Source organism: Enterobacter sp. D2 (assembly GCF_034427575.1).
GTDB lineage: Bacteria > Pseudomonadota > Gammaproteobacteria > Enterobacterales > Enterobacteriaceae > Enterobacter > Enterobacter cloacae_M.
Genome location: NZ_JAXQPP010000003.1, coordinates 114,975 through 230,317, shown reverse-complemented (window position 1 = coordinate 230,317; position 115,343 = coordinate 114,975). Strand labels below are relative to the sequence as shown.

103 protein-coding genes, 1 pseudogene, 1 riboswitch and 1 other annotated feature (2 of these 106 cut by a window edge) are annotated in these 115,343 nt (G+C 56.5%); of the genes and pseudogenes, 67 read left to right on the top strand and 37 right to left on the bottom strand.

Annotated elements, in window-relative coordinates:
- On the bottom strand, positions 1-517 hold the 5' portion of the coding sequence (gene rsmC, locus SPG90_RS16500; RefSeq protein WP_047173726.1) for a 16S rRNA (guanine(1207)-N(2))-methyltransferase RsmC. The gene continues 512 nt to the left of window position 1, outside the view; 517 of the gene's 1,029 nt are visible here — the first part of the coding sequence; its start codon is at positions 515-517; the stop codon falls past the left edge of the window.
- A gap of 102 nt (positions 518-619) precedes the next feature.
- On the opposite strand from rsmC, the gene SPG90_RS16495 reads away from it, so the two are divergent.
- The 8 genes from SPG90_RS16495 to SPG90_RS16460 all read left to right on the top strand — a co-directional run bounded on the left by SPG90_RS16495 (position 620) and on the right by SPG90_RS16460 (position 6,981).
- Entirely contained in the window at positions 620-1,033 is a 414-nt protein-coding gene (locus SPG90_RS16495; protein ID WP_029740017.1) for a DNA polymerase III subunit psi, read from the top strand.
- Positions 1,002-1,445, top strand: coding sequence for a ribosomal protein S18-alanine N-acetyltransferase (rimI, locus tag SPG90_RS16490; protein WP_045400906.1), 444 nt, complete (start codon positions 1,002-1,004; stop codon positions 1,443-1,445). The genes SPG90_RS16495 and rimI overlap by 32 nt, the downstream gene beginning before the upstream one ends.
- A 19-nt stretch (positions 1,446-1,464) precedes the next feature.
- Positions 1,465-2,142, top strand: coding sequence for a pyrimidine 5'-nucleotidase (gene yjjG / locus SPG90_RS16485; protein WP_047173725.1), 678 nt, complete (start codon positions 1,465-1,467; stop codon positions 2,140-2,142).
- 91 nt (positions 2,143-2,233) lie between these two features.
- Positions 2,234-3,823 (top strand): peptide chain release factor 3, encoded by a 1,590-nt coding sequence (gene prfC / locus SPG90_RS16480; protein ID WP_109845613.1) that lies wholly within the window; start codon positions 2,234-2,236, stop codon positions 3,821-3,823.
- A 299-nt stretch (positions 3,824-4,122) separates the two neighbouring features.
- The gene (gene osmY, locus SPG90_RS16475; RefSeq protein ID WP_045355076.1) at positions 4,123-4,740 is read left to right on the top strand and encodes a molecular chaperone OsmY; all 618 of its coding nucleotides are present in this window, start codon (positions 4,123-4,125) and stop codon (positions 4,738-4,740) included.
- Positions 4,741-4,867: 127 nt separating this feature from the next.
- Positions 4,868-5,029 carry a DUF1328 domain-containing protein gene (locus tag SPG90_RS16470; protein WP_003856556.1) on the top strand — a complete coding sequence of 54 codons (162 nt, stop codon included), beginning with the start codon at positions 4,868-4,870 and terminating at the stop codon, positions 5,027-5,029.
- 120 nt (positions 5,030-5,149) lie between these two features.
- Positions 5,150-6,202 (top strand): patatin-like phospholipase family protein, encoded by a 1,053-nt coding sequence (locus SPG90_RS16465; RefSeq protein ID WP_023310316.1) that lies wholly within the window; start codon positions 5,150-5,152, stop codon positions 6,200-6,202.
- Positions 6,199-6,981, top strand: coding sequence for a TatD family hydrolase (locus tag SPG90_RS16460; RefSeq protein WP_126303606.1), 783 nt, complete (start codon positions 6,199-6,201; stop codon positions 6,979-6,981). The genes SPG90_RS16465 and SPG90_RS16460 overlap by 4 nt, the downstream gene beginning before the upstream one ends.
- Here the strand turns inward: SPG90_RS16460 and SPG90_RS16455 are convergent.
- Together SPG90_RS16455 and SPG90_RS16450 are read right to left on the bottom strand one after the other, a co-directional pair.
- Positions 6,976-7,836 carry a YjjW family glycine radical enzyme activase gene (locus tag SPG90_RS16455; RefSeq protein ID WP_023310318.1) on the bottom strand — a complete coding sequence of 287 codons (861 nt, stop codon included), beginning with the start codon at positions 7,834-7,836 and terminating at the stop codon, positions 6,976-6,978. The two genes, SPG90_RS16460 and SPG90_RS16455, sit on opposite strands and share 6 nt — an antisense overlap.
- Positions 7,811-9,358: a YjjI family glycine radical enzyme gene (locus tag SPG90_RS16450; protein ID WP_126303604.1), complete on the bottom strand. Its 1,548-nt coding sequence runs from the start codon at positions 9,356-9,358 to the stop codon at positions 7,811-7,813. Before SPG90_RS16450 ends, SPG90_RS16455 begins: the two co-directional genes overlap by 26 nt.
- A 262-nt stretch (positions 9,359-9,620) precedes the next feature.
- Between SPG90_RS16450 and deoC the strand changes: the two genes are divergently transcribed.
- From deoC to deoD, 4 genes are all read left to right on the top strand, one after another.
- Complete coding sequence (deoC, locus tag SPG90_RS16445; protein ID WP_023310320.1) at positions 9,621-10,400, top strand: deoxyribose-phosphate aldolase; 780 nt, start codon at positions 9,621-9,623, stop codon at positions 10,398-10,400.
- A gap of 109 nt (positions 10,401-10,509) precedes the next feature.
- On the top strand, positions 10,510-11,832 hold the full coding sequence (deoA, locus tag SPG90_RS16440) for a thymidine phosphorylase (protein ID WP_163354376.1): 1,323 nt from the start codon (positions 10,510-10,512) through the stop codon (positions 11,830-11,832).
- A 53-nt stretch (positions 11,833-11,885) separates the two neighbouring features.
- On the top strand, positions 11,886-13,109 hold the full coding sequence (gene deoB / locus SPG90_RS16435; protein ID WP_045355085.1) for a phosphopentomutase: 1,224 nt from the start codon (positions 11,886-11,888) through the stop codon (positions 13,107-13,109).
- A gap of 89 nt (positions 13,110-13,198) precedes the next feature.
- Positions 13,199-13,921: a purine-nucleoside phosphorylase gene (gene deoD / locus SPG90_RS16430; RefSeq protein WP_010427122.1), complete on the top strand. Its 723-nt coding sequence runs from the start codon at positions 13,199-13,201 to the stop codon at positions 13,919-13,921.
- Positions 13,922-13,982: 61 nt separating this feature from the next.
- Here the strand turns inward: deoD and lplA are convergent, their stop codons facing one another.
- Both lplA and SPG90_RS16420 read right to left on the bottom strand, forming a co-directional pair.
- Positions 13,983-14,999: a lipoate--protein ligase LplA gene (gene lplA, locus SPG90_RS16425; RefSeq protein WP_047173719.1), complete on the bottom strand. Its 1,017-nt coding sequence runs from the start codon at positions 14,997-14,999 to the stop codon at positions 13,983-13,985.
- A gap of 39 nt (positions 15,000-15,038) precedes the next feature.
- Positions 15,039-15,683: a YtjB family periplasmic protein gene (locus SPG90_RS16420; protein ID WP_023310324.1), complete on the bottom strand. Its 645-nt coding sequence runs from the start codon at positions 15,681-15,683 to the stop codon at positions 15,039-15,041.
- Between the two features lie 117 nt (positions 15,684-15,800).
- On the opposite strand from SPG90_RS16420, the gene serB reads away from it, so the two are divergent.
- The 3 genes from serB (at position 15,801) to nadR (ending at position 19,499) form a co-directional block, all read left to right on the top strand.
- Complete coding sequence (gene serB / locus SPG90_RS16415) at positions 15,801-16,769, top strand: phosphoserine phosphatase (RefSeq protein ID WP_023310325.1); 969 nt, start codon at positions 15,801-15,803, stop codon at positions 16,767-16,769.
- 74 nt (positions 16,770-16,843) lie between these two features.
- Positions 16,844-18,229 carry a DNA repair protein RadA gene (gene radA / locus SPG90_RS16410; RefSeq protein ID WP_126303600.1) on the top strand — a complete coding sequence of 462 codons (1,386 nt, stop codon included), beginning with the start codon at positions 16,844-16,846 and terminating at the stop codon, positions 18,227-18,229.
- Between the two features lie 37 nt (positions 18,230-18,266).
- On the top strand, positions 18,267-19,499 hold the full coding sequence (nadR, locus tag SPG90_RS16405) for a multifunctional transcriptional regulator/nicotinamide-nucleotide adenylyltransferase/ribosylnicotinamide kinase NadR (RefSeq protein ID WP_006810194.1): 1,233 nt from the start codon (positions 18,267-18,269) through the stop codon (positions 19,497-19,499).
- 96 nt (positions 19,500-19,595) lie between these two features.
- On the opposite strand, the gene SPG90_RS16400 is transcribed toward nadR, so the two are convergent.
- Positions 19,596-20,597 (bottom strand): zinc-binding alcohol dehydrogenase family protein, encoded by a 1,002-nt coding sequence (locus SPG90_RS16400; protein WP_047173718.1) that lies wholly within the window; start codon positions 20,595-20,597, stop codon positions 19,596-19,598.
- A 108-nt stretch (positions 20,598-20,705) separates the two neighbouring features.
- Between SPG90_RS16400 and SPG90_RS16395 the strand changes: the two genes are divergently transcribed.
- The gene (locus SPG90_RS16395) at positions 20,706-21,605 is read left to right on the top strand and encodes a LysR family transcriptional regulator (RefSeq protein WP_045400935.1); all 900 of its coding nucleotides are present in this window, start codon (positions 20,706-20,708) and stop codon (positions 21,603-21,605) included.
- A gap of 91 nt (positions 21,606-21,696) precedes the next feature.
- Here SPG90_RS16395 and ettA read toward each other — a convergent pair whose 3' ends face one another.
- Positions 21,697-23,364, bottom strand: a complete 1,668-nt coding sequence (gene ettA / locus SPG90_RS16390) for an energy-dependent translational throttle protein EttA (protein WP_003856515.1) — start codon at positions 23,362-23,364, stop codon at positions 21,697-21,699.
- 227 nt (positions 23,365-23,591) lie between these two features.
- Between ettA and sltY the strand changes: the two genes are divergently transcribed.
- Positions 23,592-25,529: a murein transglycosylase gene (gene sltY / locus SPG90_RS16385; RefSeq protein ID WP_322408235.1), complete on the top strand. Its 1,938-nt coding sequence runs from the start codon at positions 23,592-23,594 to the stop codon at positions 25,527-25,529.
- Between the two features lie 55 nt (positions 25,530-25,584).
- A complete protein-coding gene (trpR, locus tag SPG90_RS16380; RefSeq protein WP_023310330.1) occupies positions 25,585-25,914 on the top strand; it encodes a trp operon repressor in 330 nt (109 codons plus the stop codon).
- 27 nt (positions 25,915-25,941) lie between these two features.
- Here trpR and yjjX read toward each other — a convergent pair whose 3' ends face one another.
- A complete protein-coding gene (gene yjjX, locus SPG90_RS16375; RefSeq protein ID WP_023334447.1) occupies positions 25,942-26,457 on the bottom strand; it encodes an inosine/xanthosine triphosphatase in 516 nt (171 codons plus the stop codon).
- A 50-nt stretch (positions 26,458-26,507) separates the two neighbouring features.
- Here yjjX and gpmB point away from each other — a divergent pair, with 50 nt between their 5' ends.
- Positions 26,508-27,155, top strand: coding sequence for a 2,3-diphosphoglycerate-dependent phosphoglycerate mutase GpmB (gene gpmB / locus SPG90_RS16370; RefSeq protein ID WP_023310332.1), 648 nt, complete (start codon positions 26,508-26,510; stop codon positions 27,153-27,155).
- On the opposite strand, the gene robA is transcribed toward gpmB, so the two are convergent.
- Positions 27,152-28,021, bottom strand: coding sequence for an MDR efflux pump AcrAB transcriptional activator RobA (gene robA / locus SPG90_RS16365; protein ID WP_023310333.1), 870 nt, complete (start codon positions 28,019-28,021; stop codon positions 27,152-27,154). The two genes, gpmB and robA, sit on opposite strands and share 4 nt — an antisense overlap.
- A 211-nt stretch (positions 28,022-28,232) precedes the next feature.
- Between robA and creA the strand changes: the two genes are divergently transcribed.
- Entirely contained in the window at positions 28,233-28,706 is a 474-nt protein-coding gene (gene creA / locus SPG90_RS16360; protein ID WP_032660778.1) for a protein CreA, read from the top strand.
- Between the two features lie 46 nt (positions 28,707-28,752).
- Here creA and arcA read toward each other — a convergent pair whose 3' ends face one another.
- Positions 28,753-29,469, bottom strand: coding sequence for a two-component system response regulator ArcA (gene arcA / locus SPG90_RS16355; RefSeq protein WP_003856501.1), 717 nt, complete (start codon positions 29,467-29,469; stop codon positions 28,753-28,755).
- Positions 29,470-29,564: 95 nt separating this feature from the next.
- Between arcA and yjjY the strand changes: the two genes are divergently transcribed.
- From yjjY to SPG90_RS16320, 7 genes are all read left to right on the top strand, one after another.
- Positions 29,565-29,705, top strand: coding sequence for a protein YjjY (gene yjjY / locus SPG90_RS16350; RefSeq protein WP_085928893.1), 141 nt, complete (start codon positions 29,565-29,567; stop codon positions 29,703-29,705).
- A gap of 399 nt (positions 29,706-30,104) precedes the next feature.
- Complete coding sequence (locus tag SPG90_RS16345) at positions 30,105-30,791, top strand: tRNA/rRNA methyltransferase (protein ID WP_045619430.1); 687 nt, start codon at positions 30,105-30,107, stop codon at positions 30,789-30,791.
- A 211-nt stretch (positions 30,792-31,002) separates the two neighbouring features.
- Entirely contained in the window at positions 31,003-31,071 is a 69-nt protein-coding gene (gene thrL, locus SPG90_RS16340) for a thr operon leader peptide (protein ID WP_015572623.1), read from the top strand.
- Positions 31,010-31,127, top strand: a sequence feature (Thr leader region). Its footprint overlaps the gene before it by 62 nt.
- A 24-nt stretch (positions 31,128-31,151) precedes the next feature.
- Positions 31,152-33,614 carry a bifunctional aspartate kinase/homoserine dehydrogenase I gene (gene thrA, locus SPG90_RS16335; RefSeq protein WP_045355097.1) on the top strand — a complete coding sequence of 821 codons (2,463 nt, stop codon included), beginning with the start codon at positions 31,152-31,154 and terminating at the stop codon, positions 33,612-33,614.
- Between the two features lies 1 nt (position 33,615).
- Positions 33,616-34,545 (top strand): homoserine kinase, encoded by a 930-nt coding sequence (gene thrB, locus SPG90_RS16330; protein ID WP_023310337.1) that lies wholly within the window; start codon positions 33,616-33,618, stop codon positions 34,543-34,545.
- Positions 34,546-34,548: 3 nt separating this feature from the next.
- A complete protein-coding gene (gene thrC / locus SPG90_RS16325; RefSeq protein WP_023310338.1) occupies positions 34,549-35,835 on the top strand; it encodes a threonine synthase in 1,287 nt (428 codons plus the stop codon).
- Between the two features lie 303 nt (positions 35,836-36,138).
- On the top strand, positions 36,139-36,441 hold the full coding sequence (locus SPG90_RS16320; RefSeq protein WP_126303592.1) for a DUF2502 domain-containing protein: 303 nt from the start codon (positions 36,139-36,141) through the stop codon (positions 36,439-36,441).
- 31 nt (positions 36,442-36,472) lie between these two features.
- On the opposite strand, the gene yaaA is transcribed toward SPG90_RS16320, so the two are convergent.
- On the bottom strand, positions 36,473-37,246 hold the full coding sequence (gene yaaA / locus SPG90_RS16315) for a peroxide stress protein YaaA (RefSeq protein WP_045355099.1): 774 nt from the start codon (positions 37,244-37,246) through the stop codon (positions 36,473-36,475).
- A 66-nt stretch (positions 37,247-37,312) separates the two neighbouring features.
- Positions 37,313-38,743, bottom strand: coding sequence for an alanine/glycine:cation symporter family protein (locus SPG90_RS16310; RefSeq protein WP_023310341.1), 1,431 nt, complete (start codon positions 38,741-38,743; stop codon positions 37,313-37,315).
- Positions 38,744-39,005: 262 nt separating this feature from the next.
- Here SPG90_RS16310 and tal point away from each other — a divergent pair, with 262 nt between their 5' ends.
- The 3 genes from tal to SPG90_RS16295 all read left to right on the top strand — a co-directional run bounded on the left by tal (position 39,006) and on the right by SPG90_RS16295 (position 42,101).
- Positions 39,006-39,959: a transaldolase gene (tal, locus tag SPG90_RS16305; RefSeq protein WP_023310342.1), complete on the top strand. Its 954-nt coding sequence runs from the start codon at positions 39,006-39,008 to the stop codon at positions 39,957-39,959.
- 110 nt (positions 39,960-40,069) lie between these two features.
- Entirely contained in the window at positions 40,070-40,657 is a 588-nt protein-coding gene (gene mog, locus SPG90_RS16300; RefSeq protein ID WP_023310343.1) for a molybdopterin adenylyltransferase, read from the top strand.
- A gap of 121 nt (positions 40,658-40,778) precedes the next feature.
- Complete coding sequence (locus SPG90_RS16295) at positions 40,779-42,101, top strand: MFS transporter (RefSeq protein WP_023310344.1); 1,323 nt, start codon at positions 40,779-40,781, stop codon at positions 42,099-42,101.
- Here SPG90_RS16295 and satP read toward each other — a convergent pair.
- Entirely contained in the window at positions 42,078-42,644 is a 567-nt protein-coding gene (gene satP / locus SPG90_RS16290; RefSeq protein ID WP_023334461.1) for an acetate uptake transporter, read from the bottom strand. The genes SPG90_RS16295 and satP overlap by 24 nt on opposite strands.
- Positions 42,645-42,940: 296 nt before the next feature.
- On the opposite strand from satP, the gene dnaK reads away from it, so the two are divergent.
- The 4 genes from dnaK to nhaR all read left to right on the top strand — a co-directional run bounded on the left by dnaK (position 42,941) and on the right by nhaR (position 48,392).
- The gene (gene dnaK, locus SPG90_RS16285; protein WP_023310346.1) at positions 42,941-44,854 is read left to right on the top strand and encodes a molecular chaperone DnaK; all 1,914 of its coding nucleotides are present in this window, start codon (positions 42,941-42,943) and stop codon (positions 44,852-44,854) included.
- 87 nt (positions 44,855-44,941) lie between these two features.
- The gene (gene dnaJ / locus SPG90_RS16280; protein WP_023310347.1) at positions 44,942-46,087 is read left to right on the top strand and encodes a molecular chaperone DnaJ; all 1,146 of its coding nucleotides are present in this window, start codon (positions 44,942-44,944) and stop codon (positions 46,085-46,087) included.
- Between the two features lie 171 nt (positions 46,088-46,258).
- Positions 46,259-47,434, top strand: a complete 1,176-nt coding sequence (nhaA, locus tag SPG90_RS16275) for a Na+/H+ antiporter NhaA (protein ID WP_047173713.1) — start codon at positions 46,259-46,261, stop codon at positions 47,432-47,434.
- Positions 47,435-47,492: 58 nt separating this feature from the next.
- Positions 47,493-48,392 carry a transcriptional activator NhaR gene (gene nhaR, locus SPG90_RS16270; RefSeq protein WP_045400961.1) on the top strand — a complete coding sequence of 300 codons (900 nt, stop codon included), beginning with the start codon at positions 47,493-47,495 and terminating at the stop codon, positions 48,390-48,392.
- A 57-nt stretch (positions 48,393-48,449) separates the two neighbouring features.
- On the opposite strand, the gene rpsT is transcribed toward nhaR, so the two are convergent.
- A complete protein-coding gene (gene rpsT / locus SPG90_RS16265) occupies positions 48,450-48,713 on the bottom strand; it encodes a 30S ribosomal protein S20 (RefSeq protein WP_003856458.1) in 264 nt (87 codons plus the stop codon).
- Between the two features lie 101 nt (positions 48,714-48,814).
- On the opposite strand from rpsT, the pseudogene SPG90_RS16260 reads away from it, so the two are divergent.
- From SPG90_RS16260 to folA, 13 genes and pseudogenes are all read left to right on the top strand, one after another.
- Positions 48,815-49,033, top strand: a pseudogene (locus SPG90_RS16260) (DUF2575 domain-containing protein).
- 7 nt (positions 49,034-49,040) lie between these two features.
- Positions 49,041-49,967, top strand: coding sequence for a bifunctional riboflavin kinase/FAD synthetase (gene ribF / locus SPG90_RS16255; RefSeq protein WP_023310350.1), 927 nt, complete (start codon positions 49,041-49,043; stop codon positions 49,965-49,967).
- A 45-nt stretch (positions 49,968-50,012) separates the two neighbouring features.
- The gene (gene ileS / locus SPG90_RS16250; RefSeq protein ID WP_126303588.1) at positions 50,013-52,829 is read left to right on the top strand and encodes an isoleucine--tRNA ligase; all 2,817 of its coding nucleotides are present in this window, start codon (positions 50,013-50,015) and stop codon (positions 52,827-52,829) included.
- Positions 52,829-53,329, top strand: coding sequence for a signal peptidase II (gene lspA, locus SPG90_RS16245; RefSeq protein WP_023310352.1), 501 nt, complete (start codon positions 52,829-52,831; stop codon positions 53,327-53,329). The genes ileS and lspA overlap by 1 nt, the downstream gene beginning before the upstream one ends.
- 52 nt (positions 53,330-53,381) lie before the next feature.
- Complete coding sequence (gene fkpB / locus SPG90_RS16240) at positions 53,382-53,831, top strand: FKBP-type peptidyl-prolyl cis-trans isomerase (protein WP_003856450.1); 450 nt, start codon at positions 53,382-53,384, stop codon at positions 53,829-53,831.
- Position 53,832: 1 nt separating this feature from the next.
- Positions 53,833-54,783, top strand: coding sequence for a 4-hydroxy-3-methylbut-2-enyl diphosphate reductase (gene ispH / locus SPG90_RS16235; protein ID WP_045355108.1), 951 nt, complete (start codon positions 53,833-53,835; stop codon positions 54,781-54,783).
- Between the two features lie 205 nt (positions 54,784-54,988).
- Complete coding sequence (gene dapB / locus SPG90_RS16230) at positions 54,989-55,810, top strand: 4-hydroxy-tetrahydrodipicolinate reductase (protein ID WP_023310355.1); 822 nt, start codon at positions 54,989-54,991, stop codon at positions 55,808-55,810.
- 453 nt (positions 55,811-56,263) lie between these two features.
- On the top strand, positions 56,264-57,412 hold the full coding sequence (gene carA, locus SPG90_RS16225) for a glutamine-hydrolyzing carbamoyl-phosphate synthase small subunit (RefSeq protein WP_010427050.1): 1,149 nt from the start codon (positions 56,264-56,266) through the stop codon (positions 57,410-57,412).
- 18 nt (positions 57,413-57,430) lie between these two features.
- Positions 57,431-60,655, top strand: a complete 3,225-nt coding sequence (gene carB, locus SPG90_RS16220) for a carbamoyl-phosphate synthase large subunit (RefSeq protein ID WP_039260850.1) — start codon at positions 57,431-57,433, stop codon at positions 60,653-60,655.
- A 138-nt stretch (positions 60,656-60,793) separates the two neighbouring features.
- Positions 60,794-61,027, top strand: a complete 234-nt coding sequence (locus SPG90_RS16215) for a YgdI/YgdR family lipoprotein (RefSeq protein WP_023310357.1) — start codon at positions 60,794-60,796, stop codon at positions 61,025-61,027.
- Positions 61,028-61,130: 103 nt separating this feature from the next.
- A complete protein-coding gene (kefF, locus tag SPG90_RS16210; RefSeq protein WP_047173708.1) occupies positions 61,131-61,661 on the top strand; it encodes a glutathione-regulated potassium-efflux system oxidoreductase KefF in 531 nt (176 codons plus the stop codon).
- Positions 61,654-63,519, top strand: a complete 1,866-nt coding sequence (gene kefC / locus SPG90_RS16205; protein WP_126303587.1) for a glutathione-regulated potassium-efflux system protein KefC — start codon at positions 61,654-61,656, stop codon at positions 63,517-63,519. The genes kefF and kefC overlap by 8 nt, the downstream gene beginning before the upstream one ends.
- Positions 63,520-63,633: 114 nt before the next feature.
- Positions 63,634-64,113: a type 3 dihydrofolate reductase gene (gene folA / locus SPG90_RS16200; protein WP_008502023.1), complete on the top strand. Its 480-nt coding sequence runs from the start codon at positions 63,634-63,636 to the stop codon at positions 64,111-64,113.
- A gap of 39 nt (positions 64,114-64,152) precedes the next feature.
- Here the strand turns inward: folA and apaH are convergent, their stop codons facing one another.
- The 6 genes from apaH to lptD are packed head-to-tail and all read right to left on the bottom strand — an operon-like array spanning position 64,153 to position 70,882.
- Positions 64,153-65,001 (bottom strand): bis(5'-nucleosyl)-tetraphosphatase (symmetrical) ApaH, encoded by an 849-nt coding sequence (gene apaH, locus SPG90_RS16195; RefSeq protein WP_032649852.1) that lies wholly within the window; start codon positions 64,999-65,001, stop codon positions 64,153-64,155.
- 4 nt (positions 65,002-65,005) lie between these two features.
- Positions 65,006-65,383 (bottom strand): Co2+/Mg2+ efflux protein ApaG, encoded by a 378-nt coding sequence (gene apaG, locus SPG90_RS16190; RefSeq protein ID WP_008502021.1) that lies wholly within the window; start codon positions 65,381-65,383, stop codon positions 65,006-65,008.
- Between the two features lie 3 nt (positions 65,384-65,386).
- On the bottom strand, positions 65,387-66,208 hold the full coding sequence (gene rsmA, locus SPG90_RS16185; RefSeq protein ID WP_126303586.1) for a 16S rRNA (adenine(1518)-N(6)/adenine(1519)-N(6))-dimethyltransferase RsmA: 822 nt from the start codon (positions 66,206-66,208) through the stop codon (positions 65,387-65,389).
- Positions 66,205-67,191 carry a 4-hydroxythreonine-4-phosphate dehydrogenase PdxA gene (pdxA, locus tag SPG90_RS16180; RefSeq protein WP_126303585.1) on the bottom strand — a complete coding sequence of 329 codons (987 nt, stop codon included), beginning with the start codon at positions 67,189-67,191 and terminating at the stop codon, positions 66,205-66,207. The genes rsmA and pdxA overlap by 4 nt, the downstream gene beginning before the upstream one ends.
- Positions 67,191-68,477, bottom strand: a complete 1,287-nt coding sequence (gene surA, locus SPG90_RS16175) for a peptidylprolyl isomerase SurA (RefSeq protein WP_023310364.1) — start codon at positions 68,475-68,477, stop codon at positions 67,191-67,193. Before surA ends, pdxA begins: the two co-directional genes overlap by 1 nt.
- Before the next feature lie 53 nt (positions 68,478-68,530).
- Entirely contained in the window at positions 68,531-70,882 is a 2,352-nt protein-coding gene (gene lptD / locus SPG90_RS16170) for an LPS assembly protein LptD (RefSeq protein ID WP_126303584.1), read from the bottom strand.
- A gap of 239 nt (positions 70,883-71,121) precedes the next feature.
- Between lptD and djlA the strand changes: the two genes are divergently transcribed.
- Positions 71,122-71,937 (top strand): co-chaperone DjlA, encoded by an 816-nt coding sequence (djlA, locus tag SPG90_RS16165; RefSeq protein WP_023310366.1) that lies wholly within the window; start codon positions 71,122-71,124, stop codon positions 71,935-71,937.
- Positions 71,938-71,966: 29 nt separating this feature from the next.
- On the opposite strand, the gene rluA is transcribed toward djlA, so the two are convergent.
- From rluA to araB, 6 genes are all read right to left on the bottom strand, one after another.
- Positions 71,967-72,626 carry a bifunctional tRNA pseudouridine(32) synthase/23S rRNA pseudouridine(746) synthase RluA gene (rluA, locus tag SPG90_RS16160; RefSeq protein ID WP_059445781.1) on the bottom strand — a complete coding sequence of 220 codons (660 nt, stop codon included), beginning with the start codon at positions 72,624-72,626 and terminating at the stop codon, positions 71,967-71,969.
- Positions 72,627-72,638: 12 nt separating this feature from the next.
- On the bottom strand, positions 72,639-75,545 hold the full coding sequence (gene rapA, locus SPG90_RS16155; RefSeq protein ID WP_248196617.1) for an RNA polymerase-associated protein RapA: 2,907 nt from the start codon (positions 75,543-75,545) through the stop codon (positions 72,639-72,641).
- 128 nt (positions 75,546-75,673) lie between these two features.
- Positions 75,674-78,031 carry a DNA polymerase II gene (gene polB / locus SPG90_RS16150; protein WP_322408234.1) on the bottom strand — a complete coding sequence of 786 codons (2,358 nt, stop codon included), beginning with the start codon at positions 78,029-78,031 and terminating at the stop codon, positions 75,674-75,676.
- A 116-nt stretch (positions 78,032-78,147) separates the two neighbouring features.
- Positions 78,148-78,843, bottom strand: a complete 696-nt coding sequence (gene araD / locus SPG90_RS16145; RefSeq protein WP_045400984.1) for an L-ribulose-5-phosphate 4-epimerase — start codon at positions 78,841-78,843, stop codon at positions 78,148-78,150.
- Between the two features lie 47 nt (positions 78,844-78,890).
- Positions 78,891-80,393 carry an L-arabinose isomerase gene (gene araA / locus SPG90_RS16140; protein WP_023310371.1) on the bottom strand — a complete coding sequence of 501 codons (1,503 nt, stop codon included), beginning with the start codon at positions 80,391-80,393 and terminating at the stop codon, positions 78,891-78,893.
- A gap of 10 nt (positions 80,394-80,403) precedes the next feature.
- Positions 80,404-82,113: a ribulokinase gene (gene araB, locus SPG90_RS16135; RefSeq protein ID WP_163354393.1), complete on the bottom strand. Its 1,710-nt coding sequence runs from the start codon at positions 82,111-82,113 to the stop codon at positions 80,404-80,406.
- Positions 82,114-82,450: 337 nt separating this feature from the next.
- On the opposite strand from araB, the gene araC reads away from it, so the two are divergent.
- Both araC and SPG90_RS16125 read left to right on the top strand, forming a co-directional pair.
- A complete protein-coding gene (araC, locus tag SPG90_RS16130; protein WP_023310373.1) occupies positions 82,451-83,296 on the top strand; it encodes an arabinose operon transcriptional regulator AraC in 846 nt (281 codons plus the stop codon).
- A gap of 128 nt (positions 83,297-83,424) precedes the next feature.
- On the top strand, positions 83,425-84,192 hold the full coding sequence (locus tag SPG90_RS16125; RefSeq protein WP_023310374.1) for a DedA family protein: 768 nt from the start codon (positions 83,425-83,427) through the stop codon (positions 84,190-84,192).
- Positions 84,193-84,224: 32 nt separating this feature from the next.
- Here SPG90_RS16125 and thiQ read toward each other — a convergent pair whose 3' ends face one another.
- The 4 genes from thiQ to sgrR form a co-directional block, all read right to left on the bottom strand.
- Positions 84,225-84,926, bottom strand: a complete 702-nt coding sequence (thiQ, locus tag SPG90_RS16120) for a thiamine ABC transporter ATP-binding protein ThiQ (RefSeq protein ID WP_033144617.1) — start codon at positions 84,924-84,926, stop codon at positions 84,225-84,227.
- Positions 84,910-86,520 carry a thiamine/thiamine pyrophosphate ABC transporter permease ThiP gene (thiP, locus tag SPG90_RS16115; protein ID WP_045400990.1) on the bottom strand — a complete coding sequence of 537 codons (1,611 nt, stop codon included), beginning with the start codon at positions 86,518-86,520 and terminating at the stop codon, positions 84,910-84,912. Before thiP ends, thiQ begins: the two co-directional genes overlap by 17 nt.
- The gene (thiB, locus tag SPG90_RS16110; protein WP_045400991.1) at positions 86,496-87,479 is read right to left on the bottom strand and encodes a thiamine ABC transporter substrate binding subunit; all 984 of its coding nucleotides are present in this window, start codon (positions 87,477-87,479) and stop codon (positions 86,496-86,498) included. Before thiB ends, thiP begins: the two co-directional genes overlap by 25 nt.
- Before the next feature lie 31 nt (positions 87,480-87,510).
- A riboswitch (TPP riboswitch) is annotated at positions 87,511-87,611 on the bottom strand.
- Positions 87,612-87,647: 36 nt separating this feature from the next.
- Entirely contained in the window at positions 87,648-89,303 is a 1,656-nt protein-coding gene (gene sgrR / locus SPG90_RS16105) for an HTH-type transcriptional regulator SgrR (RefSeq protein WP_047173699.1), read from the bottom strand.
- Between the two features lie 88 nt (positions 89,304-89,391).
- Here sgrR and sgrT point away from each other — a divergent pair, with 88 nt between their 5' ends.
- Together sgrT and SPG90_RS16095 are read left to right on the top strand one after the other, a co-directional pair.
- Positions 89,392-89,544, top strand: coding sequence for a glucose uptake inhibitor SgrT (gene sgrT, locus SPG90_RS16100; RefSeq protein ID WP_023334488.1), 153 nt, complete (start codon positions 89,392-89,394; stop codon positions 89,542-89,544).
- A 119-nt stretch (positions 89,545-89,663) separates the two neighbouring features.
- Positions 89,664-90,842 (top strand): sugar efflux transporter, encoded by a 1,179-nt coding sequence (locus SPG90_RS16095; protein ID WP_023310380.1) that lies wholly within the window; start codon positions 89,664-89,666, stop codon positions 90,840-90,842.
- 48 nt (positions 90,843-90,890) lie between these two features.
- Here the strand turns inward: SPG90_RS16095 and SPG90_RS16090 are convergent, their stop codons facing one another.
- The 7 genes from SPG90_RS16090 to leuL all read right to left on the bottom strand — a co-directional run bounded on the left by SPG90_RS16090 (position 90,891) and on the right by leuL (position 97,491).
- Positions 90,891-91,472, bottom strand: coding sequence for a cytochrome b/b6 domain-containing protein (locus SPG90_RS16090; RefSeq protein WP_045400998.1), 582 nt, complete (start codon positions 91,470-91,472; stop codon positions 90,891-90,893).
- Between the two features lie 106 nt (positions 91,473-91,578).
- Positions 91,579-92,469 carry a cation diffusion facilitator family transporter gene (locus SPG90_RS16085; protein ID WP_322408233.1) on the bottom strand — a complete coding sequence of 297 codons (891 nt, stop codon included), beginning with the start codon at positions 92,467-92,469 and terminating at the stop codon, positions 91,579-91,581.
- 162 nt (positions 92,470-92,631) lie between these two features.
- On the bottom strand, positions 92,632-93,237 hold the full coding sequence (gene leuD, locus SPG90_RS16080) for a 3-isopropylmalate dehydratase small subunit (protein WP_039260825.1): 606 nt from the start codon (positions 93,235-93,237) through the stop codon (positions 92,632-92,634).
- A gap of 10 nt (positions 93,238-93,247) precedes the next feature.
- Positions 93,248-94,648: a 3-isopropylmalate dehydratase large subunit gene (gene leuC / locus SPG90_RS16075; protein ID WP_047173696.1), complete on the bottom strand. Its 1,401-nt coding sequence runs from the start codon at positions 94,646-94,648 to the stop codon at positions 93,248-93,250.
- Between the two features lie 2 nt (positions 94,649-94,650).
- On the bottom strand, positions 94,651-95,742 hold the full coding sequence (gene leuB, locus SPG90_RS16070) for a 3-isopropylmalate dehydrogenase (RefSeq protein ID WP_023310385.1): 1,092 nt from the start codon (positions 95,740-95,742) through the stop codon (positions 94,651-94,653).
- On the bottom strand, positions 95,742-97,313 hold the full coding sequence (gene leuA / locus SPG90_RS16065; protein ID WP_023310386.1) for a 2-isopropylmalate synthase: 1,572 nt from the start codon (positions 97,311-97,313) through the stop codon (positions 95,742-95,744). The genes leuB and leuA overlap by 1 nt, the downstream gene beginning before the upstream one ends.
- Positions 97,314-97,404: 91 nt before the next feature.
- Positions 97,405-97,491 carry a leu operon leader peptide gene (gene leuL, locus SPG90_RS22390; protein WP_071786497.1) on the bottom strand — a complete coding sequence of 29 codons (87 nt, stop codon included), beginning with the start codon at positions 97,489-97,491 and terminating at the stop codon, positions 97,405-97,407.
- A 606-nt stretch (positions 97,492-98,097) separates the two neighbouring features.
- Between leuL and leuO the strand changes: the two genes are divergently transcribed.
- From leuO to murC, 15 genes are all read left to right on the top strand, one after another.
- A complete protein-coding gene (gene leuO, locus SPG90_RS16060; RefSeq protein WP_029741223.1) occupies positions 98,098-99,042 on the top strand; it encodes a transcriptional regulator LeuO in 945 nt (314 codons plus the stop codon).
- 380 nt (positions 99,043-99,422) lie between these two features.
- Positions 99,423-101,147, top strand: coding sequence for an acetolactate synthase 3 large subunit (gene ilvI, locus SPG90_RS16055; RefSeq protein ID WP_023310388.1), 1,725 nt, complete (start codon positions 99,423-99,425; stop codon positions 101,145-101,147).
- Between the two features lies 1 nt (position 101,148).
- On the top strand, positions 101,149-101,640 hold the full coding sequence (gene ilvN / locus SPG90_RS16050) for an acetolactate synthase small subunit (RefSeq protein WP_023310389.1): 492 nt from the start codon (positions 101,149-101,151) through the stop codon (positions 101,638-101,640).
- A 179-nt stretch (positions 101,641-101,819) separates the two neighbouring features.
- A complete protein-coding gene (gene cra, locus SPG90_RS16045; RefSeq protein ID WP_008501993.1) occupies positions 101,820-102,827 on the top strand; it encodes a catabolite repressor/activator in 1,008 nt (335 codons plus the stop codon).
- Between the two features lie 599 nt (positions 102,828-103,426).
- Complete coding sequence (mraZ, locus tag SPG90_RS16040) at positions 103,427-103,885, top strand: division/cell wall cluster transcriptional repressor MraZ (protein ID WP_021240528.1); 459 nt, start codon at positions 103,427-103,429, stop codon at positions 103,883-103,885.
- Positions 103,886-103,887: 2 nt separating this feature from the next.
- Positions 103,888-104,829: a 16S rRNA (cytosine(1402)-N(4))-methyltransferase RsmH gene (gene rsmH / locus SPG90_RS16035; protein WP_021240527.1), complete on the top strand. Its 942-nt coding sequence runs from the start codon at positions 103,888-103,890 to the stop codon at positions 104,827-104,829.
- Positions 104,826-105,191 (top strand): cell division protein FtsL, encoded by a 366-nt coding sequence (gene ftsL, locus SPG90_RS16030; RefSeq protein ID WP_008501989.1) that lies wholly within the window; start codon positions 104,826-104,828, stop codon positions 105,189-105,191. Before rsmH ends, ftsL begins: the two co-directional genes overlap by 4 nt.
- 15 nt (positions 105,192-105,206) lie before the next feature.
- Positions 105,207-106,973 (top strand): peptidoglycan glycosyltransferase FtsI, encoded by a 1,767-nt coding sequence (locus tag SPG90_RS16025; protein WP_126303574.1) that lies wholly within the window; start codon positions 105,207-105,209, stop codon positions 106,971-106,973.
- Positions 106,960-108,447 carry a UDP-N-acetylmuramoyl-L-alanyl-D-glutamate--2,6-diaminopimelate ligase gene (gene murE / locus SPG90_RS16020; RefSeq protein ID WP_048979011.1) on the top strand — a complete coding sequence of 496 codons (1,488 nt, stop codon included), beginning with the start codon at positions 106,960-106,962 and terminating at the stop codon, positions 108,445-108,447. The genes SPG90_RS16025 and murE overlap by 14 nt, the downstream gene beginning before the upstream one ends.
- Positions 108,444-109,802: a UDP-N-acetylmuramoyl-tripeptide--D-alanyl-D-alanine ligase gene (gene murF / locus SPG90_RS16015; RefSeq protein ID WP_322408232.1), complete on the top strand. Its 1,359-nt coding sequence runs from the start codon at positions 108,444-108,446 to the stop codon at positions 109,800-109,802. Before murE ends, murF begins: the two co-directional genes overlap by 4 nt.
- A complete protein-coding gene (gene mraY / locus SPG90_RS16010; RefSeq protein WP_008501985.1) occupies positions 109,796-110,878 on the top strand; it encodes a phospho-N-acetylmuramoyl-pentapeptide-transferase in 1,083 nt (360 codons plus the stop codon). The genes murF and mraY overlap by 7 nt, the downstream gene beginning before the upstream one ends.
- A gap of 2 nt (positions 110,879-110,880) precedes the next feature.
- Positions 110,881-112,197 (top strand): UDP-N-acetylmuramoyl-L-alanine--D-glutamate ligase, encoded by a 1,317-nt coding sequence (gene murD / locus SPG90_RS16005; RefSeq protein ID WP_045355138.1) that lies wholly within the window; start codon positions 110,881-110,883, stop codon positions 112,195-112,197.
- On the top strand, positions 112,197-113,441 hold the full coding sequence (gene ftsW / locus SPG90_RS16000; RefSeq protein WP_023310395.1) for a cell division protein FtsW: 1,245 nt from the start codon (positions 112,197-112,199) through the stop codon (positions 113,439-113,441). The genes murD and ftsW overlap by 1 nt, the downstream gene beginning before the upstream one ends.
- Complete coding sequence (murG, locus tag SPG90_RS15995) at positions 113,438-114,502, top strand: undecaprenyldiphospho-muramoylpentapeptide beta-N-acetylglucosaminyltransferase (protein WP_126303572.1); 1,065 nt, start codon at positions 113,438-113,440, stop codon at positions 114,500-114,502. Before ftsW ends, murG begins: the two co-directional genes overlap by 4 nt.
- Before the next feature lie 56 nt (positions 114,503-114,558).
- Positions 114,559-115,343 carry the 5' portion of a UDP-N-acetylmuramate--L-alanine ligase gene (murC, locus tag SPG90_RS15990; RefSeq protein ID WP_126303571.1) on the top strand. Its footprint extends 691 nt past the window's final position, so 785 of the gene's 1,476 nt are visible here — the first part of the coding sequence; it begins with the start codon at positions 114,559-114,561; the stop codon falls past the right edge of the window.

Sequence of the window (115,343 nt, the reverse complement as noted above, 5' to 3'; positions counted from 1 at the left end):
GCAGGGTTTTGATGGTCAGGCCGTCAAGCTGGTACTCGTCCCAGTAAGCCTGTGGATCGAACGTTGTCTGTTTTTCCAGACGGCCATGGTACAGACCACAGCGGCGTGCGCTGTCGACTTTATTCAGCGGCGCGTAGCCTTCCAGCATCTGTTCAGCGCTACGCACGCCGCTGCGGTTCTCACCCACAATGAAAATATCGCAGCCGACCGGCAGCAGGGAGAGCAGGTTCATCAGCTGGAACTGGGCTTCCGGCTTGTTCTTCGGCCAGTAGTAGATCAGCGTATCGCAGTCGGCGATATCGCTCTGCTCCGCCACCAGGCTAAAGCGCGCGCGCTCGCCCATCTGGCGGCTCAGCACCTGCCAGTGGTGGTAGTATTGGGTGTGGGCACGGCTTTCAGCACAGTCGAAACGCGCAGGCAGGTCATCCTGCATATCTCCGGCAAACAGAATACGGCTTTCTTCGAAATCATCACTGTGACGCAGCAAGACTTCACTTGCCGGGGTAAATGCAGACATGAATTGTTCCTCAATAAACTCAGGCGGGGATTATAGTAGGTAGATGGCGCACTTTCGACACATTTGCTATATTTGCGCGCCTGAGAGACAGGAGTTTTCCCTATGACATCCCGACGAGACTGGCAGTTGCAGCAGCTGGGCATTACCCAGTGGGCTTTGCGTCGCCCGACGGCGTTGCAGGGCGAAATCGCCATTTCCATCCCTGCGCACGTACGCCTGGTGATGGTGGCGGAAGAACTGCCTGCCCTGAATGAACCCCTGATCGATGATGTCCTTCGCAGCCTGAAGATGACGGCCGACCAGGTTTTACAGCTGACGCCAGAGCGTGTCGCGATGCTTCCTCCTGATAGCCGCTGTAACAGCTGGCGTATCGGAGAAACAAACGAGATCCCCCTCCAGGGGAGCCAGATCTGCACGCCAGCGCTGGACGAACTGAAAGCCAACCCAAAAGCGCGCAGCGCGCTATGGCAACAAATCTGCGAATATGAACACGATTTCTTCCCTCACGACGCCTGACCTGACCACTGCGTTTGCGATTGAAACACGCGCCCACGCGTTTCCGTGGAGCGAAAAAAACTTCGCCAGCAATCAGGGCGAACGGTATCTGAACTTCCGTCTGGACGTTGACGGCACCATGGCCGCCTTCGCGATCACGCAGGTTGTTCTTGATGAAGCGACGCTGTTTAATATTGCGGTTGATCCCGCGTTTCAGCGCCGTGGGCTGGGAAGAGAACTGCTCGAGCACCTCATTCGCGAGCTCGAAACCCGTGACGTTTTCACCCTGTGGCTGGAGGTGCGCGCGTCGAATGTCGCCGCCATCGCGCTCTATGAAAGCTTAGGCTTTAACGAGGCGACAATCCGCCGTAACTACTACCCCACCGCAGAGGGACGTGAAGACGCCATCATAATGGCTCTGCCGATTGGATAACGAATATAAGGTTGTAACGATGAAATGGGACTGGATTTTCTTTGATGCCGACGAAACGCTGTTTACGTTCGATTCGTTCGGCGGCCTGCAGCGGATGTTTCTCGACTATAGCGTGACCTTCACCGCTGAAGACTTTCAGGACTATCAGGCGGTAAACAAGCCGCTGTGGGTGGATTACCAGAACGGTGCCATCACCGCGTTACAACTTCAGCACCAGCGCTTTGACGTCTGGGCGGAACGCTTAAAGGTCAGTCCGGGGACGCTGAATGATGCCTTCCTGAACGCGATGGCGGATATCTGTGCGCCACTGCCGGGTGCGGTTTCCCTGCTGAATGCGTTGAAAGGCAAGGTGAAACTGGGGATCATCACCAACGGTTTTACCGCCCTGCAGCAGATCCGCCTCGAGCGCACCGGCCTGCGCGATCATTTCGACGCGCTGGTGATCTCGGAAGAGGTTGGCGTGCCGAAGCCGGATCCGCGAATTTTCGACTACGCGCTGGCGCAGGCCGGTCATCCCGACCGCGATCGCGTCCTGATGGTGGGTGATACAGCAGAGTCAGATATTCTGGGCGGCATGAAGGCCGGTCTGTCGACCGTCTGGCTCAACGCGCATGGCCGCGTGAAGCCTGAAGGCATCGAGCCGACCTGGACCGTGACGTCGTTGAACGAACTGGAGCAACTCCTGTGTAAACAATGATTGCCTGCCCCCCATTGATGGGTAAAATAGCCGCAATTTTGTATTCCATGATGCGTGGCGTGCTGCCGCGCTTATAAAAGAAGATTTAATTATGACGTTGTCTCCTTATCTGCAAGAGGTGGCCAAGCGCCGCACTTTTGCCATTATCTCGCACCCGGATGCCGGTAAAACGACCATCACTGAGAAGGTGTTGCTGTTCGGACAGGCGATCCAGACTGCCGGTACCGTGAAGGGCCGTGGCTCCAGCCAGCATGCAAAATCCGACTGGATGGAGATGGAAAAGCAGCGTGGTATTTCGATTACCACCTCCGTGATGCAGTTCCCGTATCACGACTGCCTGGTGAACCTGCTGGACACCCCGGGTCACGAAGACTTCTCCGAAGATACCTACCGTACCCTGACGGCGGTGGACTGCTGTCTGATGGTGATCGACGCCGCCAAAGGTGTAGAAGACCGTACCCGTAAGCTGATGGAAGTCACCCGTCTGCGCGATACGCCGATCCTCACCTTCATGAACAAACTCGACCGTGACATCCGCGATCCGATGGAGCTGATGGATGAAGTGGAAAACGAGCTAAAGATCGCCTGTGCGCCCATCACCTGGCCCATTGGCTGCGGCAAGCTGTTCAAAGGGGTGTATCACCTCTATAAAGACGAAACCTACCTGTATCAGACCGGTAAAGGCCACACCATTCAGGAAGTGCGCATTGTTAAAGGTCTGGACAACCCGGATCTGGACGCGGCGGTCGGGGAAGAGCTGGCCGCGCAGCTGCGCGACGAGCTGGAGCTGGTGAAGGGCGCTTCTCACGAGTTCGACAAAGAGCTGTTCCTGAGCGGTGAAATCACCCCGGTCTTCTTCGGTACCGCGCTGGGTAACTTTGGCGTTGACCATATGCTGGACGGTCTGGTGGAGTGGGCGCCGCGCCCGATGCCGCGTAACACCGACACCCGTGAAGTGGAAGCGCAGGAAGAGAAATTCACCGGCTTCGTGTTCAAAATTCAGGCCAACATGGACCCGAAACACCGCGACCGCGTGGCCTTTATGCGCGTGGTGTCCGGTAAATATGAAAAGGGCATGAAGCTGCGCCAGGTGCGTACCGGTAAAGACGTGGTGATTTCCGACGCGTTGACCTTTATGGCGGGTGACCGTTCGCACGTTGAAGAGGCGTATCCGGGCGACATCATCGGTCTGCACAACCACGGCACTATTCAGATCGGCGATACGTTCACCCAGGGTGAAATGATGAAGTTCACCGGTATTCCGAACTTCGCACCGGAGCTGTTCCGTCGTATCCGTCTGCGCGATCCGCTGAAGCAGAAACAGCTGCTGAAAGGCCTGGTTCAGCTCTCCGAAGAGGGCGCCGTGCAGGTGTTCCGCCCAATCGCGAACAACGACCTGATCGTTGGCGCGGTCGGCGTGCTGCAGTTCGACGTGGTTGTCGCGCGTCTGAAGAGCGAGTACAACGTGGAAGCGATTTACGAGTCCGTGAACGTCGCGACCGCGCGCTGGGTTGAGTGTTCTGACGTGAAGAAATTCGAAGAATTTAAGCGTAAGAACGAAATTCAGCTGGCGCTGGATGGCGGCGATAACCTGACCTATATCGCGCCAACTATGGTGAACCTGAACCTGACGCAGGAACGTTACCCTGACGTTCAGTTCCGTAAAACCCGCGAGCACTAATCCCCTCTCAGAGCACGGCTCCCGCCGTGCTCTTCTTTAATTCCTGTCTTATTAATCCCTTGCGGAATGTTCTTAATTCAACGCAATTTCACGCTATTCGCGCGTTTTTTACCCAATTCTGAAAGCGGCTCTGTGAGAGTGATCTATATTTAACTCAGTGTTTAACACCGGGCGTGGATAAATTAACTGTTCAATGCATGACTTTAGGTTATCCATTTTGCCCGTGTGTTTATTCGCAATATATAAAACTACTAAGGAAGTATGTAGCCCGAATAACGGGTAAACACAGGAATAGATCGATGAATATGACAAGACTGAAGATTTCGAAAACTCTGCTGGCTGTAACCCTGGGTAGCGTTCTGGTGAGCGGTTCCGCTCTGGCGGAAAGCAGCACAATGGATAAAGCCCAGTCCACGGCCGATAGCGCAGGGCAAAAAATCGATAGCTCTATGAATAAAGTCGGCAACTTCATGGACGACAGCTCAATCACAGCAAAAGTGAAAGCCGCACTGGTGGATGATGAATCCATCAAAAGTACCGATATTTCCGTTAAGACCGACAAGAAAGTGGTCACGCTGAGCGGCTTCGTGGAAAGCCAGGCTCAGGCCGAACAGGCGGTGAAAGTCGCGAAGGGCGTTGAAGGCGTTGCGTCCGTCAGCGATAAGCTGCACGTACGTGACGGTAAAAACGCGTCGGTGAAAGGTTATGCCGGTGATGCCGCTACTACCAGCGAAATCAAAGCTAAACTTTTAGCAGATGACATCGTGCCGTCCCGTAAGGTGAAAGTGGAAACCACCGATGGTGTGGTTCAGCTTTCCGGTACGGTAGATTCGCAGGCGCAAAGTGAACGCGCCGAGTCCATCGCGAAAGCGATTGACGGTGTGAAAAGCGTTAAAAACGATCTGAAAACGAAGTAAATCTGGACCATTCGCCCGTCTGGTTAAAACCTGCGGGCGAAATAAGAACGACTCTGGAAAAACGCCGGTGAGTGACCTGAGCGCTCACGTTTAGCGGCCGACATTAACTATGGTAAAGGAGAAGCTTATGTTTCGTTGGGGCATTATATTTCTGGTTATCGCGTTAATTGCCGCCGCATTGGGCTTTGGTGGACTGGCAGGTACAGCGGCATGGGCAGCTAAGATTGTGTTCGTTGTAGGTATTATTCTGTTCCTGGTCAGCCTGTTTACGGGTCGTAGACGTCCGTAGCAAACGCAATATTCCTTCAACAAAATAAAGCCAGTCACTGCGACTGGCTTTTTCTTATTTGCGTAACAGGTCGGGTGCGTTACTGTGGTGTTATAAAATAATCAAAACAGGAAAGCAGAGGTGGGGCAACGAATTCCCGTTACGCTCGGCAATATTGCGCCGCTGACGTTAAAGCCGTTTCGCGCAGGACAACTGGCGCTGGTCTGCGAAGGTGGAGGACAGCGCGGCATTTTTACCGCCGGCGTGCTGGATGAATTTATGCGCGCGCAGTTCAACCCGTTTGACCTTTACTTCGGCACCTCTGCCGGGGCGCAGAACCTCTCTGCCTATGTTTGTAACCAGCCTGGCTATGCGCGAAAGGTCATCATGCGCTACACCACGGCAAAAGAATTTTTTAATCCGGTGCGCTTTGTGCGCGGCGGCAACCTGATCGATCTCGACTGGCTGCTGGAGTCGACCTCCAGCCAGATGCCGCTGGCCATGGATACCGCTGCCCGTCTGTTTGATAGCGGCAAAGAGTTCTGGATGTGCGCCAGCCGGGGCGATGACTATTCGCCGGGCTATTTTTCTCCTCAGAAGGAGAACTGGCTGGACATCATCCGCGCCTCCAGCGCGATCCCCGGCTTTTATCGTACGGGAGCCCTGCTGGACGGCATTAGCTATCTGGACGGTGGGATCAGTGACGCTGTGCCGGTGCAGGAAGCCGCCCGGCGCGGGGCGAAAACCATTGTGGTGATCCGTACCGTACCGTCGCAAATGTATTACACGCCGCAGTGGTTTAAACGGATGGAGCGCTGGTTGGGCGACAGCAGCCTGCAGCCGCTGGTGAACATCGCGAAGCAGCATGAAACCACCTACGGCGCGATGCAGCGCTTCATTGAAAAACCGCCGGGTAAGCTGCGTATTTTTGAAATCTATCCGCCTAAGCCGCTGCTGAGCATGGCCCTGGGCAGCCGCGTCCCTGCGCTGCGCATGGATTACAAAACGGGGCGGCTGTGCGGGCGTTACTTCCTGGCGACGGTGGGGAAAATGCTGGCGGAGCAACCGCCGCTTCATCGCCATAAACGCATTATTTTGCCGCCTGCGATTGTCGCCAATGACGCCCTGACGACGCCGCTGGTGGATATTCCGCAGGCGAATGACGCTTTACTGGATAACGAGGATCTGGCGTGACGCTCCGCTTTGTCGATACCCACTGCCACTTTGATTTTCCGCCGTTTACGGGGGATGAAGAGCAAAGCATTGCGAAAGCGGCTGAGGCAGGCGTTCAGGCTATTATTGTGCCGGCAGTGGAAGCGGCCTATTTTTCCCGGGTGCTGGATCTGTCCGCGCGGCACTCCGCGCTCTATGCCGCGCTCGGCCTGCATCCGATTGTGATTGAGCGGCATCTTGATGAGCACATTGAGAGGCTTGATGAGGTCGTGCAAACCGCAGGAGACAAACTTGTCGCCATCGGTGAGATCGGCCTCGATCTTTATCGCGAGGATCAGCAGTTTGAGCGCCAGCAGACGATCCTCGACGCGCAGCTCAGACTGGCGAAGCGCCACGATCTGCCGGTGATCCTCCACTCAAGACGCACGCACGATAAGCTGGCGATGCACCTGAAACGCATCGATCTGCCGCGCAGGGGCGTCGTGCACGGTTTCTCCGGCAGCCTGCAGCAGGCGCAGCGTTTTATTGAGCTGGGCTATAAAATCGGCGTCGGTGGCACCATCACCTATCCGCGCGCCAGTAAAACCCGGGACGTGATGGCACAGCTGCCGCTGTCGGCGCTTCTGCTGGAAACCGATGCGCCGGATATGCCGCTGAATGGTTTTCAGGGCCAGCCGAATCGCCCGGAACAGGCGGCGCGCGTATTTACCACCCTGTGTGAACTGCGAAAAGAGCCTGAAGAGGTGATTGCCGATGCGCTGCTGGAAAATACCCGTTCGGTATTTGGCATCACGCTATAGGTAAAGCGCCGGACGGATCACCGTTATCTTCTGTTTTTCCAGCGCCAGCGCCAGCGGTTCAACGTCCTCGGGCGTGGCGCTGCGCCATGAGGCCGCCTCACCGTAAACGCCCTGCGCATGAAACGCGTTGATTCGTACCGGCACATTTCCAAGTCCGTGGATAAAGGTCGTTAGCGGTTTGAGATGTTCCAGATAATCACACTGCTCCGGAATAACCAGTAGGCGGAGTTCCGTCAAACGGTGACGATCTGCCAGCCAGCGGATGCTCTGCTTAATCTGCGGGTTTTCGCGCCCGGTCAGGAAACGGTGATGCTCGTTCCCCCACGCCTTCAGATCCAGCATCGCGCCATCCAGTACCGGCAGCAGCTTTTGCCAGCCGGTTTCGCTTAACAGACCGTTGCTGTCTACCAGGCAGGTGAGGTGACGCAGGGCGGGATCGGCTTTGATCGCGGTGAACAGGGCGATCAAAAACGGCAATTGCGTTGTGGCTTCACCACCGCTCACGGTGATCCCTTCGATAAAGGGGGAGGATTTGCGGACATGAGTGAGGATCTCTTCCACGCTGAAGCGGTGCGCCATAGGCGTTGCCTGCTGCTGGCACAGGTGCAGACAGGTGTCGCACTGCTGGCAGTCACTCTCCTGCCACCAGACGCGTCCGGCCTGAATCGTCAGCGCGTCGTGCGGGCAGTGGGGCACGCAGTCCCCGCAGTCGTTGCAGCGACCGATCGTCCACGGGTTGTGGCAGGTTTTGCAGCGCAGGTTGCAGCCCTGCAGGAACAGCGCCAGGCGGCTGCCCGGCCCGTCCACGCAGGAAAAAGGAATGACCTGACTAACTAAAGCGCATCTGCTGTTCATGGCTAACCACGCGCGGCTGACGTTCCAGAATACGGGTATTGCGTGCGGCTTCTTCCCCCAGCCAGGTAGTATTGGTGCGCGATCCCGCTTCCCGGTATTTCTCCAGATCCGACAAGCGAACCATGTAGCCGGTCACGCGTACCAGATCGTTACCCGCTACGTTGGCGGTAAATTCACGCATGCCGGCCCTGAACGCGCCCAGGCAAAGCTGAACCACCGCCTGCGGATTGCGTTTGACCGTCTCCTCCAGGGTGAGAATATCGCTGATTCCGGAGTGATAGTGTTTGTGATGCGGCGCAACGGCCAGCAGGTGGCTGACAGGATCCGGCTCATCGCCGTAGGGCAGGCGCGCGCCCGGCGTGGTGCCGGAGTCGGAGCTGATCCCCGACTGCGCGTGAAGCATCGCGCGGTGCTTCCAGCCGTGCTTCACCGGCGTGCTTTCAACGAACGCCGCAAGCTGTTCGCTGATGCGATAGCCCAGCGCGTTGGCCTGCTCGTCTTTTCCGTAACGGCCTTCAATGCCCTCCTTTTCACAGAGCGTATTCACCGCTTCCGCCAGGCCGTACATGCCAAACATGGGCACAAACCGATCCGCATCAATCAGCCCCTCTTTGACCAGGAAGCTATTCTCAAAGAAGCCAGATTGCTCGTACAGGAAACCGCAGCGCGCATCGATGATGGCAATTTGCTGCTGGCAGTAGTGCGGGAGCGCGCGGGTGAAGAAGTCTTCAATGGATGCGCTGCGTTCAGCAATGGCTTTGAGGTTGAGGCGCACCAGAGTGCTGCCACCGCCAGCAAGCGGCAGGGAGTTGTAACAGCTCACTACGCCGTAACGGCCTTTTGTGAAAATTTTATCATTCATCGGGCCATTAGAAATATGCGGTTTGCTGCATTCACATATGTTTTTTGCCACCTCAAGCAGCAGGTCGTCCGGGGTGATATCGGGATCGTAGATAAAGGTCAGGTTCGGCGCGACCTGCTTCAGCTCTGCATCGGCACGCAGAATGGCGCGCGCGACGGGCGTATCTTCAGGCCCGATGTTTGCGTGCATAAACGCATCCGGCAGCGCACGGTCGAGATAGCGCCAGAAACGTTTTATTCGGCTATCGACCTCTTCTTGTGTTAGAATTCTAACATATGGCGTCAATATCGCATCAAGCTGACCGAGATAGACCGGCATCGATGTGACGGACGGAACATGATGGTAGAGGATGGTTAACAGCGAGAGGGCGTCGTCGAGATCTTTCGCGCCTTCCAGCTCCAGCCACTCTGAACCGTTAGCCAGAAATTTTGCGTAATCCGGCAGAACGTAACGGGGTTTGTAAGACGCATGGCCTTCGAACATGTCGCAGATAAAACCCTCGTCCAGCGCGGCTCGTGCGGCCTCAGGAAGTGCCGGGTAAGGCAGGTTGTTCTCCGCTTCCAGCGCCAGAAAATGACGTTTTTGTTCCGGGGTTAACACCGGGCTTGTCACAATGTGCTGGCAACGTTGTTGCAGGGCGTCGGGGCTGGAGTGGGGCATAGTCGCTTCCTTGAGTGTTCTGCGGATGATGAACGGATTGTAGGAAGCCAGCCTGTTGGGGCTTTTGATCCGACAGGGGGTATCGCTGCTTTAGTCGGCAACTTACGCACTAAAGTTTGAAGAAGATCTCATTACAGTAATGCAAATTTGTATGCAGTTTTCATTAACTGTGATGAATGTCGAAGTGTGGATGCGGGTGAATGTTAGAATACTCACAGACCCGCAAGGTAAAATTTATACGGCACTGCCGTTGGAGAATGTTATGACCGATTTAACTGCAAGCAGCCTGCGCGCGTTGAAGCTGATGGACCTGACGACCCTGAACGATGACGACACCAATGAAAAAGTCATCGCCCTGTGCCATCAGGCGAAAACGCCGGTGGGTAACACCGCAGCCATCTGTATCTACCCGCGCTTTATCCCGATTGCCCGTAAGACGCTGAAAGAGCAGGGCACGCCGGACGTGCGTATTGCAACCGTAACTAACTTCCCGCATGGCAACGACGATATCGAGATTGCGCTGGCAGAAACCCGCGCGGCGATTGCTTACGGCGCAGACGAAGTTGACGTGGTGTTCCCGTACCGCGCGCTGATCGCCGGCAACGAGCAGGTCGGTTTTGACCTGGTGAAAGCCTGTAAAGACGCGTGCGCGGCGGCAAACGTGCTGCTGAAAGTGATCATCGAAACCGGCGAGCTGAAAGAAGAGGCGCTGATTCGTAAAGCATCTGAAATCTCCATCAAAGCCGGTGCGGATTTCATTAAAACCTCTACCGGTAAAGTGCCGGTGAATGCGACCCCGGAAAGCGCGCGCATCATGATGGAAGTGATCCGCGACATGGGCGTATCCAAAACCGTTGGTTTCAAACCTGCGGGCGGCGTGCGTACCGCTGAAGACGCGCAGCAGTTCCTGGCGATTGCCGACGAGCTGTTTGGCGCCGACTGGGCGGACTCCCGTCACTACCGCTTCGGTGCGTCCAGCCTGCTGGCCAGCCTGCTGAAAGCGCTGGGTCACGGCGACGGTAAGAGCGCAAGCAGCTACTGATTGCCAGACACTGCCGGATGATACTTTGATTATCCGGCCGACAGGATCGTAGGGCGGGTAAGCGTCACGCCACCCGCCACAACTCCCCCGATTCCGCATGGAGGTTACCGTGTTTCTCGCACAAGAAATTATTCGTAAAAAACGTGATGGTCATGCATTAAGCGACGAAGAGATCCGCTTCTTTATCAACGGCATTCGTGATAACACCGTCTCAGAAGGGCAGATTGCGGCTCTGGCGATGACCATTTTCTTCCACGATATGTCGATGCCTGAGCGCGTGTCGCTGACCATGGCGATGCGAGATTCAGGAACCGTTCTGGACTGGAAAAGCCTCAACCTTAACGGCCCGATTGTGGATAAACACTCCACCGGCGGCGTGGGTGACGTGACGTCTCTGATGCTCGGTCCCATGGTGGCAGCCTGCGGCGGTTACATCCCGATGATCTCCGGGCGCGGCCTGGGCCACACCGGCGGTACGCTCGACAAACTGGAAGCCATTCCGGGCTTCGATATCTTCCCGGACGACAGCCGCTTCCGCGACATTATTAAAGACGTTGGTGTGGCGATTATCGGCCAGACCAGCTCTCTTGCTCCGGCAGACAAGCGTTTCTACGCGACCCGCGACATCACCGCGACCGTTGACTCCATCCCGCTGATCACCGCCTCTATCCTGGCGAAGAAACTGGCAGAAGGGCTGGACGCGCTGGTGATGGACGTGAAGGTCGGCAGCGGCGCCTTTATGCCAACCTATGAACTTTCTGCTGCGCTTGCCGAAGCGATCGTTGGGGTCTCCAACGGCGCGGGCGTGCGCACCACCGCGCTGCTCACTGACATGAATCAGGTGCTGGCCTCCAGCGCCGGTAACGCCGTCGAAGTGCGTGAAGCCGTCCAGTTCCTCACAGGCGAATACCGTAACCCGCGTCTGTTCGACGTCACCATGGCGCTGTGCGTTGAGATGTTAATCTCCGGCAAGCTGGCCAAAGACGACGCAGAAGCCCGCGCGAAGCTGCAGGCGGTGCTGGATAACGGCAAAGCGGCGGACATTTTCGGCCGCATGGTTGCAGCCCAGAAGGGCCCGACCGATTTCGTCGAAAACTACGCGAAATACCTGCCAACCGCGACGCTCAGCAAAGCGGTGTATGCCGATAGCGAAGGGTTTGTCTCTACAATGGACACCCGTGCGCTGGGTATGGCGGTGGTCTCGATGGGCGGCGGCCGTCGTCAGGCGTCAGACACCATTGATTACAGCGTCGGCTTTACCGATATGGCCCGTCTGGGCGACAGCGTTGACGGTCAACGTCCGCTGGCGGTGATCCACGCCAAAGACGAAGCCAACTGGCAGGAAGCGGCTAAAGCGGTGAAAGCGGCTATTACGCTTGACGATAAAGCGCCGGAAACCACACCGACTGTCTATCGCCGTATCACCGAATAGCGGTATACTGATCTGATCGATAATTTTTGAAGCACTACGTACGGAGAACAATTATGAAACGTGCATTTATTATGGTGCTGGACTCATTCGGCATCGGTGCAACCGAAGATGCAGAACGTTTTGGTGACGTGGGTTCCGATACCATGGGCCACATCGCGGAAGCCTGTGCGAAAGGCGAAGCGGACAACGGTCGTAAAGGCCCTCTGACTCTACCTAACCTGACCCGCCTCGGTCTGGTGAAAGCGCATGAAGGTTCTACCGGTAAAATCGCAGCCGGTATGGACGGCAACGCGGAAGTCGTGGGCGCCTATGGCTGGGCTCACGAACTCTCCTCCGGTAAAGACACCCCGTCTGGCCACTGGGAAATTGCCGGTGTGCCGGTGCTGTTCGACTGGGGTTACTTCTCCGATCACGAGAACAGCTTCCCGCAGGAGCTGCTCGATAAGCTAGTGAAGCGCGCCAACCTGCCGGGCTACCTCGGTAACTGCCACTCTTCCGGTACCGTGATTCTGGATCAGCTCGGCGAAGAGCACATGAAAACCGGCAAGCCGATTTTCTACACCTCTGCTGACTCCGTGTTCCAGATTGCCTGCCACGAAGAGACCTACGGCCTGGATAAACTCTACGAGCTGTGCGAAATCGCCCGTGAAGAGCTGACCGAAGGCGGCTACAACATTGGCCGCGTGATCGCGCGTCCGTTTATCGGCGACAAAGCGGGTAACTTCCAGCGTACCGGTAACCGTCATGACCTGGCCGTTGAGCCACCGGCACCGACCGTACTGCAGAAGCTGGTTGAAGAGAAAGACGGCCACGTGGTTTCCGTGGGTAAAATCGCGGATATCTACGCCAACTGCGGCATCACCAAAAAAGTGAAAGCCACCGGTCTGGACGCGCTGTTCGATGCCACCATCAAAGAGATGAAAGAAGCGGGCGACAAGACCATCGTTTTCACCAACTTCGTGGACTTCGACTCCTCCTGGGGCCACCGTCGCGACGTCGCAGGCTATGCGGCCGGTCTTGAGCTGTTCGACCGTCGTCTGCCGGAGCTGATGGAGCTGGTGGGTGAAGATGACATTCTGATCCTGACCGCGGACCACGGCTGTGACCCAACCTGGACCGGTACCGACCACACCCGTGAGCACATTCCGGTGCTGGTGTACGGCCCGAAAGTGAAGCCGGGCTCGCTCGGTCACCGTGAAACCTTTGCGGACATCGGCCAGACCCTGGCGAAATACTTTGGTACGTCTGACATGGAATATGGCAAGGCCATGTTCTGAATCATGTTGGGTGAGGTCTGATGCCCTCACCCCGGCCCTCTCCCACAGGGAGAGGGTGAAAAGAATAAACAATGTAAAAGGAACTGAAGATGGCAACTCCTCACATTAACGCAGAAATGGGTGATTTCGCTGACGTCGTATTGATGCCGGGCGACCCGCTGCGCGCGAAGCACATTGCAGAAACTTTCCTGGAAGACGTGCGTGAAGTGAACAACGTTCGCGGCATGCTGGGCTTCACCGGTACCTATAAAGGCCGCAAAATCTCCGTTATGGGCCACGGTATGGGTATCCCATCCTGCTCTATCTACACCAAAGAGCTGATCACCGACTTCGGCGTGAAGAAAATCATCCGCGTAGGCTCCTGCGGCGCGGTGCGCATGGACGTTAAGCTGCGCGACATCGTTATCGGTATGGGTGCCTGCACCGATTCCAAAGTTAACCGCATGCGTTTCAAAGACCATGACTTCGCGGCGATTGCTGACTTCGGCATGGTGCGTGACGCGGTTGACGCGGCAAAAGCGCTGGGCGTTGAAGCGCGCGTGGGTAACATCTTCTCTGCTGACCTGTTCTATGCCCCGGACGGCGGCGAGATGTTCGACGTGATGGAGAAATACGGCATTCTGGGCGTGGAAATGGAAGCGGCGGGTATTTACGGCGTCGCGGCTGAGTTTGGTGCGAAAGCGCTGACCATCTGCACCGTGTCTGACCACATCCGTACCCACGAGCAGACCACTGCTGCCGAGCGTCAGACTACCTTTAACGACATGATCAAAATCGCGCTGGAATCCGTTCTGCTGGGCGATAAAGAGTAATTCTGTCTCTTCCCTCCCTCTCCCTGTGGGAGAGGGCCGGGGTGAGGGCACCAGACCGCACCTAGCGCACGGCCTGTGCAATCCACGCCGACAGCTCCCGCAGCTCTTTTTCCTGCTCCGGGAAATCTCCGATCAACGCGTCGCATTCCTGCTGCAGCATATCTGCCCTGTACAAACAGCCCTGCAAACGTGCCGCCAGCGCCTCTAACGGTGCCGGGTTCAGGCTATCGGTAAACACCTGCGTGCGGGTGATATGGCCTTTCTCCACGTCAAAATGCAGCTCCACGCCGCCCCAGGTAAAACGCTCGTCCAGCAGATGGGAAAACGCAGGAGCCTGACCGAAGTTCCACTCCCAGCTGCTCTGGCGGGCGAAGGTTTTGGCGAAGTTGGGCAGGTCCGGGTTTTTTTCAGGGGAGATGACTTCTGCTTCAACGCGCTCGCCGTAATATTCAAAGAACGCGTCACCGATGGCATCGCAAATCTGCTCGTGCGTGATCCCCGGCAGCAGCTCCACCAGATTTGCCACGCGGCCGCGTACGGAGGTAATTCCTTTGGCCTGGAGCTTTTTCTTATCCGGATTCAGGTAGTTCGCCAGACGGCTCAGATCGGCGTTCAGCAACAGGGTGCCGTGGTGGAAGCCGCGATCCATCGTTTCACGGTAGGCGGAGCCGGAGACCTTCCGGTCGCCCTCGGGGGTTTTCACCACCAGATCGTTACGCCCGGAGGCTTCTGCCGTCACGCCGAGTGAATTGAGCGCGTTGAGGACGATGGACGTTGAGATGGTTTTATCGTATTCCGGTTTGCCCGCCATAAAGGTAAAGCAGGTATTGCCCAGATCGTGAAACACCGCGCCGCCGCCGCTGCTGCGGCGCGCGAGACGGACGTTGTCCTCTTCCATGCGCCGCGTATTGCACTCTTTCCACGGGTTTTGCGCGCGGCCGATGACCACCGTATCGGCGTTACGCCAGAGAAACAGTACGCGCTGGGTAGCGGGCATCTGGCGGAAGATGCACTCTTCTACCGCGAGATTAAACCAGGGATCGTAAGAGTCAGAGATAAGCAGGCGTAACGTCGTCATGGCAAAGTTCCTTTTCCGAATCGTTCGCCTACTTTATCACTAATCTTTCTTCTCGCTCTCTTCGTCTTCGGGGACGGATTTGCTGGCGGTCAGCAGGAACGGGGATTGCTGCCAGCGCGAGCGCTTGCCGCGAAGCAGGGTGCGCGCCAGCACAACGCCGATGGCGAGTGAAAGCAGCAGCATCAGGCGCAGAATATTGGTGGTATTATCGACCTGTTTGGCTTCAGTAGGCAGGGTGTGGGTATCGAGGGTCAGGCGCAGATAGCCCAGCGGGCCATTCTTCCCCTGAATAGGTTCGACAATCTGCTGGTTAAAGTAGCCCCCGGCTTTTTTCCCGTCCAGCGCCAGCCTGTCGCGCACGTCGACGTGCTCGCCCGCGCGGGCAATAAGGTTGCCTTGCTCATCATAGACGCCAGCATCAAGAATGCGGCTGTTCTCCGTGAGCAGGCGTAAAACCTGGCCTATCCGCTTATCGTCCGGCGTTTCGGTACGCATGGACGGTGCGACGTTGAGCGTCACCTGGCGGGCCAGCGTGCGGGCCAGCTCTTCAAACTGCGGGTTGCGTTGCCGTTGATGGTTCTGGCTAAACCACGATGCCCCTTGCATCAGCACCACTAGGAGTGCGAGACAGGAAAGGACAATCACGGCGCGATGAAGCCGGAATTTCAGTTTTGCGCGAGCCATATTCCACCTGCTGAAAATTTACGGCTTAATGTTGCCAGAAGTGATGGTTACAGGGTAGCCTCATGCGTTATTTTCCCTCTGCAACCTTCCGGCGCGAACGAAATTACAGGAGCTTTAATGCCGAACATTACCTGGTGTGACCTGCCAACGGATGTCTCTTTATGGCCAGGATTGCCGCTCTCTTTAAGTGGCGATGAGGTGATGCCTCTGGATTACCACGCCGGTCGTAGCGGCTGGCTCCTCTACGGACGCGGTCTGGATAAGCAACGCCTGACTCAGTATCAAAGCAAGCTCGGTGCGGCAATGGTCATCGTCGCCGCCTGGTGCGTGGAAGACTACCAGGTTATTCGCCTGGCGGGTTCCCTGACGCAGCGCGCAACGCGTCTGGCGCATGACGCGGGGCTGGACGTCGCGCCGCTGGGCAAAATTCCGCATCTGAAAACCCCGGGCCTGCTGGTGATGGACATGGACTCAACCGCCATTCAGATCGAGTGTATTGACGAGATTGCGAAGCTGGCGGGCAGCGGCGAGCTGGTGGCGGAAGTCACCGAACGTGCGATGCGCGGCGAGCTGGACTTCACCGCCAGCCTGCGCCAGCGCGTGGCGACCCTGAAAGGGGCCGATGCCAACATTCTGCGTCAGGTGCGCGACGTGCTGCCGCTGATGCCTGGGCTGACGCAGCTGGTGCTGAAGCTGCAGTCCCTCGGCTGGAAAGTGGCGATCGCCTCCGGTGGCTTCACCTTCTTCGCGGATTACCTGCGGGAAAAACTGCATCTGACCACCGTGGTGGCCAACGAGCTGGAGATCATGGACGGCAAGCTGACCGGCCAGGTGATCGGCGATATCGTAGATGCCCAGTACAAAGCCAATACGCTGACGCGTCTGGCGGAAAAATATGAAATTCCGGTCGTCCAGACCGTCGCCATCGGCGATGGCGCGAACGACCTGCCGATGATCAAAGCCGCCGGGCTGGGCATTGCCTACCATGCCAAGCCAAAAGTGAATGAAAAGACGGAAGTCACTATCCGTCACGCTGACCTGATGGGGGTGTTCTGCATTCTCTCCGGCAGCATTAATCAGAAATAACGGTCTGCTTTGTAGGCCGGGTAAGCGTAAGCGCCGCCCGGCACGCAGGCCGCACAGAAATAACGAGGTAAACCGTGGCGAAAGCTCCAAAACGCGCATTTGTTTGTAATGAATGTGGTGCGGATTATCCGCGCTGGCAGGGGCAATGCAGCGCCTGTCATGCCTGGAACACCATCACCGAAGTGCGTGGTGTGGCGGCTTCGCCGAGCGTGGCGCGTAATGAGCGCCTGAGCGGCTATGCCGGTAACGCGGGCGTGGCGAAGGTGCAAAAACTTTCGGACATCAGCCTCGAAGAGCTGCCGCGCTTCTCCACCGGGTTCAAAGAGTTTGACCGCGTGCTCGGCGGCGGCGTGGTGCCGGGCAGCGCGATCCTGATCGGCGGTAACCCGGGCGCGGGTAAATCGACCCTGCTGCTGCAAACGCTCTGCAAGCTCGCCGAACAGATGAAAACCCTGTACGTCACGGGCGAAGAGTCACTGCAGCAGGTGGCGATGCGCGCGCACCGTCTGGGCCTGCCGACCGGCAACCTGAACATGCTCTCCGAAACCAGCATCGAGCAGATCTGCATGATCGCTGAAGAAGAGCAGCCGAAGCTGATGGTGATCGACTCCATCCAGGTGATGCACATGGCGGACATTCAGTCTTCGCCGGGCAGCGTCGCGCAGGTGCGTGAAACCGCGGCTTACCTGACGCGCTTTGCCAAAACGCGCGGCGTGGCGATTGTGATGGTCGGCCACGTGACCAAAGACGGCTCGCTGGCCGGGCCGAAGGTGCTTGAACACTGTATCGACTGCTCCGTAATGCTCGATGGCGACGCGGATTCTCGCTTCCGTACCCTGCGCAGCCACAAGAACCGCTTTGGGGCGGTGAATGAGCTAGGCGTATTTGCCATGACCGAACAGGGGCTGCGCGAAGTCAGCAACCCGTCGGCCATCTTCCTGAGCCGCGGCGATGAGATCACCTCCGGCAGTTCGGTGATGGTGCTGTGGGAGGGGACGCGCCCGCTGCTCGTCGAAATTCAGGCGCTGGTGGATCACTCGATGATGGGCAACCCGCGGCGCGTGGCGGTCGGTCTGGAACAGAACCGTCTGGCGCTCCTGCTGGCGGTGCTGCACCGTCACGGCGGGCTGCAGATGGCGGATCAGGACGTCTTCGTTAACGTGGTCGGCGGCGTCAAAGTCACGGAGACCAGCGCAGACCTGGCGCTGCTGCTGGCGATGGTCTCCAGCCTGCGAGACAGACCGCTGCCGCAGGATCTGGTGGTATTCGGCGAAGTGGGCCTCGCCGGGGAAATCCGTCCGGTACCCAGCGGCCAGGAGCGTATCTCCGAGGCGGCAAAACACGGTTTCCGCCGGGCGATCGTTCCCGCCGCCAACGTGCCGAAAAAGATCCCGGAAGGGATGCAGGTATTTGGCGTGAAAAAACTCGCAGATGCGTTAAATGTCTTTGACGACTTATAATTACGTAAATTTGATTTTGCAGGAGGCACCGTAATTTATGTCATCATTTGACTACATCAAGACCGCAATCCGCCAGAAGGGCTGCACGCTGCAGCAGGTGGCGGATGCCAGCGGCATGACCAAAGGCTACCTGAGCCAGCTGCTGAACGCCAAAATCAAAAGCCCCAGCGCGCAGAAGCTGGAAGCGCTGCACCGCTTTCTGGGGCTGGAATTCCCGCGTATGCAAAAGAACATCGGCGTGGTGTTCGGCAAGTTTTACCCCCTGCATACCGGACATATCTATCTGATCCAGCGCGCCTGTAGCCAGGTTGACGAGCTGCATATCATCATGGGATACGACGAAACCCGTGACCGTCAGCTGTTTGAAGACAGCGCCATGTCGCAGCAGCCGACCGTGCCGGACCGCCTGCGCTGGCTGCTCCAGACCTTTAAGTATCAGAAAAATATTCGTATTCATGCCTTTAACGAAGAGGGCATGGAGCCGTATCCGCACGGCTGGGACGTGTGGAGCAATGGCATCAAAGCGTTTATGGAAGAGAAGGGCATTGCGCCTAACTGGATCTACACCTCTGAAGAGTCCGACGCGCCGCAGTTCCGCGAGCATCTGGGTATCGAGACGGTGCTGATCGACCCGAAACGTACCTTTATGAACATCAGCGGGGCGCAGATCCGCGAGAACCCGTTCCGCTACTGGGATTACATCCCGACTGAGGTGAAGCCGTTCTTCGTGCGTACCGTCGCGATCCTGGGCGGCGAGTCGAGCGGGAAATCAACGCTGGTCAACAAGCTGGCGAACATCTTCAACACCACCAGCGCGTGGGAGTACGGCCGCGATTACGTCTTCTCGCACCTTGGCGGCGACGAGATGGCGCTGCAGTATTCCGACTACGACAAAATCGCGCTCGGTCATGCCCAGTACATTGATTTTGCGGTCAAATACGCCAACAAGGTGGCATTTATCGATACCGATTTTGTCACCACCCAGGCGTTCTGTAAAAAATACGAAGGTCGCGAGCACCCGTTCGTGCAGGCGCTGATTGACGAATACCGCTTTGACCTGGTGATCCTGCTGGAAAACAACACCCCATGGGTGGCCGACGGCATGCGCAGCCTCGGAAGCTCCGTGGACAGGCGTGAGTTCCAGTCCATGCTGGTGGAGATGCTCAACGAAAACAACGTTGAGTTTGTCCATGTGGAGGAGTCGGACTACGACTCCCGTTTCCTGCGCTGCGTCGAGCTGGTGAAGGAGATGATGGGGGAGCAGGGGTAAAAACTTACCCCTCACCCTAACCCTCTCCCACAGGGAGAGTGGACGTTAACCTCCCTCTCCCTGTGGGAGAGGGCCGGGGTGAGGGCATCAAGCCACTCAGAACTCAACCACCACTTTACCCCGCATATGTCCCTCCAGCACTTTACGGTGCGCCTCGGTAATGCTCTCCACGCTCAGCCCGTGCAGCGTTTCACTCAGTGAGCTTTCCACCACGCCGTTATCCACCAGCTTTGCCACCTCATTGAGGATCTCACCCTGACGCGCCATATCCGCGGTCTGATACATGCTGCGGGTGTACATAAATTCCCAGTGCAGGGCGGCGGATTTGGACTTCAGCTTGTCCTGGTTCAGCGGACGTTCATTCTCAACGATGGAACAGATATGCCCCTGAGGCGCAATCAGGTCGCTGACCGCATCCCAGTGCCCGTCGGTGTCGTTGAGGATGAAGATGTAATCCACAAAGGTGAGCCCGTGTTTCGCCAGCTCGCCTTTCAGGTCGCGGTAGTTGACGACAACGTCAGCCCCGCGATCGCGACACCACCGGGCGGAATCTTCTCGTGAAGCGGTTGCGACGATCTTCACCTTGCTGTTGTGCTTCGCAAAGGGGATCGCCAGCGATCCCACTCCGCCCGCGCCGCCAATGATCAGCAGCGTTTTATCCGCCCCGGCATCCTGAATGTTCAGCCGCTCGAATAATCCTTCCCAGGCTGTAAGGGCGGTCAGTGGCAACGCGGCAGCCGCGGCCCAGCCGAGGCTGGCAGGCTTGTGCCCGACAATGCGCGCGTCGATCAGCTGGTGCGTGGTGTTGCTGCCCGGGCGGGTGATGTCGCCCGCGTACCACACTTCATCCCCCGGTTTGAATCCGGTGACGCCACCCCCAACGGCTTTGACGATCCCGCTGGCATCCCACCCGAGGATGCGCGGCTCATTCAGCCCGTTTTTGGCAATACCCGCATGGACTTTGGTATCGACCGGGTTAACGGAGACGGCCTTCACCTCCACCAGCAGATCGTGCTCGCCGGGCTGCGGCATCGGCGGGGTGATTTCAATGAAGGTGGACGGATTTTCTGGGTTAACGGCAATGGCTTTAACAGACATGGTGTGCTCCTCAATGGAATGCGTTTTGTTGAGGCTAGTCTATAAAGTGGCCAGCTGCGTGATAAGATGGACAATCAAGAACTCAGCGTTCGTACAGGGTGAACAATCATGTTTAAACAGCTGCAGGATATGGCGCTGTTCGCGCTGGTGGCGGAGATGGGCAGCTTTACCGCTGCCGCGCAGAAAGCCGAACTGCCGAAATCCAGCGTTAGTCAGCGAATTAGCCAGCTGGAGCAGCAGGTGGGTATCCGCCTGCTGAACCGCACCACGCGCAGGATTAGCCTCACGTTTGCGGGCGAGCACTATCTGGTGCACTGTCGTGAGATGCTGGCGGCCAGCGAGCGGGCAGAGTACGCCATTCAGCGCCTGCGCGAAAACCCCAGCGGGCGGCTGCGGATCACCTGTCCGGCGGGGATAGGGGCGACGCTGCTGGCGCACATGAATGCCGAGTTCCAGCTTCGCTATCCTGACGTTTCGCTGGATGTGTCAATTTCTGATGACGTGGTGGATCTGGTCGAGGCCGGTTTTGACGTAGCGCTGCGCACCGGTAAGCCGCAGGACTCCTCCCTGATTGGCCGGATGATCGGGCACTGCCCGCGTTATATGCTGGCTTCGCCGGACTATCTGGCGCGTCGGGAGTCGCTGACGCATCCCCGCCAGCTGGTGGAGCACCGCTGCATTACGCACAGGGCGTGGTCGGAGTGGCTTCTGCGAAGCGAGAGCGAGGATTACCGCTACCTGCCGGATAACGCGCACATGACCGATAATCTGGTATACGCCCGCGAGTGTGCGATTGCCGGTGCGGGGATCACGCTCTTACCCGCATTTCTGCTGGAAGATAAAATTGAAAAAGGTGCGCTGGTTCAGGTGCTGCCGGAGTGGAATGTTGAAGGTAACGATCTGTGGCTGGCGTATCCAAGCCGCAAGCTGAACTCGCCCGCGCTGATGAGCTATATCGACTTTGCGATGCAGTTTGACGAGGTGAAGCGGTATTACGTGGGTGGCTGAATTTGTGCGGCCTGATGCCCTCACCCTGACCCTCTCCCACGGGGAGAGGGTACAAACATAAAAAACGGCAACCGAGGTTGCCGTTTTGCTTTTATTTCGCGATACGCTTGTACTTAATACGCTTCGGCTCCAGCGCGTCGGCGCCCAGCGTGCGTTTCTTGTACTCTTCGTATTCGGTGAAGTTACCTTCGAAGAACTCCACTTTACCTTCGTCCTGGTAGTCCAGGATGTGGGTCGCGATACGGTCCAGGAACCAGCGGTCGTGCGAGATAACCATCGCGCAGCCCGGGAACTCCAGCAGGGCGTTTTCCAGCGCGCGCAGGGTTTCGATATCCAGGTCGTTGGTTGGTTCATCGAGCAGCAGGACGTTACCGCCCACCTGCAGCAGCTTCGCCAGGTGCAGACGACCGCGCTCACCGCCGGACAGCTCGCCCACGCGTTTGCCCTGGTCGGTGCCTTTAAAGTTAAAGCGGCCAACGTAGGCGCGGCTTGGCATCTCGGTGTTGCCGATACGCATGATATCCAGACCGCCGGAGACTTCTTCCCACACGGTTTTGCTGTTGTCCATCGCGTCACGGAACTGGTCAACGGAGGCCAGCTTCACGGTCTCACCCAGGGTGATAGAGCCGCTGTCAGGCTGTTCCTGACCGGACATCATGCGGAACAGGGTAGATTTACCCGCGCCGTTCGGACCGATGATGCCAACGATAGCGCCTTTTGGTACGGAGAAGGTCAGGTCGTCGATCAGCACACGGTCGCCGTAGGACTTACGCAGGTTGGTCACTTCAACCACTTTATCCCCCAGACGTGCTCCAGGTGGAATAAACAGTTCGTTGGTTTCGTTACGTTTCTGGTATTCGGTGTTGTTCAGCTCTTCGAAGCGTGCCAGACGGGCTTTGCCCTTAGACTGGCGGCCTTTCGCGCCCTGACGAACCCACTCCAGCTCTTTCTCGATAGACTTACGACGCGCCGCTTCCTGTGAAGCTTCCTGCGCCAGACGCTGATCTTTCTGCTCCAGCCAGGAAGAGTAGTTGCCTTCCCACGGAATACCTTCACCGCGGTCCAGCTCCAGGATCCAGCCAGCGACATTGTCGAGGAAGTAACGGTCGTGGGTAATCGCCACAACTGTACCTTCGAAGTCGTGCAGGAAGCGCTCCAGCCACGCCACGGATTCTGCATCCAGGTGGTTAGTCGGTTCGTCAAGCAGCAGCATGTCTGGTTTTTCCAGCAGCAGGCGGCACAGCGCCACGCGGCGGCGTTCACCACCGGAGAGGTTAGCGATTTTCGCATCCCAATCCGGCAGACGCAGGGCATCAGCCGCGCGCTCCAGCTGCACGTTCAGATTGTGACCGTCGTGCGCCTGGATGATCTCTTCATACTTGCCCTGCTGTGCGGCCAGCTTGTCGAAGTCCGCATCCGGCTCGGCGTATTTGGCATACACTTCGTCCAGACCTTTCAGCGCGTTAACCACTTCGGATACCGCTTCTTCAACGGATTCGCGAACGGTGTGTTCCGGGTTCAGCTGAGGTTCCTGCGGCAGGTAACCAATCTTGATGCCAGGCTGCGGACGGGCTTCACCTTCGATGTCTGTATCAATGCCGGCCATGATGCGCAGCAGGGTGGACTTACCGGCACCGTTGAGACCCAGAACACCGATTTTTGCGCCCGGGAAGAAGCTCAGCGAGATATTTTTAAGAATATGACGTTTCGGCGGGACAACTTTGCCGACACGATGCATGGTATAAACGAATTGAGCCACGTTGGACTTCGCCTCTTTTATCGTAATGAGAAGGAATTTCAGCCTCGAAGTGTAGCCTTTTTCACGTCCTAATCCCAGCCAGGAACGTCGGGAGTGTTAAAACGCGCAAGAAAGGTAAAAAAGTGTCCATGACGTGGCGCGTTGAAGGATGCCTGGTTAGCATAAGTTAATTAGACTTTGACGTAGCAAGACGCTGCAATTGACGAAAAAACAATGAGGAAGAGCTTGTGGAAAAAGCCAAACGGGTGGTCTGGCGTCTGCTGGCTGCCAGCGTATGCGTAATGGCGGTAAGCCAGGCGGTGCATGCCGATTCACTGGATGAACAACGTAACCGCTACGCCCAGATTAAACAGGCGTGGGACAACAAGCAGATGGATACCGTGCAGGCACTGATGCCGACGCTAAAGGATTATCCGCTGTATCCGTATCTGGAGTATCGCCAGATTACGGACGACCTGATGAACCAGCCTACCGTCACCGTGAATAACTTCATTCAGGCGAACCCGACCCTGCCGCCTGCCCGAAATCTCCAGTCTCGCTTTGTGAATGAGCTGGCGCGTCGCGAAGACTGGCGCGGCCTGCTGGCGTTTAGCCCTGAGAAGCCGAATGCCACCGAAGCCCAGTGTAACTATTACTACGCAAAATGGGCGACCGGCCAGCAGGAAGAGGCCTGGGCCGGGGCGAAAGAGCTCTGGCTGACCGGAAAAAACCAGCCGAACGCCTGTGATTCCCTGTTTAGCGCGTGGCGTGCTTCCGGCAAGCAGGAGCCGCTCTCCTACCTTGAGCGCATCCGTCTGGCGATGAAAGCCGGTAACACGCGTCTGGTGACCACGCTGGCGGGGCAGATGCCGTCCGATTACCAGACGATCTCTACCGCGGTTATCGGGCTTGCAAACGATCCCAACAGCGTGCTGACCTTTGCCCGCAGTACGGGCGCGACCGATTTTACCCGCCAGATGGCGGCGGTGGCCTTTGCCAGCGTGGCGCGTGACGATGTGGAAAACGCGCGGCTGATGATCCCGCAGCTGGTGCAGGCGCAGCAGCTCAATGAGGAGCAAACCCAGGAGCTGCGCGACATTGTGGCGTGGCGACTGATGGGCACCGATGTGACCGATGAACAGGCGCGCTGGCGTGACGATGCGATTATGCGTTCGAACTCCACCTCGCTGGTGGAACGCCGCGTGCGCATGGCGCTGGGCACGGGCGATCGTCGCGGGCTCAATACCTGGCTCGCGCGTTTGCCAATGGAGGCCAAAGAGAAAGACGAATGGCGCTACTGGCAGGCCGATCTGCTGATGGAGCGCGGCCGTGATGATGAAGCCAAAGAGATCCTCCATACGCTGATGCAGCAGCGCGGGTTTTACCCGATGGCAGCCGCGCAGCGTCTGGGCGAGGAGTACACCTTCCGCATTGATAAAGCGCCTGCCAACGCGAACCCGGCGCTGACGCAGGGGCCAGAAATGGCGCGCGTTCGCGAGCTGATGTACTGGAATATGGATAACACCGCGCGCAGCGAGTGGGCGAATCTGGTGACCAGCCGCACCACCGATGAGAAAGCCCAGCTTGCCCGCTATGCGTTTGATAATCACTGGTGGGATCTCAGCGTGCAGGCGACGATCGCCGGCAAGCTTTGGGATCATCTGGAAGAGCGTTTCCCGCTGGCGTACAAAGATCTTTTCGATCGCTACACCAGCGGCAAAGATATCCCGCAAAGCTACGCGATGGCGATTGCCCGTCAGGAGAGCGCCTGGAACCCGAAAGTCCGTTCCCCGGTGGGTGCCAGCGGCCTGATGCAGATTATGCCAGGCACGGCGACGCACACGGTGAAGATGTTTAATATTCCGGGGTACAGCAGTCCGTCGCAGCTTCTGGATCCGGATACCAACATCAACATCGGTACCAGCTATCTCCAGTACGTGTATCAGCAGTTCGGCAATAACCGCATCTTCTCTTCGGCGGCGTATAACGCGGGGCCAGGACGCGTGCGCACCTGGCTCGGCAACAGCGCCGGACGCATCGACGCGGTAGCGTTTGTGGAGAGCATCCCGTTCTCGGAAACGCGCGGCTACGTGAAGAACGTGCTGGCCTATGACGCTTACTATCGCTACTTCATGGGGCAGAAAGATACCCTGATGAGCGATGCCGAGTGGCAGAGGCGTTACTGATCGGCGTGGGTTGTGTTATGCTGTACTCGCTAAAGAGTACAAGAGGCAGCATAACATGACCCAGCATTCCCCGTATTCCTCGGCAATGGCCGAACAACGTCATCTGGAGTGGCTTCGTTTTGTGGAGCTGCTGCGTCAGTCTTACGAACAGGATCTGCATTTACCCCTGATGCAGCTGATGCTCACGCCGGACGAGCGTGAGGCGCTTGGCACGCGCGTGCGGATCATTGAAGAGCTGCTGCGCGGAGAAATGAGCCAGCGCGAGCTGAAAAATGAGCTCGGCGCGGGTATTGCAACGATCACCCGCGGCTCGAACAGCCTGAAGTCGGCGCCGGTTGAGCTGCGCCAGTGGCTGGAAGCGGTATTGCTGAAAAATGCCGGATGACGGCTTTTCTTTATCCGGCCAACAAACTTACCGATAAATCGCGTTATGGAACGGGCTTAACGCCAGAATCACGGCCTGGTGGTAAACGCCTGAACGCGTCAGCGCGCCTGCGGTAAAGACGCCAATTGCCCCTTCTTTACGGCCAATCTCATCGATGCCGGTGTACTGCGACATCACTGGCCCGAGCGCTTCACCCGCACGGACTTTTTCCAGAATGATTTCCGGCAGCGGCAGGGTGGCCGAACGCGCTTCACCGCGCTGCTCGCGGCTTTCGATGACAACCCAGCTAAAGGTTGCGCCTTCGTCGATACCTGCTTCAATCGCTACCCAAAAATCAGCATTCGGTGCGGCGGCCTTAGCGTTTGCCACGCGATTTCGTGCGCCAGCGCGCGTTTCCTCGCTGCCAAACGGCTGTTCAGGAACGCCACTCTCGACGCCGATGGCCTCAATATGGCAGGATCCTGCGCCGAAGATCTCGTCAAATGCCCTTAGAATTGCCTGAATTTTGGCAGGATTAGTGGTAGCAGAGACAACATGGTGCATAATTAAGCTCGATTCAAAAAAAACTCATCGCAGTATAACGGAAAAAAAGCATGTTACAGGTATACCTTGTTCGCCACGGTGAAACGCAGTGGAACGCCGAGCGACGTATTCAAGGCCAGTCAGACAGTCCTCTCACCGAGAAGGGGGTGCAGCAAGCGTGGCAGGTGGCGGAACGCGCCAGAACGCTGGGCATTACCCACGTGATTACCAGCGATTTAGGTCGCACACAGCAGACGGCGCGCATCATCGCAGATGCCTGCGGCTGCGACGTCATGCTGGAGCCGCGCCTGCGCGAGCTGGATATGGGCGTGCTGGAGAAACGCCATATCGATACGCTGACGGAAGCGGAGGAGGGCTGGCGCCGCACGCTGGTGAACGGTACCGAAGATGGTCGAATTCCTGAAGGCGAATCCATGCAGGAGCTTAGCGTACGCATGCATGCCGCCCTGGCGGAATGCCTGAAGTTGCCGGCGGGAAGCCGTCCGCTGCTGGTGAGTCACGGGATTGCGTTGGGTTGCCTGGTGAGCACGATTCTGGGGTTACCGGCTTACGCTGAGCGCCGTTTGCGTCTGCGCAACTGCTCCATTTCCCGGATTGATTATCAGGAAAGCGCGTGGCTGGCGTCGGGCTGGGTAGTGGAGATGGCAGGGGACATTTCGCATCTTGATGCCCCTGCGCTTGACGAACTGCAGCGTTAACGACGTATCGGAATCAAGAATTCCATACGCAGATTGATTGGGCCTTCTTCCGGTTTGGCATCCTGCGCCGGGTAGTAGCGCTCAATGTCCTGACCTTTACGGCGATTCAGATTCAGCATCGGCATGCAGGTTCCGTAAACGGTCAGGATAAACTCCTGAACCCCCGTTCCCAGCCCTTCATAGGCGAACATCACGTATTCGCCGCCTTCCAGCACGACAGGCTTCGAACCCTGAATATACCCATTCGCCATCTCTGGCGTCAGCGCGGTGGTGTAGAACACCTCCTGCTCGTCGTCTTTTTCCTGGCTTGGGTGCGTTTCGTTGAGGCCATAAAGGATTGGCGGGATCGTCGGTGCGTGGCTCAGGAAGTCGCGCCAGAACTGGACGCGCATCTGATGACGGAACTCAGAAATCTGCTCCAGTGAACAGGAGTAGCTCTGCGTCGTGCCGATCAGATGGGTTTCCGGCAGCGCGACAATTTCATATTTCGGCATCGCGAACTCGCCCAGACGCAGCGGCGGACGCATGCCAAACGAGCTCCAGTCAGGCGAGCGACGATACAGCGCTGGCGTCAACGAAAACTGTTTTTTAAAGGCGCGGGTGAAGGTCTGCTGCGAATCGAAACGATATTGCAGGGCAATATCCAGAATCGGCCGCGCGGTCAGGCGCAAAGCCACCGCAGATTTTGATAAACGACGTGCGCGAATATAGGCCCCGATAGCATGACCGGTGACATCCTTGAACATCCTTTGCAGATGCCACTTGGAATAGCCTGCTTTAGCCGCCACATTATCCAGTGACAAAGGCTGGTCGAGATGACCTTCCAGCCAGGTGAGCAGGTCGCGAATAATTCCAGCCTGATCCATATACTATCCTCATCCTTAAAACAGCAGGTGCCTGATAACAGGTTAGCGGATAATAGCATTTTTTGATGTTTTAGCATTCAGTGTTTTTTTTGCGCATTCATGCTTTTTAGAGCACGTTACAGGCAGATATATTCTAATCCTGTGATCTTGCTACATTTTTGTCTAAAGTGTTGAATAATTGCTCAGTGTAATTTTAAAGAATGGTAACAATATGAAATACAAGACTTTGATCTTCACCGCGTTGATGCTGATGGTCGGGCGCGTGGCGCAGGCAGAACAGATTGGCTCCGTCGATACCGTGTTCAAAATGTTCGGCCCGGACCACAAAATCGTGGTGGAGGCGTTTGACGATCCGGACGTGAAAAACGTCACATGCTACGTCAGCCGCGCGAAAACGGGCGGTATCAAAGGCGGGCTGGGACTGGCGGAAGATACTTCCGATGCGGCGATTTCTTGTCAGCAGGTGGGGCCGGTTGAGTTGAGCGATAAAATTAAAAACGGCAAAGCGCAGGGCGACGTTGTATTCCAGAAACGGACTTCGCTGGTATTCAAAAAACTGCAGGTGGTGCGTTTCTATGATGCCAAACGCAACACCCTGGCGTACCTTGCCTACTCTGACAAAGTGGTGGAAGGCTCGCCGAAAAACGCAATCAGCGCGGTGCCGATTATGCCGTGGCGGGAATAAAAAAAACGGCGCAAAGGCGCCGTTTTTTAATGCGTTAACTGCGGGATTACTCCTGCAGATCGCCGCAGAAACGATACCCTTCGCCGTGGATCGTGGCGATGATTTCCGGCGTATCTGGCGTAGATTCGAAATGCTTACGAATACGACGAATGGTCACGTCTACGGTACGGTCGTGCGGTTTCAGCTCACGGCCGGTCATTTTCTTCAGCAGCTCTGCACGGGACTGAATTTTGCCCGGGTTTTCGCAGAAGTGCAGCATCGCGCGGAATTCACTGCGCGGCAGTTTATACTGCTCACCGTTCGGGCTAATCAGCGAACGGCTATTGATATCAAGTTCCCAGCCGTTGAATTTGTAGCTGTCTACGCTACGACGCTCTTCGCTGACCGTACCCAGGTTCATGGTGCGGGACAGCAGGTTGCGTGCACGAATGGTTAACTCGCGAGGATTGAACGGCTTGGTGATGTAGTCATCCGCACCGATTTCCAGGCCAAGAATTTTATCAACTTCGTTATCACGGCCCGTCAGGAACATTAACGCGACGTTCGCCTGCTCGCGCAGTTCGCGCGCCAGAAGAAGACCGTTTTTGCCCGGCAGGTTAATATCCATGATCACCAGGTTGATATCATTTTCAGAAAGGATCTGATGCATCTCTGCGCCATCGGTCGCTTCAAAGACATCGTAGCCTTCTGCTTCGAAAATGCTCTTTAACGTGTTGCGTGTTACCAACTCGTCTTCAACGATAAGAATGTGCGGGGTCTGCATGTTTGCTACCTAAATTGCCAACTAAATCGAAACAGGAAGTACAAAAGTCCCTGACCTGCCTGATGCATGTCGCAAATTAACATGATCGGCTTAACGTGACTAAAGTACGTAATTGCGTTCTTGATGCACTTTCCATCAACGTCAACAACATCATTAGCTTGGTCTTGGGTACTTTCCCTTTGGACCCGACAGTGTCAAAAACGGCTGTCATCCTAACCATTTTAACAGCAACATAACAGGCTAAGTGACACCAGACACCCAATAAAACTACGCTTCGTTGACATATATCAAGTTCAATTGTAGCACGTTAACAGTTTGATGAAATCATCGTAGCGGAATGCTAGCCTTTGTCACAATTTTTCAATAAACCAACTAGTTGCGGACATTGATTTATAAACGAAGCGAATCCAATCAGAATAGGGTATTCATGTTGCTATTATCATTATAAAACATAGGGATAATAGTGTTCTGTTAACATTCTAACTGATTGTTCAGACAAGGAATAGTTTAGCGTTTTTAATTTGTTATGAAACGCTATTTCGGTGATTTGTGTTGCAATTTTGTAAATTCGCGCTGCGTAATATGTTGAAGTGCATCACATTTTTACCCGCTAACTGATTAAAAAGAGAGCATAAATGCATCTGTCGATTGTACTGGTTGCCCCAGCCAGAGCCGAAAATATAGGCGCTGCCGCGCGTGCCATGAAAACCATGGGGTTCACAGATTTACGTATCGTGGACAGCACTGCCCACCTGGAGCCTGCGGCTCGTTGGGTAGCGCACGGATCGGGCGATATCCTCGATAATATAACCACTTACGCTACGCTTGCTGATGCGCTGCACGACATTTCGTTTACCGTTGCGACCACCGCGCGCAGCCGTGCGAAGTTCCATTACTATGCCACGCCAGCGGAGCTGGTGCCGATGCTGAGCGAGAAAAGCCAGTGGCTGGAGAAGGCCGCGCTGGTGTTTGGTCGCGAAGATTCCGGATTAACCAACGAAGAGCTGGAGCTGGCGGACGTTCTTACCGGTGCGCCGATGGTCGCCGATTATCCCTCCCTGAATTTAGGCCAGGCGGTCATGGTCTATTGCTATCAATTAGCCTCCCTAATACAAATCCCTCAACCTCAGGCAGAAGGGGCAAATGAAAATCAGCTGGCTGCGCTGCGCGCTCGCGTTGAGCAACTGTTGTCTCAGCTGGGGGTAGCGGACGATCAGAAAATGGCTGACTGGCTGCAGCAGCGTTTGGGCCGTCTTGAGCAGCGGGACACCGCAATGCTGCACCGTTTGCTGCACGATATTGAAAAAAAATTAGCGGAGTAAAATCCTGTCATAAGTTTTTACTATGGAGAATAAGTCTGTCCTGATGGGTTGCATCTGGGCGAATCGGATGAAAATAAATCTGCACACAGCGGGACGTGAGAGTCTCCCGAATTGTGATCAAATTAAAAATTCGTTGACTTAAGGTGCCCGATCCTTTAACCCTAAAAGAATACAGGACAGACAGATAATAATGACAGAGTACACAACATCCATGAAACGCATCAGCATCACCACCATTACTACAACCATCATCATTACCACAGGTAACGATGCGGGCTGACGCGTACAGGAAAAACAAAAAAAAGCCCGCACCTGAACAGTGCGGGCTTTTTTTTCGGCTAAAGGAAACGAGGTAGAACCATGCGAGTGTTGAAGTTCGGCGGTACATCAGTGGCAAATGCAGAACGTTTTCTGCGTGTTGCCGATATCCTGGAAAGCAACGCCAGGCAGGGGCAGGTTGCTACCGTGCTCTCTGCCCCGGCAAAAATCACGAACCATCTGGTGGCGATGATTGAAAAAACCATCGGTGGCCAGGATGCACTCCCGAACATCAGCGACGCAGAGCGTATCTTCGCTGACTTACTGCAAGGGCTGGCAGAGGCGCTGCCTGGCTTCCCGCACGCTCAGCTGAAGTCCTTCGTTGAGCAGGAGTTCGCGCAAATCAAACACGTCCTGCACGGCATCAGCCTTCTCGGCCAGTGCCCGGACAGCGTCAACGCGGCGCTGATCTGCCGGGGCGAAAAACTTTCTATCGCCATCATGGCCGGCGTGCTGGAAGCGCGCGGCCATAGCGTGACCGTAATCGATCCGGTTGAAAAACTGCTGGCGGTGGGCCACTACCTCGAATCCACCGTTGATATTGCCGAATCAACCCGCCGTATCGCCGCTAGCAAAATTCCGTCTGACCACATGATCCTGATGGCAGGCTTCACCGCCGGTAACGAGAAGGGCGAGCTGGTGGTGCTGGGCCGTAACGGCTCCGACTACTCCGCCGCCGTGCTGGCCGCCTGTTTACGTGCGGACTGTTGTGAAATCTGGACTGACGTCGACGGCGTTTATACCTGCGACCCACGCCAGGTACCCGATGCCAGACTGCTGAAGTCGATGTCGTACCAGGAAGCGATGGAGCTTTCCTACTTCGGCGCCAAAGTGCTTCACCCGCGTACCATCTCCCCGATTGCCCAGTTCCAGATCCCTTGCCTGATTAAAAACACCGGTAATCCGCAGGCGCCGGGTACGCTGATTGGCGCGAGTACCGATGAAGACGGTTTGCCGGTCAAAGGCATCTCCAACCTCAACAACATGGCGATGTTCAGCGTCTCCGGTCCGGGGATGAAGGGGATGGTTGGCATGGCGGCGCGCGTCTTTGCTGCTATGTCCCGCAACGGTATCTCGGTGGTGCTGATTACCCAGTCTTCTTCCGAATACAGCATCAGCTTCTGCGTGCCGCAGGCCGACTGCCTGCGCGCCCGCCGCGCGCTGGAGGACGAGTTCTACCTGGAGCTGAAAGAAGAGCTGCTGGAGCCGCTCGCCATTCAGGAGCGTCTGGCGATTATCTCCGTGGTCGGCGACGGCATGCGCACGCTGCGCGGTATCTCCGCCAAGTTCTTTGCCGCGCTGGCGCGCGCCAATATCAATATCGTGGCGATTGCCCAGGGCTCGTCAGAGCGTTCAATTTCCGTTGTTGTGGACAACGATGACGCCACCACCGGCGTACGCGTGGTTCACCAGATGCTGTTCAACACCGACCAGGTTATCGAACTGTTCCTGATTGGCGTCGGCGGGGTGGGCGGCGCGCTGCTGGAGCAGGTGAAGCGTCAGCAGGAGTGGCTGAAGAAGAAACATATCGATCTGCGCGTCTGTGGGATTGCCAACTCCAGAGCGTTGCTGACCAATGTGCATGGCCTTAACCTGGAAAACTGGCAGGCCGAGATGAACGAGGCGAAAGAGCCGTTCAACCTGGGGCGCCTGATCCGCCTGGTGAAAGAGTATCATCTGCTTAACCCGGTGATCGTCGACTGTACCTCGAACCAGGCGGTGGCCGATCAGTACGCCGACTTCCTGCGCGAGGGGTTCCACGTGGTGACGCCGAACAAAAAGGCCAACACCTCGTCGATGGATTACTATCACCAGCTGCGTCTGGCGGCGAGCAAGTCGCGCCGCAAGTTCCTGTACGACACCAACGTGGGCGCGGGCCTGCCGGTTATCGAGAACCTGCAGAACCTGCTGAACGCCGGCGACGAACTGCAGCGTTTCTCCGGCATTCTCTCCGGCTCGCTGTCGTTTATCTTCGGCAAGCTGGATGAGGGGATGAGCCTGTCGGAAGCCACCCGCGCCGCGCGCGAGCTGGGCTATACCGAGCCGGATCCGCGTGACGATCTCTCCGGTATGGACGTGGCGCGCAAGCTGCTGATCCTCGCCCGTGAAACGGGCCGTGAGCTTGAGCTTTCCGATATCGTGATTGAACCCGTGCTGCCAGCAGAATTTGACAGCAGCGGTGATGTCGCTGCATTCATGGCAAATTTGCCGCAGCTTGACGACGCTTTTGCCGCTCGCGTTGCGAAAGCCCGTGATGAAGGTAAGGTATTGCGCTATGTTGGCAACATTGAAGAAGATGGCGTGTGCCGGGTGAAGATTGCCGAAGTGGATGGCAACGACCCGCTGTACAAAGTCAAAAACGGCGAAAACGCCCTCGCGTTTTACAGCCACTATTATCAGCCACTGCCGCTGGTGCTTCGCGGCTATGGCGCAGGGAACGATGTTACGGCGGCGGGTGTGTTTGCCGATCTGCTGCGTACCCTGTCATGGAAGTTAGGAGTTTAACATGGTCAAAGTTTATGCCCCGGCTTCCAGCGCGAATATGAGCGTCGGATTTGACGTGCTGGGCGCGGCGGTGACGCCGGTGGATGGTTCACTGCTGGGCGATACGGTCACGGTGGAAGCGGCAGACAGCTTCAGCCTGAACAACGTGGGCCGCTTCGCCAGCAAACTGCCGTCCGACCCGCGCGAGAATATCGTCTATCAGTGCTGGGAACGCTTCTGTCAGGAGATCGGTAAAAACGTGCCGGTTGCCATGACGCTGGAAAAAAGTATGCCGATTGGCTCGGGTCTGGGTTCCAGCGCCTGCTCGGTGGTCGCCGCGCTGGTGGCGATGAACGAGCACTGCGGCAAGCCGCTAAACAACAACCGCCTGCTGGGGTTGATGGGCGAGCTGGAAGGGCGCATCTCCGGCAGCATTCACTATGACAACGTGGCGCCGTGCTTCCTCGGCGGCATGCAGCTGATGATCGAAGAAAATGGCATCATCAGCCAGCAGGTGCCAGGGTTTGATGAGTGGCTGTGGGTGCTGGCCTATCCGGGCATTAAGGTCTCTACCGCGGAAGCGCGTGCGATCCTGCCCGCGCAGTATCGTCGTCAGGACTGTATCGCCCACGGGCGTCATCTGGCGGGCTTTATCCACGCCTGCTACACCCGTCAGCCGCAGCTGGCGGCGAAGCTGATGAAGGACGTCATTGCCGAGCCGTACCGCACGAAGCTGCTGCCGGGCTTTAACGAGGCGCGACAGGCATCCATGGATATCGGCGCGCAGGCGTGCGGCATCTCCGGCTCCGGCCCGACGCTGTTCGCCCTGTGCGACAAGCCTGACACCGCGCAGCGCGTGGCGGACTGGCTCTCTAAACACTACCTGCAAAATCAGGAAGGCTTTGTTCATATTTGCCGTCTGGACACGGCTGGCGCACGAGTACTGGGATAATTAATGAAACTCTATAACCTTAAAGATCATAACGAGCAGGTCAGCTTCGCGCAGGCGGTAACTCAGGGGCTGGGCAAAAATCAGGGGCTGTTCTTCCCGCATGACCTGCCGGAATTCCAGCTGACCGACATCGACGAGCTGCTGAAACAGGACTTCGTCACCCGCAGCACCAAAATTCTGTCTGCGTTTATCGGCGACGAAATTCCGCAGGAGCTGCTGGAAGAGCGCGTGCGTGCGGCGTTCGCTTTCCCGGCGCCGGTTAAGCAGGTTGAGCCTGACGTTGGCTGCCTGGAGCTGTTCCACGGCCCGACGCTGGCGTTTAAAGACTTCGGCGGCCGCTTTATGGCGCAGATGCTGACCCACATCAGCGGCGACAAACCGGTGACCATCCTGACCGCGACCTCCGGCGATACCGGTGCGGCGGTGGCGCATGCCTTCTACGGCCTGAAAAACGTCCGCGTGGTGATCCTCTATCCGAAAGGCAAAATCAGCCCGCTGCAGGAAAAACTGTTCTGTACGCTCGGCGGCAACATTGAAACCGTGGCAATTGACGGCGATTTCGATGCCTGCCAGGCGCTGGTCAAGCAGGCTTTCGACGACGAAGAGCTGAAGGTGGCGCTGGGTCTGAACTCTGCTAACTCCATCAACATCAGCCGTCTGCTGGCGCAGATTTGCTACTACTTCGAAGCGGTGGCGCAGCTGCCGCAGGAAGCGCGCAACCAGCTGGTGATCTCCGTGCCGAGCGGTAACTTCGGTGACCTGACGGCAGGTCTGCTGGCGAAATCCCTGGGTCTGCCGGTGAAACGCTTTATCGCCGCGACCAACGCCAACGACACCGTGCCGCGCTTCCTGAAAGACGGGAAGTGGGCGCCGAACGCTACGCAGGCGACGCTCTCCAACGCGATGGATGTGTCACAGCCGAACAACTGGCCGCGCGTGGAAGAGCTGTTCCGCCGTAAGATCTGGCGTTTGGGTGACCTGGGTTACGCCGCGGTGACGGATGAAACCACCAAAGAGACCATGCGCGAGCTGAAGGCGGTGGGATATACCTCTGAACCGCACGCGGCGATTGCCTACCGCGCGCTGCGCGACCAGCTTAACCCGGGTGAATATGGCCTGTTCCTGGGCACCGCGCATCCGGCGAAGTTCAAAGAGAGCGTAGAAGCGATCCTGGGCGAAACGCTGCCGCTGCCGAAAGAGCTGGCCGAGCGCGCCGACTTGCCTCTGCTGTCACATGAGCTGCCGGCAGATTTTGCCGCGCTGCGTAAGCTGATGATGACCCGCGCGTGATTGTGTTGCCCGGTGGCGGCTACGCCTTACCGGGCCTACAACGACCACGACGACCTAATCGTAGGCCGGGTAAGCGCAGCGCCACCCGGCAATCGCAACACCGATATCTATGCCGGGTAAGGCGAAGCCGCCACCCGGCTTTTTTATGGAGAAATTAAGGAGAGAAAAAGCAGGAAAAAAGCAGAAATTCCCAATAAATGCGGTCACTTAGCGTTTAGGATTGCAGAGAATAACATCCCCCGTTCCCCTCGCGTAATCTCCTTACATCGGCCCACGTTGGGCAAGAAGAATAAGGAGTCACCTGTGTCTACACTGAAACCTGCACTCATCGCGCTTTCACTGGTGCTGGCCGCCCCCATGGCGGTTCAGGCATCTGAAATTACCCTCGTACCGGCGGTTAAACTGCAGATTGGCGACCAGGATAACAACGGTCATTACTGGGACGGCGGCCGCTGGCGCGACCACGACTGGTGGAAGGCGCATTATGACTGGCGTGATAACCACTGGCGTCCACATGGTGAGCATCGTAAACACGACGATCGTCACGATGACCATCACCACGATGACCACCGCGACGATCGCGGCCCGGACTGGAAACACCATTAATGCAAAACCCCGCCAGCTGGCGGGGTTTGTTTTACTGCTCGTGGCGCTTAAACACCAGCTCGCCTTTCCCTGACGCTTCTTCGTCAAAGAAATAGCCTTCGCTGTTGAAGGCGGTCAGCTGCTCCGGCTTCGTCAGGCGGTTCTGGATGATGTAGCGGCTCATCAGGCCGCGCGCTTTCTTGGCGTAGAAGCTGATCACCTTGAACTTACCGTTCTTCTCGTCGAGGAATACCGGTTTGATAATCTCCGCATCCAGCTTTTTCGGCTTCACCGACTTGTAGTATTCATCGGATGCCAGGTTTATCACCACGTTGTCGCCCTGGGCGTGCAGCGCCGCATTAAGCTTGTCGGTAATGATATCGCCCCAGAAATGGTACAGATCTTTGCCTTTGGCATTTTCCAGGCGAATCCCCATCTCCAGACGATACGGCTGCATCAGATCCAGCGGGCGCAGTACGCCGTACAGACCCGACAGCATGCGCAGATGCTGCTGGGCAAAATCGAAATCGGCTTCGCTAAAATCTTCCGCCTGCAGGCCGGTGTAGACATCACCTTTAAACGCCAGAATCGCCTGGCGAGCGTTTGCCGGGGTGAAATCCGGGTGCCACTCGTGAAAGCGGGTCGCGTTAAGATCGGCCAGCTTGTCGCTGATGCTCATCAGCGAGGCGATTTGCGGCGCAGAGAGCTTACGCGCTTCGCGGATCAGCTGTTGCGAGTAGTCCAGCAGTTCAGGCTGGGTATAGCGCTCGGTGGCGAGCGGGCTCTGGTAGTCGAGCGTTTTTGCAGGTGAAATTAGAATCAGCATATCCAGTCCTTGCAGGAAATTTAGAGCGACTTTAGCAAAAAATCGCCCTGAATTGATCGATAGCTGTTATTGCCGCGGCAAATCATCCCACGTGCCGGGGGCAAGCTGCGCCTTAACGTCGGGATAGCGGGCGGGATCAAATACCGGCGGAACGCCGAGTTTGCGCTGACGCAGATAGTCTCTGGCAATCAGGGTCACAACGGGTGAGAGCAGCAGGATAGCGGTGAGGTTCGTGATCGCCATCAGCGCCATAATGATATCGGCCAGCTGCCAGACCAGCGGCATACTGAGGAAGGAGCCAGCGATGATCATCAGAATGACCGCGAGACGCAGGGTTCCGATTGCGGCGCGGGAGTCGAGTTTCAGGAAAATAAGGTTATTTTCGGCGTAGAGGTAATTCACCACAATCGAACTGAAGGCAAACAGCACCAGGACGAGCGAGACAAATCCTGCTCCCCAGCCGCCGGTCAGGTTCACCAGCGCCTGCTGGAGAAGCTGTATCCCGGCGGTACCAGAAGAATGCGGGACGGGGCCTGCCAGCAGCAAAATCATGGCGCTGGCGGAGCAGATGATAATGGTATCGGTAAAGACGCCAATCATCTGCACAATGCCCTGTGCCGCCGGGTGTGGCGGCCAGGAAGAGGCGGCAGCGGCCGCGTTGGGGGTTGACCCCATTCCGGCTTCATTGGAGAACATGCCCCGCTGAAAACCCGCCATCAGCGCCTGGCTGAAGGTGTAGCCCAGCGCCCCGGAGGCCACCTCGCGCCAGCCAAAAGCGCTTTTGACGATGGTCGCAATCACGCCCGGCACCTGGTCGATATGCAGTGCGGCGACGAACAGGCTCGCGACAACCCAAAGCAGCGCCATAACGGGAACCAGCCACTGCATCAGGCGGGCGATGCCCCTGAGACCGGCTGAAATGGTGAGCAAAACGACGAGAGCTAACACGATACCGGCGATCCACTCCGGGCAGGAGAAGGCATAGCGCAGGGCATTGGCGACAGAATTTGCCTGGACGGTATTAAAAATAAGGCCGTACGCGAGCAGTAAAAAAAGCGAGAACAGAACGCCCATCCAGCGCATCCCTAAGCCACGCGCCATGTACCAGGCAGGACCGCCGCGAAACTGGCCGTTTTTATCTTTCTCTTTATACAGCTGGGCGAGCGAACTTTCCGCAAAGGAGGTGGCCATCCCGAGTAGCGCCGTTACCCACATCCAGAAGACCGCGCCTGGCCCACCGGCGCTGATGGCCAGCGCAACGCCCGCCAGATTCCCGCTGCCGAGGCGTGCCGCCAGGCTGGTACAGAGTGCCTGGAACGACGTTAATCCGCCCGGCTGGGGCGTAACGCTGTTTTTCAGACTTCTGCCAAACTTGCGAATATAACGAAACTGGATAAACCCACTGCGTAGCGTAAACCAAATACCTGCTCCCAGAAGCAGGTAAATCATTATCGAACCCCACAGGACTTCGTTAATAAAGAAAAAGAAATCAGGCATTAACGTCCCTCTTGTTGATGCCAAAGTGAATATGTAAGCGCTACCACTGATTGGGCATGCTGTTGCTTAGCAGCCTGTTAATCTTCCGAGTTTACCATACTCTGCCTAAGCGCACTGTCTGCGGTTGCGCTACCCCTCCGTCGTGTTATCATCAGGGCAGACCGGTTACATCCCCCTAACAAGTAAACCTGTCATTTTTCCGCTGCAGGCATGCTGTCGGTAGCGTGAATTATCCAGGGCACGTTAAAAGAGAAACACTATCATGACGGATAAATTGACCTCCCTTCGTCAGTTCACCACTGTCGTAGCTGACACCGGAGATATCGCGGCAATGAAGCTGTACCAGCCGCAGGATGCCACAACCAACCCTTCTCTGATCCTTAACGCCGCACAGATCCCTGAGTATCGCAAACTGATTGACGACGCAGTGACCTGGGCGAAAGCGCAGAGCAATGACCGCGCGCAGCAGGTTGTGGATGCCACCGACAAGCTGGCAGTGAACATCGGTCTGGAAATCCTGAAACTGGTTCCTGGCCGTATCTCTACCGAAGTGGATGCACGTCTCTCCTACGACACCGAAGCGTCTATCGCGAAAGCGAAACGTCTGATCAAAATGTACAACGACGCTGGCATCAGCAACGACCGTATCCTGATCAAACTGGCTTCTACCTGGCAGGGTATCCGCGCGGCAGAGCAGCTGGAAAAAGACGGTATCAACTGTAACCTGACCCTGCTGTTCTCCTTCGCGCAGGCGCGCGCATGTGCAGAAGCAGGCGTATACCTGATTTCTCCGTTCGTGGGCCGTATTCTGGACTGGTACAAAGCCAACACCGATAAGAAAGAGTACGCGCCGGCTGAAGATCCAGGCGTGGTTTCTGTTACTGAAATCTACGAATACTACAAACAGCACGGCTATGAGACAGTGGTTATGGGCGCAAGCTTCCGTAACGTCGGAGAAATCATCGAGCTGGCTGGCTGTGACCGCCTGACCATCGCCCCTGCGCTGCTGAAAGAGCTGGCAGAAAGCGAAGGTACCATCGAGCGTAAGCTGTCTTACACCGGTGAAGTGAAAGCACGCCCAGAGCGCATCACTGAATCCGAGTTCCTGTGGCAGCACAACCAGGATCCAATGGCTGTAGACAAGCTGGCGGACGGTATCCGTAAGTTTGCTGTTGACCAGGGCAAACTGGAAAAAATGATCGGCGACCTGCTGTAATCATTCTGCGTGACCGGGTTCCCGGTCACGCGACTTCTTTCGTACCCTGTCTGAATCTCCTCTCTGCGTGTATCATTCCCTTTAATCAGTACTTTTTGAATGGAATGGATATGAATACCTTACGCATCGGCTTAGTGTCGATTTCTGACCGCGCCTCCAGCGGCGTTTACCAGGATAAAGGCATCCCCGCTCTGGAAGAGTGGCTTGGCAGCGCGCTGACCACCCCCTTTGACATTCAGACCCGCCTGATCCCTGACGAACAGCCGATCATCGAGCAGACGCTCTGCGAGCTGGTGGATGAGATGAGCTGCCACCTTGTTCTGACGACGGGCGGAACCGGCCCCGCGCGCCGCGACGTGACGCCGGACGCAACGCTGGCGATCGCCGATCGTGAAATGCCGGGCTTCGGCGAACAGATGCGCCAGATCAGTCTACACTTTGTTCCGACGGCCATTCTTTCCCGCCAGGTGGGAGTGATCCGCAAACAGGCGTTAATACTTAATCTGCCGGGCCAGCCGAAATCAATTAAAGAGACGCTGGAAGGGCTGAAGGCGGAAGATGGCAGCGTCCTCGTTCACGGCATCTTTGCGAGTGTACCGTATTGTATACAGCTGCTTGACGGCCCCTATGTGGAAACCGATGAGAAAGTAGTAGCAGCTTTTCGCCCGAAAAACGCACGTCGCGAAACAATCTCCTGAAATTAACCAATATGTGGCATTAGCTGAAGCGGCGATAGCGTGGTAAAGCTTTTACGGTATAGTAATTTTTTCTTTACGATTGCTGTAAAAATAAATCCACAACACACGCAAATGGTTCGCTATGTCACATAACACCCGACCTCTGAATCGACAGGACTACAAAACCCTCACGCTCGCGGCCTTAGGCGGCGCGCTGGAGTTTTACGACTTCATCATCTTTGTTTTCTTCGCCGCCGTGGTGGGAGAACTCTTCTTCCCGGCGGATATCCCGGAATGGCTGCGTCAGGTGCAAACCTTCGGCATTTTTGCCGCCGGATATCTGGCGCGTCCGCTGGGCGGCATTATCATGGCCCACTTTGGCGATCTGGTCGGGCGCAAGAAGATGTTTACCCTTAGCATTTTGCTGATGGCCGTGCCGACGCTGGCCATTGGTCTGCTGCCCACCTATGCCTCGATGGGCATCCTTGCTCCGTTGCTGCTGTTGCTGATGCGCGTCCTTCAGGGCGCGGCGATTGGCGGTGAAGTGCCGGGCGCGTGGGTGTTTGTCGCGGAGCATGTTCCGGCGCGCCGCATTGGTATTGCCTGCGGAACCTTAACCGCGGGGTTAACGGTAGGGATTTTGCTTGGTTCCGTCGTCGCGACAATTGTAAACACCAGCATGACGCAGCAGGCCGTGCACGACTGGGGCTGGCGTATTCCGTTCCTGCTGGGCGGGGCGTTTGGTCTGGTCGCGATGTACCTGCGCCGCTGGCTGCAGGAGACGCCGATTTTCCTCGAGATGCAGCAGCGCAAGGCGCTGGCGCAGGAGCTGCCGGTGAAGGCGGTCGTGGTACGCCATAAAAAAGCGGTGGTGGTGTCGATGCTGCTCACCTGGCTGCTCTCGGCGGGCATTGTGGTGGTGATATTGATGTCCCCGGTGTGGCTGCAAAAGCAGTACGGTTTCGCTCCTGCCGTGACGCTACAGGCGAACAGTATCGCGACAATCATGCTCTGCTTTGGCTGCCTGGCCGCCGGGCTGGCGGCAGATCGTTTCGGTGCCAGCGTTACCTTTATCGTCGGCAGCCTGTTACTGGCCGCATCAAGCTGGGCGTTTTACCATCTGGCGGGTAGCCATCCTGAACAGCTGTTCCTGCTGTACGGCACGGTAGGGCTGTGCGTGGGCGTTGTCGGGGCGGTACCGTACGTGATGGTCCGCGCGTTCCCGCCGGAGGTACGCTTCACCGGGATCTCATTTTCCTACAACGTGTCGTATGCCATTTTTGGCGGGCTGACGCCGATTGCGGTGACGGTGCTGATGGGCGTGTCGCCGATGGCGCCAGCCTGGTATGTACTCGCGCTCTCGCTGATGGGGCTGGTATTAGGATTTTGGCTTCGTCAGGCGGGGGGATGTCGTGCCCGCGAGGCGGGCACGACAGAGGGATCAGTGTTTTTCACCAATCGGTAGAATGGTGCGGTCAAACTGCTCGTTCAGCACTTCACCCATTGCGAGGTAGATAGCGCTTGCGCCGCAAACCAGACCAATCCAGCCTGCAACATGAACGATGCCTTCGTTATCCACCAGGTGACCAATCGCCAGCAGGGCGAACAGTACGGTCAGGCTCAGGAAAACGAACTGCAGCATGCGGTTACCTTTCAGGGTGCCGAAGAACATGAACAGGGTGAAGACGCCCCACAGGCCCAGGTAAACGCCCAGGAAGTGGGCGTTTGCCGCGTCTGCCATGCCCATTTTAGGCAGTAGCAGAATGGCAACCAGGGTCAGCCAGAAAGAACCGTAAGAGGTGAAGGCGGTTAAGCCGAAGGTATTGCCTTTCTTATATTCCAGCAGGCCCGCGAAGATTTGCGCGATACCGCCGTAAAAAATGCCCATCGCCAGAATAATGCCATCCATCGGGAACATCCCGATGTTGTGCAGGTTCAGCAGGATAGTGGTCATGCCAAAACCCATCAGGCCCAGCGGAGCCGGATTAGCCAACTTAGTGTTGCCCATAAGTCCTCAAAAAAATCATCATTAATATGGTGAAATGGTTAAACCCGCGTCAATACTCCCTGACGGGGCGCGGCATCATAATGGGCGCTATCGATGGCGTCTATGATCTCATCAGGGTGAAATTAAAATTTTTTTTATGCTTGCCCCTTGATGGATGCCGTCGCGACCCCATCTTGTAGTCAACCGCAGTGTGTGGACCTGAAAAAAATCAAATCTGGGCAGTTGAAAAAGCACGTTCTGCCCTTATTACAGGTACACAACCACATGTTGACTGAATTTTTAGTGGAGACGTTTAGATGGGTAAAATTATTGGTATCGACCTGGGTACTACCAACTCTTGTGTAGCGATTATGGATGGCACTACTGCACGCGTGCTGGAGAACGCCGAGGGCGATCGCACCACGCCTTCTATCATTGCTTATACCCAGGATGGTGAAACTCTGGTTGGTCAGCCGGCTAAACGTCAGGCAGTGACAAACCCGCAAAACACCCTGTTTGCGATTAAACGCCTGATCGGCCGCCGCTTCCAGGACGAAGAAGTTCAGCGTGACGTTTCCATCATGCCTTACAAAATCATCGCGGCAGATAACGGCGATGCATGGCTTGATGTGAAAGGCACCAAAACTGCACCACCGCAGATTTCTGCTGAAGTGCTGAAAAAAATGAAGAAAACCGCTGAAGATTACCTGGGTGAGCCGGTAACTGAAGCTGTTATCACCGTTCCTGCGTACTTCAACGATGCTCAGCGTCAGGCAACCAAAGATGCTGGCCGTATCGCAGGTCTGGAAGTAAAACGTATCATCAACGAACCAACCGCTGCTGCACTGGCTTACGGTCTGGATAAAGAAGTTGGCAACCGCACTATCGCGGTTTACGACCTGGGTGGTGGTACCTTCGATATCTCTATTATCGAAATCGACGAAGTTGACGGCGAAAAAACCTTCGAAGTTCTGGCAACCAACGGTGATACCCACCTGGGTGGTGAAGACTTCGATACCCGTCTGATCAACTACCTCGTTGACGAGTTCAAGAAAGATCAGGGCATTGACCTGCGTAACGATCCGCTGGCCATGCAGCGCCTGAAAGAAGCCGCTGAGAAAGCGAAGATCGAGCTGTCTTCCGCTCAGCAGACCGACGTGAACCTGCCGTACATCACCGCAGACGCGACCGGTCCTAAACACATGAACATCAAAGTGACCCGTGCGAAACTGGAAAGCCTGGTAGAAGACCTGGTGAACCGTTCTATCGAGCCGCTGAAAGTTGCTCTGCAGGACGCTGGCCTGTCTGTATCTGACATCCAGGACGTTATCCTGGTTGGTGGTCAGACCCGTATGCCAATGGTTCAGAAGAAAGTGGCTGAGTTCTTTGGTAAAGAGCCACGTAAAGACGTTAACCCGGACGAAGCGGTCGCAATCGGTGCTGCGGTTCAGGGTGGCGTACTGACCGGTGAAGTTAAAGACGTACTGCTGCTGGACGTTACCCCGCTGTCTCTGGGTATCGAAACCATGGGCGGTGTGATGACTGCGCTCATCAACAAAAACACCACCATCCCAACGAAACACAGCCAGGTGTTCTCTACCGCTGAAGACAACCAGTCTGCGGTAACCATCCATGTGATTCAGGGTGAGCGTAAGCGTGCGGCGGATAACAAATCTCTGGGTCAGTTCAACCTGGACGGTATTAACCCGGCACCGCGCGGCATGCCGCAGATCGAAGTGACCTTCGACATCGATGCTGACGGTATCCTGCACGTGTCTGCGAAAGACAAAAACAGCGGTAAAGAGCAGAAGATCACCATCAAGGCATCTTCTGGCCTGAACGAAGCGGAAATCGAAAAAATGGTTCGCGATGCCGAAGCTAACGCGGAATCCGACCGTAAGTTCGAAGAGCTGGTTCAGACCCGCAACCAGGGTGACCATCTGCTGCACAGCACCCGTAAGCAGGTTGAAGAAGCAGGCGATAAGCTGCCAGCGGAAGACAAGACTGCTATCGAAGCTGCACTGAGTGCGCTGGAATCCTCACTGAAAGGTGAAGACAAAGCGGACATCGAAGCGAAGATGCAGGAACTGGCGCAGGCTTCTCAGAAGCTGATGGAAATCGCTCAGCAGCAGCACGCTCAACAGCAGGCGGGCGCTGACGCTTCGGCGAACAACGCGAAAGACGACGACGTTGTCGACGCTGAGTTCGAAGAAGTTAAAGATAAAAAATAATCGCCCTGATGCAGGGTAATTAATCGGCACGGGCGTAGGAGAACTCTCCACGCCCGTGCTCGCATGTTAAGGGGCTTAAAAAAACCAATGGCAAAGCAAGACTATTACGAGATTTTAGGCGTTCCGAAAACTGCGGAAGAGCGTGAAATCAAAAAGGCGTACAAGCGCCTGGCCATGAAATTCCACCCGGACCGTAATCAGGGTGACAAAGAGGCTGAAGCCAAATTTAAAGAGATCAAAGAAGCCTACGAAGTCCTGACCGATGCACAGAAACGTGCGGCCTATGACCAATACGGTCACGCAGCCTTTGAACAGGGCGGCATGGGCGGCGGTGGATTCGGCGGCGGCGGCTTTGGCGGCGGCGCTGACTTCAGCGATATCTTTGGCGATGTATTTGGCGATATCTTCGGCGGCGGGCGTGGTCGTCAGCGCGCGGCGCGCGGCGCGGACCTGCGCTACAACATGGAGCTGACGCTGGAAGAGGCCGTTCGCGGTGTCACCAAAGAGATCCGTATCCCGACGCTGGAAGAGTGTGACGTTTGCCACGGCAGCGGCGCGAAAGCGGGTACGCAGCCTCAGACCTGTCCAACCTGTCACGGCTCTGGCCAGGTACAGATGCGTCAGGGCTTCTTCGCGGTACAGCAGGCCTGTCCTCACTGTCACGGTCGCGGCACGCTGATTAAAGATCCATGCACCAAATGCCACGGGCACGGTCGCGTTGAGAAAACGAAAACCCTGTCCGTTAAAATCCCGGCTGGCGTTGATACGGGCGACCGCATCCGTCTGGCAGGTGAGGGCGAAGCAGGGGAGCACGGCGCACCGGCGGGCGATCTGTACGTTCAGGTTCAGGTCAAGCAGCACGCCATCTTTGAGCGTGAAGGTAATAACCTGTACTGCGAAGTGCCGATCAACTTCGCGATGGCGGCACTGGGCGGTGAAATCGAAGTGCCTACGCTGGACGGTCGCGTGAACCTGAAAGTACCTGGGGAAACCCAGACCGGCAAGCTGTTCCGCATGCGCGGAAAAGGCGTTAAATCCGTTCGCGGTGGCGCCCAGGGCGACCTGCTGTGCCGCGTCGTCGTCGAAACGCCGGTTGGCCTGAACGACAAGCAGAAACAGCTGCTGAAAGAACTGCAGGAGAGCTTTGGCGGCCCAACGGGTGAGAAAAACAGCCCGCGTTCCAAAAGCTTCTTCGATGGCGTCAAAAAATTCTTCGATGATTTGACCCGCTAATTCGTTAGCTGATTTTCATCTTCGAAAGCCCGGAAGCGATTCCGGGCTTTTTTATTTGCGCGTATAGCTCGGTTAAACTGAGTCTATACTCAACATTAATCTGTTTTTGCCGAGCTATTTGGCTTGGTATTATGGTTTTATCGAGGTATTGTTGTAAAAGAGAGAACTTAAATGAAATTACTACACCGTTTCTTTAGCAGTGAGGCGTCCGGTGGGGTGATCCTGATTATTGCCGCAGCGGCCGCGATGGTGCTGGCTAACCTTGGCATCACGCAGGATCTCTACCATGCATTTCTGGAAACGCCCGTTGAGCTGAAGGTCGGGGCGCTGGAAATTAACAAGAACATGCTGCTGTGGATCAACGATGCGCTAATGGCGGTATTCTTCCTGCTGGTAGGTCTTGAGGTTAAGCGTGAGCTGGTTCTGGGCTCGCTTGCCAGCCGCCAGCGCGCGGCGTTTCCTGTGATCGCAGCCATCGGCGGAATGGTCGTTCCGGCGTTGCTCTTCCTGGCGTTCGCCTGGCAGGATCCTGTTGCGCGTGACGGCTGGGCGATCCCGGCCGCGACGGATATCGCCTTTGCGCTCGGTGTCTTAGCCTTGCTCGGTAGCCGCGTGCCGGTGGCCCTGAAAATCTTCCTGATGGCGCTGGCGATCATCGATGACCTGGGCGCCATTGTGATTATCGCGCTGTTCTATACCAGCGATCTGTCGATCCTGTCCCTGAGCGTCGCCGCCGGGGCGATTGCGGTGCTGGCGCTGCTGAACATCTTCAATGTTCGCCGCATCGGTATCTATATCCTGGTGGGGATGGTGCTGTGGACGGCGGTGCTGAAATCCGGCGTGCACGCCACGCTGGCAGGCGTGATTGTGGGCTTCTTCGTGCCGCTTAAACCGCAGGACGGCAAGTCGCCTGCCAAACAGCTGGAGCATGTGCTGCACCCGTGGGTTGCCTTTATGATCCTGCCGCTGTTTGCGTTTGCCAACGCGGGCGTTTCCCTCGGCGGCGTGACACTGGACGGGCTGACGTCCGTGCTGCCGCTGGGCATCATTGCCGGGCTGTTTATTGGTAAGCCGTTGGGCATTAGCCTCTTCTGCTGGCTGGCGACGAAGCTGAAGCTGGCGTCATTGCCGCACGGCACAACGTTTGGTCAAATTATGGCTGTCGGCGTGCTGTGTGGAATCGGGTTTACGATGTCGATCTTTATCTCGACGCTGGCGTTTGGTGCGCATGCGCCTGAGCTTATCGTCTGGGCTAAACTCGGCATTCTCATCGGATCATTACTGGCCGCGGTAATCGGTTATACCTTGTTGATGGTGAAGTTGTCCGGCCAGGCCGTACAGGCATAACGGAACACCGGGAGGAGGCGATCCTCCTTCCGATATAAACTCAGGGAGAGAAGACGCGATGTCTCATTTAAATTACAACCATCTGTACTACTTCTGGCACGTTTACAAACAGGGCTCGGTGGTGGGGGCGGCAGAGGCGCTCTACCTGACTCCGCAAACCATCACCGGGCAAATCAAGGCCCTGGAAGAGCGCCTTCAGGGCAAGCTGTTCAAGCGTAAAGGGCGTGGGATTGAACCCAGCGAACTGGGTGAACTGGTGTTCCGCTATGCGGACAAAATGTTCACCCTGAGCCAGGAGATGCTGGATATCGTCAACTATCGCAAAGAGTCGAACCTGCTCTTTGACGTGGGCGTGGCGGATGCGCTGTCCAAACGGCTGGTGAGCGGCGTGCTGGATGCGGCGGTAGTCGAAGACGAGCAAATCCACCTGCGCTGCTTTGAATCCACCCACGAGATGCTGCTGGAACAGCTGAGCCAGCACAAGCTGGACATGATTATCTCGGACTGCCCGATTGACTCCACCCAGCAGGAAGGGCTGTTCTCGGTGAAGATTGGCGAATGCGGCGTGAGCTTCTGGTGCATTAATCCACCGCCGGAGAAACCGTTCCCCGCGTGCCTTGAAGAGCGCCGTCTGCTGGTGCCGGGAAGACGTTCCATGCTCGGACGCAAGCTGCTGAACTGGTTTAATTCGCAGGGGCTGAAGGTAGAAATCCTCGGTGAGTTCGACGATGCGGCGCTGATGAAAGCCTTTGGCGAAGCCCATAATGCGATCTTCGTTGCGCCGACGCTGTACGCGCACGATCTCTATTCAGACGACAAGATTACGGAGATAGGCAGAGTGGATAACGTGCTGGAGGAGTATCACGCCATATTTGCCGAAAGAATGATTCAGCACCCGGCGGTGCAGCGAATCTGCAATCGTGACTACTCGGCGCTGTTTACGCCACCGGCAATCTGAAGGCATAAAAAAACCCGCGTTAAGCGGGTTCTTTAAACAAGCAACAACAAGTAGCGATTAAGCCAGTTTGTTGATCTGCGCGGTCAGGTTTGCTTTATGACGCGCTGCTTTGTTTTTGTGGATCAGACCTTTAGCAGCCTGACGATCCACGATTGGTTGCATTTCGTTAAATGCGTTCTGCGCTGCAGCTTTGTCGCCTGCTTCGATTGCTGCGTACACTTTCTTGATGAAAGTACGCATCATAGAGCGACGGCTTGCGTTGTGCTTACGAGCCTTTTCAGACTGAACGGCACGTTTCTTAGCTGATTTGATATTAGCCAAGTCCAACTCCCAAATATGTTCTATGTGGACAATTCAAAGGCCGAGGAATATGCCCTCTTTGCCTTCTTTTGTCAATGGATTTGTGCAAATAAGCGCCGTTAATTAGCGACGCTACGTTACGTAGTGATGGCGCAGGATTCTACCAGCTTGTCTTCCCTGAATACAGCCTTTCGGCATAAAAATCGCAGTTCAGGAGCAGATTTTTTCGCTGCGAAAGGTCAGCCTGATGAAATCATTACGGCTTTCTGTTTTGCGCGAACAATCGCCGGTTAACCTTAACCGCTGTACAAGGTATACTTTGGCGATTTTCACTGTTTTGAGCCAGACATGAAGCTGATACGCGGCATACATAATCTCAGCAGCGCGCCACACGGGTGCGTGCTGACTATTGGTAATTTCGACGGCGTGCATCGTGGTCATCAGGCGCTGTTGCAGGGATTGCGTAAAGAAGGGGAGGCCCGCGGCCTGCCCGTTGTAGTGATGATTTTCGAGCCGCAGCCGCTGGAGCTGTTCGCGGGCGATAAATCTCCCGCCCGACTCACTCGCCTGCGCGAGAAATTGCGCTATCTGGCGGAGTCCGGCGTGGACTATGTATTGTGTTTACGTTTCGATCGTCGCTTTGCCGCGCTGACAGCACAAAATTTCGTCAGCGACCTGCTGGTTAAGCGTCTTGGCGTACAGTTTCTCGCCGTGGGTGATGATTTCCGCTTTGGCGCTGGTCGTCAGGGCGATTTCTTGCTATTACAGAAGGCTGGTCTGGAGTATGGATTTGACGTCACCAGCGCGATGACCTTCTGCGAAGGCGGCGTACGCGTCAGCAGCACGGCGGTGCGTCAGGCGCTGGCTAATGATGACCTGGACACGGCAGAAACCCTGCTGGGGCATCCGTTCACTATCTCTGGCCGCGTGGTCCATGGCGATGCGCTGGGCCGCACGATAGGCTTCCCGACGGCGAATATACCGCTGCGTCGTCAGGTTTCCCCGGTTAAAGGGGTGTATGCGGTGGAAGTAGCAGGACTGGGCGATAAGCCGTTCTACGGCGTCGCCAATATTGGCACGCGTCCGACCGTCGCCGGTGTGCGTCAACAGTTAGAAGTGCACCTGCTGGACGTTGTAATGGACCTCTATGGTCGCCATATAGATGTGATACTGCGTAAAAAAATACGCAACGAGCAGCGATTTGGTTCGCTGGATGAACTAAAAGCGCAAATTGCGCGAGATGAATTGACGGCCCGCGAGTTTTTTGGGCTTTGAACCCGGCTTAACTGCCTACGTGATAAATACGGAACCGAGAATCTGATGAGTGACTATAAATCAACCCTGAATTTGCCGGAAACAGGGTTCCCGATGCGCGGCGATCTCGCCAAGCGCGAACCGGGAATGCTGGCGCGTTGGACCGATGATGACCTGTACGGCATCATTCGTGCAGCCAAAAAAGGCAAAAAAACCTTCATTCTGCATGATGGCCCTCCATATGCGAATGGCAGCATTCATATTGGTCACTCGGTTAACAAGATTCTGAAAGACATTATCGTGAAGTCCAAAGGCCTCACGGGATATGACTCGCCTTACGTTCCAGGCTGGGACTGCCACGGTCTGCCAATCGAGTTGAAAGTGGAGCAAGAGTTTGGCAAGCCTGGTGAGAAGTTCACCGCCGCCGAGTTCCGTGCGAAGTGCCGCGAATACGCAGCCACGCAGGTTGACGGTCAGCGCGCTGACTTCATCCGTCTGGGCGTGCTGGGCGACTGGTCGCATCCGTACCTGACCATGGACTTCAAAACGGAAGCCAACATCATCCGTGCGCTGGGTAAAATCATCGGTAATGGCCACCTGCACAAAGGCGCTAAGCCGGTGCACTGGTGCGTGGACTGCCGTTCTGCGCTGGCAGAAGCGGAAGTTGAATATTACGACAAAACCTCTCCATCTATCGACGTGGCGTTCCAGGCCGTCGATCAGGATGCGGTGAAAGCTAAATTTGGCGTCTCCTCGGTAAACGGCCCGATCTCTCTGGTGATCTGGACCACCACCCCGTGGACCCTGCCAGCCAACCGCGCGATCTCCCTGTCCGGTGAGTTCGAATACGCGCTGGTTCAGATTGACGGTCAGGCGGTTATCCTGGCGAAAGATCTGGTTGAGAGCGTGCTGAAGCGCGCGCATATCAGCGACTACACCGTGCTGGGCACCGTGAAAGGCGACGCGCTGGAGCTGATGCGCTTCAAACACCCGTTCCTGGACTTCGACGTTCCGGCGATCCTGGGCGACCACGTGACGCTGGAAGCGGGTACCGGTGCGGTGCATACCGCCGGTGGCCACGGTCCTGACGACTACAACATCAGCCTGAAGTACGGTCTGGAAATCGCTAACCCGGTTGGCCCGGACGGATCTTATCTGCCTGGCACCTACCCGGCGCTGGACGGTATCAACGTCTTCAAAGCGAACGACATCATCGTCGACATGCTGCGCACCAGCGGCGCGCTGCTGCACGTTGAAAAAATGCAGCACAGCTATCCGTGCTGCTGGCGTCACAAGACCCCGATCATCTTCCGTGCGACCCCGCAGTGGTTCGTCAGCATGGATCAGAAAGGCCTGCGCGAGCAGTCTCTGAAAGAGATCAAAGGCGTGCAGTGGATCCCTGACTGGGGCCAGGCGCGTATCGAATCCATGGTGGCTAACCGTCCTGACTGGTGTATCTCCCGTCAGCGTACCTGGGGCGTGCCGATGTCTCTGTTCGTACATAAAGAGACGCAGGAGCTGCACCCGAACACTCTGGAACTGATGGAAGAAGTGGCGAAGCGCGTCGAAGTTGACGGCATTCAGGCGTGGTGGGATCTCGACGCCCGCGACATCCTGGGCGCTGACGCAGACAACTACGAGAAAGTGCCGGATACCCTGGACGTGTGGTTCGACTCCGGGTCTACTCACTCCTCCGTGGTTGACGTGCGTCCGGAATTTGCCGGTCACGCTGCCGATATGTATCTGGAAGGATCTGACCAACACCGCGGCTGGTTCATGTCATCTCTGATGATCTCCACCGCCATGAAGGGTAAAGCGCCTTACCGTCAGGTACTGACTCACGGCTTCACCGTGGATGGTCAGGGCCGCAAGATGTCCAAATCTATCGGTAACACCGTTTCTCCGCAGGATGTGATGAACAAGCTGGGCGCAGACATTCTGCGTCTGTGGGTGGCCTCTACCGATTACACCGGCGAAATGGCGGTGTCTGACGAGATCCTGAAGCGTGCTGCCGACAGCTATCGTCGTATCCGTAACACCGCGCGCTTCCTGCTGGCGAACCTGAACGGGTTCGATCCGGCAAAAGACATGGTGAAACCGGAAGAGATGGTGGTGCTGGACCGCTGGGCAGTAGGCTGCGCGAAAGCGGCGCAGGAAGATATCCTGAAAGCCTATGAGTCTTACGACTTCCACGAAGTGGTGCAGCGCCTGATGCGCTTCTGCTCCATCGAGATGGGCTCGTTCTACCTCGACATCATCAAAGACCGCCAGTACACCGCGAAGGCGGACAGCGTGGCGCGTCGTAGCTGCCAGACCGCGCTGTTCCACATTGCAGAAGCGCTGGTGCGCTGGATGGCGCCGATCATGTCCTTCACCGCGGACGAAATCTGGGGCTACCTGCCGGGCGATCGTGAGAAGTATGTGTTCACGGGCGAGTGGTACGAAGGTCTGTTCGATCTCTCCAGCACCGAAGCAATGAACGATGCCTTCTGGGACGAGCTGCTGAAAGTGCGTGGCGAAGTGAACAAGGTTATCGAGCAGGCGCGCGCAGACAAAAAAGTCGGCGGCTCTCTGGAAGCGGCAGTTACGCTGTACGCCGAACCGGAGCTGGCGGCGAAGCTGACGGCGCTGGGCGATGAATTACGATTTGTCCTGTTGACCTCCGGTGCGAAAGTTGCGGATTATGCCGATGCTTCTGCTGATGCTCAGCAGAGCGAACTGCTCAAAGGACTGAAAGTCGCGCTGAGCAAAGCCGACGGTGAGAAATGCCCGCGTTGCTGGCATTACACCACCGATGTTGGCCTGGTGGCGGAACACGCAGACATCTGCGGACGCTGTGTAAGCAACGTCGCCGGTGACGGCGAAAAACGTAAGTTTGCCTGATGAGTAAAACTCTCTGTTCAACAGGACTGCGCTGGCTGTGGCTGGTTGTGGTGGTGCTGATTATCGATCTGGGCAGCAAGTTCCTGATCCTCCAGAATTTTGCTCTGGGGGAGACGGTTCCGCTGTTCCCGTCGCTTAACCTGCACTACGCGCGTAACTACGGCGCAGCGTTTAGTTTCCTTGCCGACAGCGGTGGCTGGCAGCGCTGGTTCTTTGCGGGTATCGCTCTCGGTATCTGCGTGATCCTCGCGGTGCTGATGTACCGCTCGAAGGCGACGCAAAAGCTGAATAACATCGCCTACGCGCTGATCATTGGCGGCGCGCTGGGCAACCTGTTTGACCGCCTGTGGCACGGCTTTGTGGTCGATATGATCGACTTCTACGTCGGCGACTGGCACTTCGCGACCTTTAACCTGGCCGACACCGCAATTTGCGTTGGCGCCGCGTTAATCGTGCTGGAAGGCTTCCTGCCTAAACCCGCCGCGAAAGAGCAGGCGTAACACACTCGCCCGGCGGCGTAACGCCACCGGGCAAAACAAGTGAGCAATTTGCATGTCTAAATCCGTACAGAGCAACAGCGCGGTTCTCGTTCACTTCACGCTGAAGCTGGATGACGGCTCCACGGCCGAATCCACCCGCAATAACGGCAAACCAGCCCTGTTTCGCCTGGGCGATACCTCCCTGTCTGAAGGTCTTGAGCAGCAGCTTCTGGGCCTGAAAGAGGGTGAGAAAAAAGCCTTTTCGCTGGAGCCGGATGCCGCGTTTGGCGTGCCGAGTCCGGACCTGATCCAGTATTTCTCGCGCCGCGAGTTTATGGACGCGGGTGAACCGGAGATCGGAGCGATTATGCTCTTTACCGCTATGGACGGCAGCGAAATGCCTGGTGTGATCCGCGAAATCAACGGCGACTCCATTACCGTTGACTTCAACCATCCGCTTGCCGGGCGTACCGTTCATTTTGATGTTGAAGTGCTGGAAATCGATCCTGCACTGGAGGCCTGAAATGCAGATCCTGTTGGCTAACCCGCGCGGCTTCTGCGCCGGTGTAGACCGCGCTATCAGCATTGTTGAAAACGCGCTGGAGATTTACGGCGCGCCGATTTATGTGCGTCACGAAGTGGTGCACAACCGCTACGTGGTCGACAGCCTGCGCGAGCGCGGCGCCATCTTTATCGAGCAGATCAGCGAAGTGCCGGACGGTGCGATCCTGATCTTCTCCGCGCACGGCGTCTCGCAGGCGGTACGTAACGAAGCGAAAAGCCGCGACCTGACCGTCTTCGATGCCACCTGTCCGCTGGTGACAAAAGTGCATATGGAAGTGGCGCGCGCCAGCCGTCGTGGTGAAGAGTCGATTCTGATTGGCCATGCCGGCCATCCGGAAGTCGAAGGCACCATGGGGCAGTACAGCAACCCGGAAGGGGGGATGTATCTGGTTGAGTCGCCTGAAGATGTCTTTACGCTGAACGTTAAAAATGAGGCCCGTCTGTCGTTTATGACTCAGACGACGCTCTCCGTAGACGATACCTCAGACGTGATTGACGCGCTGCGTCAGCGCTTCCCGAAAATCGTCGGTCCGCGTAAGGATGATATCTGCTACGCGACCACTAACCGTCAGGAAGCGGTGCGCGCGCTGGCTGAACAGGCGGATGTGGTGCTGGTGGTCGGCTCCAAAAACTCGTCTAACTCCAACCGTCTGGCCGAACTGGCGCAGCGTATGGGGAAAGCGGCGTTTCTGATCGACGATGCTACGGACATTCAGGAAGCGTGGGTGAAAGAGGCGAAATGTGTAGGCGTCACCGCAGGCGCTTCCGCGCCGGATATTCTGGTGCAAAACGTGATTACCCGTCTGCAGGAGCTGGGCGGTGGCGAGGCTATTCCGCTGGAAGGGCGTGAAGAGAACATCGTTTTCGAAGTCCCGAAAGAACTGCGCATCGACGCCCGCGAAGTCGAATAGTCCTTTTTCTGATGAAAGGCCAGCACCTCCTGTGCTGGCCTTTTTTTTACCCGTTACTTTATCGTGACGACAAAATCATGTCTTTTACTGATATTTAAGTCGGTTTCACGTTAAATTCTAATTATCGGTGTTTTCAGTTGGCAGTGCTTCTCAAGGCTGGTTAATCTGAAAACGGTTTACATCATTTTAACGTAAGAGAATAACTATGCATGATGCACAGATCCGTGTCGCCATTGCGGGCGCGGGTGGACGTATGGGCCGTCAGCTGATTCAGGCGGCACTTCAGATGGATGGCGTCGCGCTTGGCGCGGCACTGGAGCGTGAAGGTTCGTCGCTTCTGGGGGCCGATGCAGGTGAGCTGGCGGGCGCAGGCCACACGGGCGTTACCGTGCAAAGCAGCCTGGAGGCGGTTAAAGAGGATTTCGATGTCTTCATCGATTTTACCCGCCCGGAAGGGACGCTCGCGCATCTGGCATTTTGCCGTCAGCACGGCAAAGGGATGGTGATCGGCACCACCGGTTTTGACGATGCGGGCAAGCAGGCTATCCAGGATGCATCCAAAGAAATTGCGATTGTCTTCGCCGCAAACTTCAGCGTCGGCGTTAACGTCATGCTGAAGCTGCTGGAGAAGGCCGCGAAGGTAATGGGCAACTATACCGATATCGAGATCGTAGAAGCTCACCACCGTTACAAAGTTGATGCGCCATCGGGTACGGCGCTGGCGATGGGCGAAGCGATTGCTCATGCACTCGATAAAGATTTAAAAGACTGCGCGGTCTATACCCGTGAAGGTTACACCGGCGAACGCGTGCCTGGCACCATTGGCTTCGCAACCGTGCGCGCGGGCGACATCGTCGGCGAACACACGGCGATGTTCGCCGATATTGGCGAACGTGTCGAAATTACGCATAAAGCCTCCAGCCGTATGACGTTCGCCAACGGCGCCGTACGTTCCGCTTTGTGGCTTAAAAGTAAGAAAGATGGCCTTTTTGATATGCGAGACGTGCTCGATCTCAACAATTTGTAAGCATTATTACCCATCGTGATGTGGTTATTGCAGTCGTAATTTTTTGATTGCATAGGGCAATATTTTATTGCCCTTTTATTTTATCTGTTTCATCGCGTGCTTTTGCTTAATGCTCTAAAAATATATCTCTTATAGCGTTTTAACGTTACTGAAATGTAAATTTTGACCATCCGGTCTACTTTTTCATGCTCCAACACGACATTTTTTATTAAACCCGGCACGCAAGCGTTTTCTGCGGTGATTTACCTGATCTTTTTGTCGCTTAAGCTATGTTCCGCTCGCCAGGCTTGCAAAAGGCTAAGCAAAATATCCGTTTTAAGTTGACTTTTACCCACCAAATCTCCAGAATGCCGCCGTTTGCCAAAAATCCGCTGGCAACACATTTGCATTGATCCATGACATGCTATGAATTAATATGCAAATAAAGTGAGTGAATATTCTCTGGAGGGTGTTTTGATTAAGTCAGCGCTATTGGTTCTGGAAGACGGAACCCAGTTTATCGGTCGGGCCATAGGGGCAACGGGTTCGGCGGTTGGGGAAGTCGTTTTCAATACTTCAATGACCGGTTATCAAGAAATCCTCACTGATCCTTCCTATTCTCGCCAAATCGTTACTCTTACTTATCCTCATATCGGCAATGTCGGCACCAATGCGGCTGACGAAGAATCCTCTCAGGTACATGCGCAAGGCCTGGTCATCCGCGACCTGCCGCTGATTGCCAGCAACTTCCGCAATACCGAAGACCTCTCTTCTTACCTGAAGCGCCATAACATCGTGGCGATTGCCGATATCGATACCCGTAAATTAACGCGTCTGCTGCGCGAGAAGGGTGCACAGAACGGCTGCATCATCGCGGGTGATAACCTCGATGCGACGCTGGCGCTGGAAAAAGCGAAAGCCTTCCCGGGCCTGAACGGCATGGACCTGGCGAAAGAAGTGACTACTGCTGAAGCCTACAGCTGGACTCAGGGTAGCTGGACGCTGGAAGGCGACCTGCCGGAAGCGAAAAAAGAGAGCGAGCTGCCGTTCCACGTGGTGGCCTACGATTTCGGCGCCAAGCGCAACATCCTGCGCATGCTGGTTGACCGCGGCTGCCGCCTGACGGTGGTGCCGGCACAAACGTCCGCCGAAGACGTGCTGAAGATGAATCCGGACGGTATTTTCCTGTCCAACGGCCCTGGTGACCCGGCGCCGTGCGATTACGCCATCGCCGCCATCAAGTCCTTCCTGGAAACCGACATCCCGGTATTCGGCATCTGCCTCGGCCATCAGCTGCTGGCGCTGGCGAGCGGTGCAAACACCGTTAAGATGAAGTTCGGCCACCACGGCGGTAACCACCCGGTAAAAGATATCGATAACAACACGGTGATGATCACCGCGCAGAACCACGGCTTCGCCGTCGATGAAGCCTCAATGCCGGCTAACCTGCGCGTGACCCATAAGTCGCTGTTCGATGGCACCCTGCAGGGGATTCATCGCACCGATAAGCCTGCGTTCAGCTTCCAGGGCCACCCGGAAGCGAGCCCGGGCCCGCACGACGCCGCGCCGCTGTTCGATCACTTCATCGAACTTATCGAGCAATACCGTAAGACCGCTAAATAATCAGGAGCCGAGAAGACAATGCCAAAACGCACAGACATAAAAAGCATCCTGATCCTTGGCGCTGGCCCGATCGTCATCGGCCAGGCCTGCGAATTCGACTACTCCGGCGCGCAGGCGTGTAAAGCCCTGCGCGAAGAGGGTTACCGCGTTATCCTGGTGAACTCTAACCCGGCCACCATTATGACCGACCCGGAAATGGCCGATGCTACCTACATTGAGCCGATTCACTGGGAAGTGGTGCGTAAAATCATCGAGAAAGAGCGTCCGGACGCGGTGCTGCCAACCATGGGCGGCCAGACGGCGCTGAACTGTGCGCTGGAGCTGGAGCGTCAGGGCGTGCTGGAAGAGTTCGGCGTGACCATGATTGGTGCGACCGCCGACGCGATTGATAAAGCAGAAGACCGTCGCCGCTTCGACGTGGCAATGAAGAAAATCGGCCTCGACACCGCGCGTTCCGGTATCGCACATAACATGGAAGAAGCGCTGGCCGTCGCGGCTGACGTGGGCTATCCGTGCATCATCCGTCCATCGTTCACCATGGGCGGCACCGGCGGCGGTATCGCCTACAACCGCGAAGAGTTCGAAGAGATTTGCGAGCGCGGTCTGGATCTCTCCCCAACCAAAGAGCTGCTGATTGATGAATCGCTGATTGGCTGGAAAGAGTACGAGATGGAAGTGGTGCGTGATAAAAACGACAACTGCATCATCGTCTGCTCCATCGAAAACTTCGATGCGATGGGTATCCACACCGGCGACTCCATCACCGTTGCGCCAGCCCAGACCCTGACCGACAAAGAGTATCAAATCATGCGTAACGCCTCGATGGCGGTACTGCGTGAAATCGGCGTGGAAACCGGCGGTTCTAACGTGCAGTTCTCGGTGAACCCGAAAACCGGCCGTCTGATTGTTATCGAAATGAACCCGCGCGTGTCCCGTTCCTCCGCGCTGGCCTCTAAAGCGACCGGCTTCCCGATTGCGAAAGTGGCGGCGAAGCTGGCGGTGGGTTACACCCTCGACGAGCTGATGAACGACATCACCGGTGGCCGCACGCCTGCGTCCTTCGAGCCGTCCATCGACTACGTTGTCACCAAAATTCCACGCTTCAACTTCGAGAAGTTCGCAGGCGCGAACGACCGTCTGACCACCCAGATGAAATCTGTCGGTGAAGTGATGGCGATTGGCCGCACGCAGCAGGAATCCCTGCAGAAAGCGCTGCGCGGCCTCGAAGTGGGCGCGACCGGCTTCGACCCGAAAGTGAGCCTGGACGACCCGGAAGCGCTGACCAAAATTCGCCGCGAGCTGAAAGACGCGGGCGCTGAGCGTATCTGGTATATCGCCGATGCCTTCCGTGCGGGCCTGTCCGTCGACGGCGTGTTCAACCTGACCAACATCGACCGCTGGTTCCTGGTGCAGATTGAAGAGCTGGTGCGTCTGGAAGAGCAGGTCGCGGAGCTGGGCATCAATGGCCTGGACGCTGATTTCCTCCGCGTGCTGAAGCGTAAAGGCTTCGCCGATGCGCGTCTGGCTAAGCTGGCGGGCGTGCGTGAAGCGGAAATCCGCAAGCTGCGCGACCAGTATGACCTGCACCCGGTCTACAAGCGCGTAGACACCTGTGCGGCTGAATTCTCGACCGACACCGCCTACATGTACTCCACCTATGAAGACGAGTGCGAAGCGAACCCGTCCGTCGACCGCGACAAGATTATGGTGCTGGGCGGCGGTCCAAACCGTATCGGCCAGGGCATCGAGTTCGACTACTGCTGCGTACACGCCTCCCTGGCGCTGCGCGAAGACGGTTACGAGACCATCATGGTCAACTGTAACCCGGAAACCGTCTCTACCGACTATGACACCTCTGACCGCCTCTACTTCGAGCCGGTTACCCTGGAAGACGTGCTGGAAATCGTGCGCATCGAGAAGCCAAAAGGCGTTATCGTGCAGTACGGCGGCCAGACCCCGCTGAAGCTGGCGCGCGCGCTGGAAGCAGCAGGCGTGCCGGTTATCGGCACCAGCCCGGACGCGATTGACCGTGCTGAAGACCGCGAGCGTTTCCAGCAGGCGGTTGACCGTCTGAAGCTGAAACAGCCGGCGAACGCCACCGTCACCGCCATTGAAATGGCCGTTGAGAAGGCGAAAGAAATTGGCTACCCGCTGGTGGTGCGTCCTTCGTACGTGCTGGGCGGCCGCGCGATGGAAATCGTGTATGACGAAGCCGACCTGCGTCGCTACTTCCAGACCGCTGTGAGCGTGTCGAACGATGCGCCAGTGCTGCTCGACCGCTTCCTCGACGACGCGGTGGAAGTGGATGTGGACGCCATCTGCGACGGCGAAATGGTGCTGATTGGCGGCATCATGGAGCACATCGAGCAGGCTGGCGTGCACTCCGGCGACTCCGCCTGTTCTCTGCCGGCGTACACGCTGAGCCAGGAGATTCAGGACGTGATGCGCCAGCAGGTGCAGAAGCTGGCCTTCGAGCTGCAGGTTCGCGGCCTGATGAACGTCCAGTTCGCGGTGAAAGACAACGAAGTCTACCTGATTGAAGTGAACCCGCGTGCGGCACGTACCGTACCGTTCGTCTCCAAAGCCACCGGCGTACCGCTGGCGAAAGTGGCGGCGCGCGTGATGGCGGGCCAGACGCTGGCGCAGCAGGGCGTGACCAAAGAGATCATTCCACCGTACTACTCGGTGAAAGAAGTGGTGCTGCCGTTCAACAAATTCCCGGGCGTTGACCCGCTGTTAGGGCCAGAAATGCGCTCTACCGGGGAAGTGATGGGCGTGGGCCGCACCTTCGCCGAAGCGTTCGCGAAGGCGCAGCTGGGCAGTAGCTCCACCATGAGAAAATCAGGCCGTGCGCTGCTCTCCGTTCGCGAAGGCGACAAAGAGCGCGTGGTTGACCTGGCCGCCAAGCTGCTGAAACAGGGCTTCGAGCTGGACGCAACCCACGGTACGGCGATTGTGCTGGGCGAAGCCGGCATCAACCCGCGTCTGGTGAACAAGGTGCATGAAGGTCGTCCGCACATTCAGGACCGTATCAAGAATGGCGAGTACACCTACATCATCAATACCACCGCAGGCCGCCAGGCGATTGAAGACTCCAAGCTGATTCGCCGCAGCGCGCTGCAGTACAAAGTGCACTACGACACCACCCTGAACGGCGGTTTCGCGACGGCCATGGCGCTGAACGCGGATGCCACCGAGAAGGTGATTTCGGTTCAGGAAATGCACGCGCAGATTAGCAAGTAAGTAAAAATGCCCGGTGCCGTTCGGTTGCCGGGCATTCTCCCATCTTCAGAACCTTCTGGTTTTTCATCCGCATTCAGTCAGTTAGCCTAAAATGGTTAGGTCGATAACGAAATTCAACTGAGAGCAGGGGAAAACACCATGCAAAATAAATTACTGATCGCTTCCGTTCTGGCTGCCACGACAATGTTCACCGTTGCGGGCTGTTCGTCTAATCAGGCCGTAAAAACCACCGATGGCAAAACCATTGTCACCGACGGCAAACCGCAGGTAGATGACGATACCGGTCTGGTGTCGTATAAAAACGCCGAAACCGGTCAAACCGAGCAGATCAACCGTGACCAGGTGAAATCCATGGGCGAGCTGGATAACTAATTCAGAATTCTGACGTAAGCCCGTCAATAATATTCACTATTAGCCTGTTGAATTACTGACTACACTCTTTTGTTAAAAGAAAGCAGTAACAACAGGCTAATCAATGATTCTGATAATTTATGCCCATCCTTATCCGCAGCACTCGCATGCGAATAAGCGGATGCTTGAGCAGGTAAGGACGCTTGATAACGTAGAGATACGTTCCCTCTATCAACTTTATCCCGATTTTAATATCGATATCGCCGCCGAACAGGAGGCGCTCTCCCGTGCCGATCTGATTATCTGGCAGCACCCCATGCAGTGGTACAGCACGCCCCCGCTGCTGAAACTGTGGATTGATAAAGTCTTCTCCCACGGCTGGGCGTATGGACACAACGGCCATGCGCTAAAAGGGAAAAGCCTGATGTGGGCGGTCACCACCGGCGGTGGTGAAAGCCATTTTGATATCGGTTCCTTCCCGGGTTTTGACGTCCTGGCGCAGCCGCTGCAGGCGACTGCGCTCTATTGCGGCCTGAACTGGCTCCCGCCTTTTGCGATGCACTGCACGTTTGTTTGCGACGATGAAACGCTGCAGGCGCAGGCTCGTCATTATAAACAACGCTTACTTGAGTGGCAGGAGACGCATCATGGATAGCCATACGCTGATACAGGCGCTGATTTACCTCGGCGCGGCGGCGCTGATTGTGCCCGTGGCGGTACGCCTGGGGCTGGGTTCGGTGCTCGGCTACCTGATTGCGGGCTGCGTCATTGGGCCGTGGGGCTTTCGGCTGGTCACGGATGCCGAGGCGATTCTCCATTTCGCTGAAATCGGCGTGGTGCTGATGCTGTTTGTGATTGGCCTGGAGCTCGACCCGCAGCGGCTGTGGAAGCTTCGCGCCTCGGTATTTGGCGGCGGGGCGCTGCAGATGGTGGCCTGCGGCCTGCTGCTGGGTGGGTTCTGCATCCTGTTGGGTATGGACTGGAAAGTGGCAGAGCTCATCGGCATGACGCTGGCGCTCTCCTCGACGGCGATTGCCATGCAGGCGATGAACGAGCGAAATCTGACGGTCTCCCAGATGGGACGCAGCGCGTTCTCGGTGCTGCTGTTCCAGGACATTGCCGCTATCCCGCTGGTGGCGATGATCCCGCTGCTGGCGGCCAGCGGTTCCTCTACCACGCTGGGCGCTTTCGCGCTGTCGGCGCTGAAGGTGGCGGGCGCGCTGGCGCTGGTGGTGCTCCTTGGCCGCTACGTGACCCGCCCGCTGCTGCGGTTTGTTGCCCGTTCTGGCCTGCGTGAAGTGTTCAGCGCCGTAGCGCTGTTCCTGGTGTTTGGCTTCGGTCTGCTGCTGGAGGAGGCCGGGCTGTCGATGGCGATGGGGGCGTTCCTCGCGGGCGTTCTGCTGGCGAGCTCTGAATACCGTCACGCGCTGGAAAGCGATATCGAGCCGTTCAAAGGACTGCTGCTGGGGCTGTTTTTCATCGGCGTCGGAATGTCCGTCGACTTCGGCACGCTGGTGACGCACCCGCTGCGGATCGTCATCCTGCTCGTCGGCTTCCTGGTCATTAAAATGGTGATGCTGTGGCTGGTTGCTCGCCCACTGAACGTGCCGGGCAGGCAGCGCCGCTGGTTCGCCGTGCTGCTGGGGCAGGGGAGTGAATTTGCGTTCGTGGTCTTTGGCGCCGCGCAGATGGCAAACGTGCTCGATCCCGAGTGGGCGAAGGCGCTGACGCTGGCGGTGGCACTGTCGATGGCGGCGACGCCGGTGCTGCTGGTGGTGCTGACGCACCTGGAAAAATCGGGCAGCGAGCAGGAGCGCGAGGCCGACGAGATCGACGAGGAGCAGCCGCGCGTCATCATCGCCGGATTTGGCCGCTACGGGCAGATCGTGGGTCGTTTACTGCTGTCGAGCGGGGTGAAAATGGTCATCCTCGATCACGATCCCGACCATGTCGATACCCTGCGTAAATTTGATATGAAGGTGTTTTACGGGGATGCGACCCGCGTCGATCTGCTGGAATCCGCCGGGGCGGCAAAAGCCGAGGTGTTAATTAACGCCATTGACGATCCGGAAACCAGCATGCAGATGGTGGAACTGGTAAAAGAGCATTTCCCGGCGCTGACTATTATCTCCCGCGCGCGTGATGTGGATCACTACATCCGGCTGCGACAGGCTGGCGTAGAGGCGCCTGAACGTGAAACGTTCGAAGGTGCGCTGAAGTCTGGCCGAGTGGCGCTGGAAAACCTGGGGCTCGGGGCGTATGAAGCGCGTGAGCGTGCAGACCTGTTCCGCCGCTTTAATACCGAGATGGTTGAAGAGATGGCGGCGATGGCCGGCAGTACGGCCACCGAGCGCGCGGCGGTGTTCAAACGCACCAGCGCGATGCTGACGGAAATCATTAACGAGGACCGTAACCACCTGTCGCTGATCCAGCGCCATGGCTGGCAGGGCACGGAAGAGGGCAAGCATACCGGCGATCCGGCTGACGAGCCCGAGAGTAAACCTTCCGCGTGAAGTGGAGTTGCCAGCAATATTAAAAAATTTCTTTATCTTTACCCTGCCGCCAGTCGACGAAAGATTAAGCTTTCCGTATAGTGGCGGCAATTTTTTGCATCCGGGAAATTTTCAATGATCAGTCTGATTGCAGCGCTGGCGGTGGACCGCGTTATCGGTATGGAAAATGCCATGCCGTGGAACCTGCCTGCCGATCTCGCATGGTTTAAACGTACTACGTTAAACAAGCCGGTAGTGATGGGCCGCCTGACCTGGGAGTCGATTGGTCGTCCATTGCCGGGCCGTAAGAATATCGTTATCAGCAGCCAGCCGGGCACTGACGATCGCGTCGAATGGGTAAAATCAGTAGACGAGGCGATTGCTGCATGCGGCAATGCCGAAGAGATCATGGTGATTGGCGGTGGGCGCGTGTACGAGCAGTTCCTGCCAAAAGCGCAGAAGCTGTATCTGACCCACATTGATGCAGAAGTGGAAGGGGATACCCATTTCCCGGACTACGATCCGGACGAGTGGGAATCGGTATTCAGCGAATTCCACGACGCGGATGCACAGAACTCCCACAGCTACTGCTTCGAGATTCTGGAACGTCGTTAAGTGATTTTCCCTCTCCCGGCCGGGAGAGGGAATAGCGTATCAGGAGGCGACTGCCTCGCCTTCTCCTAAGTCCAGCTGTCGGTTGGACGGCTGCACAAAGTAAGCTTTATCTTCCCAGCGTAAGCAGGTTAACTCTCCGCCCCAGCAGCATCCGGTATCCAGACCGTAAATCCCTTCCGGTGTGCCTTTTCCTTCCAGCGCAGCCCAGTGACCAAATACCACGCTGTACTCGCTTGTCACCGGCCCCGGAATGGCAAACCACGGTTTCAGCGGAGCGGGCGCACTTTCCGGCGTCTCTTTGGAATACATGTCCAGCTGTCCGTTCGGGAAGCAGAAGCGCATGCGGGTGAACGCGTTGGTGATAAAGCGCAGACGGGCCAGACCGCTGAGATCCTCGCTCCAGTGGTTCGGCATATCGCCGTACATGGCATCGAGGAAGAAAGGATACGAGTCGCTCGCCAGCACCGCCTCAACGTCACGCGCGCAGGTTTTCGCCGTCTCGAGATCCCATTGTGGCGTGATCCCGGCATGCGCCATGACCAGCTTTTTCTCTTCGTCGATCTGCAGTAGGGGCTGACGGCGCAGCCAGTTAATCAGATCGTCCGCGTCCGGCGCATCCAGCAGTGGGGTGAGGCGATCTTTAGGTTTGTTGCGGCTGATCCCGGCGAAAACCGCCAGCAGATGCAGATCGTGATTGCCCAGCACCATGCGGACGCTGTCGCCCAGCGATTTGACGAAACGTAATACTTCAAGGGAGCCGGGGCCACGCGCGACTAAATCGCCCGTCAGCCAGAGCGTGTCCTGTCCTGGCGTAAAGTCGACCTGTTTTAACAATGCGATCAGTTCATCGTAGCAACCGTGAACGTCGCCAATCAGATATGTAGACATTAGATTAATGAATGAGTGTGGTTACGGCGAGACGGAACACAGGAATGGCAACGCGGAAATCATTGCCATCGACGTCGACCATTTCATAATGGCCTTGCATAGTACCCATCGGCGTTTCAATCACCGCGCCGCTGGTGTACTGGTACTCTTCGCCAGGGGCGATGTGGGGCTGTTCACCGACCACACCTTCACCCTGAACTTCGATTTCGCGGCCATTGCCGTTGGTGATAAGCCAGTAGCGTCCGCGCAGCTGCACGGGCGTCCGCCCCAGATTGCGAATGGTCACGGTGTAAGCAAAGACAAAACGTTCTTCGTCCGGTGATGACTGTGATTCAACATAGACGCTTTGTACATGGACACATACGCGGGGCGAATCAATCATGGCTTAGCTCTCCTTCGGCGGCGCATTATCGCTGATGTAATTAGCCAGCTTGCAGTATTGCTCTACGGAAATGTTCTCCGCACGCATTGCCGGGTCGATTCCCAGTTCGGCTAACACCTCAACGGTAAAGGAATTGCTGAGGCTGTTACGGATCGTTTTACGACGCTGGTTAAAGGCTTCAGTGGTAATGCGGCTCAGTACACGCAGATCTTTAACCGGATACGGTTTCGTTTTGTGCGGTACAAGGCGCACAACCGCTGAATCCACTTTCGGTGGTGGTGTGAACGCTGACGGCGGTACTTCGAGTACCGGGATCACGTTGCAGTAATATTGTGCCATCACGCTTAAACGACCATACGCTTTACTGTTCGGGCCTGCAACCAGACGGTTAACAACCTCTTTTTGCAACATGAAGTGCATGTCGGCAATGGCATCAGTATAGCTAAAGAGGTGGAACATAAGCGGCGTGGAGATGTTGTACGGCAGGTTGCCGAAGACGCGCAGCGGCTGGCCCATTTTTTTCGACAGTTCGCCAAAGTTCATGGTCATGGCGTCCTGCTGATAGATGGTCAGCTTCGGCCCGAGGAACGGGTGCGTTTGCAGGCGTGCGGCCAGATCGCGGTCCAGTTCGATGACGGTCAGCTCGTCGAGGCGTTCGCCTACCGGCTCGGTCAGCGCGGCAAGGCCCGGGCCGATTTCGACCATCGCCTGACCTTTTTGCGGATTAATAGCCGAGACAATGCTTTCGATCACGAACTGATCGTTAAGGAAGTTTTGCCCGAAACGTTTACGGGCTAAGTGGCCCTGATGGACTCGATTAGTCATTGAGTATTAACAATCATTTTGATGGCGAGATTAAGCGCCGTAATAAAACTGCCGACATCCGCTTTCCCCTGGCCTGCCAGATCCAGCGCAGTACCGTGGTCAACGGACGTTCGAATAAAGGGTAAACCGAGGGTGATATTCACCCCGCGGCCAAAGCCCTGGTATTTTAGCACGGGCAGGCCCTGATCGTGGTACATCGCGAGCACGGCGTCGGCATTATCCAGGTATTTCGGCTGGAAAAGGGTATCTGCAGGCAGCGGCCCGCTGAGATTCATCCCCTTCGCCCGCATTTCGTTGAGTACCGGAATGATGGTGTCGATCTCTTCGGTGCCCATGTGCCCGCCTTCACCGGCGTGCGGATTCAGGCCGCAGACCAGCACGTGCGGCTGCGGGATCCCAAACTTTGTCTGCAGATCGTGATGCAAAATCCCGATGATTTCGCGCAGGAGATCAGGGGTGATCGCGTCAGGAATGGCTTTGATCGGCAGATGGGTGGTCACCAGCGCAACGCGCATTTCCTCCGTCGCCAGCATCATCACCACTTTCGGGCTACGTGAGCGCTCTTCGAAGAACTCCGTATGCCCGGTAAACGGTATACCCGCTTCGTTGATGACGCCTTTATGGACGGGACCGGTAATCAGGGCGGCAAATTCGCCCTTCAGGCAACCGTCGCAGGCGCGCGCCAGGGTTTCCACGACATAGTGGCCGTTTTCCGTGCTGAGTTGTCCCGGAATAACCGGTGTACGAAGCGGAACAGAAAGAAGGGTGAGTGTACCGGCTTGCTGGGGTGCAGGCTGTTGGCCTTCAACGTAAGGGATGAGTGTTAAAGGCAGACCGAGCAGCGTTGCCCGGTCTTGTAACAGTGTTGCATCGGCGCAGACAACCAGTTCTACCGGCCAGCTGCGCTGGGCGAGCTGGACAACGAGGTCAGGCCCAATCCCGGCGGGTTCGCCGGGCGTGATAACAACACGATGCTGTTTCATTAGTTGCTCAGAACTTTCACGTAAGCGCTGGCGCGTTGTTCCTGCATCCAGGTTGCTGCTTCTTCAGAGAACTTGCGGTTAAACAGCATACGGTAGGCTCTGTCTTTCTGTGCCGCATCCGTTTTATCAACGTTACGGGTGTCCATCAGCTCGATCAGATGCCAGCCGAATGAAGAGTGGACCGGCGCGCTGATCTGGCCTTTGTTCAGCTTCATCAACGCATCGCGGAAGGCAGGATCGTAGATATCCGCAGCCGCCCAGCCCAGATCGCCGCCCTGGTTAGCAGAGCCTGGATCCTGAGAGAACTCTTTTGCTGCTTTCGCAAATGAGGTTTTACCGCTCTTAATGTCAGCTGCGATCTGTTCCAGCTTCACACGCGCCTGATCGTCAGTCATGATCGGTGACGGTTTCAGAAGAATGTGGCGAGCGTGAACTTCGGTGACGGAGATATTTTGGCTCTGGCCGCGCAGATCGTTCACCTTCAGAATGTGGAAGCCCACGCCTGAACGGATAGGACCGACGATATCCCCTTTCTTCGCCGTGCTCAGCGCCTGGGCAAAGATGGATGGCAGCTCCTGAATACGGCCCCAGCCCATCTGGCCGCCTTTCAGCGCCTGTTGGTCAGCGGAGTAGGTGATTGCCAGCTTGCCAAAGTCGCCGCCGTTACGCGCCTGTTCAACAATAGAACGCGCCTGGCTTTCGGCTTCCGCAGCCTGATCGGACGTTGGGTTCTCTGGCAGTGGGATCAGAATGTGGCTCAGGTTCAGCTCTGTGCTCGCATCGTTCTGGTTACCCACCTGTTTTGCCAGCGCGTCGACTTCCTGAGGCAGGATGGTAACGCGGCGACGCACTTCGTTGTTACGCACTTCCGAAATCAGCATCTCTTTACGGATCTGGTTACGGTAGGTAGCGTAGCTGATGCCGTCATAGGCCAGGCGGCTGCGCATCTGGTCTAAAGACATATTGTTCTGCTTCGCGATGTTAGCGATCGCCTGATCGAGCTGCTCGTCAGTGACCTTCACACCCATTTTCTGCCCCATCTGCAGAACGATCTGATCCATGATCAGACGCTCCAGGATCTGGTGGCGCAGCGTGGCGTCATCCGGAAGCTGTTGACCGGCTTCGCCCGAATTGAGCTTCACCGATTTCATCAGACCGTCAACGTCACTTTCAAGCACGACGCCGTTGTTAACCACAGCAGCGACTTTATCAACAACCTGGGGGGCCGCGAAGCTGGTATTCGCAACCATAGCGACACCGAGCAGCAGCGTTTTCCAGTTCTTCATACTTTTTCCATTTCAATTAACCGCAAAGCGGATTACGTTGCAAATCAAGCACATTACAAGGCGCTACTGTACGGCAGAATATTCGAGCGCAGCATTTTCTGTGTACCCAGACCGTAGTTGGAACTCAGACCGCGTAACTCGAAGTTAAAGCCAATCACGTTATCGTATTTGCTCTGATTGTTTTGAGTATCCCAGCCGTTAAGCTTGCGTTCGTAGCCGACACGCAGCGCGTAACAGCAGGAGTTATATTGCAGACCCACCATCTGGTCAGCAGGTTTATTGGCGTTAGTGTCGAAGTAGTATGCGCCTACGATTGACCAGCGGTCGGCGATTGGCCAACTCGCTGCGCCACCCACCTGCGAGATACCGTCTTTATACTGTTCTGCACCAGCATATGATGGCAATGTTGCCTGAATATATTCCGGGCTGGCGTAACGATAAGTCAACTGCACCATACGGTCTTCATCGCGACGGTACTCAATAGCCGCACTACTTGTGGCAATATTATCGAGGCGAGTGTCATATTGCACACCACCGCGCAGACCCCAACGATCGGTCATACGCCAGTAAGTATCTCCCGCCCAGACCAGCGATCCCGTTTTGTTATCTTTCTCCCAGTTAATGTTGTCATCACCGGTGCGTGACTCGGTGAAATAGTAGATTTGACCAACAGAAACGTTAAAACGTTCAACGGCAGCATCATCATAAACACGTGTTGTGACGCCGGTCGTTAACTGGTTAGCAGACGCGATGCGGTCAAGACCGCCGTAAGTACGGTCACGGAACAGGCCGCTGTAGTCAGACTGCAGTAAAGAGGAGTCGTAGTTCTGGATTTTGCTCTGATCGCGATACGGCACGTACAAATACTGCATACGCGGTTCAAGCGTTTGGGTATAACCATCCGCCAGCAGAGCCATATCACGCTCGAAGATCAGCTTCCCGTCCATTTTGAACTGCGGAAGCGTTCGGTTGACCGACTCCTCAAGGTTGGCATTTCTACTGGCATTGTAATTATCGATATTTTTTTGCTGATAGTGAGTCGCCATCAGCTTGGCTTCGGTATTCAGGCTCGCCCAGTCGTTAGACCACGGCAGATTGATCGTCGGCTCAAGGTGAACACGCGTCGCTTCAGGCATGTCCGAATCCGTGTTAACGAAATGTACCGCCTGAGCGTAAACCCGGGTGTCGAATGGACCCAAGTCATTCTGATACCAGTTAACGTCCAGCTGTGGCTCTGCCCCATATGTAGGCGTGGACTGGTCAGAAAATACCTGGAATTGCTTGGTCGAGACGGTTGCGTCAAAGTTCTGTACCGCATAGCCTACGCTGAATTTCTGCGTGGCATAGCCATCGGTACTTGAGCCGTATTTGGACGAGAAGTCATTAAAATAAGACGAATCGCTAACTTTGGTGTAGTCAACATTAAAGCGCCATACCTGATCCATTACCCCGGCATGCTGCCAGTAGAATAACCAGCGGTGCTTGTCGCCTTCGGTCGGATGCTCGTCCTGGAAGACTTTATCGGACGGCAGATAATCCAGCTCCATCAGACCCGCACCGGCGTGGGTCAGATAGCGGAACTCGTTCTCCCACATGATGTTGCCGCGCTTGTGGATATAGTGCGGCGTGATCGTCGCATCCATGTTTGGCGCGATGTTCCAGTAATACGGCAGGTAGAACTCAAAGTAGTTCGACGTGCTGTACTTGGCATTCGGGATCAGGAAACCGGAGCGACGTTTGTCACCGACGGGAAGCTGCAGATAAGGGCTGTAGAATATGGGTACTGGACCCAGCTTAAAGCGGGCGTTCCAGATCTCTGCGACCTGTTCTTCGCGGTCATGGATAACCTCGCTCCCGACCACGCTCCAGGTATTTGAACCCGGCAGACATGATGTGAACGTACCGTTTTCCAGGATCGTATAGCGGTTTTCACCGCGCTGTTTCATCAGGTCAGCGTCGCCGCGCCCCTGGCGACCCACCATCTGGTAATCACCTTTCCAGACGTTAGTATCTTTAGTATTCAGGTTTGACCAGGCTTTCGGACCTTTCAGGATGACCTGATTGTCGTCATAGTGCACATTACCCAGCGCATCCACCGTTCGTACCGGCTCGGCCGCACCTTCCGGCTGCTTCTGGTGCAGCTGCACTTCGTCTGCCTGCAGGCGGCTATTGCCCTGGTTAATATCTACATTGCCCGTAAACGTGGCATTGTCAGGGTAAGTCCCTTTCGAACTGTCGGCAGTAATGGTTACCGGCAAGCTATTTGTATCGCCACTCACCAGTGGGCGATTATAACTTGGGACGCCAAGCATACACTGCGAGGCGAGATCGGCCGCCAGCCCCTGTTGACTGTACAGGGCGGAGCCAATCATTGTGGCCAGGAGGGTGGGGATACGTTTTTTCATACGTTGTATTTTATTGTTCCGTCATCAGTGGCTACGGCTTACAAACGCTCAGAGACTATCTTACTCATCTGCGCAGTACCAGCGTTAATCCTGCCCGTTTGCGTGCCAGAGTGTTAGGCTCGCTATCGAATGACGAGTATGATAAAGCAAATTATAGGCGATGTCCTTCAATTGACCGTGACTTGAACACAGTGATGATGACGTTGCGTCGGCCAGGAATATGACTATCCGGGGAGTATATGCAGTATTGGGGTAAAATAATCGGCGTTGCGTTCGCCATCATCATGGGTGCCGGGTTCTGGGGGATTGTGCTTGGGCTTATTATCGGCCATATGTTTGATAAGGCGCGCAGCCGCAAAATGGCCTGGTTTGCCAATCAGCGCGAGCGTCAGTCACTCTTTTTCTCCACCACCTTTGAGGTCATGGGGCACTTAACCAAATCCAAAGGGCGTGTCACAGAAGCCGATATTCAGATTGCCAGCGTTTTTATGGATCGCATGAACCTGCACGGCGACTCCCGTCTGGCAGCGCAAAATGCGTTTCGCATCGGTAAGTCGGATAATTATCCGCTTCGCGAAAAAATGCGTCAGTTCCGCAGCATCTGCTTTGGACGTTTTGATTTAATTCGGATGTTTCTGGAAATTCAAATCCAGGCGGCCTTCGCAGACGGCTCACTTCACCCTAACGAACGTGACGTGCTGTACGTCATTGCGGAAGAGCTGGGCATCTCCCGCATGCAGTTCGACCAGTTCCTGCGCATGATGCAGGGCGGGGCGCAGTTTGGCGGTGGCTATCATCAGCAGTCGTCCGGCGGTGCCTGGCAGCAGGCGCAGCGTGGTCCGACGCTGGAAGACGCCTGTAACGTGCTTGGCGTTAAGCCCTCTGACGATCAGACCACGATTAAACGTGCCTATCGCAAGCTCATGAGTGAACACCATCCGGACAAACTGGTCGCGAAAGGCTTACCGCCAGAAATGATGGAGATGGCGAAGCAAAAAGCGCAGGAAATCCAGAAGGCGTACGAGCTCATAAAAGAGAAGAAAGGTTTCAAATAAAAAAAGCCCGACGATGTCGGGCTTTTTTTTTAGAAGTCCACCGGGGCTTTAAACGTCATCGCGTTACCGAAGGCTGGATGGGTGATGGTGAGCGTCTGCGCGTGCAGCTGCAGACGTGGCGCTAAGGCCAGCGCTTCAGGCGGCGCGTAGAAGCGGTCGCCCAGAATCGGATGACCCAGAGCGAGCATATGCACGCGCAGCTGGTGCGAACGTCCGGTAATCGGCTTAAGCAGGACGCGCGCGGTATTATCCGGCGCGTACTCCAGCACTTCGTACTCGGTCTGCGCGGCCTTGCCGGTTTCGTAACACACCTTCTGCTTAGGCCGGTTCGGCCAGTCGCAGATCAGCGGTAAATCCACCAGGCCTTCCGCCTGCGCGGGGTGGCCCCAGACGCGGGCGACATACTGCTTTTTCGGCTCGCGCTCGCGGAACTGGCGCTTTAACTCGCGTTCCGCCGCTTTGTTCAGCGCTACCACAATCACGCCGCTGGTGGCCATATCCAGGCGATGGACAGACTCCGCCTGCGGATAATCGCGCTGAATGCGCGTCATCACGCTGTCTTTGTGCTCGTCCAGACGCCCCGGCACGGACAACAGGCCGCTGGGCTTGTTGACCACCATAATGTGTTCATCCTGATATAGAATGACCAGCCAGGGATCATGCGGCGGATTGTAAGGCTCCATCACCATCTTGCGCTCCGTTTACTGATGCGTCACAACGATAAGACGCAGGGCATCCAGATGCCAGCCAGCCTGATTCAGGCTTTCCAGCACCTGCTGACGGTTGCTTTCAATCGCCGCCAGCTCGTCGTCGCGGATGTTCGGGTTGACGGCTTTTAACGCCTCCAGACGGGACAGCTCCGCAGACAGTTTCTCGTCGGCTTCACTGCGCGCGGCGTCAATCAGCGCTCTGGCCGCTTTTTCAATCTGGGTTTCGCCCAGTTGCAGAATCGCGTGCACATCCTGCTGTACCGCGTTCACCAGCTTGCTGCCCGTATGGCGGTTTACCGCGCTCAGCTGTCGGTTGAAACTCTCGAATTCAACCTGTCCTGCCAGGTTAGTGCCGTTTTTGTCCAGCAGCAGGCGGACGGGCGTTGGCGGCAGGAAGCGGGTGAGCTGCAGCTGTTTCGGCGCCTGCGCTTCCACAACGTAAATCAGCTCCAGCAGCAGCGTTCCCACCGGCAGCGCCTTGTTTTTTAACAGGGAGATAGTGCTGCTGCCGGTATCGCCGGAGAGAATCAGGTCCAGCCCATTGCGGATCAGCGGGTGTTCCCAGGTGATGAACTGGGCATCTTCACGGGACAGCGCCACATCACGCTCGAAGGTGATGGTGCAGCCATCTTCCGGCAGGCCCGGGAAATCCGGAACCAGCATGTGATCGGACGGGGTCAGGACAATCAGGTTCTCGCCGCGATCGTCCTGGTTGATGCCGACGATGTCGAACAGGTTCATCGAGAAGCTGATCAGGCTGGTGTCGTCATCCTGCTCTTCGATGCTCTCTGCCAGCGCCTGCGCTTTCTCACCGCCGTTGGAATGGATCTCCAGCAGGCGATCGCGGCCCTGCTCCAACTGAGCTTTCAGCGCATCGTGCTTCTCACGGCAGGACTTGATCAGCTCATCAAACCCTTCTGTGTTTTCCGGCGCGGCCAGGTAGCCGATCAGATCGCCATGCACTTGATCATAAATGGTGCGGCCCGTCGGGCAGGTATGTTCAAACGCGTCCAGACCTTCGTGGAACCAGCGTACCAGCACGGACTGCGCGGTTTTTTCCAGATACGGCACGTGGATCTGAATATCATGCGCCTGACCGATACGATCCAGACGGCCGATACGCTGCTCCAGCAGATCCGGGTTAAACGGCAGATCGAACATCACCAGGTTGCTGGCGAACTGGAAGTTACGACCTTCAGATCCGATTTCCGAGCACAGCAGAACCTGTGCGCCGCTGTCCTCTTCCCCGAACCACGCCGCGGCGCGGTCGCGCTCGACGATGGACATGCCTTCGTGGAACACGGCGGCGCGAATGCCTTCACGCTCGCGCAGAACCTGTTCCAGCTGCAGCGCGGTGGCCGCTTTGGCGCAGATCACCAGCACTTTCTGGGAGCGGTGCGCGGTCAGGTAGCCCATCAGCCACTCCACGCGCGGGTCGAAGTTCCACCAGGTGCCGGTATCGCCTTCAAATTCCTGGTAGATTTGTTCCGGATAAAGCATGTCGCGGGCGCGCTCTTCCTGGGTTTTGCGCGCCCCCATAATGCCGGAGACTTTAATCGCCGTCTGATACTGCGTCGGCAGCGGCAGTTTAATCGTATGCAGCTCGCGTTTCGGGAAGCCTTTAACGCCGTTACGGGTGTTACGGAACAGCACGCGGCTGGTGCCGTGGCGGTCCATCAGCATGTCGATCAGCTCTTTACGCGCGGATTCCGCGTTGTCGCTGTCGCTGTTCGCAGCCTGCAAAAGCGGCTCGATATCCTGCTCGCCAATCAGATCGCTCAGGGTGTTGAGCTCGTCATCAGAAAGACGCTTGCCCGCCAGCAGCATGGCGACGGCATCCGCGACCGGACGGTAGTTATTTTGTTCTTCCACGAACTGCGCAAAGTCGTGGAAACGGTTTGGATCGAGCAGGCGCAAGCGGGCGAAGTGGCTTTCCAGACCCAGCTGCTCCGGCGTTGCGGTCAGCAGCAGAACGCCAGGCACGCGCTCGGCAAGCTGCTCGATAGCCATGTATTCGCGGCTCGGCGCGTCTTCGCTCCAGACCAAATGGTGCGCCTCGTCAACAACCATAATGTCCCACTCGGCATCGCACAGGTGCTCAAGACGCTGCTTGCTGCGGCGCACGAAGTCCAGAGAGCAAATGACCAGCTGTTCGGTTTCAAACGGGTTGTCGGCATCGTGCTGCGCTTCGGCATAGCGTTCATCGTCGAACAGGGAGAAACGCAGGTTAAAGCGGCGCAGCATTTCAACCAGCCACTGGTGCTGCAGAGTTTCTGGCACCACGATCAGCACGCGCTCTGCAGCGCCGGAAAGCAGCTGTTGATGCAGGATCATGCCCGCTTCGATGGTTTTACCCAGGCCCACTTCATCTGCCAGCAGCACGCGCGGCGCGTGGCGACGGCCCACGTCGTGGGCGATGTTCAGCTGGTGGGGGATCAGGCTGGTGCGCTGGCCGCGCAGGCCGCTCCACGGCATGCGGTACTGTTCACTCTGGAACTTACGCGCGCGATAGCGCAGGGAGAAGCGATCCATACGGTCGATTTGCCCGGCAAACAGGCGGTCCTGCGGCTTACTGAACACCAGTTTGCTGTCGAGCAGCACTTCGCGCAGGACGACATTGGTCTCGTCGGTGTCCAGACGAGTCCCGATGTAGGCGAGCAGTCCATTCTCTTCTTTTACGTCTTCAATCTTGAGCTGCCAGCCGTCATGGCTGGTCACGGTGTCACCCGGATTAAACATCACGCGGGTTACAGGGGAGTCATTGCGAGCGTACAGACGGTTTTCACCGGTGGCAGGGAAGAGGAGGGTAACCATACGCGTATCGATAGCTACGACGGTTCCTAATCCAAGTTCGCTTTCTGTATCGCTGATCCAGCGTTGACCAAGTGTAAAAGGCATAGTTGTTCGGCTCTAATCTTTAATTGCAGGCAATAGTTCGACTACCGTCAAAAAAGACGGTCATCGAAAAATGGGTCCGGGAATGGAAAGGGCGCTATGGTACTGGATGGCAGCCATTTCGTCACGCGTCAAAATAGGCCAAGTTGCCCTGTCACTAGTGTAGCAAAATCATCGTCGATGAAGGGCAAAATTCCGTCGGCAACCGGCTGAAGCTGACGCGTCAGATAGTGTTCGTAATCCAGAGGAGAATGCTGATAATCCACGGGTTCCGGGCCGCTAGTGGTCCAGACGTATTTAATGGTTCCCCGGTTTTGATATTGCGGCGCGCGGCCACGGCGGACGTTTTCTTCATCCGCCAGACGCGCGGCGCGTACGTGCGGAGGAACGTTGCGCTGGTACTCCGCCAGCGGGCGGCGCAGGCGCTTGCGGTATACCAGCTGCGCGTCAAGTTCGCCCGCCATCAGGCTGGCTATCGTCTCGCGCACGTAGTCCTGATACGGCTCATTGCGAAACACCCGCAGATAGAGCGTCTGCTGGAACTGCTGCGCCAGCGGCGTCCAGTCGGTACGTACCGTCTCCAGCCCTTTAAACACCATCCGCTGCGCGTCACCTTCCTGAATCAGCCCGGCGTAGCGCTTTTTGCTGCCCTGATCGGTGCCGCGGATGGTGGGCATTAAAAAGCGGGCGAAATGGGTTTCAAATTCCAGCTCCAGCGCGCTGGTTAACCGCTCTTTCTGCAAATGTTCCTGCCACCAGTCGTTCACGAAGGCGACCAGCGCTTTGCCGATTTGCGCGGCGTCGTCTTCAGAGTGCGCGCCCTTAAGCCACACAAAGGTGGAGTCCGTGTCGCCGTAGATGACGTCATAGCCCCGGGACTCAATCAGCGCTTTGGTCTGGCGCATGATCTCGTGCCCGCGCATGGTGATCGAGGAGGCCAGACGCGGATCAAAGAAGCGGCAGGCGCTGGTGCCCAGCACGCCGTAAAAAGCATTCATAATGATTTTTAGCGCCTGAGAAAGGGGCTTGTTGCCGTGGCGCTTGGCCTCATCGCGGCCGTGCCAGATGTTTCCCACGATTTCAGGCAGGCAGTGTTTTTCCCGCGAGAAGCGTGCGCCGAGGAAGCCTTCGGTGCTGTGCTCATCATCAGGCTGGGCCAGGCCTTCCACCAGCCCGACGGGGTCGATCAGGAAGGTGCGGATAATCGACGGGTAGAGGCTTTTGTAATCCAGTACCAGAACGGAGTCATACAATCCTGGCCGGGAGTCCATCACATACCCGCCGGGACTTGCCTGCGGCGGCACGTCCCCGAGGTTGGGGGCGACGTATCCTGCCCGATGCATCCGCGGAAAATAGAGGTGGCTAAAGGCCGCTACGGAGCCGCCGTGTCTGTCGACGGCCAGGCCGTTTACCGTCGCGCGCTCCAGCAGGAACGGCATAATCTCGGTTTTGTGGAAGATCTGCGTGACCAGCTCGCAGTCTTTCATGTTATAGGTGGCGAGCGCGGGTTTGTCTTCGTTAAAGCGCCGGTCAATTTCGTCCATTCTGTCCCAGGGGTTGTCGATGGATTTGCCTTCGCCAAGCAGCTCCTGCGCGACGGCTTCCAGGGAGAATGAAGAGAAGTTCCAGAAGGCGGATTTTAGCGCCTCGATGCCGTCGATAATCAGGCGACCGTTAGCCTGCGCGAAGAAAACGCCGTTCTTAAAACCGTGTTCGCGCCATTCCAGCTCGCTGTTTCCGCGCCCCAGCATCAGCGGGATGCGGTAGCGCTCGGCGTGCTTTTGCAGCACGCGCAGGTCAAACTGCACCACGTTCCAGCCGATCAGGACGTCGGGGTCGTTGTCGGCAAACCACTGGTTAAGCTTCTCCAGCAGCTGCGGGCGGCTGTTGACGTACTCAAGCCGGAAATCCAGCGCGGAGGCATCGCCATTCGGCGGCCCGAGCATATAGACAACCCGATCGCCGCAGCCTTCCAGACCGATGCAGTACAGTTCGCCGTGGCGGGTGGTTTCAATATCCAGTGAGACCCACTTCAGCGGCGGGCGGTAGTGCGGATTGGGCTTCAGGCGCGCGTTAACGAGGCTGCCGCTATGATCGGTGCCGTCGACCCAGACGGGGGCGGTAATAAACCGCTCCATCAGAAAGCGTTCCGGTGGGCGAATATCCGCCTCGTAGAGCGTCACGCCCGCCTCGCGGAGCAGCTTTTCATAGCGCATCAGCTGACGATGGGCGCGACAGTAGAGGCCGTAAACCGGCTGACGGTGGAAATCTTTCAGCTCAAGCGGAGTGATGCGCCAGCCGTTTTCGCCGCGCAGCAGCTGCTTCACCTTCTCGACGTGGGCTTCAGGAATAAAGGCAACGGATTCCTGCGGCGGCAGCGTAACGTGTAGCGGACCGTTGTCGGTTGCCAGCCAGAACGCGACCTCGGTGCCCTGAGGGGTATCCCGCCAGTGTCGGGTCAGTAAAAAACCTTCTTGCGCCTGCGCCACGCCGTTATCCCAGAAAACAAAACCAGGCCTGATTATAGCCTGGTTAAGGTTGTTTTGCTGGGGTTTTATACAGTGTCTGTTTTGCCAGATAGCGCTGCGCTTGTCCAGCCTGCAAGCTACTGCCCGTAATAGGCCTTCGCGCCGTGCTTGCGCAGGTAATGCTTTTCCAGCAGGGTTTGCTGCATATCCGGCAGCTGCGGCGCCAGCTGGCGACAGAAGATCCCCATATAGGCGACCTCTTCGAGCACGATGGCGTTATGCACCGCGTCTTCTGCGTTTTTACCCCAGGCAAACGGGCCGTGGGAGTGCACCAGCACGCCGGGCATCTGCGCCGCGTCGATACCCTGTTTTTCGAAGGTTTCAACAATCACGTTACCCGTTTCCCACTCGTACTCACCGCCGATCTCCGCATCGGTCATCAGACGCGTGCAGGGAATGGTGCCGTAAAAGTAGTCCGCGTGGGTGGTGCCGGTCGCCGGGATGGACTGGCCCGCCTGCGCCCAGATGGTGGCGTGGCGCGAATGGGTATGCACGATGCCGCCGATGCTCGGGAATGAGCGGTACAGCAGGCGGTGAGTCGGCGTATCGGAGGACGGTTTTTTCTTACCTTCGACCACTTCGCCGGTCTCGAGGCTGACAACGACCATATCGTCTGCGGTCATCACCGTGTAATCCACGCCGGAAGGCTTAATCACCAACACGCCTTTTTCGCGGTCAACGGCGCTGACGTTGCCCCAGGTCAGGGTGACCAGATTATGTTTCGGCAGCGCCAGGTTGGCTTCGAGCACCTGACGTTTGAGATCGTCTAACATTGTTGTCTCCCTGCCCGGTGAGCGTAGCGTCACCGGGCATTCCGTACTTAGCGTTTTGAACCGTAATAGACTTCGTTCCAGCGCAGCGCGTCTTTAAAGGCGGGCAGGCGGGTATCGTTATCAATCACGGTCAGCTCGATATCGTGCAGCTCGGCGAACTGACGCATGTCGTTCAGATCAAGGGCGTGGCTGAACACCGTGTGGTGCGCGCCGCCGGCCAGGATCCATGCCTCAGAGGCGGTTGGCAGATCAGGCTGCGCTTTCCACAGGGCGTTGGCGACCGGCAGTTTCGGCAGAGAGTGCGGCGTTTCAACCGCATCGACGCAGTTCACCAGCAGGCGGAAGCGATCGCCCAGGTCGATCAGGCTGGCGTTGATGGCCGGGCCCGTACGGGTGTTGAAGATCAGGCGCGCCGGATCGGCTTTACCGCCGATGCCGAGGTACTGCACGTCGAGGATCGGTTTCTCTTCCACGGCGATCGTCGGGCACACTTCCAGCATGTGCGAGCCGAGCACCAGGTCGTTGCCGTTTTCGAAGTGATAGGTGTAGTCCTCCATAAAGGAGGTGCCGCCCTGCAGACCGGTCGACATCACCTTCATGATGCGAAGCAGAGCGGCAGTTTTCCAGTCGCCTTCGCCCGCAAAGCCGTAGCCCTGCTGCATCAGACGTTGTACCGCCAGGCCCGGCAGCTGTTTCAGGCCGTGGAGGTCTTCAAAGGTAGTGGTAAAGGCGTGGAAGCCGCCCTGTTCCAGGAAGCGCTTCATGCCCAGCTCGATGCGCGCCGCGTCCAGCACGTTCTGACGCTTGTCGCCGTTGATTTGTGCCGCAGGCGTCAGGCGGTAGCTGCTTTCGTACTCGTCCACCAGCGCGCTCACGTCGCCGTCGCTGATTTCATTCACCACCTGCACCAGGTCGCCCACGGCCCAGGTATTTACGGAGAAGCCGAACTTGATCTGCGCGGCCACTTTGTCGCCGTCGGTGACCGCCACTTCACGCATGTTGTCGCCGAAACGCACTACTTTCAGATGGCGGGTATCCTGTTTGGATACTGCCTGGCGCATCCAGGAGCCGATACGCTGTTGCGCTTTGCCATCCTGCCAGTGGCCGGTGACCACCGCGTGCTGCTGGCGCATACGCGCGCCGATGAAGCCGAACTCGCGGCCGCCGTGCGCGGTCTGGTTCAGGTTCATAAAGTCCATGTCGATGCTGTCCCACGGCAGGGAGGCGTTGAACTGGGTATGGAACTGCAGCAGCGGCTTGTTGAGGATAGACAGGCCGTTAATCCACATTTTAGCGGGTGAGAAGGTGTGCAGCCACACCACCAGACCGGCGCATTTATCGTCGTAGTTGGCGTCGCGGCAGATGTGGGTAATTTCATCCGGCGTGGTGCCCAGCGGTTTCAGCACCAGTTTGCACGGCAGTTTAGCTTCCGCATTCAGCGCGTTAACGACGTGCTCCGCGTGTTTCGTCACCTGCTGCAGCGCTTCCGGTCCGTACAGATGCTGGCTGCCAATCACAAACCACACTTCATAGTTATTAAAAATGGTCATCATCGTGTCCTTAATGGGTCAGGGTTGCCGTAGTGTCCGCGGTGCTTTTGGCCGGGGCGGCGACAGGGAGATAGTGAAGTTCGGCGCTTTTTGCCCATTGCTGGTAGCGCTGATAAAGCTGTTCAAAGCGCTGTGCCTGTTGGGTGCGCGGCTGGAGCGTGTTTTCGACGGCGCTCGCCATATGCTGCTGTGCGGTCGGGATGTCGGCATGGACGCCCGCGGCCACGGCGGCGAAAATCGCCGCGCCCAGCGCGCAGCACTGATCGGAGGCCACAATCTGCAGCGGACGGTTCAGCACGTCGCAGCAGGCCTGCATGATCACCGGGTTTTTACGGGCGATGCCGCCCAGCGCCATCACGTTGTTCACGTCGATGCCCTGCCCGGTGAAGCACTCCATAATGGCGCGGGCACCGAAGGCCGTTGCGGCAATCAGACCGCCGAACAGCGCGGGCGCGTCGGTCGCCAGGTTGAGATCGGTGATCACTCCTTTCAGTCGCTGGTTGGCAAACGGCGTGCGGCGGCCGTTAAACCAGTCCAGCACCACCGGCAGGTGATCGAGAGACGGATTTTTTGCCCAGGCGTCGGTGAGCTGCGGCAGGAGCTGCTTTTTGCTCTCTGCTATCTGTGTTTTCAGTTCAGGATGCGCCGCCGCCAGCTGGTCCAGCGGCCAGCCGAGCACGCGGCCAAACCAGGCATAGATATCGCCAAACGCGGACTGACCGGCTTCCAGACCGATAAAGTCCGGCACCACGCTGCCGTCAACCTGGCCGCAGATGCCTTTCACCGCGCGGTCGCCGACGGTGCCTTTATCCGCCGTCAGGATGTCGCAGGTGGAGGTTCCGATGACTTTGACCAGCGTGTTTGGCTGTGCGCCCGCACCCACGGCGCCCATATGGCAGTCAAAGGCGCCGCCGGAGATGGCCACGTTCTGAGGCAGGCCGAGGCGCGTCGCCCACTCTTCGCAGAGGGTGCCGACCGGAATATCAGCGGTGAAGGTGTCGGTAAACAGCGGGTACGTCAGGCTCTTGTTGATGATCGGATCGAGCTCGTCGAAGAACGTGGCCGGAGGCAGACCGCCCCAGCTTTCGTGCCACAGGGATTTATGCCCGGCGCTGCAGCGGCCGCGGCGGATATCCTGCGGGCGAGTGGTGCCGGAGAGCAGGGCAGGCACCCAGTCGCACAGCTCAACCCATGACGCCGCAGCCTGCGCAACGGCTGCGTCGGCCCGAGTGACGTGAAGGATCTTGGCCCAGAACCATTCGCTGGAATAAATCCCGCCGATGTAGCGCGAGTAGTCTGTCTTGCCCGGCTGATGGCACAGGCGCGTAATGGCTTCAGCCTCTTCTACGGCGGTGTGGTCTTTCCACAGCACAAACATGGCGTTCGGGTTGTCGGCAAACTCCGGGCGCAGCGCCAGCACGCGGCCTTCGGCATCCACAGGGGCCGGCGTGGAGCCGGTGCTGTCGACGCCAATCCCGACAATTTCAGACCGCTGGGCGTCGGTCAGTTCGGCCAGGACGGTTTTGATCGCCGCTTCCATCGACTCGATATAGTCACGCGGGTGGTGACGGAACTGGTTGTTAGGCGCATCGCAGTAGCGCCCCTCTTGCCAGCGCGGATACCACTCAACGCTGGTTGCTATCTCCTGGCCGGACGTACAGTCCACTGCCAGCGCGCGAACTGAATCGCTGCCAAAATCGAGGCCAATCGCAATTGCCATGGTGTTGCTCCATCGAAAAAACAGGTATGGAAGAACATTAGAGACTGGGGAAAAAAGTCGTCAGGCAGGATCCGCTAATCTTATGGACTAAATTGCTGTTACGACGGAAAGTGTGACGCCGTGCAAATATTCAATGTGGACATTTCTGCCGCACTTATAGACACTTTTGTTACTGGTTATCTGTCTGCTCTGGCGGAGAAATCAGGGGGAAAGGCTGAAACATGGCGGACGTAAAAGCGGCGTGATGCTTTTTGGATCTTTTCGCGGGCCATTTTTAACCTGCATTTAGTGATATGGACAATTGGTTTCCTTCAGGACCCTTGGGAGAACTGAATCTATGGCCGAAACGCAAAACGATCCCCTGCTGCCGGGATACTCGTTTAACGCGCACCTTGTGGCGGGACTGACCCCTATCGAGGCTGAGGGATACCTCGACTTTTACGTCGACCGACCGCTCGGCATGAAAGGGTATATCCTCAATCTGACCGTGCGAGGAGAAGGGATCATCAAGAACGGTGACCAGCAGTTTGTCTGCCGCCCCGGCGATATCCTGCTGTTCCCGCCGGGGGAAATCCACCACTATGGCCGTCATCCCGATGCCAAAGAGTGGTATCACCAGTGGGTCTATTTCCGTCCGCGCGCCTACTGGCAGGAGTGGCTTTCGTGGCCAGCTATTTTTGCGCACACCGGTTTTTATCGCCCGGATGAGGTTCATCTGGCGCAGTTTCGCGAGCTTTTTGCGCAGATTATCGAGGCGGGACAGGCCGGTGGTCGTTACGCTGAACTGCTGGCGATTAACCTGCTCGAACAGCTGCTGCTTCGCCGCATGGAGGCGATTAACGAGTCGCTTAACCCCCCGCTGGACAACCGCGTGCGCGACGCCTGCCAGTACATCAGCGACCACCTGGCCGATAGCCAGTTCGATATCGCCAGCGTTGCTCAGCACGTCTGCCTGTCGCCGTCGCGGCTGTCGCATCTTTTCCGCCAGCAGCTGGGCGTCAGCGTGCTGAGCTGGCGCGAGGATCAGCGCATTAGCCAGGCAAAGCTGCTGCTCAGCACCACCCGGATGCCGATTGCCACCGTGGGACGCAACGTGGGCTTTGAGGATCAGCTCTATTTCTCCCGGGTATTTAAAAAATGCACCGGTGCCAGCCCGAGCGAATTCCGCGCGGGATGTGAATAAACGGTAAAAAAAGATAAACAAACAGGTGAATGCAGAAAGCAACCTGTAAACTATTCAGACAATTGTTGCCTTGACGTGGTGCGGGGCGCTAAGCAGAATCGCTGATTCGTTTTCTGACCGGAATAGTTATGCAGGCATTGCTGGAACACTTTATTACCCAGTCCGTTATGTACTCGCTCATCGCCGTGGCGCTGGTGGCGTTTCTGGAATCGCTGGCGCTGGTTGGGCTGATCCTGCCCGGCACCGTGATGATGGCAGGGCTTGGGGCGCTGATTGGCAGCGGCGAGGTTAATTTCTGGCAGGCGTGGCTGGCCGGGATAATCGGCTGCCTGCTCGGCGACTGGATCTCCTTCTGGCTGGGCTGGCGCTTTAAGAAGCCGCTGCACCGCTGGTCGTTCATGAAAAAGAACAAAGCCCTGCTGGATAAAACCGAGCATGCGCTGCATCAGCACAGCATGTTTACCATCCTCGTCGGCCGCTTTGTCGGGCCAACGCGTCCGCTGGTGCCGATGGTGGCGGGAATGCTGGATCTGCCCGTCGCAAAATTCGTGGTGCCGAACATTATCGGCTGCGTCTTCTGGCCGCCGTTCTACTTCCTGCCGGGGATCCTCGCGGGCGCTGCCATCGATATTCCTGACGGTATGCAAAGCGGTGAGTTTAAGTGGCTGCTGCTGGGTACGGCTGTGCTGCTGTGGCTGGCGGCATGGCTCTGCTGGCGGCTGTGGCGCAGCGCGAAAGCCAGCGTCGATCGTCTGACGCGCTATCTCCCGCGCACTCGTCTTTTGTGGCTGGCCCCGCTGACGCTGGGCGTGGCTGTGGTAGCCCTGGTCGCGCTGATTCGCCACCCGCTGATGCCTGTGTACGGTGAGATTTTATTGAAAGTGGTGAGCCGTTAAGGACTTTTTCCCTCTCCCTGTGGGAGAGGGCATCAGACGGCACGAATGCCCAACAGTGAAGACGCCCCCGCCTTACCGCTCAGCAGTTCTTCTGTTTTTCCATCCCACAAAATACGCCCTTCGGCAATCACTACCGATCGCGGGGCGATGCGGGCAGCATCCTCAATACTGTGTGAAACCATCAGCATCGTCAGCTGCTGGCGCTGACAAACGTCCTGCACCAGGGCGAGCATCTCCTGGCGCAGCGCGGGATCGAGCGCCGAGAACGGCTCATCCAGCAGCAGGATCGGCTGCTCGCGGACCAGACATCGCGCCAGCGCCACGCGCTGACGCTGGCCGCCGGAAAGCTCGCCCGGGAGCCTGTCGATGAACTCGTTGATCCCCATCTGGGCGGCAATGATCTCCAGCTTCTGGCGCTGGGCATCGTTCAGCCTGAGTCCCGGATGCATTCCCAGCGCGATGTTTTGCCGCACCGTCAGGTGGGTAAACAGGTTGTTTTCCTGAAACAGCATTGAGACCGGACGTTTTGCGGGCGGCGTGTGGGTATGATCTTGATTGTTAATGACGATCGCACCGCTTGCCGGCTGCAGAAAACCCGCAATCAGATTAAGCAGCGTGCTTTTTCCCGCGCCGCTTGGGCCAAGCACGGCGATCATCTCCCCCTGGCGCACGGAGAGCGTGAAGCGCATCGGCAGATGCTGGTAAAGCCAGGTTACATCAGTCAGTTTTAACATCACGCCCCGGAAGTTTTTCGATAACGGTAAATAAGGCAAAGCACAGCAGCAGCAGCAGCAGCGCGGTGACCGCGCCGTCCTGACTGCGATAAGAGCCGATCTGCTGATAGAGCCAGTATGGCAGCGTGCGGAAATCGTCATTGCCAAAGAGAGCCACCACGCCAAAATCCCCAATCGACAACACGCAGGCAAACGCCAGCGCCTGCGCCAGCGGGCGTTTTAGCGCGCGGAGTTCGACCACCCTCAGCCGCTGCCAGCCCTGCATACCCAGCGACTGGCACAGCAAACCGTAACGGCTGTTGACGTCGCGCATCGGGTTTTCCAGCACCTTAAGCGCGTAGGGGATGGCCATTAAGGCGTTGGTAAAAATCACAATGCCATCGGCGCTTTCCGGCAGGCCGATGGTGCTGTTGAACAGTAAAAAGAAGCCCGTCGCCAGCACGATGCCCGGCATCGCCAGAATCAGCATGCCCGTCAGCTCCAGCATTTGCCCGGCCTTACGGGCCTGCCGCGCGTAGAGTTCGCGGCTGCTCCACAGCAGCATCATGGTCAGCATGACGCACAGTAACCCTGCCGCCAGCGCGATACGCAGCGAGGTCCATGTCGCCTGCCAGAGGATGGGCTGTTGCAGGACGGAGATGAGATTGAGGTTCAGTCCGTCAACGATAACGGCCATCAGCGGCGGCAGCAGAAGCAGGAGCGCCAGCGCGATCAGGATAAAATCGATAACGCGGCTGTGCAGGCTGTCCTGCGGATCGCGCCAGCCGGTTATTTGATTACTGCCAGCGGGAATGGCTTTACTCAGCCGCTGGCTCACCAGCACCAGCACAAGGCAGCACGCCATCTGCACCATCGCCAGCAGCGCGGCGCGACCGGGATCGTAGTCGTAACTCAGCGCCTGATAAATCGCCAGCTCAATGGTGGTGGCCTGCGGCCCACCGCCGAGCGACAACACGGTGGCAAAGCTGGCAAAGCAGAGCATAAAGATTAACGCCGCGACGGGCGGGATCTGGCGGCGCAGCCACGGCCATTCGACAAAGCGGAAGAACGACACGCCGCGCATGCCGAGCTGGGCGGCAACCTGACGCTGCTCGCCGGGAATGTTCTCCAGCGCCTGCAAAAAGAGGCGGGTTGCCATCGGCATATTGAAAAACACGTGCGCCAGCAGAATGCCCTGCAGGCCGTAAGGAGAGAATGACCATTCCAGACCAAGCTGGTCGAACAGCGAAGCCAGCCAGCCCTGGCGACCGTAAACGCTGAGGATGCCAAATACCGCCACCAGCACGGGCAGGATCAGCGTCATGGCGCACAGGCGCAGCAGTGCCAGCCTGCCGGGAAAACGCCGCCGATACAGGGCGCGCGCCAGAAAAATGGCCGGAATCACCGACAGCAGGGCTGAAAGCGACGCCTGCCAGAAGGAGAACCGGATAACGTGCCAGAGGTAGCTGTCGTGCCAGAGGGCGAGCAGGTCGCTCTCTGGCGCGTTGAACCACAGTGCAAGAAAAGCCCCCAGGCTGACCGCCACCATCACTGTGGCGGCGAGCAGCCCGGGAAGTAACCAGCCGGGAATCAACGGCTGACGGCGCGTTGCCATTCACTTACCCATGCTGCACGCTGCGCGGCGACCTGCTGCGGCGTAAACTCCAGCGAGGTGTTTGGTTTGGTCAGCTGCTCGAAACCTACGGGCAGGGTAACGTTAGTGACCGGATACATCCAGTTGCCTGCGGGAATCGCATTCTGGAACGCCGGTGAAACCATAAACTTCAGGAACTTCTCGGCCAGCTCCGGCTGTTTGCTGGCAGCGGTACGCGCGGCCACTTCCACCTGCAGATAGTGCCCTTCAGCAAAATCAGCGGCAGCGTAGTTATCTTTCTTCTCGGCGATAATGTGGTAGGCCGGAGAGGTGGTGTAGCTCAGCACCAGGTCGCTTTCGCCTTTCAGGAACAGGCCATAGGCTTCGCTCCAGCCTTTGGTGACGGTGACGGTTTTAGCGGCCAGTTTCTGCCACGCCTCCGGCGCTTTATCCCCATAAACCTTTTGCATCCACAGCAGCAGGCCCAGGCCTGGCGTACTGGTGCGCGGATCTTCATAAATCACGCGCCATTTCTGGTCACTTTCCACCAGCTCTTTCAGGCTCTTCGGCGGGTTTTTCAGCTTATTTTTGTCGTAAACAAAAGCAAAGTAGCCATAGTCGAACGGCACAAAGGTGTCGTTTTTCCAGCCGCCCGGCACGTTAACGGCATTTGCCGCTACGCCGCTTTTGGCAAACAGTTTGGTTTGCGAGGCGGCTTCCAGCAGGTTGTTATCCAGCCCGAGCACCACGTCGGCCTTGCTGTTTTTCCCTTCCATACGCAGACGGTTGAGCAGCGACACGCCATCTTCCAGCGCCACGAACTTCAGCTCGCAGTTACAGTCCGCTTCAAAGGCTTTTTTAACCACCGGGCCAGGGCCCCAGTCGGCAGAGAAGGAGTCATAGGTGTAGACCGTCAGGACGGGCTTCGCAAAAGCAGGCAGCGCAAACAGCGCCAGCAGGGGAAGAACTTTTTTTAACACTTTGCACCTCAAAGTTGAGTGGCAAAGGATTTTGAGCAACAGCCTCAAATCCCTTCGCCGGCGTTATCCGGATCAGGTTCGACGGGTATTATCTCAGCGCACATCTTTGATGCAGCACCCCGTTGAGAACGGCGCTATTGTAATGATTTGGTGAATATTACGAAAGCGTTATGGCTCCGGCGGCGCAAACCAGGCGGATTTAAAATCAAACCAGCCCAGGGTGTTCATCCGCAGGCCGCGCATGCTGCGCTGGCCCTGGATCATCAGCCAGTGGTGGATCAACGGGACGATCGCCTGCTCGGCCAAAAGCTGCTGGCACCAGGCTGCAAGATTCATTTCGCCCGCGCGCCACAGGGCGGCATCCTGCTGCCAGTCACGGTCGATGCAGTGCTGGATCAGCGGGACTTCATACAAATGCGAGAAAAGGGAAAAATCGAGCGGCAGGGTAAAGTTGGCGCTGTTGAGCCAGATATCACTGGCGATCTCCCCCTGATGCCATTCGTCATAGTCTACTTCCCTGACCTCTAACCTGACCCCCTCGGCTGCCAGCAGCCGGGTCATGATTCTGGCGATAAAACGATGCTCCACGTGTTCGCGGTAGTAGGTCAGGGAGATGGACTCCAGCCCGGCGGGTTTGTCGCAGTGCACCGGGCGGGCGTGGTGCCAGCGCGGAAGCAGGCCGTACGCCGGGAACCAGTATGTCTGGTACTGCTCTTCCGCATGGTAGATCAGATTGGAAGGGGACAAAACGTGGCTGACCCACCTGCGGACGGCCTGGTTTGCCCCACGGTGGGTGCGGCGGTCAAACAGGAGATAGTAACACCCTTCCTCCAGGCGACTCTCCACGGCTTTTTCTCCCGTGGTGGGGCCTTCCAGCGTCAGCCCGCAGCTCAGGTCTTCATTGAGATCCGGCAATACCCAGACGTTCACTTCGTCGATCAGCGCCCGATAGCCAAAGTAGTCGTCGAACGCGCGGATTTTCAGCTGGTTGCTGTTATTGCGGGACACGGAGTAAGGCCCGGTACCAATCGGCAGGCTGGCAAAGTTGTTCATTGATTCCCACTCGCCGGGCAAAATCATCGACGGCACATAGCCCAGCAGCCAGGGAAGCCACTTATCCTGCTGCGACAGCTCGATATCCAGCGTCCAGGCCGTGGGCGAGTGGACGCGGGAGATATGCGAGTAGAGCGGTAGCCTGCGGGCACGTTCCAGAGAGGCGATGACGTCGTGCATTTCCAGCTCGCGGCCGTGGTGAAAGTGGATACCGGGGCGTAAAAAAAAGCGCCAGTGAAGCGGGGAAACCTGCTGCCAGTGGTGCGCGATATCCGCCTCCAGTTCCCCGTTTTCCTCATTTATGCGCGTCAGGCCGCTGAATATTTGCCGGGCCATGTGGGTTTCAGAGCGGCGTAAGGCCGTGCCGGGCAACAGATTTTTCATCGGACGGTAGTAGAGCACCCGCAGAATGTGTCGGCCCTGACGAAAGCTGCGCCCGAGATGGGAAACCAGCATCTGGCGCACGGCGGCTTTGTCGCCCACCAGCTGGACCAGCTGATCGATGCGATCCTGCTCGAGCAGATCTTCCGCGCGCTGCTGCTGCAGCGCCAGCCCGGTATAGAGGAAAGTCAGCCGCGAGCGTTTGCCGCGTCCCGCCTCCGCTTCCCAGCTTAACCAGCCCTGCTGCTGCATGGTGTTGAGCAGCGTGCGCATATGGCGGCGGGAGCAGCTAAGCAGGTCAGCCAGCTCGTTGAGCGTGGTCTCCTGCGATTGCCCCTCGCAGCACTGCCAGAGGCGGATAAACTGTTGTTGCAGACGACCGGAAGGCATAAAAGGGGAACTCCTGACAAAAAACCAGCAATTTATTTATCCCTATATTAGGCCAATAATTCTCCTCGATGAAGCGAGGAGGTAAATTATGAAGAGGTCTACCGCACGTCAGTTTTATCAGCAGTACTTTTCAGCGACAAAAGGATCGTCCTGGCTGGCCCGCCGGTGTGCAGAGCAACGGCTGAAAACGTTAGAAGAATTGATGCAGTGGGACGTTACGACACCGACCTCTTCCCGCTAACTCGCCTCGATCATGTGTGACTGAGTATTGGTGCTTATCACCCGCCAGCAAAATGTTTTTGCTGGCTTTTTTCGTTAACTATTCACTCAATTTCGATTCGCTTTCACAAGGACTTGCGCATGCTGTGGTTGATGACGATGGGGCGACGCCTGAACGGTGTGTATGCCGCTTTTATGCTGGTGGCCTTTATGATGGGCGTGGCGGGGGCGCTGCAGGCGCCGACGCTGAGCCTGTTTCTCAGCCGTGAGGTAGGGGCGCAGCCGTTTTGGGTCGGCCTGTTTTACACCGTTAACGCCATTGCCGGGATCCTGGTCAGCCTCGCGCTGGCGAAACGATCGGACAGCCAGGGCGATCGCCGCAGGCTGATCCTCTTTTGCTGCGCCATGGCCGTGGGTAACGCGCTGCTCTTTGCCTTCAACCGTCATTATCTGACGCTCATTACCTGCGGCGTGCTGCTGGCGTCGCTGGCGAACACCGCCATGCCGCAGCTGTTCGCGCTGGCCCGTGAATATGCGGATAACTCGGCGCGTGAAGTGGTGATGTTCAGCTCGGTGATGCGCGCCCAGCTTTCGCTGGCGTGGGTCATTGGCCCGCCGCTGGCCTTCATGCTGGCGTTGAACTACGGCTTTACCACCATGTTTTCCATCGCCGCCGGGATTTTTGTCATCAGCCTGGCGCTGATTGCCTTCGCGCTGCCGTCCGTGGCGCGCGTCGAACAGACGACGGATAAACCTGTCACCGAGGTGAGCGGCTGGCAGGACAAAAACGTCCGCATGCTGTTTATTGCCTCCACGCTGATGTGGACCTGCAACACCATGTACATCATCGATATGCCGCTGTGGATCAGCAGCGATCTGGGCCTGCCGGACAAGCTCGCGGGGATCTTAATGGGAACTGCCGCCGGGCTGGAAATTCCGGCAATGATTCTGGCGGGTTACTACGTTAAGCGGTTTGGAAAGCGCAGGATGATGATCGTCGCCGTGGCGGCCGGGGTGCTGTTCTACGCGGGGCTGATCCTTTTCCATTCGCGGGAAGCGTTGCTGGCTCTGCAGCTGTTTAACGCCGTGTTTATTGGGATTGTTGCCGGGATAGGCATGCTCTGGTTTCAGGATCTCATGCCCGGCCGTGCCGGCTCGGCGACCACGCTTTTTACCAACAGTATTTCAACCGGAGTGATTCTGGCTGGCGTGATTCAGGGGGCGCTGGCGCAAAGCTACGGCCATGCGTCAGTCTACTGGATGATTGCGGCGCTATCCGTCGTGACGCTCCTGCTGACCTGCCGCGTAAAAGACGTGTGATCGGATGAGTGAAACGGAGCCCGGGAACGCCGGGCTCTGCGAACCGTTTTATTCTGAATACTGATATTTACGCTGTGCGCGTAGCGTCAGGTACATATGAACGAGGCCCATGAAACCGTGTGCCCAGAAGTATGTCTCGATAAACACCGTCAGAAATTTATGCAAATCCAGGACGGATTCCGTGACGGACGAAACCGGCCCGAGCGTGGCGTTCAGCACGAACCAGGCCGCGCCGCAGAGTGCAACGCCCAGCAGCGCCAGCACGCCCAGACCTTGCACCGTTGCCGCCATACCGCCAGCATGCGCGTCAGGAAGCTGACGCTGCGCGAGGGTGCGAATATCGTCAACAATTCCGCGAAAATCCAGCGCCAGCCAGGCGAAGTAATACTTAAATCCGCGCTGGGTTAGCATCCATGCCATCATGGCAATGCCACAAAAAATTAAACCAAATCCGGAGATAACATGGATCCAGGTGACGATTCCGTTCAGCCCGGATTCGTGGAGGGCTTCACTTTCGGTGAAATTAGAATTGATAATCTGGGCCAGGACCAGTACGGCCACAAGAATGTGCAGTATGCGAAGAAAAGGCGTTTCTTTATGGGGAAGCGTATCGCGTAATGTTGGTTTCATCGCATTTTACCTCAATAATGAGAGAGCTGATGCGATGCAGTGTGACGCAGATTAATTAACGAAACCTTAACGATCGCTTGCGTCACACTGTATTTATGCGTTTCGATTAGCGGGCAGGATCAATATGCGTCATCACGTTCAGCACATTGAATTTTTGCATCACATTATTTCTGGCATTCACGGCAATCTGATGTCCTTCTTTTACGCTTAATTCGCCGTTTACTTCCAGATGAACATCGACAAGGGCTAAATCACCCATCTTGCGGGTTTTTAAATCATGGAGTCCGGTGACGCCCTCGGTTGCAAGAAGACACGTTTTGATGTCGTGCTCCAGTTCCGGCTCAAGCGAGCGGTCCATCAGATCGTGCAGGGCATCGGCAGCAAATTTGTAACCCATGTGGGCGATGAATACTCCGACAATCAGGGCCGCAATGAGGTCCATCGCGTGAAAACCCACTAAATTCCCGGCAATGCCGATGGCGACAACCACTGACGACGCTGCATCAGAACGGGCATGCCAGGCATTGGCTATCAGCAGCGAGGACTGAATACGTTTTCCCGTGGCAAACATGTATCGGAACAAGCTTTCCTTTACCACCAGCGCCAGAATCGCCACCCACAACGCGGCCCCTTTCACCAGCTGATGCGTATCGGGGTGAAGCAGTTTATTCCCTGCGGACCAGAGCATCCCGACCCCCACAAGCAGCAGAATAGCGCCAATAATGAGCTTTGCACCGTTTTCGAAACGCAGATGACCGTAATGATGATCGATATCAGAGGCTTTCTGACTCTTTTTATTCGCAATCAGAACGACAAAGTCGGAGGATAAATCGGAAAGAGAATGAATTCCATCAGCAATTAAACCTTGTGAGCCGGAAAATATTCCTGCAACTATCTGAAAGGCAGTGAGTAAACTATTTATTATTACGCTTACTAATGTGCATTTATGTATTTCCCGAGAACGGATATGAGACTCATTGCCATTTTTCTTTTCCATGATTTTTTCCGCTGCCAGCTGATTGAGCGGTTATTCTGCGCAGGAAACATTAAATTGACATTAAATATAACGTCATTAGTGGCTGGGTTTGGGAAGTATTTACAGAAGGAGACGGGTATCAAGATAAAACGCGGCCTGCAGAGTGGACTGCAGGCCGGAGGATTATTTCATAAATGCAGGTTGTTTGTTTTCGTAAGCGGCAATCGCCGCGTCGTGCTGGAGAGTTAAACCAATGCTGTCCAGACCGTTCAGCATGCAGTGACGGCGGAAGGCATCAATGCTGAAGCTGTAGGTCTTATCCCCGGCTTTCACCACTTCGGCTTCCAGATCCACTTCAAACGAAATGCCCGGATTCGCCTTAACCAGCGCGAACAACTCATCGACCTGTTCATCGCTCAGCGTGACGGGCAGCAGCTGGTTGTTGAAGCTATTGCCATAGAAGATATCCGCGAAGCTAGGGGCAATGACCACTTTAAAACCGTAGTCGGTGAGCGCCCACGGCGCGTGTTCACGGGATGAGCCGCAGCCAAAGTTTTCGCGTGCCAGCAAAATGGAGGCGCCTTTGTATTCCGGGAAGTTCAGAACGAATTCCGGATTAGGCACTTCTCCCTTATCGTCCAGGAAACGCCAGTCGTTAAACAGATGTGCGCCGAAACCGGTACGCGTCACTTTCTGCAGAAACTGTTTTGGAATAATAGCGTCAGTATCGACGTTAGCGGCGTCCAGCGGGACAACACGGCCCGTATGTTGGGTAAATTTCTCTGCCATGATTGTCTCCTTATTTCAGGCTGCGAATATCGGCGAAATGGCCGGTGACTGCCGCAGCGGCGGCCATTGCCGGGCTGACCAGATGGGTGCGCCCACCGCGGCCCTGACGGCCTTCAAAGTTACGGTTGCTGGTGGAGGCGCAGCGCTCGCCCGGATTCAGGCGATCGTTGTTCATGGCCAGACACATGGAGCAGCCGGGCAGGCGCCACTCGAAGCCCGCTTCGATAAAGATCTTATCCAGACCTTCGGCTTCCGCCTGGGCTTTCACCGGACCGGAGCCAGGTACCACCAGCGCCTGCACGCCCGGTGCCACTTTACGGCCTTTGGCAATCTCGGCGGCGGCACGCAAATCCTCGATACGGGAGTTGGTGCAGGAACCGATAAAGACTTTATCAATGGCGACATCGGTCAACGGCACGCCGGGCTTCAGCCCCATATAGGCCAGCGCTTTTTCGGCACTGGCGCGCTCGACCGGATCGGTAAAGGATGCCGGGTCTGGGATATTGTCGTTGACGGAAATTACCTGGCCCGGGTTGGTGCCCCAGGTCACCTGAGGCGCAATCTCTTCTGCCTGCAGCGTGACGACGGTGTCAAAGGCTGCGCCATCGTCGGTTTTCAGGGTTTTCCAGTACGCTACCGCGTCGTCAAAATCCTGATCTTTCGGCGCGTGCAGACGACCCTTCACGTAGTTGAAGGTGGTTTCGTCCGGCGCTACCAGACCGGCTTTTGCGCCCATCTCAATCGCCATATTGCACAGGGTCATGCGTCCCTCCATGCTCAGCGCCTGAATGGCTTCCCCGCAGAACTCGACAACATGACCGGTGCCGCCCGCGCTGCCGGTTTTACCGATGATGGCCAGCACGATGTCTTTTGCGGTAATACCCGGTGCGGCTTTACCCTTCACTTCAATCTTCATGGTTTTGGCGCGGCCCTGTTTCAGGGTCTGCGTTGCCAGGACATGTTCCACCTCGGACGTGCCAATCCCGAATGCCAGAGCGCCAAACGCGCCGTGGGTCGCGGTATGGGAGTCCCCGCAGACGATGGTCATGCCCGGCAGGGTGATCCCTTGCTCAGGCCCCATCACGTGGACGATCCCCTGGTACGGATGGTTCAGGTCGTACAGCTCAACGCCAAATTCCTTGCAGTTCTTAATCAGCTCCTGCATCTGGATACGGGCCATCTCACCCGAGGCATTAATGTCTTTGGTCTGGGTGGATACGTTGTGATCCATCGTCGCGAAGGTTTTACCCGGCTGACGTACCGGGCGCTTGTGCGCGCGCAGGCCGTCAAAGGCCTGAGGAGAGGTCACTTCGTGCACCAGATGACGGTCAATGTACAGCAGCGGGGTTTCGTTTGGCGCCTCGTAAACAACGTGCGCATCAAACAACTTTTCATATAACGTCTTAGCCATGATTACACCCCTTCAGCGACATAGCGGGCAATGATGTCGCCCATTTCATCGGTACTGACTGCCGCCGTGCCGCGTGCTAAATCGCCGGTACGGACGCCTTCTTCTAACGCCCGGTTAATGGCGTTTTCAATTGCGGTTGCCGCATCGCCTGCATCCAGGCTGTAGCGCAGCAGCAGGGCCAGGGAGAGGATCTGCGCAATAGGGTTGGCAATGTTTTTGCCTGCAATATCCGGCGCGGAGCCGCCCGCAGGCTCGTACAGGCCAAAGCCTTCTTCATTCAGGCTTGCGGAGGGCAGCATGCCCATCGAGCCGGTGATCATCGCGCACTCGTCAGAGAGGATATCGCCGAACAGGTTGGAGCACAGCAGCACGTCAAACTGGGACGGATCTTTAATCAGCTGCATGGTCGCATTGTCGATGTACATGTGCGACAGCGCGACGTCCGGGTACTGCTTAGCGACTTCACTGACGATCTCGCGCCACAAAATGGAGGACTGCAGCACGTTCGCTTTATCAATGGAGGTTACTTTATGGCGGCGTTTGCGCGCCGACTCGAACGCGATGTGGGCGATACGTTCGATTTCGAAACGGTGATACACCTCGGTGTCGAACGCTTTCTCGTGTTGTCCGCTGCCTTCGCGGCCTTTTGGCTGACCGAAGTAGATCCCGCCGGTCAGTTCACGCACGCACAGAATGTCGAAACCGTTGGCGGCGATATCCGCGCGCAGCGGGCAGAACTCTTCCAGACCCTGATACAGCTTCGCAGGACGCAGGTTGCTGAACAGCTTGAAATGTTTACGCAGCGGCAGCAGCGCGCCGCGCTCTGGCTGCTCTGCCGGCGGCAGGTGTTCCCATTTCGGGCCACCGACGGAACCAAACAGCACGGCATCGGCATTTTCGCAGCCTTCCACGGTCGCTTTTGGCAGCGGCGTGCCGTGGTTATCAATCGCAATACCGCCCACGTCATAGTGGCTGGTGGTGATTTTCATCGCAAAACGCGCGCGAACGGCTTCCAGTACTTTCAGCGCCTGTGCCATCACTTCCGGACCAATACCGTCGCCCGGCAACACAGCAATATGGTAATTCTTCGACATTACACGGTTTCCTTGTTGTTCTCTTTATTCTGAGCTTTGCGTTGCAACTCTTTTTCGACTTCGGCGGCGCGCCAGATGTTGTTCAGAACATGCACCATCGCTTTCGCGGAGGATTCAACGATATCGGTCGCCAGGCCCACGCCGTGGAAGCGGCGGCCATTGTGGGTAACAACAATGTCGACCTGACCCAGTGCATCTTTGCCGTGGCCCTTGGCCGTCAGGTCATATTTCACCAGCTCAACGTCGTACTCGGTGACGCGATTAATCGCCTGGTAGATGGCATCGACAGGGCCGTTACCGTTAGCGGCCTCTGCTTTAATTTCATCCCCGCAGGCCAGTTTGACCGAGGCGGTTGCGATGTCGCTGGAGCCGGACTGCACGTTGAAGTAATCCAGACGGAAGTGCTCCGGCTCTTCCTGCTGCTTGTTAATAAAGGCCAGCGCTTCCAGGTCATAGTCGAACACCTGACCTTTTTTGTCGGCCAGCTTCAGGAACGCGTCGTACAGCTGATCCATGTTGTAATCGCTGTCCTTATAACCCATCTCTTCCATACGGTGTTTAACCGCGGCGCGACCGGAACGGGAGGTCAGGTTCAGCTGTACCTGATTCAGGCCAATGGATTCCGGAGTCATGATTTCGTAGTTTTCACGGTTCTTCAGGACGCCATCCTGGTGAATACCGGAGGAGTGCGCGAAGGCGCCGGTACCGACAATCGCTTTGTTAGCCGGAATCGGCATGTTGCATATCTGGCTGACGGTCTGGCTGGTGCGCCAGATTTCGTTGTGATTGATGCGGGTGTGCACGTCCATAATGTCTTTGCGCACTTTGATCGCCATGATCACTTCTTCCAGCGAACAGTTGCCCGCGCGTTCACCTATACCGTTCATCGCGCCTTCTACCTGACGTGCGCCAGCGTGGACGGCGGCGATGGCATTACCCACGGCCAGACCCAAATCATCGTGGGTGTGGACGGAGATAATTGCTTTATCAATATTCGGCACGCGGTCATACAGGCCGGTGATGATGCTGGAGAACTCAAACGGCATGGTGTAGCCGACGGTGTCCGGGATGTTGATGGTTTTCGCACCCGCGTTGATGGCGGCTTCCACAACGCGTGCCAGGTCTTCGATTGGCGTACGGCCCGCATCTTCACAGGAGAATTCAACGTCATCGGTATAGTTGCGTGCGCGCTTAACCATGTAAACCGCACGCTCAATCACCTCATCCAGCGTGCTGCGCAGCTTGGTTGCGATGTGCATAGGCGAGGTGGCAATAAAGGTGTGGATACGGAACGCTTCGGCGACCTTCAGCGACTCGGCGGCGACGTCGATGTCTTTCTCTACGCAGCGCGCCAGGGCACAGACGCGGCTGTTTTTAATGGTGCGCGCAATGGTCTGTACGGATTCGAAATCACCCGGGGAAGAGACAGGGAAACCGACCTCCATCACGTCGACACCCATACGTTCGAGAGCCAGCGCGATCTGCAGTTTCTCTTTTACACTCAGGCTTGCCTGTAATGCCTGTTCACCGTCACGTAAAGTAGTATCGAAAATAATGACTTGCTGGCTCATGGGTTAGGTCCTTGTCAGTCTTAGGGCGCCTTGCTACGAGCATAAAAAAACCCGCGCAGTGGCGCGGGTTTTTAGTCTTACTGGTGACGATTCAACGCTGAATTTCGCCCGCCAGTCTACCGCGCACAGTGGATGCGTTTAGTAGTAGTAGACCGGTGAAACGAATGGTGCGTGTCATGAATCGTGCTCCGTTAAATTCAATATGCTTTTAGTGGTACTGGATACGGCTGTTCATGTCAACCCCTGAGGATGAAAACGGGCCCGACAGACGGAATCAACAGGATATTCACTTTAGCTAATTGTGCTGGTTTTAGCTTTTCCTGCCCGACTAATTGTCTAATTTTGGACTTAAGAAAAGAGTTGCAGAAACAAATGAATATAATTGTTTAAAAATGAGTGAAATGTCATGAAGAGGATGCTTTATGCTTAAAGATTTTGGATATCATTAAGTTATAAATGCAGTGAATCTATTTCTGAGTGCTAAAAAACGAACAGAGATAACAGGTTGTTAACTAACTGTAGGGAGATAGCAATAACAGTTTAATAATGCTTAAGTCATCATTAACCTGATGGCAATTGTATATTTGTTTGGTTTATGGTTTCATTCAGATCCTAAAGTCAAACATATCTTTTTTGCTCATTAATTTTCGTTAGTATAGAGTCTTTATATATTCCGAATTTTAAATAATTCTCTTTCGCTGATCGTATTTGCATGATAAATCATATTTTTCGAGATTATTACAGTACGTTGGCAAAGGAGTGTAGCGTGACAGTGGAGTCAGAAGTGCCAGAAAATAATATTAAACAGTCTCAAGCTACTGATGGGATTAAACCGCAGTTACGCACGGTGGATCTGAATCTTCTGACGGTGTTTGATGCGGTTATGCAGGAACAGAATATCACCCGCGCGGCTCAAGCGTTGGGGATGTCACAACCTGCGGTGAGTAATGCCGTCGCCAGACTTAAGCTCATGTTTAACGACGAATTATTTGTTCGCTACGGGAGGGGGATCCAGCCTACGGCACGCGCATTCCAGCTGTTCGGCTCCATCCGCCAGGCGTTGCAACTGGTCCAAAATGAGCTGCCGGGATCGGGCTTTGAACCTTTAAGCAGCGAGCGCGTATTTCATCTTTGTGTCTGCAGCCCATTAGATAATTATTTAACGTCAATTATCTATAATAAAGTTGAAGAGATCGCACCAAATATCCATCTTGTTTTTAAATCATCTCTGAATCAAAACACGGAACATCAGTTACGCTATCAGGAGATCGAATTCGTTCTCGGATATGAAGAGTTCCGTCGTCCGGAATTTTCCTGCGTGCCGCTGTTTAAAGATGAAATGGTTCTGGTCGCCAGTAAAAAACACCCGCGCCTGAATTCTCCGCTGCGAGAAAACGATGTTTATAACGAGCAGCACGCCGTTGTTGCGCTCGACAGATATGCTTCCTTTAGCCTGCCGTGGTATGACACTGCGGATAAACAGGCGAGCGTGGCTTATCAGGGCATGGCCATGGTCAGCGTATTAAACGTGGTTTCCCAGACACAGCTGGTGGCAATTGCGCCGCGCTGGCTGGCAGAAGAGTTTTCTGACCCTTTAAATCTGCAAATTTTGCCTCTGCCGCTCAAGCTAAATAGCCGTACCTGTTATCTTTCCTGGCATGAAGCGGCGGGCCGGGATAAAGGACATCAGTGGATGGAAGAGTTGCTGGTTGGCATCTGCCGCCGGTAAATGCATCAGGATAAATCGCATTGGTTTATGTGATTTATCCTGAGTTTTTCTGGATACTTGATATTTTGTTCTGTGAATCTTTTTTTCTGACTGCTCTCCGGCGCGCAAAAATAGATGATTTCCTGCATTGTCGCGGTTTTCAGCGATGATTTATCACCCCATCCTCTATTCCCAGAGGAATTAACCATATCTTCTGATAACGGCTGCTTTTTCTGCTTTACACAGCGTTTATCTCACCGGGTTTGCTAATTGCCTGCCTCATAACGAGCGGTTAAGGTAAAGAACACTCTGCAAAATATAAGATTGGTTTATCCCAATCGTAAGACGGTGCGGAAATGAATTCGGCAGTCCGTCTATAACAAAATGCCTGGAGGCAAAGCATGGAGATGTTGTCTGGCGCGGAAATGGTCGTTCGGTCGCTGATCGATCAGGGCGTAAAGCAAGTGTTCGGCTACCCTGGCGGTGCGGTCCTCGATATTTATGATGCGCTGCATACGGTTGGGGGCATTGACCATGTTCTGGTACGTCACGAGCAGGCGGCGGTACACATGGCTGACGGCCTGGCACGTGCGACGGGTGAAGTGGGCGTGGTATTAGTCACGTCCGGCCCCGGCGCGACAAACGCCATTACCGGCATTGCGACGGCCTATATGGACTCCATTCCGCTGGTGATCCTCTCCGGGCAGGTGGCAACCTCACTGATTGGCTACGATGCGTTTCAGGAGTGCGACATGGTCGGGATTTCGCGTCCCGTTGTGAAGCACAGCTTTCTGGTCAAGCAAACAGAAGACATTCCCGGCATACTGAAAAAAGCCTTCTGGCTGGCGGCGAGCGGACGCCCGGGACCGGTGGTGGTCGATCTGCCTAAAGATATTCTCAACCCGGCAAACAAGCTGCCTTATGTCTGGCCGGAATCGGTCAGCATGCGCTCTTATAACCCCACAACGCAGGGGCATAAAGGTCAGATCAAGCGAGCGTTGCAAACGCTTCTGGCCGCCAAAAAACCGGTGGTCTATGTCGGTGGCGGGGCGATCAACTCTGCCTGTGAAGCCCAGCTTCGTGAACTGATTGAAAAGCTTAACCTTCCCGTTGCGTCGTCGCTGATGGGGCTGGGGGCGTTCCCTGCCACCCATCGTCAGGCGCTGGGGATGCTGGGTATGCACGGTACCTATGAAGCCAACATGACAATGCATCATTCCGATGTGATCTTTGCCGTCGGCGTGCGCTTTGACGATCGCACCACCAACAACCTGGCGAAGTATTGTCCGAACGCCACCGTGCTGCACATTGATATCGATCCAACGTCAATTTCAAAAACGGTGTCGGCTGATGTGCCGATCGTCGGCGATGCCCGTCAGGTTCTGGAGCAAATGCTGGACCTGCTGACCCAGGAGAGTGTAACCCAGCCGCTGGATGAGATCCGCGACTGGTGGCAGCAAATTGAACAGTGGCGCGCGCGTCAGTGCCTGAAATATGACACGCAAAGTGAAAACATTAAGCCGCAGGCGGTCATTGAAGCGGTGTGGCGACTGACGAAAGGTGAGGCGTACGTGACCTCAGACGTGGGGCAGCATCAGATGTTTGCCGCCCTGTATTACCCGTTTGATAAACCGCGACACTGGATCAACTCCGGTGGTTTAGGAACCATGGGCTTCGGTCTGCCTGCCGCGCTGGGCGTGAAGCTGGCGCTGCCGAATGAAACTGTCGTCTGCGTGACGGGGGACGGCAGTATTCAGATGAACATTCAGGAGCTGTCTACCGCGCTGCAGTATGAACTGCCGGTACTGGTGCTGAACCTGAATAACGGGTATCTCGGTATGGTCAAGCAGTGGCAGGATATGATCTACTCTGGCCGCCACTCCCAGTCCTACATGAAATCGCTGCCGGATTTTGTTCGTCTTGCTGAAGCTTATGGCCACGTAGGCATGCGGGTGACCGATCCGGCCGAACTGGAAACGAAACTCGCACAGGCGCTTGAGCACGTTAAAAACAACCGCCTCGTCTTTATGGATGTAATTGTTGATGGAACCGAGCACGTTTATCCGATGCATATTCGTGGTGGTGGTATGGATGAAATGTGGTTAAGCAAAACGGAGAGAACCTGATATGCGCCGGATATTATCTGTTTTACTGGAAAACGAGTCTGGCGCACTGTCGCGCGTCATTGGCCTTTTTGCGCAGCGCGGCTATAACATTGAAAGCCTGACCGTTGCCCCGACGGAAGACCCGACGCTGTCGCGCATGACGATCCAAACCGTCGGCGATGCCAAAGTACTTGAGCAAATTGAAAAACAGCTGCATAAGCTGGTCGACGTACTGCGCGTGAGCGAGCTAGGGCAAGGTGCCTACGTTGAACGTGAGGTCATGCTGGTGAAAATCCAGGCCAGCGGCTACGGGCGTGATGAAGTCAAACGCAATGCGGATATTTTCCGCGGACAGATTATCGACGTCACGCCTTCTCTTTATACGGTTCAGCTGGTCGGTACAAGCGACAAGCTGGATGCTTTCCTGGCGTCCGTGCGGGATGTCGCAAAAATTGTCGAGGTCGCGAGATCGGGGGTTGTGGGTCTGTCACGCGGCGAGAAAATCATGCGTTAGTTGTCAAAAAGGTTCGCCTCTTTCTGCCCGGTCACCAAAGCCGGGCTTTTTTTTGCGTAATCAGCCGACAACGCAGATAAAAGCGGTTGCCGCGAAGGCTTTTCTGCGTTTAGATGTTAAAAGATTTAACCATAACCTTGACAGGGCCATGGACTCTTTTCTTTTTTTAAGGGGCAATTGTGAAACTGGATGAAATCGCCCGGCTAGCCGGCGTGTCACGAACAACGGCCAGCTATGTGATTAACGGTAAAGCAAAGCAGTACCGTGTCAGCGACAAGACCGTTGAAAAAGTTATGGCGGTGGTTCGTGAGCATAACTACCATCCGAATGCTGTCGCAGCCGGTCTGCGTGCCGGGCGTACCCGCTCTATTGGTCTGGTGATCCCTGACCTGGAAAACACCAGCTATACCCGTATCGCCAACTATCTTGAACGTCAGGCGCGCCAGCGCGGCTATCAGTTGCTGATTGCCTGCTCGGAAGACCAGCCCGACAACGAGATGCGCTGCATTGAGCATCTCCTCCAGCGCCAGGTGGATGCAATCATCGTGTCGACCTCCTTGCCGCCAGAGCATCCGTTCTACCAGCGCTGGGCGAACGACCCGTTCCCAATCGTTGCGCTGGATCGCGCGCTCGATCGCGAGCATTTCACCAGCGTCGTGGGTGCGGATCAGGATGATGCAGAAATGCTGGCCGCAGAGCTGAGAACGTTCCCCGCAGAGACAGTGCTGTATCTTGGCGCGTTGCCCGAGCTTTCCGTGAGCTTCCTGCGCGAGCAGGGATTCAGAACCGCCTGGAAAGACGATCCGCGCGAGGTCCACTACCTCTATGCCAATAGCTACGAGCGTGAAGCCGCGGCGCAGCTGTTCGAAAAATGGCTGGAAACGCACCCAATGCCTCAGGCGCTGTTCACCACCTCGTTTGCGCTGTTGCAGGGCGTCATGGATGTGACCTTACGCCGTGAAGGTAAACTGCCCTCCGATCTGGCGATTGCCACGTTCGGGGATAACGAGCTGCTCGACTTCCTCCAGTGCCCGGTGCTGGCGGTAGCACAGCGTCACCGCGATGTGGCTGAACGCGTGCTGGAGATTGTGCTGGCAAGTCTGGATGAGCCGCGCAAACCGAAGCCGGGCCTGACGCGGATCAAACGTAATCTCTACCATCGCGGAATTTTAAGCCGCCAAAAATGAAATGACTGGGGCGGCGAAATCTGCCCCATTTTGTTGCGATAATTCGTGCGCATAATTCCCGGAGAGAAATTAGGATAATTCTTGAGAAATCCTAATCGCCTATTTTCTTAATTCATTCCTGCTTTTAAATTGGCCCTTTAAAGAACGTCCGGGCGATTTTAAACAGCCATCTTTGTATTAATTTGTTACAAACCCTCTTCGGCCGATGAATATTCAGACGTTTTTGCTCCTCCTTTGTCAGCTTAAGTGGCAACCGCCGCGCTTACCGGGTGCCCGAGTGAATCTGGCGCTGTTATCCCCTGAGAATCTGTCATAAAATGCTGCCCGCGTCGCAAACTGACACTTTATATTTATCTGCGATGATATTGAGTGAGCTTTAACGCTAGTGTGCATATTCGGTTTTTTTCTTACAAATATTCATAACGTTAATTTTGCCTCGCCAGTTGTGCAGTTATTAACCAGGACTGTTTATCTCTGTAAATAGAGGGCTTTCGGGTCCTTATAGGGAGAGTCCTGGCTTGACAAGCTTTTCCCTCGCTCCGTAAACTCCTTTAGGTGGGAATTTGTGGGTTAAAGTGGTGAGGAGGGGTGAGACTGGCATGTTCCGTGGAGCTACGTTAGTCAATCTCGACAGCAAAGGGCGTTTATCGGTACCAACCCGATACCGCGACCAGCTGATTGAGAACGCTGCGGGTCAAATGGTTTGCACCATTGACATTAACTCCCCCTGCCTGCTGCTTTACCCCTTGCCTGAATGGGAAATTATTGAGCAAAAGCTGTCGCGACTGTCGAGCATGAACCCGCAGGAACGCCGCGTGCAGCGGCTTTTATTGGGACATGCCAGTGAATGTCAGATGGATAACGCAGGGCGATTACTGATTGCGCCTGTGTTGCGGCAACATGCCGGTCTGACCAAAGAAGTGATGCTGGTCGGGCAGTTCAACAAGTTTGAACTGTGGGATGAAACGACCTGGTATCAACAGGTCAAGGAAGATATCGACGCTGAGCAGTCTGATTCCGCGACATTATCGGAACGGCTGCAGGACTTGTCTCTATAAATATGATGGAAAATTATAAACATAAAACGGTGTTACTGGACGAGGCCGTTAACGGTCTGAATATTCGTCCGGATGGCATCTACATTGATGGCACGTTTGGTCGCGGTGGTCACTCGCGTTTGATTCTCTCCCAGCTTGGAGAGGAAGGACGTCTGCTGGCAATCGATCGCGATCCGCAGGCAATTGCCGTTGCACAGACCATCAATGATCCACGCTTTTCCATCGTGCATGGACCTTTCTCTGCGCTCGCGGATTATGTTGCCGAGCGCGGCCTGACGGGCAAGATCGACGGGATTCTTCTAGATCTTGGCGTCTCTTCACCCCAACTTGATGATGCTGAACGTGGTTTCTCCTTTATGCGTGATGGTCCGCTGGACATGCGGATGGACCCGACGCGCGGTCAGTCTGCCGCTGAGTGGTTACAGACCGCTGACGAAGCAGACATAGCATGGGTCATCAAAACGTTTGGCGAAGAGCGCTTTGGCAAACGTATTGCGCGCGCCATCGTTGAGCGCAATCGCATTGAGCCAATGACCCGCACCAAAGAGTTGGCTGAGGTGATCGCGGCGGCGACACCGGTGAAGGATAAGCACAAACATCCCGCGACCCGTACCTTCCAGGCGGTTCGCATCTGGGTAAACAGTGAACTGGAGGAAATAGAGCTGGCGCTAAAAAGCTCGCTCGACGTGCTGGCCCCGGGTGGGCGGTTATCCATCATCAGCTTCCATTCGCTGGAAGACCGTATTGTGAAACGCTTTATGCGTGAACAAAGCCGCGGTCCACAGGTGCCAGCGGGGCTGCCGATGACGGAAGAACAACTCAGGAAGCTGGGTGGCCGTCAGTTGCGAGCATTAGGCAAGTTGATGCCGGGCGAAGAAGAAGTGGCAGAGAATCCACGCGCCCGTAGTTCAGTGCTGCGTGTTGCAGAGAGGACGAACGCATGATCGGCAGAGTGACAGAGACCCTAAGCAAAGTTAAGGATTCGTTAGGAAGCAACGAGCGCCATGCCTTGCCTGGCGTGATCGGCGACGATCTTTTGCGGTTTGGGAAACTGCCACTCTGTCTGTTCATTTGCATCATTGTCACGGCAGTTACGGTGGTGACCACCGCCCACCATACACGTTTATTGACTGCGCAACGCGAGCAGATGGTACTGGAACGCGATGCGCTGGATATTGAATGGCGAAATCTGATCCTTGAAGAAAACGCGCTCGGCGATCACAGCCGGGTTGAACGGATCGCAACGGAAAAGCTGCAACTGCAGCATGTTGATCCTTCGCAGGAAAATATCGTAGTACAAAAATAAGGGAAAACGCGACGCATGAAAGCAGCGGCAAAAACGCTAAAACCAAAACGTCAGGAAGAACAGGCCAACTTTGTCAGTTGGCGTTTTGCGTTGCTTTGCGGCTGCATTTTACTCGCTCTGGGTTTTCTGCTGGGACGCGTGGCCTGGCTGCAAATCATCGCCCCTGACATGCTGGTGCGCCAGGGCGACATGCGCTCCCTGCGCGTCCAGGAAGTGTCGACATCCCGCGGGATGATCACCGACCGTTCGGGTCGTCCGCTGGCGGTGAGCGTGCCGGTGAAGGCGATCTGGGCCGATCCTAAAGAACTGCATGATGCTGGCGGGATCACGCTTGATAACCGCTGGAAGGCCCTTGCGGATGCGCTGAAGATGCCGCTGGACCAGTTAGCTTCACGCGTAAATACGAACCCGCGAGGGCGGTTTATCTATCTGGCACGTCAGGTGAACCCTGACATGGCAGACTACATCAAAAAATTGAAGCTGCCGGGGATCCATCTGCGTGAAGAATCTCGTCGTTACTATCCTTCCGGCGAAGTGACTGCTCACCTCATTGGCTTTACTAACGTAGATAGCCAGGGGATTGAAGGCGTCGAAAAAAGCTTTGATAAATGGCTAACCGGCCAGCCGGGCGAACGCATTGTGCGTAAAGACCGCTACGGTCGCGTGATCGAGGATATTTCCTCTACGGACAGCCAGGCGGCACACAACCTTGCGCTGAGTATCGATGAGCGCTTGCAGGCGCTGGTTTACCGCGAGCTGAACAACGCCGTGGCCTTCAACAAAGCGGAATCGGGCAGTGCCGTGTTAGTCGACGTCAACACGGGTGAAGTGCTGGCGATGGCCAATAGCCCTTCCTACAACCCTAACAATCTCACCGGTACGCAGAAGGATGTTATGCGTAACCGTACCATCACCGACGTATTCGAACCGGGTTCGACCGTTAAGCCGATGGTGGTCATGACTGCACTCCAGCGCGGTATCGTCAATGAAAACACCGTACTGAATACCATTCCATACCGAATTAACGGCCACGAAATCAAAGACGTGGCGCGCTACAGCGAATTGACCCTGACCGGGGTGTTACAGAAGTCGAGTAACGTCGGTGTTTCAAAGCTGGCGTTAGCGATGCCGTCCTCAGCGTTAGTAGAGACTTACTCACGTTTTGGGCTTGGAAAGGCGACCAATTTGGGGTTGGTCGGAGAACGCAGTGGCTTATATCCTCAAAAACAACGGTGGTCTGACATAGAGAGGGCCACCTTCTCTTTCGGCTACGGGCTAATGGTGACACCGTTACAGTTAGCGCGAGTCTACGCAACGATCGGCAGCTATGGCATTTATCGTCCGCTGTCGATTACCAAAGTTGATCCACCGGTTCCCGGCGAGCGTATCTTCCCGGAATCAACCGTCCGTACTGTTGTTCATATGATGGAAAGCGTAGCGCTGCCCGGCGGCGGCGGCGTGAAGGCGGCAATCAAAGGTTATCGCATCGCCATCAAGACCGGTACGGCGAAAAAAGTAGGGCCGGACGGCCGCTATATCAATAAATACATTGCCTATACCGCAGGCGTTGCGCCTGCAAGCAATCCGCGTTTTGCGCTGGTGGTCGTGATAAACGATCCACAGGCGGGTAAATACTACGGCGGCGCCGTCTCCGCGCCTGTGTTCGGGGCTATCATGGGCGGCGTGTTACGCACCATGAACATCGAGCCGGATGCGCTGGCGACGGGCGAAAAAAGTGAATTTGTAATTAATCAAGGCGAGGGTACAGGTGGCAGATCGTAATTTGCGCGACCTTCTCGCTCCGTGGGTGCCAAATGCACCGGAGCGAGCACTGCGAGAGATGGTACTGGACAGCCGCGTGGCTGCTTCTGGCGATCTTTTTGTGGCGGTGGTCGGTCATCAGGCGGACGGGCGTCGTTATATCCCGCAGGCGATTGCGCAAGGTGTGGCTGCCATTATTGCTGAGGCCAAAGATGAGGCAACCGACGGTGAGATCCGTGAAATGCACGGGGTGCCGGTCATCTATCTCAGCCAGTTAAACGAGCGTCTTTCCGCGCTGGCGGGGCGTTTTTATCACGAACCTTCCGACCAGCTGCGCCTGGTTGGCGTGACGGGTACCAACGGTAAAACCACTACCACGCAGCTGATGGCGCAGTGGGCCCAGCTGCTGGGTGAAACCGGTGCGGTGATGGGTACCGTGGGTAACGGCCTGCTGGGCAAAGTGAGCCCGACGGAAAACACCACCGGCTCGGCGGTAGACGTACAGCATGTGCTTGCCGGTCTGGCAGGGCAGGGGGCAACCTTTGCTGCGATGGAAGTCTCTTCGCACGGTCTGGTTCAGCACCGCGTCGCGGCGCTGAAATTTGCTGCTTCCGTGTTTACCAACCTGAGCCGCGATCATCTTGATTATCACGGTGATATGGAGCATTACGAAGCCGCGAAATGGCTGCTGTTCTCTACTCACCATTACGGACAAGCCATCATCAACGCCGACGACGAAGTGGGCCGCCGCTGGCTGGCGAAGCTGCCGGATGCGGTTGCGGTGTCGATGGAAGACCATATCAATCCGAACTGCCACGGCCGCTGGCTGAAGGCGGTTGAGGTGAATTATCACGACAGCGGGGCGACAATCCGCTTTGCCTCTTCCTGGGGGGAAGGTGAAATTGAAAGCCGCCTGATGGGGGCGTTTAACGTCAGTAACCTGCTGCTGGCGCTGGCAACGCTGCTGGCGCTGGGTTATCCGATGGCTGAACTGCTGAAAACCTCAGCGCGTCTGCAGCCTGTTTGCGGCCGTATGGAAGTGTTCAGCGCGCCGGGCAAACCGACCGTCGTGGTGGATTATGCCCACACGCCGGATGCGCTGGAAAAAGCGCTGGAGGCGGCGCGCCTGCACTGCGCCGGTAAGCTCTGGTGCGTGTTTGGCTGCGGCGGCGATCGCGATAAAGGCAAACGCCCGCTGATGGGGGCTATTGCCGAGCAGTTTGCAGATATTCCGGTTGTGACCGATGACAACCCGCGTACCGAAGAGCCGCGCGCCATCATTAATGACATTCTGGCGGGCATGCTGGACGCGGGCCGCGCTCGCGTGGTGGAAGGGCGTGCGGAAGCCGTGACCAACACCATCATGCAGGCGCAGGAGAATGATGTTGTTCTGCTGGCGGGCAAAGGCCATGAAGATTATCAGATCGTTGGCAATCGCCGTCTGGACTACTCGGACCGCGTAACGGCAGCACGCCTGCTGGGAGTCGTGGCATGATTAGCATCACGTTAAGCCAGGCCGCTGCTATTCTGCAGGGCGACCTCTACGGGCAAGACCTGACCATTGATGCCGTAACGACGGACACCCGTAAAATCACCGCAGGCTGTCTGTTTGTGGCGCTGAAAGGCGAGCGTTTTGACGCACATGATTTTGCGGAACAGGCCAAAGAGAACGGCGCTGGTGCGCTGATCGTCAGCCGCAGGCTCGATATCGATCTGCCACAAATTGTGGTGAAAGATACGCGTCTCGCGTTCGGTGAGCTGGCCGCCTGGGTTCGTCAGCAGGTCCCTACTCGCGTTGTCGCCTTGACCGGTTCATCAGGCAAGACGTCGGTGAAAGAGATGACGGCGGCGATCCTCAGCCAGTGCGGGAATACGCTTTATACCGCGGGCAACCTCAATAATGACATCGGCGTGCCGATGACATTACTCCGTCTGACTAAAGAACACGAATTTGCGGTGATCGAGTTAGGGGCGAACCACCAGGGCGAAATCGCCTGGACCGTGAGCCTGACTCGCCCGGAAGCCGCGCTGGTGAATAACCTCGCGGCGGCGCATCTGGAAGGTTTTGGCTCGCTGGAAGGCGTAGCGAAAGCCAAAGGTGAGATTTACACCGGCCTGCCGGATGACGGTATCGCCATCCTGAACGCCGACAACAACGACTGGCTGAACTGGCAAAGCATCATTGGTTCGCGTAAAACCTGGCGCTTCTCGCCGAATGCGGCCAACAGTGATTTTACCGCGACCAATATCCACGTGACGTCGCACGGTACGGAGTTCACCCTCACCACCCCAACGGGTGGCATTGATGTGCTGCTGCCACTGCCGGGTCGCCATAACATCGCCAATGCGCTTGCGGCGGCGGCGTTGTCGACGGCGGTGGGCGCGTCGCATGAAGCGATTAAAACCGGGCTGGCGAACCTGAAAGCCGTGCCGGGGCGTCTGTTCCCGATTCAGCTTTCGGAAAACAAGCTGCTGCTGGATGACTCCTACAACGCGAACGTTGGCTCAATGACGGCGGCGGTGCAGGTGTTATCTGAAATGCCGGGCTATCGCATCATGGTGGTGGGCGATATGGCAGAGCTGGGCGACGAAAGCGAAGCCTGCCATACCCAGGTCGGTGAAGCGGCGAAAGCGGCGGGGCTGGACTGCGTGCTGAGCGCAGGAAAACTGAGCCAGGCGATTAGCCATGCCAGCGGCGTTGGCGAGCATTTTGCTGATAAAAGCGCGTTGATAGCGCGCCTTAAGGCGTTGATTACAGAAAAACAAATTGTGACTGTGTTAGTGAAAGGTTCACGTAGTGCCGCCATGGAAGAGGTTGTGCACGCATTACAGGAGAACGGGACATGTTAGTTTGGCTGGCCGAACATTTGGTCAAATATTATTCAGGCTTTAACGTCTTTTCGTATCTGACGTTTCGCGCCATCGTCAGCCTGCTGACTGCGCTGTTCATCTCGTTGTGGATGGGCCCGCGCATGATTGCCCGTCTGCAAAAACTCTCTTTCGGCCAGGTTGTGCGTAACGACGGTCCGGAATCGCACTTCAGCAAGCGCGGCACGCCGACGATGGGCGGGATCATGATCCTGACTGCCATCGTCGTTTCCGTGCTGCTGTGGGCGTATCCCTCCAACCCGTACGTCTGGTGCGTTCTGACGGTACTGGTGGGTTACGGGATCATCGGTTTTGTTGATGATTACCGCAAAGTCGTCCGCAAAGATACTAAGGGCCTGATCGCGCGCTGGAAGTATTTCTGGATGTCGGTGATCGCGCTGGGCGTTGCTTTCGCGCTGTATCTGGCAGGCAAAGACACGCCAGCCACCGAGCTGGTCGTGCCGTTCTTTAAGGACGTGATGCCGCAGCTGGGGCTGTTCTACATCCTGCTGGCCTACTTTGTGATTGTTGGTACCGGCAACGCCGTTAACCTGACCGACGGCCTGGATGGTCTGGCGATTATGCCAACCGTCTTTGTGGCCGCCGGTTTTGCGCTGGTGGCGTGGGCCACCGGTAACATGAACTTTGCAAATTATCTGCACATCCCTTATCTGCGCCACGCGGGTGAGCTGGTGATCGTCTGTACGGCGATTGTCGGCGCGGGGCTGGGCTTCCTGTGGTTCAACACCTATCCGGCGCAGGTCTTTATGGGTGACGTCGGTTCTCTGGCTTTGGGCGGTGCGCTCGGCATTATCGCCGTACTGCTGCGTCAGGAGTTCCTGCTGGTGATCATGGGCGGCGTGTTTGTGGTTGAAACCCTGTCGGTGATTTTGCAGGTCGGTTCCTTCAAGCTGCGCGGTCAGCGCATCTTCCGTATGGCGCCGATTCACCACCACTATGAACTGAAAGGCTGGCCGGAGCCGCGCGTGATTGTGCGCTTCTGGATTATTTCGCTGATGCTGGTGCTGATTGGCCTGGCAACGCTGAAGGTACGTTAATCATGGCAGATTACCAGGGCAAAAAAGTCGTTATCATCGGGTTGGGCCTCACGGGGCTCTCCTGCGTGGACTTTTTCCTCGCACGCGGCGTGACGCCACGCGTGATGGATACGCGTGTCTCTCCGCCGGGTCTGGACAAACTGCCGGAACAGGTTGAACGCCACCTTGGTGGTCTGAATGATGACTGGCTGCTGGCAGCCGATCTGATTGTCGCAAGCCCAGGTATGGCGCTGGCGCATCCTTCGCTGAGCGCTGCCGCGGATGCGGGCGTTGAGATTGTCGGCGATATCGAGCTGTTCTGCCGCGAAGCGCAGGCGCCCGTTATCGCCATTACCGGTTCTAACGGTAAAAGCACCGTCACCACCCTGGTGGGTGAAATGGCTAAAGCGGCGGGAATGAACGTCGGCGTTGGCGGTAACATTGGTTTACCCGCTCTGATGCTGCTGGACAAAGGCTGCGAGCTGTATGTTCTCGAGCTTTCCAGCTTCCAGCTGGAAACCACCTCCAGCCTGCACGCTGCGGCTGCGACGATCCTCAACGTGACTGAAGATCATATGGACAGGTATCCATTTGGTCTTCAGCAGTACCGTGCCGCCAAGCTCCGCGTTTATGAAAATGCCAAAGTCTGCGTTGTTAACGCCGATGACGCGCTAACCATGCCGGTGCGTGGCGCAGACGATCGCTGTATTAGCTTCGGTATCACGATGGGGGATTACCACCTGAACCGTCAGCTGGGCGAAACCTGGCTGCGCGTGAAGGGTGAGAAAGTGCTGAACGTGAAAGAGATGAAGCTCTCAGGTCAGCACAACTATACCAATGCCCTGGCGGCGCTGGCGCTGGCGGATGCAGTAGGACTTCCGCGCTCCTCCAGCCTGAAAGCGTTAACCACGTTTTCTGGTCTGGCGCACCGTTTCCAGCTGGCGCTGGAGCACAACGGCGTGCGCTGGATCAACGACTCCAAAGCCACCAACGTGGGCAGCACCGAGGCCGCGCTCAACGGTCTGCACGTTGACGGCACCCTGCATTTACTGCTGGGCGGCGACGGTAAATCAGCGGATTTCTCCTCCCTGAAGCCGTATCTCGCCGGAGATAACATCCGCCTGTACTGCTTCGGCCGTGACGGCAGCGAGCTGGCTGAACTGCGCCCTGAGGTTGCCGAGCAAACCGAAACCATGGAACAGGCGATGCGGCTGATTGCCCCTCGCGTGAAGCCAGGCGATATGGTGCTGCTCTCTCCGGCCTGCGCCAGTCTCGATCAATTCAAGAATTTCGAACAGCGTGGTGATGTCTTTACCCGCCTGGCGAAGGAGTTAGGCTAATGCGTTTATCTCTCCCTCGCCTGAAAATGCCGCGCCTGCCAGGATTTGGGATCCTTGCATGGGTGTTTGCGGCGCTCAAAGGCTGGGTGATGGGCTCTCGTCAAAAAGATAACGACAGCCTGGTCATGTACGATCGCACGCTGTTCTGGCTCACGATGGGGCTGGCGGCGGTCGGCTTCATTATGGTCACGTCAGCTTCAATGCCCGTCGGGCAGCGTCTGGCGAACGATCCTTTCCTGTTTGCCAAGCGTGATGGTCTTTACATCATCCTGGCGTTCTGCCTGGCGCTGGTGACCTTGCGTCTGCCGATGGAGTTCTGGCAGCGGCACAGTACGGCGATGCTGATCGCCTCGATTATTATGCTGCTGATCGTACTGGTGGTGGGGAGCTCTGTTAACGGCGCATCACGCTGGATCGCCTTTGGCCCGCTGCGCATTCAGCCTGCGGAATTTACCAAGCTCTCCCTGTTCTGTTACCTCGCTAACTACCTGGTGCGTAAGGTAGATGAAGTGCGTAACAACCTGCGCGGCTTCTTAAAACCGATGGGCGTGATTCTGGTGCTGGCGGTATTACTGCTGGCGCAGCCTGACCTCGGTACCGTTGTCGTGCTGTTCGTTACCACCCTGGCGATGCTGTTCCTGGCGGGCGCGAAGCTGTGGCAGTTCATCGCTATCATCGGGATGGGGATTTCAGCGGTTGTGCTGCTGATCCTCGCCGAGCCTTACCGTATTCGCCGTGTAACCTCGTTCTGGAACCCGTGGGAAGATCCGTTCGGCAGCGGTTATCAGCTGACGCAGTCGCTGATGGCCTTTGGTCGTGGTGAAGTCTGGGGACAGGGGCTGGGTAACTCGGTACAGAAACTGGAGTATTTACCGGAAGCGCATACTGACTTCATCTTCTCCATTATTGCGGAAGAACTGGGTTATATCGGTGTGGTATTAGCGCTATTAATGGTATTCTTCGTCGCTTTCCGCGCCATGTCCATCGGGCGGAAAGCGCTGGAGATCGATCACCGCTTCTCAGGATTCTTAGCCTGCTCAATTGGCATCTGGTTTAGCTTCCAGGCATTGGTTAACGTCGGGGCCGCAGCGGGTATGCTGCCGACCAAAGGTCTGACGTTGCCGTTGATCAGTTATGGTGGTTCCAGTCTGTTGATTATGTCGACGGCCATCATGTTTTTGTTGCGCATAGATTATGAAACGCGTCTGGAAAAAGCCCAGGCGTTTACACGAGGTTCACGATGAATCAACCGAAGCGGTTAATGGTGATGGCAGGCGGTACCGGTGGACACGTGTTCCCGGGACTGGCGGTTGCGCACCATTTAATGGATCAGGGCTGGCAGATACGCTGGCTGGGAACCGCAGACCGCATGGAAGCCGATCTGGTACCGAAGCACGGTATTGAGATCGACTTTATTCGTATTTCCGGCCTTCGGGGCAAAGGCCTCAAGGCTATGCTGCTGGCACCGGTGCGTATTTTTAACGCCTGGCGTCAGGCGCGCACCATCATGAAGCGCTTTAAGCCAGATGTGGTGCTGGGCATGGGCGGTTATGTCTCGGGTCCTGGCGGGCTGGCGGCGTGGTCGTTAGGCATTCCCGTTGTTCTGCATGAACAGAACGGTATTGCCGGACTGACCAACAAGTGGCTGGCGAAAATCGCTACCAAAGTTATGCAGGCGTTTCCCGGCGCGTTCCCGAAAGCGGACGTGGTGGGTAACCCGGTGCGTGTGGACGTGCTGGCGCTGCCGCTGCCGGATGCTCGCCTGACGGGCCGTGAAGGGCCGGTTCGTGTACTGGTCGTCGGCGGCTCTCAGGGCGCACGCATTCTAAACCAGACGATGCCGCAGGTTGCCGCAAAGCTGGGGGATACCGTGACGATCTGGCACCAGAGCGGAAAAGGCGCTCAGCAGACCGTTGAGCAAGCGTACGCAGGCGAAGGCCAGCCGCAGCATAAAGTCACAGAGTTTATCGACGACATGGCGGCAGCGTATGCCTGGGCCGATGTCGTGGTCTGTCGTTCAGGCGCGCTGACGGTGAGCGAGATCGCCGCCGCGGGTCTGCCGGCCCTGTTTGTGCCGTTCCAGCACAAAGACAGACAGCAGTACTGGAATGCGCTGCCGCTTGAGAAAGCCGGTGCCGCGAAGATATTTGAGCAGCCACAATTTACCGCCGACGCGGTAGCCACCACCCTGGCGGGCTGGAACAGAGACGCACTGCTGGAGATGGCGCAACGCGCGCGCGCGGCCGCTATCCCTGATGCGACGGAACGGGTGGCAAAAGAAGTGAGCCTGGCAGCCCAGGCTTAACCCTCGCAGCGCGTGTTGCGCTGCACGAATTTTAAGTAGTCGATGGCGTTTAGAGAATGAATACACAACAACTGGCAAAACTGCGTTCAATCGTGCCCGAGATGCGTCGCGTCCGGCACATTCACTTTGTTGGCATCGGTGGTGCTGGCATGGGCGGTATTGCCGAAGTGTTAGCTAACGAAGGCTATCAGATCAGCGGGTCTGACCTGGCGCCAAACCCTGTAACGCAGCAGCTGGCGTCGCTTGGGGCGACTATCTATTTCAACCATCGCCCGGAAAACGTGCGCGATGCGAGCGTGGTGGTGGTCTCAAGCGCTATCTCCTCTGACAACCCGGAAATCGTTGCCGCGCACGAAGCGCGTATTCCGGTGATCCGCCGTGCAGAAATGCTGGCGGAACTGATGCGTTTCCGTCACGGCATCGCCATTGCCGGGACCCACGGTAAAACCACGACCACGGCGATGGTCTCCAGTATTTATGCGGAAGCGGGTCTCGACCCGACGTTCGTCAACGGCGGTCTGGTCAAAGCAGCGGGCGTACATGCGCGTCTGGGCCACAGCCGTTACCTGATTGCTGAAGCGGATGAGAGCGACGCGTCGTTCCTGCACCTGCAGCCGATGGTGGCGATTGTCACTAACATCGAAGCTGACCATATGGATACCTACCAGGGCGACTTCGAGAACTTAAAGCAGACCTTCATCAACTTCCTGCACAACCTGCCTTTCTACGGACGCGCGGTGATGTGCGTTGACGATCCGGTGATCCGCGAGCTGCTGCCGCGCGTGGGTCGTCAAATCACCACTTACGGCTTCAGCGAAGACGCTGACGTCCGCGTGGAAGA

Coding starts and splice junctions, on each gene's coding strand:
- SPG90_RS16025 (WP_126303574.1), top strand. CDS start 105,207: ATGAAAGCAGCGGCAAAAACGCTAAAACCAAAACGTCAGGAAGAACAG.
- dnaJ (WP_023310347.1), top strand. CDS start 44,942: ATGGCAAAGCAAGACTATTACGAGATTTTAGGCGTTCCGAAAACTGCG.
- rapA (WP_248196617.1), bottom strand. CDS start 75,545: ATGCCTTTTACACTTGGTCAACGCTGGATCAGCGATACAGAAAGCGAA.
- nhaR (WP_045400961.1), top strand. CDS start 47,493: ATGTCTCATTTAAATTACAACCATCTGTACTACTTCTGGCACGTTTAC.
- nhaA (WP_047173713.1), top strand. CDS start 46,259: ATGAAATTACTACACCGTTTCTTTAGCAGTGAGGCGTCCGGTGGGGTG.
- SPG90_RS16090 (WP_045400998.1), bottom strand. CDS start 91,472: ATGAAACCAACATTACGCGATACGCTTCCCCATAAAGAAACGCCTTTT.
- thrB (WP_023310337.1), top strand. CDS start 33,616: ATGGTCAAAGTTTATGCCCCGGCTTCCAGCGCGAATATGAGCGTCGGA.
- gpmB (WP_023310332.1), top strand. CDS start 26,508: ATGTTACAGGTATACCTTGTTCGCCACGGTGAAACGCAGTGGAACGCC.
- ispH (WP_045355108.1), top strand. CDS start 53,833: ATGCAGATCCTGTTGGCTAACCCGCGCGGCTTCTGCGCCGGTGTAGAC.
- dapB (WP_023310355.1), top strand. CDS start 54,989: ATGCATGATGCACAGATCCGTGTCGCCATTGCGGGCGCGGGTGGACGT.
- creA (WP_032660778.1), top strand. CDS start 28,233: ATGAAATACAAGACTTTGATCTTCACCGCGTTGATGCTGATGGTCGGG.
- SPG90_RS16470 (WP_003856556.1), top strand. CDS start 4,868: ATGTTTCGTTGGGGCATTATATTTCTGGTTATCGCGTTAATTGCCGCC.
- SPG90_RS16095 (WP_023310380.1), top strand. CDS start 89,664: ATGCTGTGGTTGATGACGATGGGGCGACGCCTGAACGGTGTGTATGCC.
- SPG90_RS16420 (WP_023310324.1), bottom strand. CDS start 15,683: ATGGCTCGCGCAAAACTGAAATTCCGGCTTCATCGCGCCGTGATTGTC.
- rsmA (WP_126303586.1), bottom strand. CDS start 66,208: ATGACTAATCGAGTCCATCAGGGCCACTTAGCCCGTAAACGTTTCGGG.
- lplA (WP_047173719.1), bottom strand. CDS start 14,999: ATGACGACGTTACGCCTGCTTATCTCTGACTCTTACGATCCCTGGTTT.
- satP (WP_023334461.1), bottom strand. CDS start 42,644: ATGGGCAACACTAAGTTGGCTAATCCGGCTCCGCTGGGCCTGATGGGT.
- araA (WP_023310371.1), bottom strand. CDS start 80,393: ATGACCATTTTTAATAACTATGAAGTGTGGTTTGTGATTGGCAGCCAG.
- SPG90_RS16455 (WP_023310318.1), bottom strand. CDS start 7,836: ATGAACAGCAGATGCGCTTTAGTTAGTCAGGTCATTCCTTTTTCCTGC.
- mraZ (WP_021240528.1), top strand. CDS start 103,427: ATGTTCCGTGGAGCTACGTTAGTCAATCTCGACAGCAAAGGGCGTTTA.
- SPG90_RS16215 (WP_023310357.1), top strand. CDS start 60,794: ATGCAAAATAAATTACTGATCGCTTCCGTTCTGGCTGCCACGACAATG.
- araB (WP_163354393.1), bottom strand. CDS start 82,113: ATGGCAATTGCGATTGGCCTCGATTTTGGCAGCGATTCAGTTCGCGCG.
- SPG90_RS16400 (WP_047173718.1), bottom strand. CDS start 20,597: ATGTCTGTTAAAGCCATTGCCGTTAACCCAGAAAATCCGTCCACCTTC.
- thiP (WP_045400990.1), bottom strand. CDS start 86,520: ATGGCAACGCGCCGTCAGCCGTTGATTCCCGGCTGGTTACTTCCCGGG.
- leuA (WP_023310386.1), bottom strand. CDS start 97,313: ATGAGCCAGCAAGTCATTATTTTCGATACTACTTTACGTGACGGTGAA.
- thiQ (WP_033144617.1), bottom strand. CDS start 84,926: ATGTTAAAACTGACTGATGTAACCTGGCTTTACCAGCATCTGCCGATG.
- mraY (WP_008501985.1), top strand. CDS start 109,796: ATGTTAGTTTGGCTGGCCGAACATTTGGTCAAATATTATTCAGGCTTT.
- murG (WP_126303572.1), top strand. CDS start 113,438: ATGAATCAACCGAAGCGGTTAATGGTGATGGCAGGCGGTACCGGTGGA.
- arcA (WP_003856501.1), bottom strand. CDS start 29,469: ATGCAGACCCCGCACATTCTTATCGTTGAAGACGAGTTGGTAACACGC.
- carB (WP_039260850.1), top strand. CDS start 57,431: ATGCCAAAACGCACAGACATAAAAAGCATCCTGATCCTTGGCGCTGGC.
- leuB (WP_023310385.1), bottom strand. CDS start 95,742: ATGTCGAAGAATTACCATATTGCTGTGTTGCCGGGCGACGGTATTGGT.
- nadR (WP_006810194.1), top strand. CDS start 18,267: ATGTCATCATTTGACTACATCAAGACCGCAATCCGCCAGAAGGGCTGC.
- surA (WP_023310364.1), bottom strand. CDS start 68,477: ATGAAGAACTGGAAAACGCTGCTGCTCGGTGTCGCTATGGTTGCGAAT.
- prfC (WP_109845613.1), top strand. CDS start 2,234: ATGACGTTGTCTCCTTATCTGCAAGAGGTGGCCAAGCGCCGCACTTTT.
- deoD (WP_010427122.1), top strand. CDS start 13,199: ATGGCAACTCCTCACATTAACGCAGAAATGGGTGATTTCGCTGACGTC.
- sgrR (WP_047173699.1), bottom strand. CDS start 89,303: ATGCCTTCCGGTCGTCTGCAACAACAGTTTATCCGCCTCTGGCAGTGC.
- rsmH (WP_021240527.1), top strand. CDS start 103,888: ATGATGGAAAATTATAAACATAAAACGGTGTTACTGGACGAGGCCGTT.
- rimI (WP_045400906.1), top strand. CDS start 1,002: ATGAACACGATTTCTTCCCTCACGACGCCTGACCTGACCACTGCGTTT.
- lspA (WP_023310352.1), top strand. CDS start 52,829: ATGAGTAAAACTCTCTGTTCAACAGGACTGCGCTGGCTGTGGCTGGTT.
- tal (WP_023310342.1), top strand. CDS start 39,006: ATGACGGATAAATTGACCTCCCTTCGTCAGTTCACCACTGTCGTAGCT.
- ribF (WP_023310350.1), top strand. CDS start 49,041: ATGAAGCTGATACGCGGCATACATAATCTCAGCAGCGCGCCACACGGG.
- yjjX (WP_023334447.1), bottom strand. CDS start 26,457: ATGCACCATGTTGTCTCTGCTACCACTAATCCTGCCAAAATTCAGGCA.
- ftsW (WP_023310395.1), top strand. CDS start 112,197: ATGCGTTTATCTCTCCCTCGCCTGAAAATGCCGCGCCTGCCAGGATTT.
- serB (WP_023310325.1), top strand. CDS start 15,801: ATGCCGAACATTACCTGGTGTGACCTGCCAACGGATGTCTCTTTATGG.
- mog (WP_023310343.1), top strand. CDS start 40,070: ATGAATACCTTACGCATCGGCTTAGTGTCGATTTCTGACCGCGCCTCC.
- ileS (WP_126303588.1), top strand. CDS start 50,013: ATGAGTGACTATAAATCAACCCTGAATTTGCCGGAAACAGGGTTCCCG.
- djlA (WP_023310366.1), top strand. CDS start 71,122: ATGCAGTATTGGGGTAAAATAATCGGCGTTGCGTTCGCCATCATCATG.
- SPG90_RS16295 (WP_023310344.1), top strand. CDS start 40,779: ATGTCACATAACACCCGACCTCTGAATCGACAGGACTACAAAACCCTC.
- leuC (WP_047173696.1), bottom strand. CDS start 94,648: ATGGCTAAGACGTTATATGAAAAGTTGTTTGATGCGCACGTTGTTTAC.
- murF (WP_322408232.1), top strand. CDS start 108,444: ATGATTAGCATCACGTTAAGCCAGGCCGCTGCTATTCTGCAGGGCGAC.
- SPG90_RS16395 (WP_045400935.1), top strand. CDS start 20,706: ATGTTTAAACAGCTGCAGGATATGGCGCTGTTCGCGCTGGTGGCGGAG.
- fkpB (WP_003856450.1), top strand. CDS start 53,382: ATGTCTAAATCCGTACAGAGCAACAGCGCGGTTCTCGTTCACTTCACG.
- lptD (WP_126303584.1), bottom strand. CDS start 70,882: ATGAAAAAACGTATCCCCACCCTCCTGGCCACAATGATTGGCTCCGCC.
- deoC (WP_023310320.1), top strand. CDS start 9,621: ATGACCGATTTAACTGCAAGCAGCCTGCGCGCGTTGAAGCTGATGGAC.
- rluA (WP_059445781.1), bottom strand. CDS start 72,626: ATGGTGATGGAGCCTTACAATCCGCCGCATGATCCCTGGCTGGTCATT.
- murD (WP_045355138.1), top strand. CDS start 110,881: ATGGCAGATTACCAGGGCAAAAAAGTCGTTATCATCGGGTTGGGCCTC.
- sgrT (WP_023334488.1), top strand. CDS start 89,392: ATGAAGAGGTCTACCGCACGTCAGTTTTATCAGCAGTACTTTTCAGCG.
- leuD (WP_039260825.1), bottom strand. CDS start 93,237: ATGGCAGAGAAATTTACCCAACATACGGGCCGTGTTGTCCCGCTGGAC.
- thrA (WP_045355097.1), top strand. CDS start 31,152: ATGCGAGTGTTGAAGTTCGGCGGTACATCAGTGGCAAATGCAGAACGT.
- dnaK (WP_023310346.1), top strand. CDS start 42,941: ATGGGTAAAATTATTGGTATCGACCTGGGTACTACCAACTCTTGTGTA.
- trpR (WP_023310330.1), top strand. CDS start 25,585: ATGACCCAGCATTCCCCGTATTCCTCGGCAATGGCCGAACAACGTCAT.
- ilvN (WP_023310389.1), top strand. CDS start 101,149: ATGCGCCGGATATTATCTGTTTTACTGGAAAACGAGTCTGGCGCACTG.
- thrC (WP_023310338.1), top strand. CDS start 34,549: ATGAAACTCTATAACCTTAAAGATCATAACGAGCAGGTCAGCTTCGCG.
- araD (WP_045400984.1), bottom strand. CDS start 78,843: ATGTTAGACGATCTCAAACGTCAGGTGCTCGAAGCCAACCTGGCGCTG.
- deoB (WP_045355085.1), top strand. CDS start 11,886: ATGAAACGTGCATTTATTATGGTGCTGGACTCATTCGGCATCGGTGCA.
- folA (WP_008502023.1), top strand. CDS start 63,634: ATGATCAGTCTGATTGCAGCGCTGGCGGTGGACCGCGTTATCGGTATG.
- SPG90_RS16125 (WP_023310374.1), top strand. CDS start 83,425: ATGCAGGCATTGCTGGAACACTTTATTACCCAGTCCGTTATGTACTCG.
- yaaA (WP_045355099.1), bottom strand. CDS start 37,246: ATGCTGATTCTAATTTCACCTGCAAAAACGCTCGACTACCAGAGCCCG.
- robA (WP_023310333.1), bottom strand. CDS start 28,021: ATGGATCAGGCTGGAATTATTCGCGACCTGCTCACCTGGCTGGAAGGT.
- ilvI (WP_023310388.1), top strand. CDS start 99,423: ATGGAGATGTTGTCTGGCGCGGAAATGGTCGTTCGGTCGCTGATCGAT.
- apaH (WP_032649852.1), bottom strand. CDS start 65,001: ATGTCTACATATCTGATTGGCGACGTTCACGGTTGCTACGATGAACTG.
- SPG90_RS16085 (WP_322408233.1), bottom strand. CDS start 92,469: ATGGAAAAGAAAAATGGCAATGAGTCTCATATCCGTTCTCGGGAAATA.
- SPG90_RS16345 (WP_045619430.1), top strand. CDS start 30,105: ATGCATCTGTCGATTGTACTGGTTGCCCCAGCCAGAGCCGAAAATATA.
- osmY (WP_045355076.1), top strand. CDS start 4,123: ATGAATATGACAAGACTGAAGATTTCGAAAACTCTGCTGGCTGTAACC.
- SPG90_RS16310 (WP_023310341.1), bottom strand. CDS start 38,743: ATGCCTGATTTCTTTTTCTTTATTAACGAAGTCCTGTGGGGTTCGATA.
- ftsL (WP_008501989.1), top strand. CDS start 104,826: ATGATCGGCAGAGTGACAGAGACCCTAAGCAAAGTTAAGGATTCGTTA.
- SPG90_RS16450 (WP_126303604.1), bottom strand. CDS start 9,358: ATGCCCCACTCCAGCCCCGACGCCCTGCAACAACGTTGCCAGCACATT.
- kefC (WP_126303587.1), top strand. CDS start 61,654: ATGGATAGCCATACGCTGATACAGGCGCTGATTTACCTCGGCGCGGCG.
- yjjG (WP_047173725.1), top strand. CDS start 1,465: ATGAAATGGGACTGGATTTTCTTTGATGCCGACGAAACGCTGTTTACG.
- SPG90_RS16495 (WP_029740017.1), top strand. CDS start 620: ATGACATCCCGACGAGACTGGCAGTTGCAGCAGCTGGGCATTACCCAG.
- leuL (WP_071786497.1), bottom strand. CDS start 97,491: ATGACACGCACCATTCGTTTCACCGGTCTACTACTACTAAACGCATCC.
- kefF (WP_047173708.1), top strand. CDS start 61,131: ATGATTCTGATAATTTATGCCCATCCTTATCCGCAGCACTCGCATGCG.
- apaG (WP_008502021.1), bottom strand. CDS start 65,383: ATGATTGATTCGCCCCGCGTATGTGTCCATGTACAAAGCGTCTATGTT.
- pdxA (WP_126303585.1), bottom strand. CDS start 67,191: ATGAAACAGCATCGTGTTGTTATCACGCCCGGCGAACCCGCCGGGATT.
- araC (WP_023310373.1), top strand. CDS start 82,451: ATGGCCGAAACGCAAAACGATCCCCTGCTGCCGGGATACTCGTTTAAC.